Consider the following 113,912-nt stretch of genomic DNA (forward strand, 5'->3'; position numbering starts at 1 on the left):
TCAAATAGTCGACCCTGGTGATGCCGTCGGCGGACAGATCCTCGTGGATCTCGCGGCCGGTGCCGTGATAGTGCGCCTCGACATTCTTCTCGTTGGTGTACTGCGACGGATGATGGTACGCGCCCGGCTCCTTCGCCATCGTCGCCTCGATCACCGAATACACGTCATTGGGCGTCGTCGGGTCGGGGCATTCGGAAAGCCCTGGCAGTTCGACGATTTCGGTGCCGAACAGCTGTAACAGATCGCGTACCTCGGCCACCTTGATCCGGTTGGTCACCGCGCGCAGCCGGATCCCGTACATGGCGCCGAGGATGCGCAGCGCCTTTGCGGTATTGCCGCTGGACGCCTCGATCAGCGTCTGTCCGCAGGCCCGGATCGCCTCGATCTCGTCCCGGATCATGCCCCAGGCCACCCGGTCCTTGACCGAGCCGAAGGGGTTGTGCGACTCCAGTTTCGCGTAGAGCCGCACGCCGTCGAGCTGATGCACGCCCGGATCCAGGTGCAGCAGGGGAGTGTTGCCGATCAGATCGGTGATGTCGTCGTAGCGCGTCACGGTGCCTCGGTGGGTCGGCGGGGCAGCGGCGGGCGCCGCGGTGGCAGCCGGCGCGGTGGCGGGACGCCGACCGGAATCAGCGGCTCGTAATCGTAATCGCGGTATACCTGGAAGCTGCCCGCACGGTGCGCGACAGCGAGTTTCAGCGGGACCGGATGCATGGACGCGGTCGCCGCCGACAAATCCATGTGGTAGGCGGCGGTATTCGGGAACACCACCACATCACCGGGACTCGGGCATTCCGGCAGCCAGACCTTGTGATTGGTGATCAGGTCGCGCTCCAGGCACAGGCGGCCCGCGAAATACACACCGACGGAACGGGTTTCGGGCACCGGGCGCAGGGCGGGGTAGGTGTCGCCCGCCTGTGCGGGCCGAACGCCGTCACGGCCCGCGACCACCGGCACATGCGCGCCGCGGGTCAGCACCAGCGGATCCACCATCACCTCCTGGTCGGCCGGGGTCACCGCATCCCGGCTGAGGTCGACGTTGACGAGCACGCTGCCATCGGGGAGCTCCTTGGTGCACTCCACCCGCGCCACCGTCAGCCCGGCATGATCGACCAGCGACTTACCCGGCTCCAGCCAGATCTCCAGCATGTTGTCCGCGGCCACCTGGGCGACGGTGCGTCCCCCGTGCCGCTCCAGCGGCGCGGTGAGCAACTCCTCCAGCATCCTGTTGGCCGGGACGGTATTGGCGTACTTGTGGAACACCGGCGTGCCGCGAACGACGCCACCGTCGATGTGATAGCCGAAGGTGTTGTCGCCCCAGCTCATTCGCTCGCCGCGGCCGAGCAGCGATTCGCGCAGCGCGTGCACGTAGCCGTCGAAGCGGGCGCCGTCGGCGGTGAACACCTGGCGTAGCCCGCCGCCGATATCGAGCACCGATGGCGCCAACCCGTGCCCGTACGCCTCCTCGACCAGTTCCAGGCAGGTCTCCAGCGCGCGGATCCGCTCGGCCTGCTCACCGGAATCGATATGAAAGGCGAAGCCGAGGAAGTTGATTCGGCGGCGATGCGCCGAAAGCAGATCGAATGCGCGGTCCAGATGCGCGACCGGCACGCCGAACCGGCTCACCTGCGCCTCCGGGAATCCGGAAACCCGCAGCAGCACCGGCACTTTCGCGCGGTCGCCGGCCAACTCGGTGACCCGGCGCAGCTCCCACAGATTGTCCACGTTGATGGTCGCGCCGCAGTCGACCAGATCCCGCAGGAACGATTCGCCCTTGGGTCCGGTCACCTCGATGCGCATCGGGCCGAAGCCGGCGCCGACCGCGCTGGCCAACTCCTGCGGCGAGGCCACATCGATGGCGATACCGGCGTGCTCGGCGGTGCGGACGAAGGATCTGGCCTGATTGACCTTGTGCGCGTAGCAGATTCGGTGCCGCGACAGGTGCCGGTCCAGCACCGTGCGCAGTTGTTTGAGGTTCTCGGCGTACACCTGCGGGAAGATCAGGTGCACCGGCGAGCCGAAGCGGATGAGGGTCTCCTCGACGGCGCCCCTGGTATCGAGGAACGCCCGCACCAGCGGATGGATCTTCGCGGGTAGAGCGGGTAGCGGTGCCGTCATACCGCGGTTTCCGTTTGCTGATGCGGCTTTTCGGCGACCGGGTTGTAGCCGCCGTCACGGATGGCCTCGAAGGCCCGCGCGCGGTTGCGCGGGCTGCGGAATTCGGCGACCACCCGCTTGCTGAGCAGATCGATCTCGGCCACCCGGATGCCCATGGACTCCAGCACGCCGCCGATGGTGCGCACACAGTGCTTGCAGTTCATATCCGGCACGTAGAACACCCGGTCCTCGGCGGTCGCCGCGTCGTCCGGCAGTGCGTCGAGATCCGTTCGTATTTGCGTGATTTCGCATTTGTCCGCGATCTCACTGAACAGCGGGACGAAGACGTCGACCACCACGGGAAGGATGCTGTAGTGCCTGCCGCCGAGATGGTGCGGCATGGCGGCCAGGCAGGCGGGGCGGGTGCCGGGTGGCAGCAGCGCGTACTGGCGGGAGATCAGGTCCAATTCGTCGTGGTACTTGGCGATCGCCTCGGCGACGCTGAGTTTTTCGGACTTGAGCGCGCGGCGCATGACGTTGTGCGCGTCCTCGATCGTGTTGTCCTTCATGGCCCGCAGCGTCGCGACGGTTTCGGCGGTGTAGCGCACGGTTCCGTCGGGCTGCGCGGCGAGCCGCACCGGGATCATGCCGCGCCGGTAGGTGGAGGCCTGCAACTCCCAGTACCAGCGGGTGGCGACGGCGGCGAAGATGCCGGATTCCTGCATGCCCCTGCCGAATTCGACCGCGGACCGGTACGGCGTCTGCCTGGCCAGCAGGGCGTGCTGGGCCAGTGCGCGCCCGGTGGCTTCGATGCCGACGCGGAAGATCTCCAGTGGGTCGTGGTCGGTGGTCGTGCCGTCGAGCACCGCGTGCTCGCGCGGCCCGAGTGCGGAAATGCGCTCCGACAGAGCGGTATTCGCGGTGATGGCGTGCCAGAGCGCCAGCACGGTCTCGCGCGTGGCGATGGGCACGAGCGGGCCGAGGCCGTCGGCGCGGTAGTGGCCGGTGTTCGGCACACCGTCGCTGTCGGTCCAGGTGATCCGGTGGGTGGCGCTGGTGATCTGGTCCGGGCGGCACGGCCGCATGAAGCGTTCCAGGTACAGCCGCTGGGAGAGGGTGAGGTGGCTGTTCGGCTCGGAATGCAATGCGGCGCTTGTATATTCGATCCGCCGCTGGCCACCCGCCACGAGCGGCGTCGCGAACAGCCCCGGCTCGGCGAGTCCGGCAAGCACCCGGGACGCGGCGCGCCGGTCGTAACGCGGTGGGGTGTCCAGCCGCCCACCACCCTTCTCCGAATCATCGCGCGATGCAGGCCCACCCGTCACTCGACCACCACCACTCCCGAGATCGCTGCGTGATGCCAGCCCACCCGTCTCCTGGCCACCACCCCTCCCGGAATCGCTGCGCGATGCTGTGTTCACTGGACCTCCTGCGCGATCGTGGAAACGCATGCGACGAAACGATCGATCTCGTCGGATGTGTTGTAGATATGCGTGCTGACCCGCACCGCATCGATACCGGGTTCGTGCGGCCGGTGCGGCAGGCACTGGGCTCCGGTGCGCACCAGGAAGCCGAATTCGCCGAGGACGAAACCCAGATCGGTCGCGGAGATGCCGTCGAGGGTGAACGACACGATGCCGTAGCCGGTGGCGCAGGACGCGTATCCGGGCCCGGGCAGGAACTCCAGGCCCGGTATCGGGCGCAGCCCCTCGATGAGCGCGAGCGTGAGATCCCGGTTGTGCCGGGCGATTTCGGCCAAACCGAACTCGTCGAGCACATCCAGCGCCGCACCGAGGGCGAGGATGCCGGGTATGTTCTGGGTGCCGCCCTCGAGCAGCCCGGGCATGTCCGACGGGATCAGATCCGAATCGGCAACAACCACACCGGAATTCCCGCCGGGCAGGAACGGGTCCAGCCGATCGTGGACCCGCCGGTGGCAGTAGAGGACGCCGGTGCCGGGCGCGCCGAACATCTTGTGCGCGGCGAAAACCGCGAAGTCGGCCCGTAATTCGGTGACGTCCACCGGAAGATGACCGCCGCTCTGACTACAGTCGAAGCAGAGCAGCACCTCGGGGTCGAGCTTTCCACGCAGCTCTTCCAGGGTGCTGAGCCCGCCGAAGACGTGGTGCAGATGGCTGGCCGTGATGAGCCGGGTACGGGGCGTTACCTTGGCGAGGATATCGGCGGTATCGGCCTCGCCGAGGCCGTCGACCCGGTAGGGCACCAGCGTGATCCGCCGCCCGAACCGGCCGAGCAGCGTGCGCAGGTACAGCCACGGATGCACGTTCGACGCGTGATCGGTTGGGCTGTAGAGGATTTCGTCACCTTCGGCGAGATTCGCCAGCCCCCAGGAGAGTGCGACGGCATTGAGCGCCGCGGTGGCGCCGCCGGTGAAGACGATCTCGTCGGGGTGGGCGGCGCCGACGAATCGCGCGGTGTGCGCACGGATTCCGGCGATGCGCTCGGTGAGCGCGGTGGCCCACGGATAGGTGCCGCGCCCGGCATTGGCCGTGCGTGAGCCGTGGTACTGCTGCACGGCCTCGATGACCGGCAGCGGTTTCTGGGTGGTGGCGGCGCTGTCGAGATACACCTCGGTGCCCTCGGTGAGCGCGGGGAACAGGGCCCGCATCGCCGAAACCGAGGGCGCCGATGGCCGGGTGACCGCACAAGACCGCAAGGTAACGCTCCCCTCAGAGGATGCGCTGGACCTCACCAACGATACGCACATTCTGTTTGACGTTCGAACATTTCACGCCCGCAACATCTTTCGCGCGTCCCGCGGGGATCGGCAGGGGCGGTGCGGGCGAACACCGTTCAGTACTGGCCCTGGACGTATTCGACCAGGTGCTGGCGCTCGAAGGTCAGCTCGGAGATGGCGCTCTTCACCACGTCGCCGATGCTGACGATGCCGACCAGCCGGTTGTCGCGCACCACCGGCAGATGCCGGATTCGATGCTCCGTCATGATGTTGCGCAGCCCGTCGACGCGGTCGTCGGGATCGCAGGTGCGCACGGCGGCCGTCATGATCTCGGCGACCGGCCGATCGAGTAGTGCCGCACCGCGCCGATGGAGGTTGCGCACCACGTCGCGCTCCGAGACGATGCCGGCGATCCGGCTGCCGTCCGGTGAGACCACCACCGCGCCGATATTGTGCTCGGCGAGCGTGCCGAGCAGGCTCTGTACCGTTGTCTCGGGCGTGACCGTCGCGACGGCGCTGCCCTTTCTCCGTAAGATCTCCGCGATTCGCATATTCGTCACCAATCCGCACGGCCCCCGGCAGATTCAGGATCGCAAAGTTCACCCGGGCGTGACCAGCACGAATCCGTTACAGGCTGGACGACCGCCGCGATCACCACCCGAAATGGGGCGGGCGCCGTATAGGGGACTCGGTGGATCCGGCCCGGCAAAAGGCATTTCACATCTATGACACGCCCGGTGTAACGGAAACGAACCCGAATTGTGCGCGGCGCTATACGAAATTGCGACCCGATGGGTTACAGTCCACGAGATCCGTTGTGTGCCTGCGTTTTACCGGGGTGACCCGGTCGTAACCGATTATTCGTCGTCCAAACCGGCCGACAGGTATGCGGCGGCGGCGAGCCATTGCCTGCATTGCGGACCGTGCACCTCGTGGGTGCGCAGAATCTCGCGAGCCTGCCGGTAGGTGAGTACCGGAGGTTCGCTGGCGCAGTCCGAAACAGGTAAATCAGGCACCGCGCGCAGGCACACGGGGTCGGCGCCGGTGCCGTCGACGATGACGGACCGACTGGGAGTTCGAAATGCTTGGCTCATCCGACCGCCCTCGCTGGTACCTGCCCTGGGGTGCGATGTCGGCTCGAACTCCCTTTGCATCGCCCCTGATTTCGATTCCGAGTTTAGGCGTTTGTCGCTTACAGATGCAAGTACATTTGCACGAACGACCAACAGGTATGTAATAGGACGGGCAATCATTCAGTCATCGAGCGACACTGTGTCGCTTCATTTTTGAAAATAGACCCTACGGTTTGCGAGCAACCGCGCCGAATGCCGCCAATGGCCGAATCGCATCAACCCGCGCGGACTCGGTACGCCATTCATCGATCGGTACGAATCCCGGTTCGACGAGTTCCAGTCCGTCGAATGCGGCGCGGATCTCGGCGCGATCGCGCGGGATATAGGGGACGCCGCCGGTTTCGGCGTAGCGGTCACACATCATCACGTACGTTTCACTATCGGTGGTGCCGTCCCATAGCGCGAGGTAACTCCCGGACGGGACCGCGTCCAGCACGGTATGAACAACGCGCAGCGCGTCGTCGTAGGTGTTGGCGTGGCCGAGCACGCCGAGCAGCAGAATTCCGACCGGTTGGTTGAAATCAAGGGTGCTACGCGCATCGGCGATGATCTGTTCCGGCGCATGGAAATCCGTGTCGGCGAAGGTGATCGCGCCCGCGGGGCCGCCGTGTGCCAGCGCCCGCGCATGCGCGAGGACGAGCGGGTCGTTATCCACGTAGACGATCTTGGATTCCGGCGCGACGGCCTGCGCGACCTCGTGCGTATTGCGCCCGGTCGGCAGGCCGGTGCCGATATCGAGGAACTGCCGGATGCCCGCCTCGGCCGCGAGGTGGTGCACCACCCGGATCAGGAACTTCCTGGAATGGACGGCGGTGGCGAGGATATCGGGGTAGATGCCCGCGGCGACATCGCCGGCGATCTGGTCGATTTCGTAATAGTCCTTGCCACCCATCCAGTAGTTCCAGATGCGCGCGGAATGCGGGATGTCCGTCCGGATGAGGGGTCTGTCGTCGTCGCGCATCGGACGGCTCCTTGGCGAGTGCGGTTGGCCGGTCGCGCGGAGGCCGGTGCGGCCGATCTGCGGTGTGACACTACAAGGTTCGGGTCGGCGCCGGGTGGCGGATTCCGGACTCGACCTCGGATTTTCGCTGCTGTCCTGGAACGAATCCCGCTTCGTACCAACGGGTCTGAATTATCCGCCCCATGCGCCGCGCGTTCATGCTATCGTCCATCTGTCGGTGCAAATGCAAGAACATTTGAGTGTGCATCTGCAAAACCGACCCCTTCAAGAACTGGTCTGCCACATGGCGAAACCGAGGAGTGGGAAATGTCGGACAAAACGGCGAACGAAGTCCTGGGAACGTGGCGTAAGAGCACGTTCAGCAATCCGAGTGGTAACTGTGTAGAGGTCGCCGAGGCGACCAATGGCCTGGTGGCCGTGCGCAACTCGCGCGAGCCCGAAGCCGGCGTACTGTTCTACACCCGTCCGGAAATCGATGCATTTGTTCGCGGCGCGAAGGCTGGAGAGTTCGACGACCTGACTAGCTGAGCGGTAACATAAGCGATCGGTGCGGTGTGTTTCGCGACAGGTGGTTGTGACACACTGTGGGCAACCCCAGAGTATCGGAGACGAACTCAATGATCGCTGAACCGGATGACGAAGGCCGTGTGCAGTCAGTTATCGCGGAACGTGGCCCGACGGTGCTACGTATCGCCCTTGGCGGGCAGCTGCGTAAGCTCCGCGAGAGTAAGGGCATAACCCGTGAGGCGGCCGGTGATGCCATCCGTGGTTCCCACGCGAAAATCAGCCGTCTGGAACTGGGCCGCACCGGATTCAAAGAACGCGATATCCGCGACCTGTTGACCCTGTACGGGGTCAACGAGCCCGAGGAACGGGAGTCGTTCCTCGAGCTCGCACGGCAGGCGAACGAACCAGGCTGGTGGCATCGCTACAGCGATCTGCTGCCGTCCTGGTTCGGGACCTACCTCGGTTTGGAACAGGCGGCCAGCAAGATCCGCACCTATGAGGCCCACCTGATTCCCGGCCTGCTGCAGACGCCCGATTACGCACGGTCGGTCGTCTCGCTCGGCTACGAGGATGCCGATAACGACCGGCGCGTCGAGGTTCGCGCCAAGCGGCAGGAGATCCTGCACCGCGTCGATCCGCCGGTGGTGTGGGCGGTGATCGACGAGGCGGCGCTGCATCGCCACGTCGGCGGTCCCGGTGTGCATCGGGAACAGCTCGAGCATCTGATCGAGCTGGCCAAGTTGCCTCACGTGACGATTCAGGTCCTGCCATATTCCGCGGGCGAACACGCCGCGGCGGGCAGCTCGTTCACCATTCTGCGGTTCGCCGAGACCGAGCTGCCGGACATCGTCTACCTCGAACACCTGACCAGCGCACTGTATTTGGATCGCAGGCAGGATCTCGCGCTGTACCTGTCGGTGATGGACCGGCTGAGCGTGCAGTCCGAGCGTCCTGACCGTTCGGTCGAGATTCTGGCCGAGTACGCCAAACAGCTCTGAGCGGTCGGCGTGTTCGCCGCCGTTCGGGCGCGCCGTGTGTTCGAGCCCGTCAAGTGTTCGAGCCGCGCAGCATTTCTGCTGCGCGGCTCGCGTATGCGCGCGACGCCCGCAAGGGACGCTGCGGCAGTAGGGATTTGGCGGCTACTGCCGAATGCAGCCGGACGCGATGCGCCAGAAGGTGGCGGGTTGCAAGGCGTGGAAGTCCCAATCGTCCACGAATGCGTGCGCCGTGCTGACGATGCGGTCGATATCGAAGTCGTGGCGGGTGGCCGCGCCGGTGGATTCGACGGCATCGATGACGAAGGCGACCGCGGCTGCCCGGTCGTGGACGGGCTCCCGGTGGTCGCGGGTCGACGGTGTGCTCATATCTGTACCGTTCACTGGATGGTCGGCCAGTGCGGCATCGGCATAGTCGAGCCGGCCGCCGGGAAGTGGTTGGTTCATGCGAACACCTCTGACGTCTGGCGACAGCAAACCCTTGGCTACAAAGGCCATTGGTTCGCCAGCGCGGCTTCCCCTGGTTGTCCCCTGTATGGCTCTGCCGGTTGAGTTTAGGTCTGAGCACCTTGCATTTGCAAGTACATCTGCACGATCGATTGCATTCGCGCAGACGAGGATTCGCATTCACCGAAATGCGCACGTACTATTCCGACTGGGCGGTTTGCCAATTGTCGCCTCAGCTGGCCAATAGGTGTTTTCGAGCCCTATGGGGACATAAACCGGGGACTGGTTGGCATCTTTTCGCCTGTGCGGCGCGGGAATTCACCGTCGGGGCGGCCACGCTACGAAATCACCCTTGGTACAGGATAACCGGCGACCATTCAGCTAATAATTCGCATTTCGTCAGGGGAGTCCGGCGACCGCCTGGTCAACCGGAGTTTCACCGGCGACGAGTTCCAGGGTGGCGCCGATGGTTCGGGGTGCGGTGAGGAGGTCGGCGACGATCACGGCAACATCCGCGCGGGCGATACTGCCCTGAAGCCGCTCGGCGCCGAGCCGGACGTGGCCGCCCGGCGTATCGACGAGTCGCCCCGGACGCAGGATCGTCCAGTCCAGATCGCGGGCCCGAAGATCCGCCTCGGCTTGGGTTTTCGCATCGAGATAGGCGGCCCACACCTCGTCGCCGCCCGGAGCCACCGGCAGGCCCGCATTGATGGTGGAGATCTGCACGAAGCGCCGGACACCGAGTTCCTCGGCGGCCGCGGCCAGCAGCACCGAACCACCCTTGTCCACCGCGTATTTGCGGGCCGCGCCGCTGCCCGGGCCCGCGCCAGCGGCGAAGACGACCGCGTCGGCGCCCTTCAACACCGCCTGCGCCTCGGCGGAGGTGCTGTGCTCGAGGTCGAACAGCACGGGAGTGGCTCCGGCCGCGGTGATTTCGGCCGAATGCGCCGGATTGCGGACGAGGCCGTCCACCCGGTGGCCGCGTTCGGCCAGCACCGCGGCGAGCAGCAGGGCGATTTTGCCGTGTCCGCCCGCGATGACGACGTGCATGTGGCACTCCCTTCCTGATTGGTTCGATTACTTTGGCGCGCAAAAGGGTTCAGCGGTCGCCGGGGTCCTGGCTGCCGCCGGGGTTGCACTGCGCCGCGACGGTGGCCTCGTAGCCGACGGCGGGCCGCCACGGCTCGAGATTCCAACTCTCCTTGTTCGGCACGACTATCCGCGCCCAGATCCAGTGGCAGACGAATTGGTCGCGCATGCCGGGTGTGTCGGCGTCGGGCGCCATGGCGAGCACCTCCTGCCAGGCGCGCTCGTCCGCACCGGGCCAGGTGGTTTCGCGGCCCGCGATGGTGGGATAGACGCGCAAACGGCGGCCGTCGCCGTCCTGGGTCCACGTGGTGTGGTCGACGAGCGGACGGCCCGCGTACGGATCGGCGGCCGGGGGAGTGGAAACCGTTGTGCCGGTTGCCGATTCGGTGGGGGAATCGGGCGTGGGCGACTGGACGCCCGGATCTCCCGCACAGGAGATCGGTGTGAGCGCGGCGGCGAATACGGACGCGGCGACCAGTGCCGCGCGGGGCGCACGCCCCTTCGGGATGCGGCGGCGGCTCGGGCCGGACGCGGGATGTCGATTCGCTGCGGTCAGTGCGGTGTCCTCCCTGTTCGTGTAGTCGAGCCTAGCTGGATATGTCACATGCGTACCAGACGGTCGACCCGGCGCGCGCCGAGGATGTGACCCGCCGGTAACCGACCAGTCGGCCGAAACTTGTGAGATCTCAAAAGAATCACGGCCGTGCCTGCCGCTCGATTCGGCGGTGCTCGAGGATTGTTCGCAACGTTGGACCGATCGAGAGGCTTTCGTCGATGAGTCAGGCCCCACGTTCGACACGCAGGGCAATGCCCGGACTACTACGCACGGTCGGCGCGCTGGGCGCGGGCCTGGTGCTGGTACTCGGGCCGGGGGGCGCCGCCGAGGCCGCCCCGATCTACCCGGCGCCGGATCCGGATCCGTTCTACGCGACGCCGCCGGATATCGCCGACAAGAAACCGGGGGAGGTGCTCGCGGTGCGCCCGATGCCGCCGCTGCCGATCTTCCCCGACACCACGGTCACCGTCGTCCGTTTCCGCTCGACCAATTCCACCGGCAAGCCGATCGCCGCCACGACGACCGTGCTCACCCCGCGCGGCCACCGCAAGGACGGTCCGCTGCTGTCCTTCCAGCACATCATCAACGGGCTCGGCGCGGAATGCTCTGTGTCCCATGTGCTTTACACCAGTGATCCGAATCTGATCGTGCGTGAGGCTCCGGGCTGGAACGTGCTGCTGTCGCGCGGCTGGTCGGTCGCGCTGCCGGATCACCTCGGGCCGGATTTCGCTTACGGCGCGGCGAAATTGGGCGGGCAGATCACCCTGGACGGCATCCGCGCCGTCAAACAGGTCGCCGAATTGCAGGTGGCGGACAGTCCGGTGGCCATGGCCGGCTACTCCGGCGGCGGGATGGCCACCGCGTGGGCGGCGGCGCTGCAGCCGACCTACGCGCCGGAACTGCGCATCGCAGGCGCGGCCATGGGCGGTGTGCCGATGAACCTGGTGAAGATGTTGCAGGCGCTCGGACTCGGCACGCATCCGGCCTTCGGGCTCGCGCTGGCCGCCGGGCTCGGCCTGGAACGTGAATACCCGGACCGCTTTCCGCTCAGCGACCAGCTGAACGCCGAGGGTCTGGCCGCCCGTGCGGCCATCGCCAACGGCTGCACCAACGACATACTCGCCACGGGCGCCGGCCACGGTGCGGTCGACTTCGCCAAGACCACCAGCATGATCAACAATCCGGACGCGCGCGCCGTCGTCGAGGAGAACAGCCTCGAACTGTATCCCGGCGTCCCGAAAATTCCGGTCTACGAATGGCATTCGCCGATCGACGGCCTCATCCCGGTGGACGCGATCGTCAACACCGACCGCCGCTGGTGCGCGGCGGGCGACCGGGTCGAGGCCGAAATCCTGCCGGTGCCAGACCATCTCACCGCCGCGGTGCTCGGGATACCGGCCGCGCTGGACTGGCTGGACGCGCGCTTGCGCGGCGATCCGGCCCCGAGCAACTGCGGGGGTTGATTCGAAAAGAGATCATTGCGATTCGGACTCGCGCGGTGCCGCACCGCGTGAGTCGGGCGTAGCCTGACCTTCTGGCCTCGGTTGACGGGGACATTCGGGGGCCGAAGGCCGCAGCTCTCCGGGCGCCAGGCGAACTGACAGCGTCACCCGAAGATGTGTGCCATGAGATGCTTGCCTGCCGTCGCGGCCATTGTGCTGTTACTGTCCGCTGCCGTGACCGGCCGGGCCGCGGCCGAACCGGATCCGGTTCCGCCGTTCGCGCTGCCGCAGATCTCGCTGCCGAGCCTGCCCGGCCTGATCGACAGCGTGATCCCGCCGCCGCCGATTTCGCCTGCGCCGCAAGAACCTTGGTCGGTCGCCGCGGCGAGCGGCCTGCCGCCCTCGCTGGCCGCGCTGCGCCAGGCGGTGCTGCCCGGCGAGGTGGGCGATCCGATGTTCGACGAGTGGCCCGCGAACCTGGCCGACGCCGCGCCGGGCGATGTGCTGGCCACCAGGGATGTGACGGCGTCGGCGGCGCCGCTGCTGCTGGTGCCGATCCGGCAGGCGCTGCTGCTGAAGTTCCGCACCACCGACTCGCACGGCGTGCCCTCGTACGGCACAGCGACATTGGTGATCCCGGCGGCCGCGTGGCCGGGCCCCGGCGACCGGCCCGTCGTGGTGAACAATCTGCCGATCGATGCGCTCGGCCGGGCCTGCGATCCGAGTTACACTCTCGCACACGGCTTTTCGTTCAGCTCGACCAATCTGTCCGATTTCGTCCCGCCGACGACGCAGCTGGCGGCGCTGCGCGGATACGCGGTGCTGATCCCCGATCACGAGGGTCCGTGGATGGCGTACGCCGAGCCGATCGTCGCCGGGCATATCGTGCTCGACGCCATCCGCGCGGTGCGCGGCACGCGGCCCGCGGAGTTCGGGGCGAGCCGGTTCGGGATGACCGGCTATTCCGGCGGCGCGATCGCGACGCACGGCGCGGTGAAGCTGATCGACGACTACGCACCGGAATTGGCGGACGTCATCGTCGGCGCCGCGCTCGGCGGCGTGCCTGCCGACTTCGAGCTGCTGTCCCGCAGTATGAACGCCAATCTCGCCTCCGCGGTGTTCATGGCCGCGGTGTTCGGAATCGGCCGGGAGCGCCCGGAGATCCTGGCGCATATGAACAATCTGGCGCAGTGGGTGGCCACCTCGCCGATGAAGGACACCTGCGCCGGGCTGTTCGCGCTGCCCGGGGTGCTGATGCTGCCCATCGATGTCGCCGCGAATATGCCCGACCCGCTGCATTCGGAGCTGGCCGCCGACATCTATGCGACGACGAGGATGGCCGGGATGAAATCCGCTGTGCCGCTGTACATTTACAACGGCGAGCAGGAGTTCTGGATTCCGGCCGAAGGCGCGCGCAACCTCTACCGCGAGCAGTGCGCGCTCGGTGCGCCCGCAGTGTATCGGAGCGTATTCGGCGAGCACATCATCGCCGCCGCCGTCGGCTATCCGGAGGCCATCGGCTGGCTGGACCAACGACTACAGGGCGCGCCCGCGCCGGACGAATGCTGACGCGGCGTCTACCCGCCTTGCCGGTGTGTCGAGTTCTGCTCCGCCGAAAGGTCATTCGACCATAGAAACTGGACATGTCCACGTGGGAGACTCGGTGGATGCGGCCCTCCGAGGTACGACATTCCGTTGACTCGCCGTTCACCGAATCGATCGATCCGGCGCTCGACGGCGGCCCTACCGTGTTGCGGATGGTACTCGGCGCGCGCCTACGCCGGTTGCGCGAGGGCTGCGGGATCAGCAGGGATGCCGCGGGCGAGGCGATTCGCGGATCCCATTCCAAGATCAGCAGATTGGAGCTCGGGCGGGTCGGACTGCGGCAGCGCGACCTGGCCGATCTGCTCACCCTGTACGGGGTCACCGATGCCGACGAGCGGGACGAGTTCGAGAAGATGGCCAAGGCGGGCAACGCCTCCGGCTGGTGGCATCGCGAGAACGACTGGCTGCCCAAATGGTTCGATCTCTACCTGGGCCTGGAACAGGGCGCGCAGCTCATCCGGTGCTATGAACCGCGCGCGGTGCCGGAACTGCTGCAGACGCCCGATTACGCCCGCGCGCTGCTGATGCTGGCGCACTCGCACGAGCCGCCGGACGCGATCGAGCGGCGGGTCGCGCTGCGGATGCGTCGCCAGCACATCCTCACCCGGGCGAAACCGCCGCAGCTGTGGGCGGTCGTCGACGAGGCCGCGCTGCGCCGCCCGGTCGGCGGCTCGGCGGTCTGGCGGGCCCAGCTGGAATATCTGCTGGAGGCGGTCGGGCAGCCGCACATCACGGTGCAGGTGCTCGCCGATGACGTCGCCGGTCCGGCGCTGGCCGACGGCGCGTTCACCATGTTGCGGTTCGCCGAGGCGGATCTGCCCGACATCGTCTATCTGCAGCAGCTCACCGGCGCGCTCTACCTCGACAAGCGCAGCGATCTGGACGCCTATCGCGTGGTGCTGAACCGGCTCTCGGTGCACGCGGCGCAGCCGGAATACACCGCGAACCTGATCCGGGCGCTCACCGAGCGCCATCCCGATGTGCTCGACGAGCCGTCCGGGTCCTAGGCGTACCTCCGCCTTCGCTGCGGCCATGCGCGGGTCTGCGGACGACTTCGTCGACAGCGCCCGTCAGGCACCCGCTCGACTGTAATTCGCACGGTCCCCGTCGTTTTCACCGCAATACCGGCCTGTCCTGTGATAAGAGTGATCCAGGTCTCGGCAATGTAATGTCCCACTGAGACAATAGGTGGTAAACTGCGGTTATGGGGACCGACGACGAAGTCGACCTGGATGGACGGCGGCTGCGCACGCTGCGCAGCCGAGAGGCCCTGGCGCGGGCGGCTTTCGAACTATTCGCCGAGCGCGGGCTGGACGCGGTGGCGGTGGAGGACATCGCCGTGCGCGCGGGCGTCACCAGGCGCACCTTCAGCCGGCATTTCTCCTCGATCGAGGCGGCCGTCCTCGGCGATATCGACCAGGACGTGCACCTGCTCAACGAAACGCTGCGCGCCCGGCCCGCATACGAACCGCCACTCACCGCCTACCGCAACGCCGTACACGATTGGCTCGGCCTGGCCTTCGCCGGCCCCGGCGATCCGAAACTGGTCCGGCGCTGGGAACTGTTCCAGTCCTTCGCCGACGAACCGGCGCTGTTCGCCGCCTACCACCGCATGCGACTGGACGCCGAGGCCGAGGCGCTGCGCATCCTGGCCGAACGGCTCGCCGTGGATCCGGCGGTCGATCTGCGCCCGGCCGCCGTGGTGGCGACCGGCGCGGCCCTACTCGTCGCCGCCCTACAGGCCTGGGCGGCCGGCGATGATCCCACCACGCTGCCCGCCCTGATCGAGGGATTCTTCGAAACCCTGTCCGAGTTGGCGGCCGAAGACCGATGCGAGGAGGCACGATCATGAGTGGCTCGACGGGCGTCTTGCGTCGCACCTGCCGGTGGGCGGGCTTGGACCGGAATCCGATGCGGCGCAGAGAGGATCGGCTGCAGTCGGCGTGCGCCATCGCACTGCTCGTGCTGTTCCTCGCGGCGGCGCCGCTGTTGGCCGTTCTGCTCGGCGGCCGCGTCTACCGGTCCGAAAACGCCGCGGTGCAGGCGGAATTCGCGAGCCTGCACGAGGTGAGCGCCACGGTGCTGGAAACCGGTAAGGCGCCGCTGTATTCGCCGATCACCCCGGTGAAGGTGGCGTGGAAGGATGCGGACGGCAGCGAGCACACCGCGGCGTACTCGTCCACCAAGATCGTGAAACCCGGTGCGACGCTGAATATCTGGCTCAACGGGGCGGGCAATGTGGTGGAACCGCCCGCCGACTCGCGGGCCGCGAGCAAGGCCGTGCTGGTCACCTCGGGCGCGGTGTTCGGCGTGCTGATCGGCTGCGTCGCATGCTATCTCGGGCTGCGCTACAGCCTGGACCGCAGGCGGCTGCGCCAATGGGAGACGGATTGGATCACCGCGGATCTGTTGTGGGGCAACCACAGCTGAGCCGACGAAAAAGCCGGAATCCGGAAGTGACTGTGCACCAACGGATTCCGGCTTAAATGTGACGGGTGGGCCTAGACCGGCATCAGGCTGTGCTTGCGCGGATTCGCCTTGCGCGCCTGCTTTTCCCGCAGCAGTCGCAGCGCCTTGCGGATCTCCAGCCGGGTCTGCGCGGGTTCGATCACCGCGTCGATGTAGCCGCGCTCGGCGGCGATCCACGGGGTGGCGACCGCGGCGTTGTAGAAGTCGATCATCTGCTGGCGCACCGCATCCCGCTGTTCGACCGGCGTGTTCTCCAGCTGTCTGCGGCCGACGATGCCGACCATGCTCTCCGCGCCCATCACCGCGATCCGCGCGGTCGGCCAGGCCAGGCTGATATCCGCGCCCAACTGCTTGCAGCCCATCACCGCGTAACCGCCGCCGTACGCCTTGCGGGTGACGACGGTGACGATCGGCACCGTCGCCTCGATCACCGCGCGGAAGAAACGGCCGCCGCGCTTGATGACGCCGTTGCGCTCCTCCTCGACGCCGGGCAGCACGCCGGGTGTGTCGACGACGAAGATCACCGGCAGGTTGAACGCGTCGCACAGCCGGATGAAATGCGTCGCCTTATCCGAGGCGAGCGCGTCGAGCGCGCCGCCCAATGCCTGCGGCTGATTGGCGACGACGCCGACGCTGCGCCCGTCGACGCGGCTGAATCCGGTGATCAGGTTTTGCGCGGTGCCCGCGGAGATCTCGTGGAAGGCGCCGTCGTCGAAGATGCGCAGCAGGATGTCGTGCATGTCGTAGCCGACCTTGTCCGAATCCGGGATGATCCGGTTCAGCTCCAGGTCGTGATTCGTGAGCTCCGGCTCCAGCCCGGGATTCACGATCGGCGGCTGTTCGAGGCAGCTGGACGGCAGATAGCTCAGATACTCGCGGACCCAGTCGAACGCGGCCTGCTCGTCGTCGGCCACGTGGTGCACGGTGCCGTTCTGCTCCAGCGCCGCCGCACCGCCGAGTTCCTCCGCGGTGACCACCTCGCCGGTCACACCCTTGATGACCTCGGGGCCGGTGACGAACATGTACGACTTCTTCGTCGCGACCAGCACATCCATATTCACCGGCCCGTATACCGAACCGGCCGCGCACTTGCCGAGCATGATCGCGACCATCGGCACGAATCCGGACAGGTCCTCCTGGCGGCGGCACATGAGCGCGTACCAGGCCAGCGAGGTGACCGCGTCCTGGATGCGGGCGCCGCCGGAATCGTTGATCGCGACCACCGGGCAGGCGTTCGCCTGGGCGAATTCCATGGCGGCGGCGACCTTGCGGCCGAACATCTCGCCGACCGAACCGCCGTGCACGGTCTGATCGTGCGCGATCACCACGACCGGCCTGCCATCGATATAGCCGCGACCGGTGACGACGCCGTCGCCGTACATGCCGTCACCACCCGAACCGGGCTGGCGCATCAGCGCGCCCATTTCGACGAAACTGCCCTTGTCGAGCAGCATTCGCACGCGCGCGCGGGCGCTCGGAATACCTTTGGCCTTGCGTTTCGCGATGCCGGTTTCGCCGGCGGGTTCTTCGGCGAGCTCCAGGAGATCCCGGAGGTGGTCCAGCTTCTCTCGCGTACCGCTCATAAGATTTGCTTGCTGCCCTTCACAACATGCGCCGCAGATCGGCGCGAGGCTCGATGCTATCGGGATTGAGACGCGCGGCACAGTCGTTCCGCGCAAGTCATGGGATAACTCACAGCTATCCCTCTTGCGCTCTGGGTAGTCGGCGGTTTTGTGACCGGATCCAGTGTGGCGGGCAACCATTGGTCACCGAAGCCAAGAAACGCCGAAATCCCTGCACAGCCAAGGTTGTTGCCTCTATCGTCGTTGGCCTATGAAGCTGCGCGCGCCGGTCTGCGCGGCGATGGTGTTCATCGCCGCGCTCGCGCCCGCGCCGGTCCTGGCCGATCCGGTGCCGGTGGCCGATCCGTCCATCAGCCGAACATCGTTGGTGCGCACGGAGGTTGTTACACCGGGCCGGGAGCGGTTGTATATCGCGTCGGCGGCGATGGGGCGGGTGATCGCCGTGGATGTGTTGCGCGGCAAGGGATCCGGGCCGCATCCGGCGCTGTATCTGCTGGACGGCGTCGACGGTGAACCGGTGTCGGGCTGGCTGAGCAAGGGCGGCGCCGCCGAATTCTTCGCGGACAAACCGGTGGATGTGGTGCTGACCAGCGGCGGCGCCGGCAGCATGTACAGCGACTGGCTACGCCGCGACGCCGCCCTGGGCGTGAACGAATGGGAGACGTTCCTGACCGAGGAGCTGCCGCCGATCGTCGAGTCGTATCTGAATACCAACGGGCGCAGGGCGATTGCCGGGGTGTCGATGGGCGCGCAGGCGGCGCTGATGCTCGCCCAGCGGCATCCCGGACGATACCGTGCGGTGGCCGGGCTCAGCGGCTGTTATTCGACCGCGGATCCACTCGGGCACGCGGTGACGACCATTACCGTCGCCTCGCGCGGCGGTAACGTCGAAAACCTTTGGGGGCCGGCGTCTTCGCCGGAATGGGCGGCGCACGACAGCGTGCTCGGCGCGGCGGCGCTGCGCGGGACCGCGATCTACCTTGCCGCCGCGCCCGGCTCGCCGACCGGCGCGGATCTGGTCGAAGTGGCGAATTCGCCGTCGGTGGCCGACGCGCTGCGGACGGCGGGCGGCGGCGCGGCGCTGGAGGCGGGCGCGCGGGCGTGTACCGAGCGGTTCGCGGCGCGGCTGGCGGAACTGGATATTCCGGCGACCGTCGAATATCTGCCTGAGGGGATGCATACCTGGTCGGATTTCAAGGCGGAGCTGCCGAAGGCGTGGCCGGTGCTGGCGGCGGCATTGGAATGAGCGGGCGCCCGTGGCGTTGACAGGAGTATGACCTCAGCACTGACCTCGGTCCGGTTCTCGATCCTCGATCGTTCGCGGGTGCGGCGCGGGCAGCGGCATCCGGACGCGCTGCGTGAGACGGTGGAGTTCGCGCGGCTGGCCGAGCAGTGGGGCTATCACCGGTTCTGGGTGTCCGAACACCACAGCGTGCCGGGCGTCGCGGGTTCGGCGCCGACGGTGCTCGCCGCGGCGGTCGCGGCCGCGACCGAGCGGATCCGGATCGGCACCGGCGGGGTGATGTTGCCGAACCATCAGCCGCTGGTGGTCGCCGAGCAGTTCGGGGTGCTGGAATCGCTGTTTCCCGGGCGGATCGATATGGGTCTCGGCCGGTCGGTCGGCTTCACCGACGGTGTGCGCCGGGCGTTGGGCCACGGTAAGAATGACGCCGACGATTTCGACGAAAAGCTCACGGCGGTACTGGAATACCTGGCGCGCGGCCGCGACGGCGTGCACGCGTGGCCTGCCGAGGGGCTGCGGGTGCCCGCGTACCTGCTGGCCACCGGATCCGGTGCGGACCGGGCGGCGCGGTTCGGGCTGCCGCTGGTGATCGCGGCGATCGGCGGGGCGGAAGACAAGATGGTCGAGTCCATCGAGCGGTACCGCGACGCGTTTCGCCCCACCGAATGGGGTGCGCGACCGTATGTGATGATCTCCGGCACGGTGCTTATCGCCGATACCACCGAGCAGGCGCGCAGGCTGCTGCTGCCCGAGGCGTGGTCGGCCGCCTACTCCAGGACCAGGGGCGAATTCCCGGCGCTGATCCCGCCCGCCGAGATCGAGGCGATGACGATGACCGAACGGGAGCGGCGCCTGTTCGACGAGGCGCTGCGCGGGCAGATCCACGGCACCGTCGACGAGGTGGCGGTGTCGTTGGAGCGGTTGGTGATTCGGACCGGAGCCGATGAATTCCTGGTGCACACCAGCACTTACGACCGCGCGGCGCGGTTGGAATCGCATCGCGCGCTCGCGGTGCTGGCCGGGCTCGGCACACCCGCGCTGGCGGCGTGAGCGAACGTCGGCGCGGGAAACCGATAGGGCACAGCGACATCCGGTCGCGGCGTGAGCGGAAAGCGTTTCAGGACCGGTAGGTTCGGGCGACCAACGCCGAACGCAGATACCACAGCCCCGACGGCTGGGACGGGTCGAATCCGGTGAGCTGGCCGATCCGCTTGAGCCGGTAGTCGACGGTGTTGGTGTGCACGTGCAGCACCCGAGCGGTGCGCTGGCGGTTGAGGTTGTTGCCGATGTGGCGCTGCAGGGTCTCCAGCAGTTCGGGATGTTCGTCGAGCGCGTCGAGCAGTGCGCCGAGGTACTCCCGGCCCGGCCCGGGGCGGGTGAGCTGATATTCGAGCGCGAGCTCGTCGAAGCGGTAAAGCCCTGCGACACACTGCAATCGCTGCACCATGTCGAGCAGTTCGTGTGCCTGGTCGGCGGCGTCCGGGATCTGCGCCGGGGTGGCCTGCACCATGGTCGCGGTGATGCCGACCTGCGCGGCGTGCGTGAGCTGGGCGACCAGGGTGTCGAGCGCGTCGTCGTCGGCGTCGTCGGTGGGGATCAGGATGGTGCCGCCGTCGACGCTGAGCAGCGACAGTGCGCGGTCGCCGCAGCGGGTGGCCAGCTCGGCCTGCACCCGGCGGAGTTTGCGCCGGGCGACGACCTTCCCGTCCAGCGCCGGGTTGCGTTCGTCCTGGTGCGGCGGAATGGCAACGGCGAGTACGGCGTACGACTCGGCGATGGCGATACCGCATTCCCTGGCCATGGTCGAGGTGCTGTGCCCGCCGAGCAGGGCGGAGGTGAGCGTATGCACCGCGGTGTGGTGTTCGCCGACCACCGCGCGCAGTTCGCGCACGTAGGCCATGGATACCGCGGAGGTGATCATGTCCAGGATCTCGAGCAGTGTTTTCGCGCCGTCGACGAGGTTGCGGTAGTCGTCCTCCAGCGGCGCGTTGGCCATCACCAGGTCGAGGCCGATCTTGAAACCCTCGTGGATGGAATGGTGGATGGCATCGATCGGCACGCCCTCGCGCGCCCATTCGGCGGCGGCGTGCTCGACCCGCTTCATCTTGCCCGGTAGGTCCTGGCCGTCCAGCATGCTCGCGGCGAACTCCAGGCAGACCCTGGTGACGGCGGTCGCGTCGTCGCTGATCGCATCGCCGGGCAGCGTGCCGCACGGGGCGACATTCGCGACGAAATGCCCGACCATTTGGCGCGAGAGCGCGCGAACATCCTTGAGCGAGGCGGACATCGGCTTACCGGACAAAGTGAGGCTCGGCCGCGTCGAACTGTCGACTGCCACTGCGACTCCTTCCACCCCCTGCTGACATCCCCCCGGTGCCCTGCTCACCCCGCAGGCTGCTGTCCCCGGTGTAGCTGTGCGGCGCATTCACACTAACTGTCTCGTCAGCGCCAGGGATCGAATCGCGCTGTTCTGTGAAATAGCCACGGATCGGCGCGCCCATGTTGTGACCGATCACAGGATTCCCGGGCGCGGTGCCCGGCAAAACCTGGAAGCGGATGGGTGGCGTCGGTAGCATCGTGCGCGGCGGCACCGACCGTCAGTGATAGGGGCAGGTGATGAGACCGGCGCTGAAATGCCTTGTCTGGGAACTGGACAATACGCTGTGGGACGGCGCGGTCTGCGATGCCACCAGCGGCGCCCCACGCCCGGCCGCGCTGCGCACCCTGCGGACATTGAGTGAGCGCGGGATCTGGCATGCGGTGGCCGGTCGCGGCGAGCGGGATTGGACGTTGGACAAGCTCTACCGGCACGGACTCTACGATATGTTCTCCGTCATCGAAATCGGTTGGGGCCGTAAGTCGGCGGCCATTGTGCGGATCGCGCACCGGCTCGGGCTGAGCCTGGACGGCGTGGGCTTCATCGATGACGAACCGATCGAGCGCGCCGAGGTCGCCCGCGCGCTGCCGCGGGTGCGCTGCTACGCCGCCCGCAATGCCGATGTGCTGCCCGCGCTTCCGGACTTCCGGCCGATGCTGCGCCGCGGCCCGGACCCGACGCCGCCTCTCGGTTTCGCGCGCGTCCCGGCGATCTAGGGGAGTAACACCGGCGTGTCGGAATCCGTTCCGGCAGGCTGGAATCCGTCGCCGGGCCGGTCCAGCACGGCGATATCGGTGTCGCGCAGGCGCTTCGGATCCGCGATCACCTCGTAGGCGGCGATCCTGTTGTCGCGCACAGTCACCCGGAGCGCGAGCAGCAAACGTCCGTGCGGTGCCACCACGATGCCCACCGCGCCGTCGACCAGCGCCAGCGCCGCGAAACCCGAACGACGCCGCAGCACAACGGTTTCCTCGGCCACCCGGGCCGCTCCGCGCACGGTGACGGCCATTCCGGCGGGCAGTGCCGCCGGATCCGCGGTGCGCACCACGTCGGGCGCGAGCACCGCGAGCAGTTCGCCGAGGTCGCCGCCGCGCGCCGCGGCCAGGAACGCGGCGACCACCCTTTGCTGTTCGGCCAGATCGACAGCGGCGGGCCGGGATTCGCCGTGCACCCGGTGCCGGGCCCGGCTGGCCAACTTCTTGGTGGTCGCGGCGCTGCGGTTCAGGATCGGCGCGATCCGGTCGAACGGCAGCGCGAACATATCGTGCAGTACGAAGGCGACCCGCTCCTCGGGGCCGAGCCGGTCCAGCACCACCAGCAGCGCGCGTCCGACCGAATCGATAAGCAGCACTTCGTGTTCCGGATCCTGATCCGCGGTGGCGCCGAGTGCGGCCAGGTCGGCCGTCGGATCCTCCGGATGTGCGGTGCGGCCGCGCAGGATGTCCAGGCAGATCCGCGAGACCACGGTGGTGAGCCAGCCCTCGAGGTTTTCCACCTCGGCGATATCGGTGCGCGACAGCCGCAGCCACGCCTCCTGCACGGCGTCCTCGGTGTCGTCGGCGGTGCCGAGCAGGCGGTACGCGACGGCGCGCAGCCGACCGCGCTGGGCGTCGAAACGTCGCGCCAGCAGGTCTTGTGCTCGCACCGGTCACCTTTCCGTGCTCGCGCTCGTCAGCACTGTCGAGGGATCGGGGCGATCCCTGCCGCGATCATTTCACGATCGCGGATCGGGCGGTTCGAATGGTGAGAAAGGACAAGTTCCATGGAAACCGGCTATGTGGTGCTGTCTGTCTCGACCGCGGCCATGATGCTTTTGGCGGCGTGGGTCGATGTGGGGCGGGCGGAGTGGGTGCGCGGCAATATGGCCGCGTACGGCGTGCCGGAGTGGGCGCTCACCGCACTGTGCGTGATCAAGGCGGTCGGCGGGATCGGATTGCTCGCCGGGGTGTGGTATCCGCCGCTCGGCCTCGCGGCGGCGCTCGGGTTGGCGGTGTACTTCGTCGGTGCGGTGGTCGTCGTCGCGCGCGCCCGCTGGTATCGGCACCTGCGCTATCCTGTGCCGTTCCTGCTGCTGGCCGCCGCGACAACGGGTTTCGCCGTTGCCGTCGTCTGATACTCAGCCAATTCGCTGAATGTTCATTGACAAACATTCAGCTATTTGGCTTAATATAAGTATGCGAGAGGAAGACCGCCCGGATATCTACGCGGCGGTCTTCGGCGCGCTGGCTCACCCGGCCCGGCGGCGGGTGCTGCTCACGATCTACTTCAACGGCGGATCGATGACGGCGGGCGAGATCGCCGCCGTATTCACCCACGCCTGGCAGACCACGAGCAGGCATCTGCGGGTGCTGGAGGAGGCCGGGTTGGTCAGCACCGAACGCCAAGGCCGCCAACGCGTTTACCGGCTGGAACGCAAACGTTTGAACCTCGCGGCCGAATGGCTCGCCCACTTCGCCGACGAATCGGGACCGCAGAAAGGTGGCTGATATGCCGAATTCCGAAGATATTCCACGGCTGTTCCGGATCGCCGTCGAGGTGGGCGATCTCGACGCGGCGATCGCGTTCTACACCAGGCTGTTCGGGGTCGACGGACGCGGACAGGCGGGCGCCAGGGCGTATTTCGACTGCGGGCCGGTCACATTGTCGGTGCAGCAGCTGGATTCGCCGCATCCGGCGGCCAAGGCGCTGTACTTCACGGTGCGGGAGCTCGAACCCGTGTACCGGCGCGCGCGGGAACTCGGTTGCTGCTCGACCGAACTGGTGCATGACGCGCCAGCGGGGGAGATGGTGGTGCGGCCGTGGGGTGAACGCTCCTTCTACGCCGACGACCCGTGGGGCAATCCGCTGTGCTTCGTCGAGGAAGGCACCGTCTACGCCGGGTGAGCACGGTCAGTGCGGTTGGGCGGATTGCAGGGTGATGGGCAGCTTCGGGTGGCCGTCACCCGGTCCGTTGACGTCGTCGGTGCCTGCCGCGGCGACCTTGTCGACGGTGGCCAGGCCCGCGGCGTCGACCGTGCCGAAGATGGTGTAGCTCGGCGGCAGCAGGGAATCGCCGTAGACGATGAAGAATTGGGAGCCGTTGGTGTTCGGTCCGGCATTGGCCATGGCCAGTTTGCCGCGCTGATAGGTCACCGGCATCTTGGTGTCGGCGCCGATCACCGGATACTCGTCGGCGAATTGATAACCGGGGCCGCCGGTTCCGTTGCGCGAAGGGTCGCCGCACTGCAGCACCCGCAGCTCGCCGGTGGTGAGCCGATGGCAGCTCGTGCCGTCGTAGAAACCGGACCTGGCGAGGTGCACGAAACTGTTGACGGTGCACGGCGATGCGCCCGCGTCGAGCGTCAGGCCGATCGGGCCCTGGTTCGTGGTGAGGTCGATTCGCACGGTGCCGGAAGGGATGTGGTCGGTCGGCGGTGCGGCGACGGGTTTGCTCGCCGGGTTCGGTCCGCTCGGATATGTGCAATTCACCGGTCCCGTAACGGGTTTCGGGCTCGGTGGCGGCGGAGCGGTCGGCGTTGCGGTGTCGGTCGAGGTGGCGGTGGCCTCGGTCGCGCCGGAATCCGATCCGGATCGGTAGAGCAGATAGCCGCCCCCGATCAGCAGCACCAGGCAGACGACGACGATCGGCACGCCGATCAGCAGCCACTTCGGCGGTCCGGCCGGTGGGCGATAAGGCATTTGGGAGTGCAGCGCAGCGGTCGCCGCCGCGGCCAGTTCGCCCGCGCTGCCGAAGCCGCCCCCGAGCGCCCGCCCGACAACCGCGTCGAGCGCGGGCGGCACATTCGGGTTCAGACGACTGGGCGGCGCCGAAAGCCCTTGTGCCGCTGCCGGTCCCAGAAGCAGCTCGGCGAGGGTGCGGCCGAGGGCGGCCACATCGGCGCGCGGATCGCCCGGCACGCCCGCGAGGCCGAGCAGCTCGACGGATCGGTCCGGGTGAATGAGCAGGGCGGCGGGTGTCACCGTGCCGTGCACCACGCCCGCACGGTGCGCGGCATCGAGACGTTCGGCCGCGCGGGCGACGATTTCGACCGCGTCGGATGCGGCCAGCCCCGACGGGTGCCGGGCCAGCAGCTCCGCGGCGGTGATATCCGGTGGCAGTGTCATCCAACCTCCCTCGTTCGTGGGAGGTTATACCGTCACGATCCGCCGAGGATGAACCTGGCCGCCTGCTCGCCGACGAAGACGCTCGGCGCATGGGTGTGGCCGCGGATGAGCAGCGGCATCACCGAGGCGTCGGCGACCCGCAGCCCCCGCACACCGCGCACTTCGAGATGCGGTGTCACCACGCTGGCGTCGTCGGTGCCCATCCGGCAGGTGCCGACCGGGTGGTAGAGGGTGTGCGAATAGCCGTTCAAGGTCAGCTCGAGCGTGGCCTCCATATCACTGGGGGCCTGCGGCGGATAGATCAGCGGCCCGAGCGCCGCGCGCAGCGGTTCGGTCGCCGCGAGTTCCGCGCACACCCGCAACCCGGCCATGATGGCGGCGCGGTCGGCGCCCGCGGTGTCGGATAGGTAGCGCGGATCGATCACCGGTTTGGCGGCCGGATCGGCGGAGGCCAGTGCGATGCGGCCGCGGCTGTGCGGGCGCAGCAGCACGGCGGCCAGGATGACGCCGTGTTCGGTGGGATCGAGCAGGCCCTCGTAGTAGAAGGGCGCCGGCGCGAAGATCAGCTCCAGATCGGGTAGTTCGAGATCGCCGCGGCTGCGCACGAATCCGTATGCCTCGCCGACATTCGAGGTGAGCATGCCGCGGTGACGGATCAGGTAATCCAGTAGCTGACGCGGTTTCTCCGCCGCGTACAGCGAATCGCCCGGCACGCCGTACCCGATGCCGGACACCAGGTGGTCCTGCAGATTGCTGCCCACCTCCGGTGCGTGCACCAGCGCGCGAATTCCGTGGCGCGCCAACTCGTCCCGGTCGCCGATGCCCGAAAGCATCAGCAGCTGCGGGCTGTTGATCGCGCCGCCGCACAGCAGCACCTCGCGGTGCGCGGTGACGGTGTGCGTCGCGCCGCCTTGCCGATATTCGACGCCCACCGCGCGAGTTCCGTTGAACAGCACCCTGGTGGCCAGCGCCTCGGCTTGTACGAACAGGTTCGGGCGGTTCAGCGCGGGCCGCAGGTAGGCGTCGGCGGCGCTCCAGCGGCGGCCGCCGCGCTGGGTCACCATGGTTTGGCAAAACCCTTCCGGCAGCGGCCGATTCGGCGGTTCGATCGGATATCCGGCCGCCTCCGCCGCGGCCAGGTAGGCGGCGGTGATGCCGCGCGGGCTGCGCTGATGCGAGACGTGCAGCGGGCCGGTGGTGCCCTCGTCGGGGAACTGCGCGCCCTCCACCTGCTCGATGCGGCGGAACTGGTCGACCGCGGCGGCGAAACCCCACTCCTCGCCGGCCAGCAGCGCCCATTCGTCGTAGTCGGCGCGGAAGCCGCGAACCCACATCATCGCGTTCATCGAGGACGATCCGCCGAACATCTTGCCGCGCGGCCAGTAGATCTCGCGGTTCTTCAGCTCCGGTTGCGGCGCGGTCAGATAGTCCCAATCCACCTCGCTGCGAAATAGTTTCGCGAACGCGGCCGGGATATGCGCGAATTTGTTCTTATCGGGCGGCCCGGCCTCCAGCAGCGCCACCGTGGTGGCCGTGTCCGCGCTGAGCCGATTGGCGAGCACCGCGCCCGCCGATCCGGAGCCGACGATCACATAGTCCGCGCTGGCCGCACCCGTCTGCACTGTTCCGACTCCGATCTGTGCCCGTAGGGCCAAGATACGAGCTATCACCGGCCGCCGGTCGTTTTTCCGCCATTCCGGTGGAATTCCCGATCGCCCCGAACGCCGCGCAGACCCTAGACTTTCGCTGTGCACGCCGCGTTCGCGCCCGGTCCGGTGGAACCGGGCAGGCATCCTCAACTCGAATTCACCACCGCGCCAACAGGTTTGCTGGCCGACCGGGTCAACGGGACCTTGCTGCTCGGCGCGGCGCTGCTCGCGGTGCTCGGCTCGTTCCTGCCGCTCTCCGCCGAGGGCGACCGGCGGTACAACGCCTGGTCCTATGCCGAGGGCGCGGGATATACCCAATTCCTTGGCGTTCCGCTGATCACCGCGGCGGCGGTCGCGCTGGTCATCGCCACGCTGCTGCTCGCCGGTGCGGGCACCGGGCACGTGCTGGTGCGCGCATTCGGATTGTTCGCGCCGTTCGCGCTGGCCACCGCGACCACCGGAGTCCTGCTCGCCACCTTGTACGTGCGGCACGGCGGCTTCGCTGGCGGCTTCGCCGCCGTGGCCGTCGCGACGCTGGTCGCCTTCGGCGCGGGTGCGGCGGGTGCGTTCGCGATCGCGGCGGGCCATCGGCTGCCGGAACGCCGTATGCCCGCGCCGTTCCCGGCCGCACAGCTGCCGCCACCGTTCCCGCCGCCCTTTCCCGGTCATCAATTGTTAGATGTCCCAACGGCTTTGCCGGAGCCGCACGGGCCATCGTTGTTCAGCCAGCCCATCGCGGTCGCGCCACCCGGGCACGAGGCGCCGCCCGCCGCCGGCACCAAGACGGCCTTCCCGCCGCATAAACTGGACGCCGAGGCCGGAATCGCCGAGCCGCCGCAGCGGCCCGAGTCGTCACCCGATCAGCCGTTCGCGGAACCGGAACAGTAACCGGTACCGGAAGTCCGGAGGGCGCTCGCGAAAAGGTCTGACCAGCTTCGGTTGCTGGCGCTCCGGCAAGGACCCTATATTCGACGGCGTTATGACGCGTGCAGGCGATTGGCCACAGGCCCCGACCCGTCGTCGCCATGCGCGCCCGCCGCGTAGGCGACGCTCCGCACCGTGGTGGCGCACGACCGGTCGAGTGCTATCCGGATTCCTGTCCTTGACCGTGCTCGTGGGCACCGGGGCGGCATGGGAGAGCTACCAGGTGGTGGTCTCCGGCGTCACTACATCGGGTGCGCTCGCCGACGGCCCCAAGTCCAACGGCAAGGACCAGAACATCCTGATCATGGGACTGGACAGTCGCCTTGATCAGCAGGGTAAGCCGTTGCCCAAGGAGATCTACGACGCGCTGCACGCGGGTGATGAGGACAACGGGTTCTACAACTCGAACGTGCTGATCCTGCTGCACATACCCGGCGACGGGTCGAAGGCGACAGCCATCTCGATCCCGCGCGACGACTGGGTCCAGGTCGCCGATCAGGCCTGCCAGTACGCGCCGTGCAAGGCCAAGATCAAGGAGGCGTACAGCCTCGCGTACGCGATCGAGAAGAACAAGCTCGAGGTCAAGGGCGTCAAGGACGAACTCGACCTGGAACAGCGCTCGCGGGAGGCGGGCCGCAAGGCCGAGATCGCCACCGTGCGCAACTTCCTCGGCGGGGTGCCGATCGACCACTTCGTCGAGGTGACCCTGGTGTCGTTCTTCCAGATCGCGCAGGTGGTGCAGCCGATTACGGTGTGCCTCAACGAGAACACCTCCGACGACTTCTCCGGCGCCGATTTCAAGAAGGGCAACCAGGACATCGACGCCGCACAGGCGATGGCCTTCGTGCGTCAGCGCCGCGACCCGGACGAATCGCTGAACTTCACCGACCTCGACCGCACCCGGCGGCAGCAGGCGTTCATCGTCTCGCTGATCCGCAAGCTGCAGCAGAGCGGTACTGTCGCAAATCCCGGCCGGCTCAAGGGCCTGCTCGACGTGGCGAAGCAGAATATCGCCATCGACGACCAGCTGGATCTGGCCTCGTTCGTGCAGCGCGCTTCGTCGCTGTCCTCGGGCGGGATGACGCTGTTCACCTTGCCGGTCAAGGATTTCGGGCAGAACAACGAGGGCCAGGACATCAATATCGTCGATGTCAACGAGATTCGCGGCATCGTGAAGAATCTGCTCGCGCCGCCGAAAAACGGTGATCCGGCCGCACCGCCGCCGACGTCGGCGACGCCGACCTCGACGACCATCCCCGCCGCGAACGGCGTCACCCTCGATATCGTCAACAGCACCGGTCAGTCCGGGCTGGCCAAGCGGTTGCAGCAGCAGTTCACCACGGTCGGATTCGGCAAGGGCGAGCTGATCACCGGCGCGGTGCTCACCACGACGACGGTTACCTACGGCAAGGGTGCGGACGCGGCGGCGCAGGCGCTGGCCAACCAGCTCGGCCTGACGGCGTCGAAATCGACCGCGGTGGACCCGAATACGGTGCGGCTCACCGTCGGCACCGATTCGTCGACGATCGGTGCGCTCGCCGCCGCGTCGACGACCGACGATCAGTCGGGTGATTCGACCACGACGCCGACCCCGACCACCACCATCCCGCCGGTCTCGGCCACCGCGACCGGTGCGAAAGCGCCGCAGCCGACCGATCTTTCGACGATGGACGGCAGCAATGGCATTCCCTGCGTGAAGTAGCGCGTGAAATGGCATGGTTCGCGCACGGCCGGAGCGAATGCGGAGGTACGCCTTATCAGCGGACGGCGTCGAGTGCGGTGGTCCAATCGGCGGCGATCGCGTCCTGTGCCTTGGCGAGTGGCACCGTGCCCGCGCAAACGAGTTGGTGCAGTTTGGATTCCACCGCGTCCTTGGGATTGGGTGAGCGGCCCGGCTCTACCCACAGGTTGCGCGGATCATTGGGGTCGCCGCCGAGCTCCAGTGAGACCAGGTGGTCGTATTCGCTGTCGGCGAGGGATCCGGTGTAGCCGTACGATTTCGCGTTCGCGCGCTTCTCGGCGTCGGTGATCCGGGCGGGCGGCCGGATCGACTTGGTGTAACCGGACTGGCAGATGGTGGTCGCCAAAGTGTCCTGGGTGACACGGGGATTGAGCGCGCCCGGCGTACACGCCGGATCGGGGAGGGTGGCGCCGTTCGCGGCGGTGCCGTAGTGACAGCCGGTGGGCTGCGGCTCGACCCGGTACGTGCCCTGCGGTCCCGGCCCGACCGGAACCGCCTGCGCCACCGCGGTTCCCAGGAAAAGCGTTGCCGTGACACCCATTCCGACCAGCACCCTGCGCATGCGCCGAGATTAACCATTACGAGCGGAAACAGGAACGTTTCGTAGGCAGAATTCACCCGTTCGTACCCGGCCCGCCGCCGCTGCGTTGATAGACAACGCAAATGAGCCCAGGTCGACGAACTCACTTGCGGTGGATGCCGAATTGCGCGGTCCACCAGCCCATCCGCGATTCGGCACGCGGCGACGGCCAATAGCACAAAGCCCTCGGCGACTGGGATCGCCGAGGGCAAGTGGTGCCATCGACAGCACGGCGGGCGCTGCCGCTATCACTTCGAGCTCATAGGTGTGGCGCTCGCCCGATGCCGCCGCTCGCGACGGTTCGAATCTCGCGGTAGCGCTGGTCTGTTCGACGGCTCAGCGCGCCGCCCGGGCCGCGAGCGCGGCGGCGATCAGCACCGTCGCCCCTTCGGCGATGGCGGTTCCGCCGAGCGCATGTGCCGCCGAGAGCGTATCGTCACCCGCCAACCCGAGAAATATCGTTCCGAAGCAGGCGATCCCAACCACGATGCCGAGTTGCACGTTGGTGACGAGGATTCCGCTGGCGTCGGCGGCCAATTCCACCGGCACCTTGGCCAGGGTCCTGGTCATCAGCGGGCTGAACGCCAGCCCGAAACCGATTCCCATGACACCGAATACGACCAGCGCGAACGCTCCGACATCGCGGCCGTCGCGCAGTATCGCGCCCAGCACCACCATCGATGCCGAAGCGATCACCAGCCCGAGCGGGATCATCGGCGCGTGCAGCCGGGCCGGGATGCGTTCCCAATTCAGGCTGGTGATCGCGAAGGACACACCCATCGGGATGCACACCAGCCCGGCATGCAGCGCGGTGTAGCCGAGGGTGCCTTGCAGATGGATCGCGAAGACGAACAGCCAGCCGCCGTAGGTGGCCATCATCACGAAAAGCGTTGCCGCGGTGAGCACCAGACCCGGCGCGCGCAGCACCCGCTCGGCGAACAGCGGCGAACCGCCGCGCCGGTGCACCACCTGTTCGATCCGCACGAACGCCGCGATGCCGAAGACGCTCGCGCCGAGCGCGATCCAGGACCACAGCGGCCAGTTCTGTTCGCGCCCGAGCACGAGCGGCAGCACGAACAGCAGTACCGACGCGGTGAGCACGGCCAGCCCGGCGAGGTCGAGCTTGCGTTCGAAACGTTCGGTGGCCCTTGGCAGTACGCGCGGCGCGACCACCAGCAGGAGCAGGCCGATCGGCACGTTCACCAGGAACACCCCGCGCCAACTGCTGCCGAACAGGTCGGCGTCTACGATGAGCCCGCCGAGCACCTGCCCGATCACCATGCCGCTGGAGGTGATGGCGGCATAGGCGCTCAACGCCTTCGCCCTGGCGTTGCCGGTGAAGGTGCGCTGGATCAACGTCATCACCTGCGGCACGAGTGCCGCGGCCCCGATACCTTGCGCGAACCGGAACACGATCAAAGCGGTTTGGTTCCAGGCCAATCCGCAGAGCAGGGAGGCGGCGGTGAAGACGACGAGTCCGGCGACGAAGGTCCGCCGCTGGGTGAACCGGTCGCCCAGCCGCGCCCCGGTGACGAGCAGTACGGCATAGGCGATCACATATCCGGCGACGATCAGCTGCAGCGCCGATCCGGTGGTGTGCAGCGAGGTGCGAATGGACGGAATCGCGACGTTGACGATGGAGGCGTCCAGGACCGACATGAATTGTCCGGACAGGATTACCGCCAGCAGGAGCAGAGTGCGCCGGGCACCCGGAACGGCAGGCGCCGCAACGGTTGTGGTGACCGTCGAGGGATTCGGCGACATGATCTTGGACATGCGAACAAGCGTGCGACGGATCCGGCACGGGTAACAGGAGCCCCTTGATACTGGTACCGGCGGCACCCGGATATCGGCCGCCCCGTAAAGAACTCGTAAGCGCACCGCCTAAAGTGGTTGGCGCAGCCCACCTTCGGTGCCGCTGTGTCGATCAGGCGGTCCGGCCGCCCCGAGGAAGGGATATCCGCGGTGACGGTCCCGCTGCGCGACAACAACGGTGCGCGAGTCGATTTCGTGACGATGGGGCTGGGCTGGGATCCGGCGCGGCCCGGGCGCTGGTTCACCGCGAAACGCGCCGATATCGATCTGAACGCGGCGGCCCTGCTGTTCGTCGGTGAACAGCTCACCGATGTGGTCTATCACGAGAAGCTGACCTCCGACGACGGCGCGATCCGGCATCAGGGCGACAGCATCACCGGCGAGGGCGATGGCGACGACGAGGTCATCGCGGTCGATCTCACCCGCGTCGATCCGCGCATCACCGCGATCATGTTCCTGGTCACCTGCTATACCGGGCAGACCTTCGCCGAAATCGATAATGCGTTCTGCCGCTTGGTCGACGGCGGCTCCGGCGCCGAATTGGCCCGCTACGACCTGCCCGCCGATCACCACACCGGTCTGATCATGGGCGTTGTCGCCAGGACCGAGCACGGCTGGGAGTTCCGCGGCGTCGATGAGGGAATCGAGGCCCGGCATCCGGTGGACGCGGTGCCGCTGGTCGGTCAGTTTCTGCGTTGAAAGGCTGGTGCCCGCCCGGCGCACGGCCGGGCGGGCACACTTCCCCGTACCCCACCGGACGCCGCCACGTCGGTAAGGCACGCCAAGCGTACCCGCAGACATCGATTCGGTTGCGGTATCGCGCGTCTCGGCGCGTCACCCCAGGACACGGGGTGCATGACAAGAATCAGCCGTGGCGCGGCGGCGCTGTGCGGGGTGAACTACGGAGGGGACTGGTGTTCATCGCTACCGGTAACAGGGTGGTTCGGATACTGGTACCGACGGCACCTGGATCGGCTATCGGGATTCGGAGAAGATCGAGTTCATGACGAATGTGGTCGACGCGCGGGCGATCCGCAAGGCGCGGCGCGATGAGTTGGGCGCCTTCCTGAAGTCGCGACGGGCGCGGATCACCCCGGAGGATGTCGGGCTGCCGCCGGGGCCGCGGCGGCGCACGCCGGGACTGCGACGCGAGGAGGTCGCGCAGCTGTCCGGTATCGGCGTCACCTGGTACACCTGGCTGGAACAGGGCCGCGAGATCAATGTCAGCGTGCAGGTGCTGGAGGCGATCGCGCGCACGCTGAGCCTGGACACCGCCGAGCGCGCGCATATCTACCGGCTCGCCGACGTGCCGACGGTCCCGACGGCGCCCGCGAACGATCCGCTGCCCGAGGAGATCCAGGTCATCCTCGACCATTTGGCGCCGCTGCCCGCCGCCGTGCTCAGCTCACGCTACGACGTGCTCGCGCACAACGAACCCTATGCCGCGCTGTGCCCGGGATTCCTCGGCGCCGAACGCAATCTGGCACGGCATGTCTTCCTGACCCCGCAGTGCTGCAACAGCTACATCCAGGAGTGGGACGACCTGCGCCGCATGGTCGCCCAGCTGCGCGGTGCGTACGCGAAGAACCTGGACGATCCGGGCTGGCGGCAGTTCATCGACGAATTGGTCGCGCGCAGCGCGGATTTCGCGGCGCTGTGGGCGCGTAACGATGTCGCGGTACCCGCCAACCGGATCAAGCAGATCCGCCACCTCGCGGTCGGCCGCCTGGAGATGATGGTGACCAGCATGAGCCTGCCCGCCATGGCGGGCGCCTGGGTGCGGATATACACCCGGGCGATGACGCGCAGGCAGCAAAATTACAGCTACTGCTGGATATGCCGGAGGCGGAGCGGACCCGGCCGTGGCTCGAACACCGCGAACGCGCGCACGGTGCGGCCCGGACCGCCAGGGCGGTGTGATCAGGCCGGGGTCTGTTCGCCGCGGCTCTCGACGATCGGCAATACCAGCGCCGCGGGCGAATTCGCGGGCACCACGGGGTGTTTCGGCGCGACCGCGGCGATGCGCCGGTAACCCGCCGACTGCTCGGGCCTGGTGTCCTGTTCGCCCTTGTTCGGCCAGTAGGCGGCGGCGCGCTCGGCCTGCGCGGTGATGGTGAGCGACGGGTTGACGCCGAGGTTCGCCGAGACCGCCGCACCGTCGACGACGCTCAGCGTCGGATAACCGTAAACCCGGTGGTAGCCGTCGATCACGCCGTGTTCGGCATCCGCGCCGATGGCGGCGCCGCCGAGGAAGTGCGCGGTGAGCGGGATATTGAAGATTTCGCCCCAGCTGCCGCCCGCGATGCCGCCGATATCCTCCGCGACCCGCCTGGTGACCTCGTTGCCGACCGGGATCCAGGTCGGATTCGGTTCGCCGTGGCCCTGTTTCGAGGTGAGCTTGCGGCCGAACAGTCCGCGCTTGGTGAAGGTGGTTATCGAATTGTCCAGGTGCTGCATGACGAGGCAGATGATGGTGCGCTCGCTCCAGTTCTTGGTGCTGAGGAAGCTGAGCAGCTGGACGGGATGCCGCAATACCAGCCCGAGGAAGCGCAGCCAGCGCGGGATGCGGCCGCCGCCGTCCACCATCAGGGTCTGTAGTAGTCCCATCGAATTCGAACCCTTGCCGTAGCGGACCGGTTCGATGTGCGTGTCGGGGGTCGGGTGGATCGAGGAGGTGATCGCGACGCCCTGGGTGAAATCGACACCGGGCTGCACGGTCTTGGTGGCTGCGCCGACGATCGATTCGGAGTTGGTCCGGGTGAGCATGCCGAGCCGCGCGGACAGATCGGGCAGAATTCCCTTGTCCCGCATGGCGAACAGCAGCTGCTGGGTGCCGCGGGTGCCCGCCGCGAGCACCACGTGCGCGGCGGTGTAGGTGGCGGGCCGCTTGCGCACCCACGCGCCGGTGCGTTCGGTGGCGACATCCCAGGTGCCGTCGGGCAGCGGGCGCACCGCGGTGACCGTCGTCATCGGAATGACCTGTGCCCCGGCCTGTTCCGCGAGATACAGATAGTTCTTGACCAGCGTGTTCTTCGCGCCGTACTTGCAGCCGACCATGCAGTCGCCGCATTCGACGCAGCCGGTGCGGTCGGGCCCGACGCCGCCGAAATACGGATCGGGCACGGTCCGGCCCGGTTCGCCGAAGAATACGCCCACCGGGGTCTGCACGAATGTGTCGCCGACGCCCATATCGTCGGCGATTCGCTTGAACACCTCGTCGGCCGGCGTCATGTGTGGGTTGCGCACCACACCGAGCATCCGTTGCGCCCGTTCGTAATACGGCGTGAGCTCGGCGCGCCAGTCGGTGATGTCGCGCCACTGCGGATCGCGGAAGAACGGCTCCGGCGGCACGTACAGGGTGTTCGCGTAGTTGAGCGAGCCGCCGCCGACGCCCGCGCCGCCCAGGATCAGCACGTCGCGCAGCAGGTGGATGCGCTGGATCCCGAAGCAGCCGAGTTTGGGCGCCCACAGGAAGTTCCGCAGATCCCAGCTGGTCTTGGGCAGTTCGTCGTCGGCGAAGCGGCGCCCGGCCTCGAGCACGCCGACCTTGTAGCCCTTCTCCACCAGCCGCAGCGCGCTCACGCTGCCGCCGAATCCGGATCCGATGATCAAGACGTCGAAATCGGTCGCCCGCTGGTCCATCTGGAAACTCCTCGATCTGTCGCCGGTGACCGGAATAACACTACTCCCGAGTAGGTTGGCTGGTCGGCGTCAGGACCTTTCGAGAGCGGCGCTCTCGTTTGTTGACATCGCTCTCCGAAATGCGCACCCTTGGGTCATGCCAACGACGCCACGCGCCCGCGCCCGGGCACAGACCATGACCGATATCGTCCGTATCGGCCGGGACCATCTGGCCGTGCACGGTGCCGCCGCGCTGTCGCTGCGTGCCGTCGCTCGCGACCTCGGCGTCGTCTCCTCGGCGGTGTACCGGTACGTGCGCAGCCGCGACGAACTGCTCACCCTACTGGTGGTGGACGGGTACAACGCGCTTGGCGATGCGGTGGACGCGGCCGTCGCCACCGCCGGGGACGACCCGATCGAACGCTTCCGGGTGGTCGGCCGCGCGGTCCGTGCCTGGGCGCTGGCCGAACCCGCCCGCTACGGACTGCTTTTCGGCACTCCGGTGCCCGGCTACGACGCGCCCGCCGAACAGACCACCACGCCGGGTGTCCGCGTCATCGTCGCCATCATCGGCTCGATCGACGAGGCATATCGCGCCGGTCTGCTCACCCAGCCGAAGAATCCGGCGCCCATATCCTCGGCTCTCGCGCAGAACTTCGCCGCGATCCGAACGGAATTCGGCATCGACATCCCCGATTGGCTGGTGGCGCGCACGATTTCGGTATGGTCCGGCCTGTTCGGCGCGGTGAGCGCCGATGTCTTCGACATGTACGGCCAGGACACCTTCGTCGACCGGGCCGAGATTTTCGAACTACAGCTGGAGGCGTTGCTCGCGACGCTGGGCTACCAGGGCTGAGCACCGGCGGCGTGGTTCACGGGTGGACCGCCGCGAAGAAGCGCCAGATGGTTTCGGTGGCGTCGAACTGATGGCTGACCGGCCCGATGAGCGCCGCGGGCAGATACTGCTGGCCGCCGGGCCAGCTGTGCCCGCCGCCGGTCACCGAATACAGCACCACCGAGGTGCCGCCCGCACAGGCGGCGGTATAGGTGGTGACGGATGTTCCGTCATCGGTGCGTGACGGTAGGTTGGCCGTATCCGGTTGCCCGCAGCCATTTTTCGCGCGCCACAACTGCTGTGTGGCGTCGGTGGACAATACCGGGCTGCTGCCGGAGCCGCCGAGATTGCCCGACGTCACGCGGACGACACCGCCCTGATAAGGCACCACCGGATCGGCCGTGCCGTGGATCTCCAGGACCGGAAGTGGGTGCGTCGGTGCGCAATCCGGCGCGTCGGCGGCCGGCAGTGTTCCGGCGACCGGAGCGATGGCCGCCAGCTTCGCCGACAGGCGGCAGCCCAGATCCTCGGTGAACATGGCGCCATTGGACATTCCGGTGGCGAAAATCCGTGCGGGATCGACATTCTCGTCGGCGACGAGGCGATCTATCAGCGACGAGACGAATCCGACGTCGTCGACGCCGAGCGCACCGGCTCTGGTGTCGCCGCCGCGCCCGTCGTTCCAGGATTTGTCGATGCCGTCGGGGTAGACCGCGAGGAAACCGGAATCGTCGGCGAGCCGATCGAATCCGCTTCGATCCGCCATGTATCGGGCCGTCCCACCGCCACCGTGGAAGACCAGTACCGCCGGAATCCGCCCCAGACGTGGCGCCGCGGGTCGGTGGATCAGGTAATGGCGTTGCGTACCGCCGACATTCAGGTCCAGCGTGGGATCGCCGGGCGTCCGTGCGGCGGACCGCCCGCACGCGACGGTGCAGGCGATGACCGCGCAGAGTACGACGGCGACCAGGGTTCTCGGCACGAAATGATCGTATGGCCGCGCCCCGGCGGCACCGCTGAAGGAATTCTGAAGAAACTTACTGGGGCACCGTCACCGGATCGGTGCAGCTGCCGAGCGGATTCACCAACGAGCAGGCCACCGGTGCGCGAGTGGGCCGGTAGTCGCCGGGTACGCCGCCGTCGCGGGTGATGCCGGTGTAGGCGGGGACTGCGTCGGTGGGTGTGCGGGTGAGCGTCGGATCCGTGAGTGCGTCGACGGTGTAGAGGCCGAATCGCGGTGTGTAGGAGCCCCATTCATAGTTGTCGGTGAGGCTCCAGTAGTTGTAGCCGATCACGTTCATACCGTCGGCCTTGGCGCGCTGCAGCCAGTAGACGGTGTCGCGCAGGTTGTCGCCGCGACGGTAGCCGTCGGCGCGGGGTTTGCCGTTCTCGGTCGGCATGCCGTTCTCCACGATATACAGCGGCTTGCCGGGGAACTTGCGTGAATAATGTTCCAGCGCATAGTAGATGCCCTCCGGCTGGAGCGGATTGTTCCACAGCTTCGCGAAATCGACGCTGCTGGCGAGGGTGTCGGGGGAGAGGCCGTAGTAGTAATCGATGCCGATGTAGTCGAGCTTCGCGGCGATCTTGTCGAGCAACGACCCGGATACGACGTCCTCGGCGCCGGCGGGTGTATAGGCGACATTGCTCGTCACCTGCGCGCCCGGCTGCTTCGCGTGAATGTAGTCGTAGATCGCGTTGTGGGCCTGGGCGATTCGCTCGTGCATGGCCGTTGCGGCGGTGATCGGCAGCCCTTGCTGGCGCAATTCGTTGACCACGTAGAAGATCGGCTCGTTGAAGGTGACCCAGAGCGGATCGGCCGCGGCGAACCGGTCGACGACGGTGCGGGCGTTGGCCAGCCAGTCCGGCACGATATCCGGGTTGTTCCAGCCGCCGCGGTCGACCTCCCAGCCCGGATACACCCAGTGGTCGATGGTGAGCATCGGGCGCATACCGGCGGCCTTTATAGCGCGGATCACATTGTCGTAGAACCGAAGTCCGTCCTCATCCCAGACGCCGGGCCGCGGTTGGATCCGCGCCCACTCGATCCCGATGCGATAGACCTTGACGCCCAACTGTTTCGCGAGCTGGATATCGGATTCGAACCGATCGTAGAAGTCGACCGAATTCCGGTAGGGGTCATCGGTTTTGCCCTCGGCGACATAGCGCGACCAGTTGCTGTCGGGTGCGTTGCCCTCCGATTGATAGCCGGAAGCGGCGACGCCCCAGAGGAAATCGCTGCCCAGCGGCGCCACCCGGTCGGGCGGCGCGGGCCGGGCCGCGGCCGGCCCCGCGCCGATGACCAGCGCGGCCGTCGTCGCGGCGAGGGTGGCGAGTACTCGGCGGCGGCTGGGTGATCGCATCGAACTCCTGTTCCGAGGGCTACCGGTTGTGGTGGACCTTCGGCGCACGTCGCACACCGAATCGAGGGCGGTGCCACGCGACACAGAGTAACTGGTCACATGTCCGTTTTCGGTCGCCGACGCGGATTGCAGACGGGTTTGCAGTCGGCGGGGGAGCGCTGCGGATCGACGAGGGCGTCGGCCCTGCGCGCGGTTGGGGAGTGGACCGGTAGTCGATCGAAACCCGTTGCAGGGTAGGGAGATCGGTCACATCGAGGTACGGGCCGAGGTTGCGAAAACGCCGGTCAGCAGGGGTGTCGATGATCGAGAACGGCTTCCACGGTAATCAACATGATGATACGTAGATATGCGCATCTAACTATGTAACTCCTCCTATGAAATACGATTGCATCCGCACAGGTTGACGAGAAAAGTGAAGTTGACCTACCCCACGCCAGCAAAGAGGAGAGGGGTCGCTCCGAGGCGGCCGGGTGGGTCGGATTGCGAAGGGATACCGAAAGTCGATGGCCGGCGTGGTGGCCGCCGATGGTACCCGGGTAAGCGAATAGTGTGGTTGATACGGTGTAAATGGCGGGAGGCCTCCATGGCGAGCATGTCTAGTGAGCGTCGCGGCAAGGTCGGTGACCGGCATGGGTGAGGAAGGGGGGATCGTGGCGCGGAACTCGACGCTGACCGCCTATCGCGAGACAGCGTTCACCACGGCGCCCGTGGTACGGCCGATCTTGATGACCGGTCTGTTGGCGGTGAGCCTGATCCTGGTGTATTCGGCTGTGCGGGCGATGCACGAGGGGGTGAATCATTCCTGGTTCGTCGCGGCCTCGCTGGCCGGTGTTTTCATCGCGCGCGGGCTGCATCTGCACCGGCCGATCACGTTGCCGCACTTGACGGTCGCGGTGTTCGTGCTGGCGTTCGCGAACGTCGCGTACCGTGCCGAACATCCCGGCGTCGGTTTCGTGCTGCTGGCCTCGACCGGCCTGATCCTGATGTTGCCGCAGTCGAGCAAGCCGGAGCCGCAGCAGCTTTACCGGGTGGCCGCGCTGGTCGACCGGACCGAGGGTGATCCGTTGGCGCCCTTCGCGATGCACTCGTCGAAGACGTATTTCTTCAACTCGCAGTCCACCGCCGCGATCGCCTACCGGGCGCGGTTCGGTATCGCGGTGGTCGCGGGCGATCCGATCGGGAATCGCGGCGATTTCGCCGAATTGATCAGCGATTTCTCGGAATTCGCGATGAGCCACGGATGGCGGATCGCGGTGCTGGGCGCGAGCCCGGAGATCAGCGAGCTGTGGCGGTACCGCGCGCTGGAGCATCGCGGGCTGCATCCGGTGCCGATCGGGCGCGATGTGGTGATCGAGGTGGCGAAGTTCGACATGGTCGGGCGGAAGTTCCGCAATCTGCGCCAGGCGGTGAGCCGCACCAAGAACTTCGGGGTGCGCACCGAGGTGATCCACGAGTCGGCGCTGCCGGACCAGCTGCGCGCCGATCTGCTGGGCATTGTCGACGAGTGGCATGCGGGCAGGCAGAGCCGCGGTTTCTCGATGATCCTCGATCATCTGCTGGACGGCCGGAATCCGAACATGCTGGTGGTGCTGGCGCGGGACGCGGACGGCCGGGTGGTCGGGTTCCAGCGGTACGGCGTATCGGGCGGCGGCCGGGAGCTGAGTCTCGATGTGCCGTGGCGGCGCAAGGATGCGCCGAACGGTTTGGACGAGCGGATGGTCGTCGATCTGGTCGACTACGCGCGGGAGCAGAAGATCGAGCGAATCTCGTTGGCGTTCGCGGCATTTCCCGAGTTGTTCGCCGACAAGCAGCGCTCGCGCACGGCGCAGCTGATGTATCTGCTCGTGCACCTCGGTGATCCGCTGATCCGGCTGGAGTCGCTGTACCGGTATCTGCGAAAGTTCCACGCGCTGTCGAGTCAGCGGTACGCGTTGATCCGCTGGCGTGAGGTGGTGATCGCGGCGGCCGCCATGTTGACGCTGGAGTTCGTGCCGCACCGCAAGCAGTTCTGAATTCGTCGGCCGCACCGGGCTTCTCGGTGCGGCCGACGCATTTTTACCGGGTTCACCTGCGCGGATGGACGAACCGTTATTTCGTTGGTAGGTCGGAGATTTCGAGTCGTACCGTCGGTGGGTCGGTGACCGGGGTGGTTTCGACGAGGTCGACGATCTCGGTCCCGGTGGGCAGTTCGGCGGCGAGTACGGGTTCGCCGAGGCCGATCTTCTGCTGCACCTTCTTCATCCAGGCGGGGGCCCACCAGCAGTCGTCACCGAGGAGTTTCATGATGGCGGGGACGAGCAGCATGCGCAGTACGGTGGCGTCGATGAGCAGCGCCGCGATCATGCCGTAGGCGATGTACTGCATCATCACCAGATCGGAGAAGGCGAATGCGCCGGTGACGACGAGCAGGATCAGGGCGGCGGCGGTGATGATGCGTCCGGTGTGCGCGGTGCCGGCCTGGACGGCTTCGGTGGTGCTGACGCCCTTGGCCCGAGCCTCGGCCATGCGGGAGAGCAGGAATACCTCGTAGTCGGTGGACAGGCCGTAGATGATGGCGATGATGAGCACCAGCACCGGTGCCATGATCGGTTGCGGGGTGAAGTTGAGCAGCCGGGATCCGTGACCGTCGATGAAGATCCAGGTGAGGATGCCGAGGGTGGAGCCGAGGCCGAGCGCGCTCATGAGGGCGGCCTTGATGGGCAGTACGAGTGAGCCGAAGGTGAGGAACATCAGCAGCGTGGTGAGGAAGACGACGAGCACGATCATCACGGGGATGCGGTAGAGCAGCGCGTCGATGCTGTCCTTTTCGAGTGCGGGTTTGCCGCCGACGAGCAGGGTGGTGCCCGCTGGCAGGTCGAGGTCGCGCAGGTAGTCGATGGTGGTGCCGCCCTTGGCGGAATCGGCGAGCCGGGCCTGCATGCGGTAGACGCCGGGGTGTTCGGCGGCGGGTTCGGGGACGTTGAATTCCTCGATGAGTCCGGGGGCTTTGTTGGCGAGGTGGTAGACCTGTCCGACGTCGTTTCGGTTGTCGGACAGGACGATCAGCATGAGCGGGTCGGCCTTGCGGAGTTTGAAGAGCTGGTCGAATTCGGTTTGTGCGGAGCGGACGGGGTTGTCGACGGGCAGGTATTTCTCGCTGAGCCCGCCGAATACGAGGTGTTTCATCGGGAGGATGAGCAGGAACAGTCCGATGCAGAGCGGGATGGCCACGCGCAGTGGGCGTTGCATCACCCAGCGGGTGCTGCGTCGCCAGAATCCGTTTTCGACCTGTTCGGCGGTCTTGGTGCGGCGGAAGCGCTTCAGCCCCAACATGTCGACGCGTTTGCCGAGGACGGCGAGTGCGGCGGGCAGGATGGTGATGGCGGTGAGCGCGGCCAGTGAGACGGTGGCGATGGCGCCGTAGGCAAGGGATTTGAGGAAGCCTTGGGGGAAGAGCAGCAGCCCGGCGAGGCTGGCGATGATCATGGTGGCGGAGAAGACGACGGTGCGTCCCGCGGTCATCACGGCGCGGCGGACGGCGGCGGGGGTGTCGTAGCCCTCGGCGAGTTCTTCGCGGAATCGGCTGACGATGAACAGTCCGTAGTCGATGGCGAGGCCGAGCCCGACCATCGAGATCACGCCGGAGACAAAGGTGTTCACCTCAGTGAGGTGGGTGAGGGCCATGATGATGCCGTTGGCGCCGACCACGGTGAGCGCGCCGACGATGAGTGGCAGTGCGGCGGCGACGAGTCCGCCGAAGATGAAGAAGAGCAGGATCGCGACGACGGGGATGGCGAGTTTTTCCATCCGTTTGATGTCGTGTGACATGGTGTCGTTGATGGTGCCGCCGACGGCCTGCAGCCCGGCGACCTGCATGCCGGGAAAGGTGAAGGCGTCCTTGACTTTCCGGTAGTTGTTCACCATGTCGGTGTCGTTGTCGCCGCGGATGGCTAGTGCGGCGAATGCTTTGGTTTTGTCCGGGGTGGCGGCTTGGGTGCCGCTGAGTTTGCCGCCGGCGGCGGGCCAGTAGGAGCCGTTGATGGCGGCGATTTCGTTGGGATGGTCGCGGGGCAGGCTTTTCAGGAATTCGATGACGTCGGCGCTGTATTCGGGGTCGTCGACGGTTTTGCCCGGCGGCGGGGTGAACAGGAGCAGGACGTCGCCGTCGTGGTTGCGGCCGTATATGTCGTCGGAAATCTGTGCGGCGTGGGCGGATTCGGAGGTGAGGTCGAACAGGCCGCTGGAGCTGAGGTGATCTTCGACACCGAATCCGTAGCCGCCGAGTGCGAGCAGTGCGGCGGTGACGACGGTGAGTACGGCGTAGCGCAGGCGGTGGACGAGTGCTCCCCAGCGTGCGAACATCAGGCGGCCTCCGATTCGCGGCGGGCGGGCAGTGGTGATCGGTCCGTCGCGCGAAATGGCAAGGGCCGCATCCTTTCCGGGTTATCGACGCATATGTCGTCACCAAGGTACCCGCGGTTCGGGCACTACGGTTTGCTTCGGATTCCGGCGCGGTTCGTTACGGACAGTCGTGGTGGATCGAGGATTTTGCCGAGTGTGGTTGCGAGGGCGGTGAGTTCGGCGGTGTCGAGGCGGTCGGCGAAGTGGCCGGCGATGCCGTCGCGGTAGCGGGGTGCGGCGCGGTGCAGGCGTTCGCGGCCGGTGTCGGTGATGGCGACGAAGGCGGAGCGACCGTCGTCGGGGTTGGCGGTGCGGGTGACGAGTCCGGCGGATTCCATTTCGGTGACGAGCCTGCTGACCCTGGTGCGGCTGAGGACGACGCGTTCGCCGAGGTCGGACATGCGCAGTGGGGGGACGCCGTCGAGTTCGAGGAGTACGTCGTACCAGGCGAGGGGCAGTCCGGGGTCGCGGCGCAGGTCGGCGTCGAGGCGTGGGACGAGTTGGGCGTGTACGCGCAGGAGGGCGGACCAGGCGGTGGCCGCGGCGTCGCGGTGTTCGTCGGTGGTTTTGTCCGGGGGCACGGTGTCGATCATATCCACTTGTGTGCGCGCGCACGCATATAGTAGCGTGCACACGCACATACTTCATGCGTTGAGGAAGGGAAAGCCATGACGACAGTCATCGAACGGGCCGAGCTGGCGGCGGCGATCGAGGCGGGCACGGTGACGGTGCTCGATGCCCTCGGTGCGGGTTATTACGAGAAGGCGCATCTGCCGGGTGCGGTGCCGCTGGTCGCCGACGAGGTGGACAGCCGTGCGGCGCAACTGCTTCCGGATCGGGACGCGGCCATCGTCACCTACTGCTCGAATACGGTCTGCCCGAACAGCGAGCAGGTCGCCGCCAAGCTGCGCGCCCTGGGCTACACGAACGTGCGGGCCTACCGGGCCGGGATCCAGGACTGGACCGAGGCCGGGCTGCCGGTGGAATCCGAGGCCTGATCGATCGGACCCCACGAATTCGTGGGGTCCGACTCTGTCGGTACGCCGGCGTAGCTTGAGAGGTATGACAACGCATCTCACGCACTGGGGGGCCTTCGAGGCCACCAGCGACGGTATTCGGTTGACCGAGGTGCGGCCATGGCGCGACGATCCGGAACCGACACCGTTGATCGAGAACGTGGCCTCGGCGCAACATCATCCGACGCGGATCGATCAGCCGTATGTGCGCAAGGGTTGGCTGGAGCACGGTCCAGGCGCCGCCGCGCGCGGGGACGAGCCGTTCGTTCCGGTGTCGTGGGAGAAGGCGCTCGATCTGCTGGCGGGCGAATTGGCAAGGGTCTACCGGGAATACGGGCCGGAGGCGGTGTACGGCGGCTCCTATGGGTGGGCCAGCGCGGGGCGGTTCCATCATGCGCAGAGTCAGGTGCACCGGTTCTTGAACTGCCTCGGCGGTTATGTCGCGCACCGCAACAGCTACAGCCTGGGCGCGTCCACCGTGCTGCTGCCGCACATCATCACCGATATCGACACGATCATGGCGCGGTCGACCACGAAATCGGTTGTCGCGCGGGAGGCCCGGCTGGTGGTCGCGTTCGGCGGTCTGTCGCCGAAGAATTCCGCGGTGTCACCGGGCGGGGTGTCCCGGCACAACACCCGCGGCTGGATCGAGACGGCCAAGGCGAACGGATGCCGGTTCGTCACGGTCGGGCCGCTGCGCGACGACATCCCGGCCGAGGCGGCGGCGGAGTGGATCGCGCCGCATCCGGGCAGCGATGCGGCGCTGATGCTCGCGCTCGCGCAGGTGCTGGACGCGGAAGGCCTGGCGGACAAGGACTTTCTGGACCGCTACACGGTGGGTTACCACCGTTTCGCGGCCTACCTGCGCGGCGAGTCCGACGGTGTGGTCAAGGATCCGGAGTGGGCGGCGGCGATCACCGGTGTCGCGGCGGACCGGATCCGGTCGTTGGCGCGTGAGATGGCGGGCACCAGAACGCTGATCACCGTGAGCTGGTCGCTGCAGCGGGCCGAACACGGCGAGCAGCCGCTGTGGCTGGGCGTTGTGCTGGCCGCGATGCTGGGCCAGATCGGTTTGCCGGGCGGCGGTTTCGGGCACGGCTACGGGTCCGCCGCGAATGTCGGTATGGCCGTTCGGGTTACCTCGCCGCCGCGGCTGCCGCAGGGCCGGAACGCGGTGCGTGAGTTCATACCGGTCGCGCGGATCGCCGACATGCTGCTGAATCCCGGTGCGCCGTACGAGTACGACGGCGAGCATCGCACCTTCCCCGATATCAAGATGATCTATTGGGCCGGCGGCAATCCGTTCCATCACCACCAGAACCTGGCGCGGTTGCGGTCGGCGTTCGCCCGGCCGGAGACCATTGTGGTGCACGATCCGTTCTGGTCGGCGACCGCGCGGCACGCCGATATCGTGCTGCCGTCCACCATGACCATCGAGCGCGACGACTACGGCTCCGGCCAGGGCGACCGGTTCTTCTTCCCGATGCGTGCGCTCACCCAGCCGCACGGGCAGGCCCGCGACGACTACTGGACGCTGGGCGAGCTGGCCGAAAGGCTCGGTGTCGGAAAGGAATTCACCGAGGGCCGGACCGCGCAGGAGTGGTTGCGGCACCTATACGAGCAGTGGCGGGAGCAGCTGGTCGCCGACGGGTACGAACTGCCGGATTTCGACGCGTTCTGGGCCGGTGAACGGCTGGAGTTGCCGATCGAGGCAGAGGAGCATATCGCCTTCGCCGACTTCCGGGCCGATCCGGCGGCGCATCCGTTGCCGACGCCGAGCGGCCGGATCGAGATCTTCTCCGAAACCATCGCCGGATTCGGTTACGACGACTGCCCGGGGCATCCGGTGTGGTTGGCACCCGAGGAATGGTTGGGCGGTCCGCTGGCCGCCCGGTTCCCGATCCAGTTGGTCGCCAATCAGCCGCGCACCAAATTGCACAGCCAGCTCGATGTGGGCGCGCACAGTCAATCCACGAAAGTGTCCGGGCGCGAACCGGTTCGGCTGCATCCGGCCGACGCGGCCGCCCGCGGCCTCGCCGACGGCGATATCGCGCGGATCTTCAACGACCGGGGCAGTTGCCTGGCCGGAGTGCGGGTCGACGAGGCGTTGCGTCCCGGCGTCGCGCAACTGTCGACGGGCGCATGGTACGACCCCGACCCGGCGGACCCGTCGTTCTGTCGTCACGGAAATCCGAACGCGGTGACGAATGACCGTGGCACATCGAGGTTGAGCCAGGGATGCACCGGGCAGCTGTCGCTGGTCGAGATCGAGAAGTACACGGGTGTGGTACCGGAACTGAGCGTGAGCGGCCCGCCGGTTATCGAACGCTGACGGGTTGACGGTCGCCCGGATTGGGGCAAATAGGTTCTGCGCGTTGGGATTTCCCTATACTTGCCGCATGTTGGCTGCGAGCGGGGCGAGTCCGGAGAGTCCGCACGGCCCGGGAGCGGTGCGCCGTCGCTGCTTCGTAGCGCAGATCGAATACGCCGCCCGGCAACTCGATGTGGATCTGACGTGGTACTCCGATCACTGGGTTGCTCATCTGCGCTACGCGGGCCGACAACAGCATCTGGTCGGGTACGCCTTTCCGCTCAACGACTTGTCCGCGGCGCACCTCGCCGACGACAAGGTGGCCACCTCGGTGGTGCTCGCACGCGATGGTGTACCGCACATCCATCACGAACTGCTGTGGGTCGCCGCCGAGGCCGAGTTCGAGGTCGGCGCGTTGGCGGTATTGGATCGGGTGCCGGTGCCGCTGGTGGTCAAACCGTGTACGGGCCGGGGAGGTCTGGACGTGTTCCGGGCGACGTCGGTGTCCGGATATCTGACGGTGGTCAGAGCGCTCGCGCGTGCGCACCGGACGTTGGCGGTGTGTCCGTTGGTCGCGATCGAGCGGGAATTTCGGGTGATCTATCTGCGGGGCGGTGCCGAGCTGATCTTCGAGAAGGTGCGGCCGGACGGGCACCGCGACTGGCGGCACAATCTCGAACACGGCGCGGTTCCGGTGGTTGTGGACGACTCCGCGACATGTGCGGCGTTGGCCGCGTTGGCGAAGCAGGCCGCGACGGCATTGGGCATCTCGTTCGCATCGATCGATATCGTGCAGTCCGATCGAGGACTCGAAGTGCTCGAGCTCAACAGCGGGGTCAGTCTCGAATACTTCAGCCGATCCAACGCGGAACACTTCCAGTTGGCGGCCGAAGTGTACCGTCGGGCCCTGCAAGCCTGCCTCGATTGCTGAGGGCATCGTATCGAGACATATTCGGTCCAGCGCTGCTCCCCACTTGAACACTAATTATGTTGTGGGACAACGAAACCTACAATGGCCACACGATAGGTGTCGGATGGTCTGCCGCAGCTTGCCGGCAGCGGGCGGGCCAGCGCCTGTCGCGTTCGCCGGCGACCGCCATCGCCGGATTTCCTCGCACGAATTTCAGTGACGGCCGCACGCTGTCCGAGTACGCCGGGAGAACCAATGCGTCGCCCCCTATCCACCGCATTCACCGCCTCATTCGCCGCAGCGACCGCCGTCGCCGCGAGTATGGGCCTGGGCACACCCTTCGCCTTCGCCTCCGCCACCGCGACCCCACCCGTCGTTGTCTCCGGTCCCACCCCGTTCGCCTCCGGCTGTAATGGCGCACCGCAGACGGGGACCAACTACCCCAACACCAAGGTCGAGCCACAAATCGCGATCAATCCGACCAATCCGAACAATATCGTCGCCGGCTACCAGCAGGATCGGTGGTCCGATGGCGGCGCCAACAGCGATATGGCCGGTGTCTCCCATGACGGCGGAGCGACCTGGAAGCAAGTCGTCATCCCGCACATCACCCACTGCGCCGGTGGCAATGCGAGCAACGGCGGCGACTACGAGCGCGCCACCGACCCCTGGGTCACCTTCGCACCCGACGGGACGTTGTATTACGTCTCGCAGCCACTCAACAGCTCCAACCCGAACAACGGGATGTCTGTCAGCAGGTCCACCGACGGCGGCGACACCTGGAGCGACCCCATCTCCCTCATTGCGGACACCGCGGCCGGTGTGCTCAACGACAAGGTCTCGATCACCGCCGACCCCGCCGATGCGCATTACGTCTACGCCACCTGGGATCGGCTCTCGACCTCCAAAGCCAACCGCAGTGCCGCGGAGGCGTTGCACGAACGGGCGCAGGCGAGCAGCGGCCCCACGATGCTCGCCCGTACCACCGACGGTGGCGCGACCTGGTCCACGACAACCATTTTCGACCCCGGTCAGAATGCCCAGACCATCGGCAATCAGATCGTGGTGCTGCCCAACGGAACCCTGGTCGACGTCTTCGACCTGATCTCGAACGGGAGCACCAGCATCGCGATCATCACCTCGACCGATCACGGAGCCACCTGGTCCGGACCCACCACTGTCGACCAGGTGCAGGAGGGCGGCGTCACCGACCCCAACACCGGTGCCACGATCAGGACCGGCGGCGGTATCCCAGAGATCGCCGTCGACTCCCGCACCGGGGCGTTGTATGTGACCTGGCAGGACAACAGGTTCAGCGGTGGCGACCACGACGGCATCGCCTTCTCGAAGTCCACCGACAACGGAGCGACCTGGTCCGACCCCATCGAGGTCAACACAACCACGAACACTCCTGCCTTCACCCCGACCGTGCGCGCCGGAGTGAACGGATCGATCGCCGTGTCCTACTACGACTTCCGCAACCTCGCCGCGGACAACACAACGACCCTGCCCACGGACTACTGGCTGGTGACTTCCTCCGACGGCGGGGCGACCTGGTCCGAAACTCATATCGCCGGTTCGTTCGACATGTTCACCGCCCCGAACGCCGAAGGTTACTTCCTCGGTGATTACGACGGACTCGCCGCAACCCCAACCGGCTTCCGCCCATTGTTCGCAGCGACCAACGACCAGAATCTCGACAACCGCACCGATATCTTCACCGCGACCGCCGACAGTACGACGATCACCAGATGAGCTCCGCCGCAATGCTTTTCGATCACTGCCGTTGCGGGAACCGCGTATCGGGCAAGGGCCGGCCGAGATCGCTGTGTGCTCGGCCGGCCCTCACCTGTGAGAGTGCTACTGCGGCATCTCTCCTACGGTCACGGCCGTGTCGATGAGCCCGAACACCTCACCCTGCGGCGCCGCGACCATCGCCATCCGGCCGACCGGCGAATCCGAGGCGGGCATGACGACCGTCGCGCCGAGCTCGGAGGCCCGCGCCACCCCGGCATCGACGTCGTCGAACTGGAACCAGGTCAGCCAGTGGCTGGGCACCGGCTCGACCGGCATCACGGTGTCGTCGTTCATGCCGCCCGCGGGCTGTTCGCCGCCGCGTGGAGTGAACATCGCGTAGATCATGGTCTTGCCGTCGCCGACGTCGGTGTAGGTGAAGCCGAAGGTGTCGGCGTAGAACTTCTCGGCGGCGGCGAGATCCCGGGTGTGCAGCTCGTTCCAGCAGTAGGAGCCGTGTTCGTTGTGGACTGCGGCGCCGTTGTGCGCGCGAGCCTGCCAGACGCCGAACACCGCGCCGACGGTGTCCACGCCGATGAACATACGTCCCGCGTCGAGCACATCGAACGGAGGCGTGAGCACCTGGCCGCCGGCGGCGGACACCTTTCCGGCGACCGCGTCGGCATCGTCGGCGGCGAGGTAGGTGGTCCACACCGAGGGCATCCCGGCCTGCGGTTTGGGGCCGATCCCGGCGACCGCGTTCCCGCCCTTCATCCCCATCAGGTAGCCACCGGCGTCCTCCTCGCCACCTTCGATGGTCCAATCGAACAACGCGGCATAGAACTCGCTCGCCTTGACCGGGTCGTCGACCTGGCAGTCCACCCAACAGGGGGTACCTTCCGGCCACGGTGTGGAACGTACAGGCATCGGTCTCTCCGTTCTGTGCTAGCGGTTGCCCGGTTATCAGCTGCTCGCGACCACAAGCGGACCAACCGCCGACCTCCCACCCGCGGCCGAAGGTGGCCGACGACCGAGGCGCTGCTCATAATCACTGCCCTTGCGCTCAGGCGGCCTCGGCAAACGATCCGTCGTGCACCGAACCCCAACTGGACCAACCGTTTTCGACTGATCTTCCGTGAATAACGCATGACGTGACGATCATGCGGGTGACACCATCGCCTCCCGACATGGCCACAAGCTTCCGCAACGGAGAACCCGCAATCCGACCGCCAGGGCATCGCATCCGGAGGCCGAGCCGATTACTGGCTCGAACCGGAACGGCAGCATCTTTGATTAGACATGACCTCGAGGTGTGTCCGCACAGGATTCGTCGATCCGATGGGCAATCCGCCGGACAACTCATGTTGCCCAACCGATCACGCCGCGATCCGCCTGCGTCTTCGTGACGGACGCGTAGGTCGTCTGCGATGCGCCGTCTCACCCGCGGCAAGTGGCGGTGGCGCCGATGCCTGTGTGCGTCCACGTCTGAGGAGGTCGAGAACTGTTGTGGCACTGCTGAATACGCGTGAGTCGTCAGAAATTCGGTGGTCGGATCGGTGATCGGTTGGTCACACTGCAACCGTGGTGGTGACGGAAAGAGCTGGGCGGGCGGCGATCCGGGCTCAGGCGACCGGGTGGTGTTTGACGTCGTGGGTGTTGTTCGCGAGTTCCGGGCCGTTGGCCAAGGCGGTGATGGGGGCGGGTTGGTCGCCTGCGGCGGTGACTTCGGTGCGGATCGCGTTGGCCGCGGTGTTGCTGGTACCGGTGGTGGCGGTGTTGCGGCCCCGGGCGCTGCGCTTTCGGCGTACCGATTTGTGGCTGCTGCTCGGCTACGGGGTGCTTGGTGTCGCGGGGGTGCAATTGTTGTTCTTCGTTGCGGTGGCGCGGGTTCCGGTTGGGGTGGCGATGGTGTTGGTGAATCTCGCGCCCGCGCTGGTCGCGCTGTGGGTGCGGGTGGTGCGGCGCACGCGGCTGCCGGGGTGGGTGTGGTTCGGTATCGGATCGGCGGTGGCCGGATTGGCCTTGGTCGCGCAGATTTGGCGTGACGGCGAGCTGGACATGCTCGGTGTCGCAGCCGGTTTGGGTTCGGCGATCTGTTCGGCCGGGTACTTTCTGCTCGGCGAGCACGGTGCGAACAGGCATGACCCGGCGGGGCTGACCGCGGTCGGGTTGGCCGTCGGCGCGGTGGTGATGGCGGTGTTCACCCCGCCGTGGACGTTGCCCGGGGAGCTGCTCACCGCCTCGGCTGTGCTGGGTGGCGTTGATATGCCTGTGTGGCTGGTGCTGCTGGTTCTGGCCGTGGTGGGTACCGCGCTGCCCTATCTGGTGGGGCTGCGGGCGCTGCGTGATCTACCCTCGGCGCCGGCGAGCGTGCTGGCCGTGGCGGAACCTCTGGTCGCGGCGGTGCTGGCGTGGCTGCTGCTCGGCCAGTCGCTGGGTGTTGCGCAGATGGTCGGTGCGGTGGTCATGGTGTTCGGCGCGCTGCTGGTGCAACTGAGCATGCCGGAGACCGCGGTCCCGGACCGCTGATCCGGTCTCAGCAACGATCGGAACATGCTGGGGCATCGGTGATTTCACCGCATGCGGGGGTGAGGTAGGTGTTGGCGAGCCCGCGGATCACGGCGACGGCCGCTTCGCGCAGGTCGGCGGGGGCCAGGATCTCCACGCCCGCGCCGAGGGAAAGTAGTTGGCCCAGTGCGCGTTCGGTGGATTCGATGGGGATGACGGCGCGGTACCAGCCGTATTCGTCGGGGGTGAGCGCGGTGTGTTCGACGGCGGCGGTCATGAGCGGGTCGAGGACGTCGGGGAGGCGGCGCAGTGCGTCGGGGGACAGGCGGACGATGGCCTGGCCCGTCCGGCGGCGGGTATCGAGGTCTGAGAGGAGGGTGTGCCAGTAGTCGGTGAGTTCGAAATCGGTTGGGCGGTCGAAGGTTTCGGTGAGGGTGTCGAGCCGGAGGATGCGCGAGACGCGGTAGGTGCGGATATGTTCGGTCTGCTGTTCGGTGTGCCGGGCGACGAGGTACCACAGGCCGGCCTTGGCGACGATGCCGTAGGGGGCGACGGTGCGGGTGACGACGGTCTGGTCGGCCCATTGGCGGTGGTAGCGCATGGTGAGCAGGTGTTGGTTCCAGACGGCGTCGGCGACGGTGGGCAGGAACGGTACCTCTTCGGATTCGCTGTACCAGGGGAGCCGGTCGATGAGGAAGCGTTTGGCGATGCGGTCGGCGCGGTCGCGCAGTTCGGGTGACAGGGCGGCGGTGAGTTTGAGCCGGGCGGTGGTGACGGCGTCGCCGAGGCCGAGATCGGCCGCGGTTTTGGGTAATCCGGTGAGGAACAGGCTCTGTGCCTCGTCGGCGGTGAGGCCGGTGAGTTTGGTGCGGTATCCGTCGAGGATCTGGTAGCCGCCGTCCTTGCCGGGTTCGCCGAAGAGGGGTACGCCGGAGGCGCTGAGCGCGTCGATGTCGCGGTAGATGGTGCGGACCGAGACCTCGAGGTGTTCGGCGAGTTGGGCGGCGGTGAGCCTGCCGCGGGTTTGCAGGAGCAGGAGGATGGAGACCAGTCGGCTGGCGCGCACGTCCGAATTCTTCCAGCGACCACTGACAGAAGATGTCAGTGAGTGCCGATTACCTTCGCTCGGTGACTATTTCCCAAGTGCATGAGGACGCTGATCTGTTCTTTTCGACCACCAGCGCCCCGGAATCCGAAGAATCCGACCGATCTGTCACCGAACGCCCGGTGCTGTCGCTGCTGAATTGGCTGTTCGACGACCCGAGCAGGCGCTACCGGGTGCGCCCCGGCTTCGAAGTCGATGCCGCGCCACGTAATTGGCCGCGATGAGGGCGAGGTGGGAGCCCGGAGTGCGCGCCGACGCGGTGCACACGCGGCAATCGACTTCGCGCGTTGTCTATCGCCTACGCGGGAAGCTGAAGGTTGCGCGGGAACGGCGTCGTCCGCGTTGGTGGGCGGGAGTGGGCCTGGAATCCCGGAGATCAGACCGGTCGGTTGGTGAATTGGCTGGATGGGAGCTGTTTTTCGGTCTGGGCGGGCATCCGTGAGTGATGGTGCTCTCACCGGGGCGCGCCGAGACCCTGCCCGGCCTGTGGTTCTGTCAATATCGTGCCCATGGTGTCGAATCCGCTGCCCGCGTTCGCTCGGCGGCTCGCGCAGCAACCGTGGGTGATGAGCATGTCGCCGGTGGTGGTGCCCGCCGAGCGGTTGATCCGGCGGTTGACCGGTGGACGGATGGGTGTGCTCGATCTGGCGGGGCTGCCGTCGATCGAGATCACCGTGCGCGGCCGCAAGACCGGGACGCCGCGGACCACCTCGCTGCTGTACGTGCCGAACGGCGAGGCGTTCGTGGTGATCGGCTCCAACTGGGGTAGCCCGAAACATCCGGCGTGGTCGGCGAATTTGCGCGCCGCGTCGACGGCGACGGTGCGGCACGGCGGCGAGCGGTTCCCGGTGCGGGTCGCCGAGGCGACCGATGTGGATCGCAAGCGGCTGTGGGATCTGGCGGTGGAATTCTGGCCCGGCTACGAGATGGAGTACGCGCTGTCGGGTTTCCGTGAGTTCCGCATCTTCGAGCTGCGCCGAATCGAGGACTGAATTCTGTTGCGGCTCAACCGATTCGGTCGAAGGGTTCGATGTCGACGACGACCGGTTTGGAGTTGATGTACGTGTCGAGGTCGGGGAGGTTCCATTCCTCGCCGGGCCGGATGCGGTGGAAGCGGAAGGTCGCGTTGGTGTCGTTGGCGTCGATGATGAACCGCACCCCGATTCGCGGCACCAGCGTGTAGACCTGGCGGGCGAGCGTGCGGGCCAGCGCGATTCCGTGTTGTAGCAGGACGCGCTGATCGGCCTCGGCGATGATCGGGCGTCCGTTGTGGTGGCCGACGGTGACCGGGACGAAATCCTCGAGATGTAGCAGGCTGGCCGCGCATTCCCAGCCGGTGAGGTCGAAGTGTTCGCGGGCGGATTTGTCGACGACGGCGCTGGAATCGGCCCAGGTGATCACGTCGTCGTGCTGGCTGAAACCCGATTCGACGTGTGGCCGTAGTTCGGCGGCCAGACCCGCCGGGGGTTCCAGACCGGTGAATCCGTCAAGTACGCCAAGAACTTTCACCGCGGCGTCGCTCATCTTCAACGTCAACACCGCTCAAGCGTGTCACGTGACAGGTCATCTCGCGGCCGAGTTGCCCACACTGCCGTGCGCGACGGGCGGGCCGAGCGCGCCGAAAAGGGTTGGTCGGGCTCGTCGCGGTCCGGATACGCTGCACGAATGCCCGAGGATATGACAGCGGACGCGGTGCGGATCGAGGAGTACGACGGGGACCGCGGCCGGATCGAATGGCTGATGCGGTTGGCCGAGGAATCCGATCAGATGCTCTACAGCTATCGCGACACCGGGCGGGTGTGGGTCGCGGTGACCGACGCCGGGGAGATCGTCGGTCAGTTGCTGGCCGCGCCCGAGGCGGACGGTGTGAGCTGGGAGATCGTCAACCTGGGTATTGCGGAACCGTTGCGCGGCAAGGGAATCGGGCGGCGGATGGTCGAGCTGGCGATCGCCGAGGCGGGTAAGGCGGGGATGAGCCGGGTCGAGGTGGCAACGGCGGCAACCGATATCGGCAATCTGCGGTTCTATCAGCGCTGCGGGTTCCGGATGAGCCGGATCGTGCGCGACGCGTTCGGCGCGCACACCGGTTATCCGGAATGGATTGATGTGGACGGGATTCCGCTGCGCGACCAGGTGTGGTTCGATATGGAGCTCTGAGTCAGGGGCGCAGTTCGCCCGATCCGCGTACCAGCAGTCGTGTCGGCACGATCGTGTGCCGGGGTGGTCCGGCGTCGCCGTCGAGGCGTGCGAACAGGAGTTCGGCCGCGGCCCTGCCGATCGCCGCGGGATTCTGGGCGACGGCGGTGAGCGCGGGATCGAGTAGTTCGGCCAGCGGCAGATCGTCGAATCCGACTACGGCGACCCGGTTTTGGCGGCCACGGCGCTGCACGGCGCGCAGCACGCCGATGGTGATCAGGTTCTGTCCGCTGAACAGCGCGGTGGGCGGGTCCGCCGCGTCGAGGAGTTCGCCCGCGGCGCGTTCGGCGGACTCGATGCAGCGCAGGTCGTGCCGGATCAGTGTGGGGTCGAGGGCAATCGCGTTGCGCGCCAAGCCTTCCACGTAACCGGCGTAGCGTTCGGCGGCGGTCCGGATGGTGTGCAGGTCGCCGAGGAAGGCGATGCGGCGGTGCCCGTGCGCGGCCAGGTGGCCGGTGGCGGTGGCGGCGCCGTCGCGGTTGTCGACGGTGACGCTGTCGAGGCCGGCGCCGTCCTCGGCCCGGTCGACCAGTACGACGGGGGTGCCGCGGCGCTGTTCGTGCAGCAGCAACGGGTATTCGTCGCCGACGGGCATCACGATGAGTCCGTCCACCCGCCGCGACAGCAGCGCGTCGAGCACCTGGCGCTGGCGGGCCGGGTCCTCGTCGCTGCTCACCGCGAACACCAGGGTTCCGCGTTCGTGGGCGAAGTCCTCGACGGCCCGATGTAGTTGGGAGGCATAGGGATTGGCGACATCCATCAGGACGAGACCGATTGCGGCGGTTTTGCGGTCCAGGCCGCGCAGCGTGCTCGCGGCCAGGTTGTGCCGGTAGTCGAGCATGGTCACCGCGTCGGTGACGCGGCGGGTGAGCGCGGCCGAGACGCCGGGCTCGCCGCGCACCACCCGGGATACGGTTTTGATGCTCACCCCGGCCAGTGCCGCGACATCGCGCATGGTGGCGCCCCTGCGGCCTGACAACGCTGCCTCCGAATCGGCCGACGCCGACATCGCCTACCTCGCTTCACACACGCCATAAAGCTGGTCAATACCGGTGTTTCGCGGCCCTGGACATGAGCCACGTCACATTCTATGGTTCTGACAACGTTGTCTTCTATGACCGTTTTTCAGGAGTACGCCGATGTTCTCGCAACACCCCATCGGCCGCACCGCACGCCTGGCCGGCGTCGGGATCGCGGTCACCGCACTGGCCTTCGCCGCGACCGCCTGTGGTAGCGGATCGAAATCCGATTCGGGTCAGGTGGTGGTCGGTTTGATCACCAAGACCGACACCAACCCCTTCTTCGTGAAGATGAAACAGGGCGCGCAGAAGGAGGCCGACGCGGCCGGGGTGAAATTGCTGACCGCCGCCGGGAAGTTCGACGGCGACAACGCCAGCCAGGTCACCGCCATCGAGAACATGGTGAACGCGGGCGCGAAGGGCATCCTGATCACCGCGAGCGATACCAAGGCGATCGTTCCCGCCGTCACCAAGGCGCGCGCGAAGGGCGTCGAGGTGATCGCGCTGGACACGCCGACCGATCCGCAGAGCGCGGTCGATGCGCTGTTCGCCACCAACAATTTCACCGCCGGCCAGCTGATCGGCAAATACGCCAAGGCCGTCGAGGGCGACAAGCCGGTGAAGATCGCGATGATCGACCTGAATCCCGGTGTCACGGTAGGTGTGTTGCGGCACAACGGTTTTCTGACCGGATACGGTGCGGCGCAGGCCACCCAGGAGATGAAGGAAGACGTGTCCGCGCCGAATGTGGTGTGCGCGCAACCGGCCGAGGGCGATCAGGCGAAGGCGCAGTCGGCGATGGAGACCTGCCTGCAGAAGGATCCGGGCGTCAACGTCGTCTACACCATCAACGAGCCGTCGGCGCTCGGTGCGTACACCGCGCTGAAGACCGCGGGCAAGGAGAAGGATGTGCTGATCGTCTCGGTCGACGGCGGCTGCTCCGGGGTGAAGGCGGTGCAGGACGGCAGGATCGCGGCCACCTCCCAGCAGTATCCGCTGCTGATGGCGAGCAAAGGTGTGCAGGCGGTGGTCGATTTCGCGAAGAACGGTAAGAAGACCTCCGGATACACCGATACCGGCGTCAACCTGATCACCGGGAAACCGCAGGCGGGCGTGGAGTCCAAGGACGTGCAGTACGGCCTGGACAACTGCTGGGGCTGATGAGAATGGCTGCAGCGCAGAATGATTCGGCGGAGGTGGCGGTGACGCGGCCCGGCGCAGGGGCCTCCGCCGTCGCGGGCCGGTTGACGTTCGCGAAAATCCTTGCCCTGCCCAATATCGGCCCCATCCTGGCGATCGTGATCGCGGTGGCGTTCTTCGCCGCGCGCTCGGACCGATTCCTCACCGGCGGCAACTTCTCGCTGATCGTGCAACAGGTGATGGTGGTCGGTACGTTGGCGATCGGGCAGACGCTGATCATCCTGACGGCCGGAATCGATCTGTCCAACGGTGCGGTGATGGCGCTCGGCAATATCGCGATCACCAAACTCGCGGTCGATTCCGGGTTGCCGCCGCTGGTGGCGATCGCGCTCGGATTGGCGTTGACGGCCGGATTCGGTTTGCTGAACGGCACTTTGGTGAGCTGGGTGAAGCTGCCGCCGTTCATTGTCACCCTCGGCACCTACGGGATCGCGTTCGCGCTCACCCACATCTATTCGCAGGAACAGACGATTTCGGGGCTGCCGGGCGCGTTGACGTTCTTCGACAAGACCTTTCCGCTCGGCGACACCGACATCACCTACGGGTCGGTGATGATGCTGATGCTGTTCGCCATCGCCTGGTATGTGCTGCGGCTGACCGCGGCCGGGCGGCACGTGTACGCGGTCGGCAACAATCCGGAGGCGGCGCGGCTCACCGGAATCGACACGCGCCGAGTACTTCTCGGCGTATACACCGCGGCGGGACTGATCTACGGCGTCGCGGCCCTGCTGCTGGTGGCCCGCACCGGGGTAGGCGACCCGAACGCGGGCCAAACCGACAACCTCGACTCGATCACCGCCGTAGTGCTCGGCGGCACAAGCCTTTTCGGTGGCCGGGGCAGCGTGATCGGCACCCTGCTCGGCGCGTTGATCGTCGGCATCATCCGAAACGGGCTGCAGCTGATCGGGGTGGCCTCGATCTATCAGACGCTGATCACCGGCATCCTGGTGATCGCGGCCGTCGCCATCGACCAGCTCAACCGCAGGAGGCAGAAGTGAGCGCGACTCCGGTGCTGCAGGCGAAGCGTCTGGTGAAACGCTACGGGCACGTCACCGCGCTGGACGGCGCGGATTTCGAGCTCTACCCCGGCGAGATCCTCGCCGTCATCGGCGACAACGGTGCCGGGAAATCGACGCTGATCAAGGCGCTGTCCGGGGCGATCGTCCCGGACGAGGGCGAAATCCTGTTGGACGGCAAGCCCGTTCGCTTCCGCAGCCCCATCGATGCGCGCCGGGCGGGCATCGAAACCGTCTATCAGGATCTGGCCGTCGCACCCGCGCTCGATATCGCCGAGAACCTGTTCCTGGGCCGGGAGATCCGCCGCCGCGGCGTGCTCGGTACGGTTTTCCGGATGCTGGACAAGAAACGCATGCTCGCCGAATCCCAGGCGCATATGGAGAATCTGAAGATCGGCATCCGGTCCATGAAACAGGATGTGGAAACCCTGTCGGGCGGGCAGCGTCAGGGCGTCGCGGTGGCGCGCAGCGCGGCCTTCGCCCGGCATGTGGTGATCATGGACGAACCGACCGCCGCGCTCGGCGTCAAGGAAACCGGGATGGTGCTCGACCTCATCCGCGAGGTCCGCGACCGCGGGCTGCCGGTCATCGTGATCAGCCACAACATGCCCAACGTCTTCGAGATCGCCGACCGCGTGCACATTCAGCGGCTCGGGCGGCGGGTCGCGGTGATCCGGCCGCACGAACACTCCATGTCCGACGCGGTCGCCATCATGACGGGGGCGATGGCGGGCACCGAAGTCGACGGTCACGGTGTCTGAACCGCGCGGCGTCATCGCCGTCGCCGGTGAGGCGCTGGTCGACCTGGTGCCCGCGGGCCCGCCCGACCAGTTCCATGCCGCGCCCGGCGGCAGCCCCGCCAATGTCGCGGTGGGGCTGGCCCGTTTGGGGGTCCCGGCGCGGATGCTGGCCCGCATCGGCACCGATCTGCTCGGCCGCCGCATCCGTAAACACCTGTCGAGCAACGGAATCGACCTCGATCATGCGGTCGCGGCCACCGAACCGTCCTCGCTGGCGCTGGTGGACCTCGCACCGGACGGCGGCGCCGACTACGACTTCCGCATCGACGGCACCGCCGACTGGCAGTGGACCGACCGCGAACTGGCCACCGCGCTGGACGGCAATGTCGTTGCGCTGCACACCGGTTCGCTGGCGCTGGTACTGCCGCCGGGCGCGGACGCGCTGATGCGGCTCGTCACCCGCGCCGAATGCACCATCTCCTACGACCCGAACTGCCGACCCCTGCTCACCGACCGCGCCGACATGCTCGCCCGCGTCGAACGGATGCTTCCGTTGGCCGACGTCGTCAAAGCCAGCGCCGAGGACCTGGCCTGGCTGTATCCCGGGCGTGCGGTGGAAGACGTGCTGCGCGAATGGGTTTCGCGTGGACCCGCGGTCGTGGTGCTGACGCTCGGCGGTGACGGCGCCATCGGGATGACCGCCGAGGGTGCCGAACCGGTGCGTTGTCCGGGGCGTGCGGTGCGGGTGGTGGACACCGTGGGCGCCGGTGACGCGTTCACCGCGGGACTGCTCGCCGGGTTCAGACGCCGCGACCTGCTCGGCGTTGGTCGTCGAAATGCGTTGGGCGCGTTGGGGGACGGTGAGTTCGGCGCGGTATTGGAAGAGGCGGCGTTGATCGCGGCGATCACCTGCACCCGGCGTGGTGCGGATCCGCCCACGTTGGCGGAGTTGGGGCAGTGATGGTTGGGGGCGCTGCGGCGACTGGATCGCCTGAGGTAGGTGTGGGGGCTGGTTGGCCGGGGGTACCGCGCTGACTTGGCGGTTGGGCTGCGTGTTGGGAGTGATCGGTGCGTCGTATGGTGGTCGCGTCGCCACGACGACGGAATCGCCCGAGATAGGCGCGGGGTTCGTTGGCAGGCGGGGTCTCGTTCCCGCCAAATGGGACCGGGTCGGCCGTGACCCGTTCGTCGATAGCGCCGCACCCCGTCCCTATTCGGCACACCCCGTACAACGAATGTGCGGTTCGAAGACGGGGTGCGGCAGCCTTTATTCACCTTTGAACACGTAGGTAATCCGTTCCGGCGCATCAATTGGCTTCCCGCACACGCTCTTGCATGCGCGCGAAACTGAAACCTACGCGGGAACAGTGGCATCCGAGGCGAGAACCGAAACGCCGCTTGCCGACGCACCACGCACCTACCTGGGGCGATTCAGCCGTCGTAGCGACGTGACCCGAGACCCGACCTACCGATCACTCCCAACCGCAGGCGGAATCCACCGAGCACAACCTCTGAACGGCCCACGATGTCGGCAAGCGGTGATGGTCGAACGACAGCACAACGGCAGTCGACCCGCACCACCGGGCGGGTTCGGTGATCCGGCAGAATACTGGGTGGCAGAAGGGATCGGATCATGCTTGGCAGAATCGCGTTGGCACAGGTGAACAGCACCGCCGATCCGGGCGAGAACCTGGGCGTGGTGCGGGAGTACACGGGGCGGGCCGCGGCGGCGGGGGCGCGGCTGGTGGTGTTCCCGGAGGCGATGATGCGGCGGTTCGGCGGCAATCTCGCCGCGGTCGCCGAACCCGTCGACGGGCCGTGGGCGGACGCGGTGCGGCGGATCGCCGAGGAGGCCGCGGTCACGGTGGTCGCGGGCATGTTCACCCCGGCCGAGGACGGGCGGGTGCGCAATACCCTGCTCATCACCGGCGGCGGCGTCGACACCCACTACGACAAGATCCACCTCTACGACGCGTTCGGGTTCACCGAATCGGCCACCGTCGCCCCGGGCGAGCATCCGGTGCTCGCCGAAATCGCCGGAACCACAGTGGGTTTCGCCACCTGCTACGACATCCGGTTCCCCGGGCTGTTCCAGCGGCTCGCCGCCGACGGCGCCGACCTGATCGTGGTCGCCGCGTCCTGGGGTGACGGGCCGGGCAAGGTGGACCAGTGGCGGCTGCTGGCCCGGGCCCGCGCCCTCGACGCCACCGCCCTCGTCGCGGCCTGCGGTCAGGCGCGGCCCGCCACCGTCAGCAACCCCACCGCCCCACTCGGGGTCGGCCACAGCGCCGTCATCGGATCCGGCGGCACGGTACTCGCCGAACTCGGCCCCGACCCGGACCTGCTGATCGCCGACATCGATCCCGGTCAGGTCGACGACTGGCGCAAAACCCTTCCCGTGCTGGCGAACCGGCGCTACTGAAACGGTTCGACCGGCTGTCGCACTCGGGCCGTCTCGCGGCAATCGCATTCGATACTCCGTGAGCGGGCCGCACCGATACCGGTTCGGCATCGGTGCGGAAAACCGTGTGCGAACCGGCCGCGGCGTGGATGCTGAACTACGGCAGGCGATCCGGCTCGCGGCAGAAGGGTGACGAGATGACGCCGACCCCGGTGAAAGAGGACAGGTTCTCGTTCGGGTTGTGGACGGTGGGCTGGCAGGGCCGCGACCCGTTCGGGGATCCGACCAGGCCCGCGCTGGATCCGGTTGCGGCGGTGCACCGGCTGGCCGAACTCGGCGCTTACGGCATCACGTGCCACGACGACGACCTGATCCCGTTCGGCGCGACCGCCGCGCAGCGGGACCGGATCGTCGAACGGTTCCGCAAGGCGCTGTCGGAGGCCGGGCTGGTGGTGCCGATGATGACGACGAACCTGTTCACCCACCCGGTGTTCAAGGACGGCGGATTCACCGCGAACGACCGCGACGTGCGGCGGTTCGCGCTGCGAAAGGTGTTGCGCAACATCGAACTCGCCGCCGAACTCGGGGCAGGCACCTACGTGCTGTGGGGCGGGCGCGAAGGCGCGGAATACGATGCCGCCAAGGATGTGCGGGCCGCGTTGGACCGCTACCGTGAGGCGCTGAACACGCTCACCGCCTTCGTGCTCGACCGCGGCTACGACATCCGATTCGCGATCGAACCGAAACCGAACGAGCCGCGCGGCGACATCCTGCTGCCGACGATCGGGCATGCGCTGGCTTTCGTTGCGACACTGGACCATTCGGAGCTGGTCGGGTTGAATCCGGAGGTCGGGCACGAGCAGATGGCCGGGCTCAACTACACCCACGGCATCGCGCAGGCGCTGTGGCACGGCAAACTGTTCCACCTGGACCTCAACGGTCAGCGCGGCGTGAAATACGACCAGGACCTGGTATTCGGTCACGGTGACCTGCTCAACGCCTTCGCCCTGGTCGACCTGCTCGAACACGGCGGCCCAGGCGGCGGCCCCGCCTACCACGGCCCCCGCCACTTCGACTTCAAACCCGCACGCACCGAGGACATTTCGGGAGTCTGGGCGGCCGCGGCCGCGAATATGCGCACCTATCTGCTGCTGCGCGAACGCGCCACCGCGTTCCGCGCCGACCCCGATGTGCGGCAGGCGCTTTCGCTGGCCCAGGTGGACGAACTGAACCGGCCGACACTGACATCGACCGAAACCGCGCAAGATCTATTGTCCGACAAGGGAATCGACGCCTTCGACCCGGACGCCGCCGGCACCCGCGGCTGCGGCTTCGTCGCACTGAACCAACTCATGGTCGAACACCTGATGGGCGCCCGCTGAACCCGGTGCGATGCCGTAACGATATTGCGGCTGTGCGGGTTTCGTCGTAGGTCAGCTGATAACGAAGGCGGGAGACCGAGCGACTCGGCCTGTGAACGGACTGGCGATGGAGGGTCCGATGGCCGAGAATGTCGCGTCGATACGCCGCTGGTTTCGGTGGGCGATCGTGGTCGCTCGCATAGTGATGAATGTTCTGTGCGTGGCTGTGTTCCTCGTAGGCATGGCTGGGGTCGGCGCAGTGGTGGCCTTCGTGTATATGTCTGATTCGAGCCTGTATCGCCGGAGTGATGAGCCGGGCTCGGATATGAGGCCGATGACTGTGCCGCGGACAGAGCCGTTCCCATCGCCCACCACGATCACCCCGCAGACCGCTGAGCCGACAGGTCGGTGAAGTCGAAGAACTCGAGCTGCCGGGAGACGGAACCTAACTCGAAACCAGGCCCCGCACAGTCGGTTCCGCGGCTTCGTCGCAGGGGTCGGGGCTGTCGAACAGGGCAGTAGACCGCGCCGGGGCGGTCCGGCAGAAGCCGGCGTCGTCGGACAGGCGGACCACGGCGGGCGGTTCGACCGGGAGACGCAGGCGCGCGCGGTCGATGTCGCGCGGATCCACCGGACGGAGGCGAGCGGTCCGGCCGCCGGGCTCCAGCGGCGGATCGGGAGGTGTCGAAGGGAACGGTGCCGAGAGCAGCGGGCGGTGTCCGACGCGGACCACGGTCTGCCGCTCGGCCCGGAACAGCAGGCCGCCGCGAGGCCATTCGAAGGCGAGGATTCGACCCGTGAGCGCAACTTCCAGGGGCAGGTAGGCGCTGCCGTACAGGTAGGGATCCGGGCTGGACAGGGCGTGAAAACCGCAGGTGCAGTTGGGATCCGGGGCGCGGTGGTCGCGCCGCAGCCCACATTCGGCGATTGCGTCGGCCGGATAAGGTCCGCCTCGGGTGGCCGGGACGAATCGGTCCCCGGCCGGTCGTGCCACCTTGTACGCCCAGATCGCCCACAGCCCGTCGACGGTCTGCGTCAGCGCGGACGCCACAGCCTCCGGAACCACCGGGACGGTACTTGTCCCGGCCTCGAAATCCGCGAGCAGTCTTCCGCCTTCACACATGGTGCGTTACCTCGGTACGAATGCCGATTTGCCTGTGCCCGAGCGTACGCCCGTATCCACCACCAACGCGAGCATCAGCCAAATCCGAGCGAATCTCGCCACCACCGGAACGAGACACTCGTCCCGCCATCCGAGGCACTACGGCCCAGCGAATCGACCGTTCCGCATCAGGACAAGTGCGCACATGACTGGTGACGTAGCGGTATTGCTTCTGTGCGGTATTCGCCCGCCGCCGGTGTGGGGTATCGGCGAGAACTGATGCCGGGCAAGTGCGGCCCGCCCGTAGGGTTGGTGTTGTGGCGGAACAGGATTGGTATTGCGATGAGGTCATTCCCCGTGTGATCGACGTCGATGTTGTTGTCGAGACGGATCATGTGCTGGCCTTTCGGCCACCGATTCAAGGGTTTGGGACCGAGCATGTGATCGTGGTGCCGAAACGTCACGTCCGGTCGCTGCTCGAGCTCGATCCAGAGCTTGGGGCTCATCTGCTGACGGTCGTCCAGGATGTTGCGCAGCGTGTTGTTGATGAGCATGGAGGCTGTCAGGTTCTGACCACTCTCGGCAGCGAACAACACAACCGGCACCTTCATCTGCATGTCGCTGCCGGTGACGGAGTAGCCCGGTTCGTTTCCCGGAATTAGTGCGCGCTCGGGCAGGCCGTATCGCGGCGACACGCTAGGGTTGCAATTGCTCGCAACCTGCGTCGTCGCCTCCATCGCGGCAATGTGCAGTGTTGCATTTAATGCAATTCATCCCAAAACCGCACTCACAGGCCGAGTTTCGTGACGGCGTTGTCCTCCAAGGGATTCGCGGTGCGTATATAACCGTGGACGGTGCGCGGATTGGACCAGCGGCCTTGGCGCATGATTTCGCGGTCACTGGCGCCGCCGAGGGCGGCCTGGGTGGCGAAACCTGCGCGCAGCGAATGGCCGGAGAACAGGTCGGGGTCCAGACCCGCCCGCGCCGCATAGCGTTTCACCAATTCGGCGACCGCGCGCCCGGACATGGGCCGCTCACCGATCGTGCCGTGCCGGTTGATCGTCGGAAACAGCGGCAGCTCAGGGTATTCGGCGAGCACGCTGCCGGTGAATCCGTGACAGCGGTGGATCCCGGCGTCGACGGCCGGGGCCGTGGCCAGCCAGGTTCGCACACCGGATTCGCCTGCCGTGTCATGGATTTCCCGCAGCCGCAGCCAATCGGCGAACGCGCACACCGGGCAGGTGGACGGGCGGCGGCCGCGGGGCAGCGCCACCCGCTGCTCGGCGACGCCGGTCGGGTCGGTCTTGGTCGACGGCAATCGCACCAGCAGCACCGGCTCGCCGGTCCGGTGCTCGACGCTCACCTCGATATCCGAAATCCGCAGTCCGGCAAGCTCACTGCGGCGCAGCGCACCCGCGAAACCGATCAGCAGCACCAGGGCGTCGCGCCGGCGCGCGGGTTCGGACGGCCACCCCGGATCCGGCAGACCCGCCAGCAATTGGTCCAGCGTGTGCAGCAGCACGGGGCGTTTGCGCGCGGGCCGGGCCCGGCGGCTGCGGCGGATGCCGCGCAGGGTCAACCGCACCACATCGGATCTGGTCGGCGATGGCAGACCGTTGGCGGCGTGCACCGCGGCGATGGCGGCCGCCTTGCGTTCCAGCGTCGCCGGGCTGAACGCCCATTCGCCGCCCTCTCGGCGCGCGTCGGCGGCCGCCGCGAGATACACCGCGACATCCAGGGCGTCGGCGGGCAGTGCGCGGCGTCCCTCGGCCGCGCACCAGGCCGACCAGGCCAGCCAATCGGTGCGGTAGGCGCGCACAGTATTCGCCGACTGCGACGCCTCCAGGTATCGGCTCAGTGCCCCCGCCTGCTCGTCGTCGAACCGGTCGCGCACCAGCCGCAGCGCCGCGGCGTCGACGAGGACGCTGCGCACCCCGTGCCGCAGCTGGGTGCGCACCGACTCCGGCACCGCGACCACCGCGGACCGCTCCGTCATCGCGCAACTCCCGTCGTCCAGCCGAAAACGTAAGCGTACGACAGGATCCCGCGCGAACCGCCGAACCGGGCGCCGGATGTCGCGCCCTCGCGGAAGTAGGGTCCGGCGCGGTGGCGGGAATCGCCGACACGGGTAGTGGCGAATGTTCAGCAATCGCCGGTAATCTCGGCCGAGGCTGGCGGTGATCCTTCCAGCCAGAAATGTTGCCGAGGATAGGGGATTCCGTGACCGCTGCCGGTCGTTCGATCGCGCTGGACCGCCGCACGTTTCTGCTCGCGCTGGGTGCGCTGCCCGTCTTCGCCGCGTGCGGCAAGGATGCCGCGCCCAAGCAGCTCACCGGACCCGACCTGAGCGGTGTGGATCCCGCGATCCGGCCGCAGGACGATCTCTACCGCAACGTCAACGGAAAATGGCTCGCCGAATACCAGCTGCCGCCGGATAAAACCCGCTATTCCACCTTCGATCAGGTCGCCGAGCTCGTGCGCGGGCAACTGCGGGCCATCGTGGAGGGTGCTGACCCGAAGGCGGGCACCACCGACCAGCAGATCCGCGACCTCTACGACGCGCGCATGGACACCGACACCGTCGAGAAACTCGGCCTCACCCCGCTGGCCGGGCTGTTCGGGAAGATCGACGGCGCCGCGACCAAACCCGGCCTGGCCAAGGTGATGGGTGAGCTACCGATCGCCGGGCTGATCGGGCTCGGCGTCGACGTCGACGCGAAGAATTCCACCGCCTACCTGCCCGTGATCGGCCAATCCGGTATCGGAATCGGCGAACAGTACTACCGCAAGCCGCAATTCGCCGACAAACTCGCCGCCTACCGCACCTACCTCGAGCGCCTCGCCACCGCCGCGGCCCTGCCCGACCCGGCGGCCCTCGTGGGCCGGGTGCTCGACCTGGAAACCAAGATCGCCGCCGCGTTCTGGGACAACGTCCGCCTGCGCGACGAGGACGCCCAGTACAACGTGCGCAGCTGGTCCGAATTGGTCGCGCTCGCACCGGAATTCGACTGGGCTGCGTGGCTGTCCGGCAAGACCGGCCGTCCGGCGGATCTGTTCGCGAAAGTGGTTGTGCACCAACCGTCGTTCGTCACCGCCGCCGGCGGGCTGTGGGCGCAGACCGATATCGCGGTGCTGCGCGACTATCTGCGCATCGTCCTGCTGCGTGATTTCGCGAAATACCTGCCGAAGGCGTTCGCCGACGCCGACTTCGAATTCAACGGCAAGGTGATGAGCGGACTGCGCGAGCAGCCGGAACGCTGGAAACAGGCGATCGACACGGTCAGCCAGAAGCTCGGCCAGCCGCTGGGGAAACTGTATGTGGCCAAACACTTTCCGGCCGACGCCCGGGACCGCGCAAAGGAAATGGTCGCCGACATCATGGCCGCCTACCGGGACAATTTCACCAACTCCACCTGGATGAGCCAACCCACGCGCGACGCCGCCATCGCCAAACTCGGCAAGATCGACACCAAGATCGGCTACCCCGACAAGTGGATCGACTACTCGGCGGTGCGCATCACCAAGGGCAAACTCATCGAATCCATCCGCGAGATACAGGCTTTCGACCGCAAGCGGATGTTCGACCGGCTCGGCGGCCCGGTCGACCGCACCGAATGGCATATGACACCGCAGACCGTCAACGCCTACTACAACCCCAACGGCAACGAAATCGTATTCCCCGCGGCGTTCCTGCAGCCGCCGTTCTTCGACAAGGATGCCGAGCCCGCGGTGAACTACGGTGCGGTCGGCGCGGTCGTCGGCCACGAGATCGGGCACGGATTCGACGACCAGGGCGCCAAATACGACGGTGACGGCAACCGCACCGACTGGTGGACGCCGCAGGACCAGGCCGCGTTCGAAGCGAAAACCCAGCAGGTGATCGCCCAATACGACGCGCTGGTACCCGAGGGACTCGACCCGTCCATGCACGTCAACGGCAAACTCACCGTCGGGGAGAACCTCGCCGACCTGCGCGGGCTGCAACTGGCGCTGGCCGCCTACCGGATCGCCGAAAAGCGAAGGGGCAACGACAAACCCGACTACACCCCGATGTTCCAGGCGTGGGCGCGCAACTGGCGGACCAAGCAGGCCAAGGAAAGCGTCGAACTGCAGATCGAGAACGACCCGCACTCGCCGGGAGAGTTCCGCGCCAATCAGGTGGTGCGCAACCTCGCCGAGTTCTACACCACCTTCGGGGTCAAGGAGGGCGACCGGATGTTCCTCGCCGCCGATCAGCGGGTGACCTTCTAGGACCTGCCGCAAAGTCCGGTCGGATGTATCCGCGGTCCAGCTCCGACAAGGCGGAGGGGAGCCGACACCGGGATGTATGGGCGGTGACGACAACGCGGCCAGACGGCGAGCTGGACCGTGGAGGCGTCGGATCGGGACTTTGCGGACCGGCCTAGGTTCGCCCGGGCATCACCAGGTATCGGCGAGCCGCCACAGCCGCACCGTTGCGTCCTTGCCGCCGGTGGCGAGCATGGCACCGTCGGGGCTGAACGCCACCGACCAGACCTCGTCGGTGTGGCCGGATAGCGGCTGGCCTGCGGGTTCGCGGAAGTCGATATTCCACCAGGGGCTGTACACATTCCACAGCCGCACGGTGTCGCCGGTGGCGGCGGCCACCAGTCTTCCGTCGACGCTGAAGTCGACCGAAGACACCTTGCCGTCCGTGGCGGCGGGCGGCCGATCCTCTTCGCGGGTGCGCATGTTCCACCAGCGGACGGTGGCGTCGAGCCCGCCCGAGACCAGGAGGTTGCCGTCGGGGCTGAAGGCCAGCGCGAAGACCGGGCCGGCGTGGCCGGTGAGCGGTGGGCCGTCGAGCCTGCGGGTGCGCACGTCCCACAGCCGCACCGTGCCGTCGAGGTGGGCGGTGGCGAGCCGGGTACCGTCGGGTGCGAACACCACGGCTTGGACCGGGGACGGGTGGTCGACGGTCAGCGCAACGTCGGGTTGCCGGTTGTCCGTATGCCAGAACCCCACCCGGCCCCGCTGATCGCCGACGGCCAGCAGCGGTTCCGTCGGACTGAACGCCACCGCGCCGAAGTCCGCGCTTTCGAAGCTTTCCACCGTGACAGGCTCCCGGGTACGCATATCCCACAGCAGCGCCGCGACCCAGCCGTATCCGTAGCGCGTGGCGCCGGGACCGGAACCGGAGGCCAGCTGGGTGCCGTTGGGGCTGAACGCGATCGAGCGCGCACCAGAGATGTGGCCCCTGAGCGGATCGCCATCGGGCTTGCGGGCGTGCACATTCCACAGCCGCACCGTGCCGTCCGATCCGCCGGAGGCCAGCAGGTCGCCGCTGGGGTTGAACATCATCGAGAACACCGGGCCGGTGTGGCCGGTGAGGACAGCGTCGGCGATCACCGTCGTCCGGCGCGCGGCGAAGGCGGCGGTGAGGCCGCCGGCAACGGGGACGGCGGCAAGGCCACCGATCAGCAGTCGTCTTCTGCCGAACCGGTTCGCCCGCTGCGGCGTGGATTCCGTTGGCAACAGGGCCGTTTCGTTCGGATGCCGCGGCGTGGGTTCCGTTGCCCGAACTGTTGCTTCGTCCGGATGCGGCGGCGGTTCCGTTGTCTGCACGGTTGCTTCGTTGGGACGCGGCGGCGTGGATTCCGTTGGCAGCAGGAGCGTTTCGTTCGGATGCGGTGGCGTGGGTTCCGCTGTCCGCACGGTTGCATCGTCCGCATGCGGCAGCGTGGGTTCCGTTGTCAGTAGGGTCGTTTGGTTCGGACGCGGCGGCGTAGATTCCGTTGTCAGCGGGGCCGTTTCGTCCGGATGCGGCGGTGTCGGTTCCGCTGACGGCAGGGTCGTTTCATCCGGACGCGGCCCGGTGACGGTCAGCTGTGTCATCGGTTCGGGCGCGCGGCGATGCCGTCCGGCGGTGAGTGCGTCGGCCGCAGCGTCGGCGAGGGCGGCGCAGGTGGGGTAGCGGTCGGCGGGCTGTTTGGCCAGCGCGGTGGCGATCACGGCGTCCAGGGCGGTGGGCAGCGGCCGCAGGTCGCTCGGCGCGGGCGCGGGATCGGTGAGATGCGCGACCAGCACCGCGGCGTGGTGTGGGCGCGGGAACGGGGGCTGGCCGGTGAGCAACTGGTAGAGGGTGCAGCCGAGGGAATAGATGTCGGCGCGGTGATCGGCGGGCCGGTTCGACAGGCGTTCCGGGGCGGTGTAGGCGACGGTCGCGGCGACACCGGACATGGTGACGGTGTCGTCGAGGGTGCGGGCGATACCGAAATCGGTGAGCAGCGCCCGTTGCCCGCCGCGCGGATCGTCCTCGACGAGCAGATTGCCGGGTTTGACGTCGCGGTGCAGCACACCCTTGCGGTGGGCGAAGTCCAGGGCGTGTGCCGCATCGGCGATCAACCGCATCGCCCGCTCGGGCGGTAAACCCGCGGGCGCGGCGGCGAGCAAGGTGTTCGCGTCGCCGCCGTCGATGTAGCGCATCGACAGCCACAGCGCCGGATCATCGGATTCGCTGCGATCGTAGATGGGCACGATATTCGGATGATCCAGGTGAGCCGCCAGCTCGGCCTCGCGGTCGAACGCGGCGCGCACCTTCGGGTCGGCGGTGTAGGAGTCGTGCAGAACCTTCAGTGCGACAAGGCGTTTCAGCCGCGGATGGCGGGCGAGATAGACCACGCCCATACCGCCGGTGCCCAATTGCCGCTCGATGGCGAACCCGGCGAAATCCGTCCCCACCCGCAGAACCACCATCGACTCCTGTGCACGCCCGCGGCCCACGGCGGTGAAAAGTGATCGGGCCCAAGGGAATCTAACCCGAAACCCGGCGGACCGACAAACCGGCCCCAGCAAATGTCGACGCCATCGCACCCGCTGTGACCTGCGACGTTGCGCGGTCGCCGAGATAGCTGGAGTATCGAAGGTGATCGACCACGGTTGGTCGATGTGTGTCGGGGTACGGCTGCCGAGGTGTCGGCATGCGGTGAAATCCGGGGTGCAGGCCGTGATTTCGCGTCGGCGAATGCCGCCCCGATCGTGCGATCGCACCGCAACGGCGACGGGGCCGCCCGATCGTCCGATCCGTCGTGCCCGGCACCGATCCAGCAGTGGATGGCGTCACCGGAAAGGATCGAATGCGATGACAGGAACCATGGTTGATGTGCTGACCCCGCAGGTCGCGCAGCCGGAAGCCGGGCAGGACCGGCGGGCGCACCCCGCCGCCGCGGCGATGTGGCGAGAGGCGAAAACGGTGGTGGTGACCAGGGTCGCCGGTCCGGGACAGCTGGTGCGGGTGCCGCGGCTGGTGGTTCCGATCGGGGATAACCAGCTCGCGTACCGCACCTCGTCCCGCTCGGCCGAGGCCGGGCAGTTGGCGCGCGACGGCCGGGTGCTCGTGCAGCCCGGTGACTGGCGCGGCGAGCCCGCGCTCGGCTCCCATCAGCGGCAAGGGCATGCCCAGCTGGTGACCGCGGGCACGCTGGTGCCGTATGTGGACGCGGAACTGGCGGCCAAATACCGGTGGCGAGCTCCGTTGGCGCGGTTCGCGCATCGCATGGCGCGCGCCGGTGTTCCCTACGGCGATGTGGTGGTACTCGTCACCGTGTCGGAGCCGAGCCCGATCCCGTTGCCGCCCGCGTGATTCCGTGCGCGGCGGGGCCGCGATAACAATCCGGCCGCTTCCCGGTGCGCGGATCGGACACGGACGGTCGATCGGGGTCGGGAACGGGAATTCCTCCGGTACGCCAACCTCGCAGACCCGGAGGAGAACGCCATGGACAATCTGGTGTGCATCGACTGCTGGCGCCGGGACAATCTCACCTTCGCGCAACGCCTCGACCCCGCCTACATCACCCCCGGCCCCGTCTACCGGTGCCCGACGCATCGCGCGCTGCACGACGATCCGCGCGGCGATATCGGACCCGAACCCCAGGCCGCCTGAATTCCGGAACCGGCTTGCCGCGACGCCGATCCACCACCGCGGCAAGCCGTTTCTAGACCAGGGCCAATGTGTCGAACCGGTGCGCGTCCCAGAGGCGGCGCGAACGCTCCTCGGGATACGGGCCGGTCGTCGGTTCGGTGTCGTAGACGCGGGTGATCCGGGTTTCCGGATCGTAGGGCGCCCAGCCGGGATCGCCGGTGGCCGCGAAAGTCAGCCAGTCCGTGCGCATTCGGTGGGCGACGCCGGTGATCTCGGCGGCCGCGTTCGGCAGTGCCGATGGATGGGCGCGCACCTCGTCGGCGCCGAGTGTGCCGAAGACGAGCAGGACGTCGAGGCTGTGCGAGGCGCCCTGCTCGCGATGGAAAGCCCAGCACAGTTCGTAGAGCCGCGCGCGCCCGCCCGCGGCCCGCGCGAGATGCAGGGTCGGCATCCGGAACAGCCAGTCGGCGTTCACCAGTTCGTACAGTTGCCGGGGCGTGGCCTCGGGATACGCGGCACGGTAATCGCCGGTGGCCGGTGTCAGGCGTTCGAGTGCGGCGGTGATCTGCTCGTCGGTCGGTTCGCCGACGAAGAGACGGTATTCGTCACGGGTGTGCCCGATGAGCAGGTCGACGTCGTGGGCGGCGCCTTCGGTGAGTGCGTGCCACGGCGCCCGCGGCAGCACTTCCCCGTCGACGACGGGGGAGAACGGTGTCGGGGTCAACGCCATCGGACCCCAGGAGTCGACGAATTCCGGCATCCTGTCGAGGATCGCGTCCGTCGCGGCGATCAGCGGGCCCGGCGGGATCCGCGCGAGCTCGGCCACCGTCGCGCGCACACCGAGCCGCGCGGCGATCGCCGCCGAAATGGTCGCGGCCAACCGCGGGGAGAAATAGGTGCCGGGCAGGCTCTGCACGATCGCGCGCCGGAACAGCCCGGCCGCCATCGGCATGGCGAGCAGTGCGGCGAGGCATCCCGCGCCCGCGGACTGGCCGAATACGGTGACATTGCCCGGATCGCCGCCGAAGGCCGCGATATTGTCGCGCACCCAGCGCAAAGCGGCGGCCTGGTCGAGTATGCCTCGGTTGTCCGGGGCTCCGGCGATATGGGCGAACCCTTCGGCGCCGGTGCGATAGTTCATGCTCACCAGCACCGCACCGGATGCGGCGAGCGTCGCACCGTCGAAGTGCGGATTACCCGAGATGCCTTCGAGATACCTGCCGCCGTGTATCCACACCAGCACCGGCAGCCCGGCCGCGCCCGGCTCCGGTGACCAGATGTTGACCGTCAAACAGTCGCCGCCCGATACCGAACCCGCTTGGGGGACAGGCGGACCGAACTCGAGCGCGTCGCGGACACCGTCCCACGGCAGCACCGGGGCGGGCGCCGCGAACCGTAGCGCGCCGAACGGCGGCCGGGCATAAGGGATTCCACGGAAGACCGCGACGGTGTTCTCCCACCGGCCGCGCACGATCCCGGCGGCCGTGCGGATTTCGATACTCATCCGGCCTGCTTATCAGAGGAACCCCGGGTACTCACAGCCTGAATCCGGACCCGAGTGGCACCGCCGAGTCCGGTACTCGAGCCGTTCGGGTCGGTGACCGGGCGGGAGATACGCTGCCGTAGCGGCTTTCCCGCACCGATGCGCATATGTGGTTCGCCTCACAGGCCGAAAGCCATTGACCGTCACATTAATGTGAGGGTTCCAGCATACGAGCATGGTGAATCGAACATCTGGCAAGAGTGCCGCCGCGGTCGTGAAAGATGAACCGCGCCTACCGCTTTCGGCATTGCTCGCGTTGACGACAGCCGCCTTCCTCACGGTGCTCACCGAGGCCCTGCCCGCCGGTGTGCTGCCGGATATGAGCGCGGGCCTGCACGTCAGCGAGTCGGCGACGGGACAGCTGGTCACCGTCTACGCGATCGGGACGGCGCTGACGACGATTCCGCTGTCCATCGCGACGGCGGCGTGGCGGCGCAAGCGCCTGCTGCTGACCGGCGTGATCGGGTTCCTGGTGGCGAATACCGTTACGGCGGTGTCGCTGAACTACGGGCTGACGCTCGCCGGGCGCTTCGTCGCCGGTATCGCGGCGGGCGTCGTGTGGGGGCTGCTGGCCGGGTATGCCATCCGGTTGACTCCGGAGGCCTTGCGGGGCAAGGGAATCGCGATCGTCATGGCCGGAATTCCGCTGGCCCTTTCCCTGGGCATCCCGGCGGGCACCTTCCTGGGTGACGCGGTGGGCTGGCAGATCACCTTCGGTGTGATGTCGGTGCTCGCGGTGCTGCTGGTCGGCTGGATCATCGTATCCGTCCCGGATTTTCCGGGTCAGCGGGCGGGCAGGATTTCGCTGCTCGCGACCGCGAAGACGCCCGGTGTCGGGCCGGTGCTGTTCGTCACCCTGACCTTCGTGCTGGCGCACAACATCCTCTACACCTACGTGGCGACCTTCCTGACGGAAGTCGACCTGGGCGACCGGGTGGACGCGGTGCTGCTGGTCTTCGGTATCGCCTCGATGGTCAGCATCTGGTTCACCGGCGCGCACATCGATCGGCGGCTGCGCGGATTGACCATCGCCGCAACGATTCTCGTCGCCGTCGCGGTGGCGGCGCTGGCCGTGCTGTCCGGGAGCGCGGCGCTCGTATTCGTCGCGGCGACGCTGTGGGGACTCGGCTGGGGCGGCGCGCCGACCCTGCTGCAAACCGCCGTCGCCATCGCCGGCGGCGAGGCCGCCGACACCGCGCAGGCCATGCTGGTCACGCTGTGGAATGTGGCGATGGCGGGCGGCGGCATCGTCGGCGGTGTGCTGCTGGATCTGTTCGGGCCCCGGGTCTTCCCGTGGAGCGTGCTGATACTGCTCGTCCCGACGCTGGCGGTGGTCGTCGCGGCCCGCGCGCACGGGTTCTTGGGACATTCGACCGCGAGCGCCGAATAGGGTTGGCGATTAAGCAGATTCAGCTCGCCGCGCGGTTGCCGGGTGATGCACCACACCACGATGCGGTCGCCGAGATCTCTTTCGACGATGCCGAGAATGCGGTGCCGCCGCATGGCGATTCGGTCCGGTCAGTAACCGCTGGCCGCGTTGATCCGCGACGGCCAGTAACGCTCGCCCGGGGCCGGTTCGTATGCGGCCCAGCGCGCCGGATTTCCCTTCGGATGATCGCCGAGCACGGTGACGCGCCTGCCGACGCGACGTTCGGCGTAATCGTTGACCGCGTAATGCTGGGTCACCCGGTTGTCCCAGATCGCCACCGCGCCGGGCCGCCAGCGAAAACGGCAGCAGAATTGCGGACTCTCCGAGAATTCGATCAACTGCTGCAGCAGCGCATCGCTTTCGTTACGGCTCAATTGCGGAATATGCGATGTGAACAATCGATTGGCGTACAGCGAGCGCCGCCCGGTTTCCGGATGCTCCCGGACCAGTGGATGTTCGGCCGAGGAGGAGTATCCGGTGGCCGGTACGGTGACCTGATGGACCGCCGTCAAACCGTCCACCAATTCCCGAATGGGTGTGGAAAGTTGCTCGTAGACGAGATATTGATTGGTCCACATGGTGTCGCCGCCGCGGGGCGGGCAGGTGATCAACTGCAGAATCGAGACGATCGGCGGGCTCGGTTGGAAGGTCATATCGGTATGCCAGCAGTCGACTTTCCCGCCCTTATCCGATTCGATGAGGACCACCTCCGGGTGATCGTCGAGTTTCGGCAGGTAGGGATGTATTTCGACCTCGCCGAAGCGGCGCCCGAACGCGACGTGCGCCGCCGGCGGCAAATCACCCTGATCCGGAAAGAACAGCACCAGATGTTCCAGTAGCAACGCGTGCACGGTGGCGAATTCCGAATCGGTGATGGTGGCCAGATCGATCCCTCTGACCTCGGCGCCCAGCGCGCCGGATACGGGCGTTACATCGATATCCGCGGTCACGTTGCCTCCTCTGCCGCATTGTTCTCGATATGGTACGGCCGCCACCGCGGGCCATCGGCTCGAATCGGACATAATTTTCCCATCATTTTCCTGCCGTCATATAATTGATCGATAATTTTCGTGTCAATTGTGACGGTTTCGATCGTGTGGGTCATCGGCCGGTCATAAACTTCGATCCGGAAGCTTTGCGGCGGGAAACGGGAATGCCGCGGGCGGGACGGAGGGCAGCCGATTATGCCGATCTCGCGAAATTCGGATGATTACCACGACTTATCGATGAATACCGTGGCTTTTCGCCCGGCCGGCTCGGTGGTCGCCGCGGTGGCGCGGACGGCCGCATATGCGAACGAATATCCGGATATGGCGGCCGCCGAACTCACCGCGGCGGTGGCGCGGTGGCTCGGCGTGCCCAGCGGATACCTGACGTTCGGGCCCGGTTCGGCGGCGCTGTGCCAGATCGCGCTGCTCGCCTGGTGCGGACCCGGCGCCGAGGTCGTTCACCAGTGGCCGTCGTTCGAGGCGTATCCGATGATGATCGAGCAGGTGCACGCGACATCGGTGGCCGTCGCACTGCGGGACACCGAGACCGATATCGGCGATATCGCCGCCGCGGTGACCGACCGGACCCGAATGGTGTTGCTGTGCAATCCGAACAACCCGACCGGCGCGGTGCTGCGGCAGGACCGCATCCGGCGGCTGCTGAGCCTGCTGCCCGAACACGTCACGGTGCTCGTCGACGAGGCATACCGCGATTTCGTCCTGTCGCCCGGGTATCGCGACGCCGTCGAGATCGTCGCCGACGATCCGAGAGTCGCTGTGCTACGGACGTTTTCGAAATCCTTCGGGCTGGCCGGACTGCGCGTCGGCTACCTGATCGCGCAGCCGGTGCTGACGGCGAAGCTGGCGGCGGCGCGGATGTTCTTCGCGGTGAGCGCGCCCGCCCAGGCCGCGGCGGTGGCCGCGGTCGAGCGGGTGGCGGAGATGCGGGAGCGCTGCGCCGCCGTCGGCGCCGAACGGGCCAGGCTGCGTGGGCTGCTGCGTGAGCAGGGGTGGGCGGTTCCGTTGAGCCACGCCAACTTCCTGTGGCTGCCCACCCCGCAGGCCACCGAATTCGCCGGTCACTGCGCGGAATACGGTGTCGCGGTGCGGGCCTGGCCGGGACGCGGGGTGCGGGTCACCGTCGGCGCTCCCGCATCGAATGACGTATTCGCCGGGCTCGCAGCTGAATTCATCGCACTACCGCGGGCGGTGGCGCGATGACATCGGGACAGATCACCCCGCCCGCCGTCGACACCGTCGCCACGCTGCTGCGTGAACTCGTCGCGGCCTGGCCCGCCGGGCGCGGCCGGCTTTCGGATATGGCCCGCTACGCCGTGCTGCCCGCGGGCAAACTGCTGCGCCCCATCCTGGTGCTGGAGTCGGCGCGGGCGGTGGGCGCCGATCCCGTCGCGCTCGCGCCGGTCGCCGTCGCACTCGAATTCCTGCACGTGGCAACGCTTGTGCACGACGACATCATCGACGGCGACCAGCTGCGCCGCGGCAGGCCGACCGTACATGCCAGATACGGAAAGGGCGAGGCGATCGTGGCCGGCGACGCCCTGCTGCTGGGCACCTTCCTGGCCATCGCGGAGGGCGCTGAGAGCTTCCCGCCCGCCGCGGTGCTGAAGGCGGTGCGCATCGTCGCCGCCGCGGGCCTGCGACTGTGCGACGGCCAGGTCACCGAGGCCGAACTGACCGGCGATCTCGATTGCGGCATAACGCGATACCGCGCCATGGCGGCGGCCAAGACCGGCGCGCTGTTCGAGGCGGCCTGCGGCGCTGGCGCGATACTCGGTGGCGGCAGCGAGGCACAGCAGGCCGCGCTGCGCGCCTACGCCGCACATCTCGGCTGCGCCTTCCAGATGCGCGACGACCTGCTGCCGTACCTGGCCGACGACGCGCGGGTCGGGAAGAGCCGGATGAGCGATATCGCCAACCGCAGACCCACCTTCCCGGTACTCGTCGCCGTCGAACTCGCCGACACCGAACAGCGTGCACGGCTGGAACTGATACTGAGCGGGCGGCTTTCGCCGGATATCGCGCACATGCTGCTCGGCGAGGTGTTCACCGAAACCGGTGCGCTCACCGTCGCGGCCGAGCGGGTCGCCGCCGAGGCCGCCGCCGCGCGTGACTGCCTGCACGGCTTCGGCGCCCGCGGCGACCGGCTGGCCGCCCTCGCCGACGACACCATCGAGCGCACATGGTGAGCATCGGCTCGCCCCGGAACTGGCTGGCGCACCTGGAAACCTGCCGGCCGTACACGCTGGCCTACCCGGGCCTGACCGGACTGGCGGGCGCCGCGCTGGCCGGTGCGCCGACGCCGGCGCAGTGGGTGACGGCCTGGCTGGCGCCGACCCTGGTGTGGACCGGCGGCCTGTACCTGGGCGACTACTTCGATCGAGAGTTGGACGGTGTCGGTAAGCCGCATCGGCCGATACCGTCCGGGCGGCTGGCGCCGCGCACCGCGGTGCTCACCGGAATATGTTGCGTGGCAGCGGCATTCGCCGCATCCGCACTGGTCGAGCCGCGGGCCGTCGCGATCGCGCTGGCCGGGGCGGCCGGGACCGTCGGCTACAGCAGAGTCCTGAAACGGCATGGGATTCTGGGGAATCTGGCCCGCGGAGCGCTCACCGGACTGGTGCTCGTCTTCGCGGCGACCCTGGTACACGGGTGGCCCGCACCGCTCGTCCTGGGTTGGGCCGCCGTGTTCTGCCTGCAGGACACCGGATCCAATCTCGTCGGCACCGTTCGCGATATCGCTGGCGATCGAGCCTGCGGCTACCGCACCGTCTCGGTGGTATACGGCGGGGCGTTCGCGAACCGCTGCGCGGCAGCCTGTTTCGCGGCGGCGATGCTGGGGGCGCTCGCGCTGCACGGGATCTCGGCCGACCTCGGATCCGGGCTGCTGCTGGCCGCGATCTGCCTCGGGGTGCGCGCGTACGGGCCCGTACTCGGCTCCGGCCCGATCGATCCGCGAAAGGCGTTGCGGACCCACGAGATTCTTGTCGCCGAACGACTGGTGCTGGCCGCCGCGGTGGCCGCGAACGGCCTCGGCGGCCCGGCCACGCTGGGAATACTGGCCGCGGCGCTGGCGATCTCGCTGTCGACACAGCTGCTGCTGCGCGGACGTCACGAATTCGGCAACGGCACAGTGGAGCTCGCATGACCGACGCCATCACCGATATCGATTCCGTCGTCGACGCGGGCGCGGCGGCGCTGTTCGCACAGCTGCGGCCCGACGGATACTTCACATTCGGCTCCGGCGCCGGTGCGACACTGGCCACCGCCGGCGCCACGCTGACACTGCACCTGCACGATCCGGTCGGCGCACGCGAATACGTCGGCCGGGGATGCGCGCACCTGGCCGGTGCGCAAAACCCCGACGGCGGTTGGGGTTCGGTGCCCGGTCAGCCCAGCGAGGCGGTCACCACCGCGATCGCCGCCGCCGTGCTGCACCTGGTGTCGACCGTCCACTACCGCGACGAAATAGCCTCGGGCCGTGCGGCATTGGCCCGGATGGGTGGCCTGGCGGGAATCGCCGACCCGGCACTCGCCGCGGTCTGCGGGCGATTCCACGCGATGGCCGGATGGGTGCCCGAACAGTCGATCCGGGTGCCGCTGTGGGTATTCCTGCTGCCCGGACTGCGCCGCACCAGGATGTCGTTCCGTTCGGCGATCCTGGCGGCGACGGCGATCGCCCAAGCGCGCGGCAACCCGGCCGGCGGGTTGCGCAGGATGGTGGACCGCGCCGCCGAACCGGCCGCACTGCGCCTGCTGTACCAGGTGCACGAGGACGAAGGGCGTACCGGCGAATTCGGCGCCGACGCATGGGCTGTCGCGATGACCGCCATCCCGCTGATCCGCTCGGGCACGGCGACGGACCTGGTCGCGGCCATGGCCGGATATCTGCGCCGCGCCGTCGCCGCCGACGGTTCCTGGCCGATCGTCGACATTCGGCTCACCTACACCGGATTCGCCGCCACCGGACTGTGCGACGCCGGGTACGGCGCCGATCCCCGGCTCACCCGCGTCGGGACGGCGATCCGGGAAGCGCAACTGACACGGCCGTTCTCGATGCTGGACTGCCCGCCGGGCGGGTGGAGCTATTCGGGTCCGCGCGGCTGGCCGGTAACCCTGGAATCCGCCGAACTGCTCGCCGCGCTCGCGACACTGCCCGGCGCCGAACGGGATCCGGCACTGGCCGAGGGTCTGCGCTGGCTGGCGGGCCGACAGGATCGGCGCGGATCGTGGAGCCTGTGGGTGCGCGATACCGCGCTACCCAACGACGGCCCATGCCCCTACCTCACCGCCCAAGCCGTCGACGCGCTGCTCGACGGCGGTGTGCCCGTGGCGCATCGGCGGATCCGGCGCGCGGTGCGCTGGCTCACCGGGCAGCAGCGAGCCGACGGATCGTTCGACGCGCTCTGGTATCGCGGCGCGACGCCCGGCACCGCCGAGGTGCTCGGCGTGCTGGCGCGAGCCGGGCTGCCCGCAGCCGAACCCGCGGTCCGGCGTGCGACGGATTGGCTGCTGCGGCACCAACTTCCGGACGGCTCATGGGGTGACGGCGCGGCGGGCAGCGTCGAGGAGACCGCGTGGGCGCTGCGGGGCCTGCTGCGGGCGGGGGTCGCGTCGGCGGCGGTCGACCGCGCCGCCGACTGGCTCGCCGCGGCGCAACTACCCGATGGGCGATGGCCGGAGGCGCCGGTGAGCGCCTACATCCGGCACTGCGTGCACTACCCGAACGGCGCGATCACCGCGGGCCTCGCGCTGCGGGCGCTGGCCGCCTACCGACGCGTAACTCACCAGGGAGCAGCGAAATGACAACCTCCGACACCGATGTCGTGGTGTGCGGGGCCGGGGCGGGCGGCCTCGCCGCGGCCTGCGCGCTCGGTGCGCTCGGCCTGCGCGTGCTGGTTATCGAACGACGGCGCGAACCCGCACGCATCGCCAAAGGTGAACTGTTGCAGCCGAGTTCGATGGCAAGCCTGACGCAGTGGGGTGCCGGGCCACGGCTGTCGCACGGTGGCGGTGTCTGGATCGACCGGCTCTGCGCGCGCGACCCGGACGGGCGCGCGCTGCTCGAACTCGACTACGGCCGCACGCTCGGCGCGGATCGGCGCATCCTGTCGGCCGACTACCCGGCCATCCTGACCGCCCTCGCCGACAGCCTGCCCGCGAATGTCGAACTGCGCCGCGGCATCCGAGTCGAGGAATTGGTGCGGAACCCGGCCGGGCGGGTCCGGGGCGTCGTCGTGACCGACGGTGGGCGGTCGACGGAAACGGTTTCGGCCGAATTGGTGGTCGCCGCGGACGGTTCCGCGTCCGCGCTGCGCGCCGCCGCGGGCATCGCCCTGCCGCGCGCGCAATACCCGCACCGTCTGGTGTCGTTCGAGATACCGGGCAGACACGGCGCCGAATTGACCGCCTATGTGACGGATCGCGGTCTGCGGCTGGCCTATCCGCTGCCGCACGCCCGGACCCGCCTATACCTGCAGGCGGGCGCCGACGAGCTACGCGGCCTGGACGACAACGGGATTCGCCGCTGGGCCGCGAACACGGTCGCGGAGGTGGGACCGCTGTCCGGGCTCGGCGAGCTGCTGCTCGCGCGCGATACCCGGCGCCAGATCTTCGGCGTCCCACGCTATCTGGTCGATCGGCTGTCGACACCGGGTATGGCGCTGCTCGGCGAGTCGGCGCACGCCGTGCATCCGATGGCCGCGCAGGGGATGAACTCGGCCATCGCCGACGCGGTCGAATTGACCGCACAACTGCGGGACGCCGGCGAATGGTCCAGCGCGGCGGTCGATTCCGCGTTGCGCGGCTACCACCGGGTGCGGTTGCCGCAGCTGCGGCACGTCGCGACCGTCAGCCACAACGCCGCCAGGATGCTCACCGCCGTCTCACCGATGGGCCGAATGCTCGGCAGACGGCTGATGCGCGGCACCGCGGGCAACCCGCGGCTGCTCGCGGCCACCTGCCGCAATATCGCCGGAATCGAGCCGCGGCCGCTGCGTCCGCTGGACCGGCTCTACCAACTCGGTCTGCTTCGCGACCCGAATTCGACTGCGCGGCAGGAGGAGTCATGCAAGTAAGGGAGCCGTGGACGTTACCGATCATCCGTACCGATCTATTCGACCTGCCCGTCGCGTACCGGGAGATGTTCGCGGCGGGCCCGATCCAGGCGGCCCGGTTACCGAACGGCCGGACCGTGTGGGTCCTGACGGGGCACAGCGAGATTCGCGGCCTGCTCACCGATCCGCGCACCACCGCCGACCGCGCACATCCGAACTTTCCCTCGTTCGACGCGTCCGGCGGCACCGCGACGGCGCTGATCGCGGGCTCGGATCCCTTTCTGGTGTCGATGGATCCGCCCGCGCACACCCACGCCCGCAACCAGCTCAAACGGGAGTTCGAGCAGCGACGCATCCGGGAACTGGCGCCGGTGGTCCAGGAGATCATCGATACCACGCTGACCCGATTGCTCTCGGGACCGAAACCGGCGGATCTGGTGTCGGAGTTCGCGCTCCGGGTGCCGTCGCTGGTGATCTGCCGGCTGCTCGGCGTTCCGTACACCGATCACGATTTCTTCGAATCCCGGACGCCCGCGCTGATCGACAGCACCGCATCGCCGCAGCGATGCCGCGCGGCCTTCACGGAAATCCATGGCTACCTCACCGACCTGATCGCCCGGCGCGAGGCGCGGCCGACGGACGACATCATCGGCAACTATGTGCGCGCGACCCGCGCCGGCGGCGCCTACCGGCGGGAAACCCTTGTCTCGCATGCCTTCCTGCTGTTGATCGCCGGGCACGAGACCACCGCCAATCAGATCGCGCTCAGCGTGCTCGCCTTGCTGCGACGGCCGGAACTGTCGGCGCGACTGCGCGCGGAACCCGCTCTGGTGCCCCGGGCCGTCGAGGAAATGCTGCGGTATTTCACCATCGTCGATTCGGTCTCGCGGGTGGCGACGGCGGATATCACGATCGGCGCGAACACCATCCGGGCCGGAGACGGAATCGTCATGGTGTGCAGCCTCGCCAACCGCGACCCCGACGTCTTCGACGAACCCGACGACCTCGAGTTCGCCCGCGGCGACCGGCGGCACCTGTCCTTCGGATTCGGTCCGCACCAATGCCTCGGACAGGGTTTGGCCCGGCTGGAACTGGAATTGGCGCTGCGATCGGTGATTACGCGCCTACCCGGTCTCGCGCTGGCGGTACCGGCCGGGCACCTGGAGTACAAGGGCACCACCTCGGCCTTCGGCGTGAAACGCCTGCCGGTCGTCTGGTGACAGCCGCAATTCGTTGCGCGAAAGGAGATTCGGCGTGCCCGACGAGCTGATCAGGGAACTGGACCCCAGCGAGGCGCGGTTCGTGCCGCACGGCGCCTACAGCGGCCATACCGTGCTGGTGACGGGCGAACTCGACGCGACGGCGCTCGGTGCGGCATTCGCGGCGCTCCAGCGGAGCTACCCGGTGCTGACCTGCCGCATCGTCGAGGAATCCGACGGCAGGTGCCTGCTGGTCCGGTCGAACGCAAGCCCGCCGGTCGGCCCCTGGTTCGGCGACGGCGACCCCGGGCGATTGCGGGACCCGGCCCAACCGCTCGATCCCGCAACGCAACTCGCCTACCTGGATGTGGTCGCGGCGCCGGGGTGCGCCCGCGTCACCTGGTACATCCACCACGCCGTCGCCGACGGCAGCCACGCGATCGAACTGTTCGCCCGATTCTGGGACTTCTACACCGACTGCCTGACGGCCACCGTGCCGGAACCCGTGCCGCACGACTATCCGCGATCGCTCGAATGGTATTCCGCCACATACGGATTCCGTCGCGGGCCGCTGTCCGGGCTCGAGGATGTCACCGTACCGCTGTCGGCAGAGCCGAAACCGGACCCGGCGGCCGCCACCGCAATCCTGGGCGGTGGCCTCCTCCGGCCCGCGCGCAGCACGTTGGACGCCGAGACGACAGGCCGGCTCATCGCCCTGGCCCGGCGCACGGGCCTGACGGTCAACAGCGTGGTCACCGGGGTGCTGCTGCGGGCGTTCGGCGCACGGACGAGCGCAGACCCGAGACCGGTGCGCGCGCTGTACGCGGTGGATCTGCGCCGCCACCTGGACCCGCAGGTGCCCGCCACCGCGGGCACGAATCTCGCCGCTTCGGCGTGCTTCGCCGCCGATATGGAAACATGCGGCGGGACAATGGAACTCGCCCGGCGGATCGCCGGCCGCTTGCGCCGCGACCTGGCGCAGGGCGTGTTGCAGCAATCGGTGTGGCACTATCCGGACTTCTACGGCGACCGCCGGACCCGGTCGGTGGCTGGTCATCTCGGGCTCACCAATTGCGGTGTCATCCCGAGGTTCCGGACGCCGCCCGGGGCGGCGATCACCGATTACGAGATCGTGCACCTGCTGGCCCATCCCCGGCCGTCGACCGAGGTGACCTCGCAGACCGGGCTTTTCATGCTCTACACCTTCGCGGGGCGCCTCACCATCGGATACGTCGGTGCGGTCGATGCGGACGTCTTGTTGGCGGTCATCCGAGACGAGCTGACGGCAATATCCGCCGAAGAGCCGGTGATCCGATGAGCTGGTCGGCGCAATCCTCGTACGGCGTGGTGATCGTCGCCTGGTGTCCCTCGGAAGACAATATCGCGCACGCGATTTCGCTCACCGAGACCGGCGGGCAGGTCTGTCTCGTCGACAACTCCCCGCAACCCGAACCCTGGTACGCACGCGTGCGCGACGCCGGAATCTTGTTGGTGGTCAACCGAAACCGCGGCGGGCTCGGCGGCGGTTTCAATCGCGGGATCGATGCGCTGTTCGGCCGCGGTGCCGACGTCGTCTTCATCCTCGACCAAGATTCCGAGGTGGACGGCGGCTACTTCGCCGATATGCTCGCCACTCCGGTACCGGCGGAATCCGGCCGCCCATATCTGGTGGGGCCGGTACCGTACGACGTCGAGACCGGCGTCCTGCTGCTGGGACATCGGGTGGCCGGCGCGGAACAGATTGCGGCACTGGCGAACAACGGAACCATCGAGGTCGATTTCCTGGTGTCGTCCGGGACCATGATCACCCGGCGGGCGTGGCAGGCGATCGGGCCGTTCGACGAACGGTACGTCATCGATTATCTCGATTGGGAATTCTGTCACCGAGCGGCGCGGCGCGGGGTCGGCCTCATCGTCAACGCGGACGTGCTGATGCGGCACCGGATCGGCGATATCCGGTTGCGGACCGTGCTGGGCATGCGGATGCTGGTCTTCGGCTACGCCCCGATCAGGCGCTACTACCAGACCCGCAACTGCGTCCACTTCACGACGCGGCATGCACGCGAACGGCGAAGCCTGCTGGCGCTCAACGCATTTCTGGTGCGCAACATACTGTCGGTGCTGCTGTTCGAGCCGGACAAGGCGCACAAGCTGCGCGCCATGGCCGCCGGGCTCGCCGACGGCGTCGTCGGCCGCCTCGGCCATCTCGCCGAAACCCGAACCCAACTCGCCGAAACGTCGCGTCGGTGACCCGAGTCGACCCAGGAGTGTGCACAATGCCCGACACCACAAGCGATCCCGCCGCCGAACTCGCCCGGCTCACCGACCTGGCCACCCCGTACGCGGTGCGCGCCGCGGTCACCCTCGGCCTGCCGGAACTGCTCGAAGCGGGTCCGGCGAGCGCGGCGCAGCTGGCGAAAGCGACCGGCGCGGACCAGGATTCGCTGGACCGCCTGCTGCGGTACCTCGTCGCGCACGACGTCTTCGCGGCCGCCGCGCCGGATCGATATGCGTTGAACGACATCTCGCGTCAACTGGTCGGCCCGGACGGCGCGCCCCAGCGCGCGTGGCTGAACCTGTCCGGGGCGGGCGCCCGCATGGATGCCGGATACGCCGGCCTTGCCGACGCCGTCCGCAAAGGCTCCGAGGGCTACAGCTCCGTTCACGGCCTGCCGCTCTGGGCGGATCTGGCCGAAAGACCGGACCTGCGAAGCGGATTCGATGACCTGATGGGCGCCGACACCGCCCGCATCGCCCACCTGCTCGCCACCGAATACGACTGGACCGGGCTCGGGCACCTCATCGACGTCGGCGGCGGCATCGGCATCCTGCTCGGCGAAATACTCACTACCCGAGCGCATCTCACCGGCGCGGTATTCGACCTGCCACCCGCCACCGCGGCGGCCAGGCGCCGCTTCGCCGCCGCCGGACTCGGCGGCCGCGCCGCCGCCATCGACGGCAGCTTCTTCGACCTGATCCCGCCCGGCGCCGACGCCTACCTCGTCTCCCGGGTGCTCACCGACTGGAACGACGAAGCGGCACAGCGGATCCTCGCCAACTGCGTGACCGCCGCCCGCCCCGGCGGCCGCGTCCTCATCGTCGAAATGCTGCCCGACGACGTCATCGCGGACCCCCGCTCCGCGTACGATCTGCAGATGCTCGTCGTGGTCGGCGGCAAACTGCGCTCCACCGCGGAATTCACCCGCCTCGCCGAACGCGCCGGGGCCGTCGTGGCCGGGGTCCGCCGCTGGGCGTGCGGGCTCACCGTGCTCGACTGCCGCCCCAGCTGATGTTCAGTTCACGCCTTCGGATCCCGGAACCCGGGGATGCCGAGGTGGGCCCCGATGGCGGCCACCGCATCCACGAGCGTGCGCCCACCCAGCTGTTCCCAGCCGGGATACGGCTGATCCTCACTGGTCAGATCGCGGGTCCCGGGCCCACCGAGCTGATCCATCGTGAGTCCGGCATGCTCATCGATCCACGCCACCATATCGCCGGCGACGATGTCCTGACCGCGCCTGCTGCGGATCACCTCGTTGGCGAACACCCCGTTCGTCTGCGCATCCTCGTTCGACATCGCGATCCTCCTCTCGAGAGCTGTTGTGCTGCAATCGATTCAATCCGGGTATACCACGGCGGAAGATGCGGGTGCGCGGACCGGAAGCCGCCCGGCCCGGTCTGGTGCTGGTCGGCGGTTGTTTCGAAGATCAACGCGCCGAACCGATTTCGATCTCTAGCCCGCGGCCGGGAGATGACGGCGGAACCACACGGTCAAACCGGAATCGACGGCGCGGGCGCCCGGCAGCTGGGGCGCGGGTTCGATACCGGGCTCGTCGGCGAGCGGATGCGCCAGCCCGGGGATCGACAGCAGCTCGGACCGTTCGCCCAACGCGTCGGCGAACCGCAGCGCGTCGGCGCGCAGCGCCGGATGATCGAGTTCGCCGCTGACCACCAGCAGCGGCGCTCGATCGGCGATCACCGCCGCCTCGGGGATGAAATCCAGGCTGTCGACCACCTTTTCGGATTCGGCGTCGTATGGGTAGTCGCCGGGAAACAGGTCGACGACCGACCGCATCCGGATGGCGGCGTTCACCACCGCCCCCGCGAACACCGGAATGTCGCTGCCGGCGAGGATCCGCAGCGCGACCGCCCCGCCCAGCGAGCCGCCGAGCACGCCGATCGGGCCGTCGTGCACCGGCAGCTGCGCACGGATCGAGTCCAGCGCGGCCGGGAACTCCTCGGCCGCCTGCCGGACGAACGGATGCAGAAACGACATCAGCGGATCCTCGGTGAACAGCCGCACGATGGCGTCGGTGCTGCCGTCCACCATGCGCGCCCCGCACATCGGCATGCCGAGATGCACCCGCCACGCGGGCAGTTCGTTCATCGGCAGCGCCGCGGCGAACGCGGCATCCGACCTCGGCGCGTCGAGCATATGCCAGGTGACGATCAGCGGGGCGGCGCCGCCGTCCGGCGGCGGCAACGCGGTGAACGGCACACCGGCCGCTGTTCCGGTAATCGGTGACTGCATGCGGACACGGTAGGGCCTGCCGCCGCCCACCGGAAATCGATTACGCCACAAGCGAAATCGGGGGCGCGCAGCAGCGCGGCTTCGGGAGCCGTTCAGCCGGGTTGGAAGAATGCGAGCATTCGCCGGCTGGCGTCCGGCGACATCAGGACTTCCTGCATGCGTGCCGACATCCGGGCGGCGGTGCCGGTGCGGTCGAACATCTCGCGTTCGTATTCTTCGATGGCGGTGGGGAAGTCGTGCGGGTGCGCGGCCAGGGCGAGGCCGAGCACGGCACCGTCGAGCAGCGCCATATTGGCGCCCTCGCCCACCGGCGGCATCAGGTGCGCGGCATCGCCGACCAGCGTGACGCCCGGATTCGACGGCCAGGTGAGGCCGACCGGGAGCGTGGTGATCGACCGCGGCACGACCGCGTCGTCGCAGGCCGCGATGAGCGCGGTGAACCGCGGGTGCCAACCGGGGAGCAGTTCGATCAGCCGCGCCCGGGCGGCGGCCGGGTCGTCGAACGGGATACCGCTGGTGGCGAACCAGTCCTCGGCGGTGTTGTAGAAGCTGAGGCCGATGCGGACGCGGCCGTCGCCGTTGCGCTGCGCCGCCAGGGACAATCCGTTGCCGAGCACCCAGTAGTTGCCGCGCCCGACCATCGCCGCGAGGTCCGGATGTGTGCGGTCGATATCGGGAATGCCGAGTTCGACGACATTCTGGCCGATATGGGCCGGGCGGGCGTCGGTGAGCAGCGCGCGGACCCTGGACTGTGCGCCGTCGGCGCCGATCAGCAGGTCATATGTCGCGGTGCCGCCGTCGGCGAAGCGCAGCAGGCCGTCGTCGGCGGATTCGAACGCGCGCCCCCAGCGCACCATGTCCGCGGGCAGCGAATCCAGCAGCAGGTTCCGCAGGTCGGCGCGGTCGACCTCGGGTCGCAGGAGTGGGGCCTCATCGGGCGTGTCCTCCTGGTGCAGCAGCGTGCCGTCCGGCTCCAGCAGGCGCATATCCTGCCCTTCACCGCGGGCGATCGCGTGGAACCCGTCGATCAGGCCGGCCTCGCGCAGGGCCCGCTGCCCGGAATGGATGTCGAGCATGCCGCCCTGACCGCGCGCGCCGCGCGAGGACTCACGCTCGTACACGACGGCATCGATGCCGTGCACGTGCAACACCCTGGCGAGGGCCAAGCCGCCCAATCCGGCTCCGACAATGACGATGGTCATGCTCATCCCTTCGATACACTGAACTACTCGATACACTGTATCGAAGCATTCGGTGTATCGTCGGGGCATGTTGGTGTGGGAGCGGCCGGAGCCGCCGGATCGGCCGGCGCCGGCGCCATTAAGTCGAGAACGGATCGTGGGAGCGGCGATCCGGCTGGCGGATGCGGACGGGCTGGCGGCGGTATCGCTACGCAAGGTCGCCGCCGCCCTGGACGTCGGGCCGATGCGGCTGTACGGCTACATCGCCACCAAAGAGGAATTGCTCGACCTGATGGTCGACGCGGTCTACGCCGAGACCCGGCCGAGCGGAGACGGTTGGCGAGAAGTGCTGCGATCCATGGCCGAAACCACCCGGCAGGCCGCTCACCGGCACGAATGGCTTGCCGACCTGATCGGCGGGCGGCCGCAGCTCGGCCCGAACGCGCTGGCCAGAGGAGAGGCCGTGGTGGCGGCGATGAGCGATATCGACGTGGACAGCGTCATGCCGGTGATCGACGCGGTCAACGCGTACGTGATCGGCGCGGTGCGCCGGGAGATCACCGAACGGCGCGCCGAGCGCACCACCGGTATGGACAAGACCCAGTGGCAGGCCGCCTTCGGCCCCTATCTGGTGCGGACCTTCGCGACCGGCCGATACCCCACGCTGGCCACGGTCATCCGCGACGCCGCCCACCTCGACGCCGACCAAACCTTCCACACCGGCCTCGACTTCCTCCTCGACGGCATCCAAGCCCGCATTCACGGCTGACCCGCCGCGAACCCATCGGGTGCCGGATTACCAAGGCGTTCAACAGCATTCAGCTCATGCGGAGTTACGGGCCAACAATGATCGGCTTCCCCGGGTCGGTGGCGTCGTTCACATAGAAAGTGGCCGAGAATCTTTCGATCGTATCGGTCGGGCAGGTCGCATCACCGGTCGTCCGGATCGGCACGTAATCGTTGACCGTGAACGACGAGAACGTCGTGATCGGTCCTGCCACGCCGTTGGTGTAAGTGCCTGGCACCGAGGCGGATTCATCCGGCGCGAATACGGTGGTGCAGTTGGCCGATCCACTGGTTGTGACGATCACGCCGCCCTTGGGGATGACCAGGTCGGCGGTGATCGGCGACCCGTTTCGCAGCACGAGCGCCCAGTCGGCGGTGGACGTTATGGTGGCGGTGCCGCCGGACGGGTCGGTCAGGCATTTGGTGAAGTTCGGCGTCCCGAGCGACACCGTCACCGGGCCGTCCGGATTCTGATTGTCCGGCGCCGCGGACACCGAACCATTCGTCGATCGCCACGCGATCAGACATCGTCCCGGCGATCGATCGGGGTGCCGAACCCCCGCGACTCAATTGTCGACGGACCGGTTTGTCGGATAAAGACAAGTCCCACTGGGGATTTCACGCATTGCGGCAGAACCGTCATCGCTGCTCGATAGCGATGCATGCGCGGATTTCGCACCGAGCGACGCTGCCCTTGCCGTCATCGACCAAGGATGCGGCCCGAATGGCCAACCGGCGTAAAGTCGTCCTGAGATTGTGAGTGGGACCCGGCGGTGCTGCGAGGTGGTGCGCGTGGGTAAGCGCGTCGACGCGTTGGTTTTGGACAACGACGACGAGGTGCGGCACAGGCTCCAGCGCTGCGTCGCGGCATTGCGGCACATGGTCGACGAGAATTGGTTCGTCGGCCATGAAGACACCGTGGGTATGGAGGTCGAGCTCGATCTCGTGGACCCGCTGGGCCGCCCGCGGCTGATCAACGACCTGGTCCTCGCGCATCTGGACCGGACGGACATGCAGGAAGAACTCGGTCAGTTCAACGTGGAGCTGAACCTGGCCCCACGTCTGCTGCGGGGGAGTGTGCTGCGCGACTGTGAACGCGAACTCGCCGACGTACTGGACACCTCTAGGGCGCGGATCGAGCGGCTGGGCGCTCGGTTGGTGGCCGTCGGCATGCTACCCACCGCCAGCGCCGAACAGCTGACCCTCGAACGGATCTCCGCCAACCCGCGCTACGCGCTGCTGTGCCACCGCCTGCGTGCCGCGCGCCACAGACCGTTCGTCGTGCGCATCCCCGACGGGTACGAGCCGGTGGAGTTCACCACCGACGCGCCCGCTCCCGATGCCGCCGCGACCAGCCTGCAGCTGCACCTGCGGGTGCCGCCCGACCGGTTCGCCGACTATTACAACGCCGCCCAGCTGATCGCCGGGGCCCAGGTCGCGGTGGCCGCGAATTCGCCGTACCTGCTGGCCCGCCAGGTTTGGCAGGAAACTCGCATCACTCTGTTGGAGCAGCTGCTCGACAGCCGCCCACCCAGGGACGTCCGGGTCGGCGCACCGGCACGCGTCCGGCTGGGCGACGGATGGATCAACGGCCCGGTGGAACTCTTCGACGACCTGGTTCGGCTCTTCCCACCATTGTTTCCGACACTGGACGACGAGGATCCCGATGCCGCCCTGCGCGCCGGGCGTGCCCCGAACCTGAGCGAACTCCGGCTGCACAACGGCACGGTCTGGCGCTGGAACCGTCCGGTCTACGACGTCCAAGCGGGACATCCGCAGTTCCGCATCGAGAACCGGGTGCTGCCCAGCGGACCGACCGCCGTCGATATGGCCGCCAATGCCGCCTTCTACTACGGCCTGGTCCGCGCGATAGTCGACAGCGACGATATGCCTTCCAGCCGGATCCCCTTCGCGGTGGCGGAGCGGGACCTGCATCGCGCGGCACGCGACGGGCTGGCGGCGCGGCTGTCCTGGCGGGGCGTCGACCACCCGGTCGACCGGCTCACCTGTGAGGTGCTGCTGCCGATCGCCGCCGCCGGGCTCGACGCCTGGGGCGTGGACGCGGACGACCGCGACCACTACCTCGGCGTCATCGAAGCGCGCGTCCGATGCGGCCGTACCGGTGCCGCCTGGCAGACGCGGATGGTGCACCACCTCGAGGAACGCGGTATGGGGCGCATCTCGGCCCTGGGCGAGATGACCCGGCGGTATGTCGAGTGCTCGCACACCGGCGCTCCGGTACACACCTGGCCCGTGCCATGACCGGGACCTGTCACGACGCGTCCCATTCGACCCACGGGTTCGGCTTGCATTCACTCAGGAAGAGTCGGCGGTCCCGTTGGTTGGAAGCCAGGAGACAAGCGCGGACGACAATCCCTGATATCGGTTCGCCACTCGGCGAATAGCCGAGTGGGGAACCGAACCATTTCGGTGGACGCGGATTCGAAATGACGTAACTATGTCAGTCGCCGCTGTGGTCCCGGTCGGCATGCACGCGCCAGTATGGACGACAGCCCGCTCGGCGGTACCCGGCTGCGAACCCAACCCGATGACCCGCGACCCGGACGGCGTCGTCACCTTGATGTGCATACCCGACTATCAAGACCTGCCAGCGTTTTCCGTGCTGAGGTACACCACGAGGTCGCGGGGCAGGCCGTGGGTGTCGTGCAGGTACCGGTAGTCGTCATCGCTCAGGGGGCCGGTGAAACGCTTGTGGGACAAGACTTGTCGTCCGCGTCGGAGCAGCAGGGCGAATTTGTGTTCCTCGTCGAGCAGGTCCGAGCGCACCTCCTGCGGGTGACGCGACTGCCGGAAGTGTCCGAGGGTGTCTTCGATCAGGTCGATCGGGAGGTCGGACAGTGTGCGGGTGGGGTCGTCGCGCCACAGGGTGGTGAGCGCGCGACGGAGCAGTCGACGCGGCACGTACCCGCGGCCGGTGTTGGACGGTGTGATCCGGTCGCCGAGAACGACGATGGTGGATCGCAGATGATCCGACAGCAGGCGCAGCGACGGTTCGTTCAAGGATCCCCAGAGCCGGGGCAGGGTGGTTCGCCACGGCTCGAAAAGGTCGATCTCGTAGACGGATTGGACATTCCGCAGGATGCGCACCAGTCGTTCCAGTCCCATACCGGTGTCGACACTCGGCCGGTCCAACGGCTCGAGGGTGCCGTCCGAGTGCCGGACGTATCGCATCATGACGTGGTTCCACACCTCGACCCAGCGGTCGTCGGTTGTCGGTGTGCCCTGCGGTATCCCGGGGCCCGTCCAGACGAAGATTTCCGAATCGGGGCCGCACAGGCCGGTGGGGCCGTTCCACCAGTTCTCGTCCGTGGTCGGTTCGACCGGTAACCCCAGCTCATCCCACGTCTGCCAGGATTCGTGGTCGGGTCCGACATAGTCGTCCCCGGCGAAGACCGTGACGTGCATTCGTCCGGGATCGATGCCGAAACCGTCGCGCAGCAGCTGGTAACCCCACCGCAGGCTCTGCGGACCGTCGTAGTCGCCGAGCGACCACGAGCCGAGCATCTCGAAGACGGTCAAATGCGTATCGTCGCCGACCTCGTCCAGATCGGTGGTGCGCAGACACCGCTGCCTATTGGTGAGCCGTCGACCCAGCGGATGTGGGCGGCCCCGCAGATACGGGGTCAACGGGTGCATGCCGGAGGTGGTGAACAGCACCGGATCCCCCGGCGGGGAAACCAGCGATTCGCTGGGCACGAGTTCATGGCCGCGTTCGCGGAAGAATTCGACGAAGGTGTGAATGGTCTGGTCTGTTGTGATCATGGTGGCGGCTCCATCGAGGTGAAATCGACCGGAAGCGACCGCACATGGCAGGTCCCGCAAGAAGACCGACACCGGCGGACCGTTTCCGGTCGCCGGCAAGAGATGAAGGTCAGACGGCAGCGACCGGCAAGCTGTGAGCTCGCGCGGCCGCGATGGCGATTCGTCGACAGACCTTCATAGACCCCACGGTAGCAACGACACCGATCGTGGCGCGACCGAATTATTGCGTCACCGAATCCGGTTGTGTCGCAGGCTTTCTCGTGCGGCCCGGTGTCGCCCCGACCGTCGAGCGCTTCGAGGACCGACCGCGATCGCGCCCACTGCCACCGCGGGATCTCGGCTGAGCACCATACGCCGCCATCGGCGCTCACAGGCCGAATACCGGATATCCGCGAGAAGTAATCCATTGCCGCACAAGGGTATTCGACCTGCGATACCCTGTTGATCGTCGTTCGATCTACGCGGGAGGCATGTGATGACCGAGCAGGAACCGGCGCCGGAGAACCGCGACATGCAGATAGTCGACGTATCCTCGCCCGAACCGGAATCGGAGACCTCGGCCACGCTGTCGGTGCACTACCGCGACGGCAAAGCGGTCCTCGTCGCCACCGGCGGGTCCGTTATCCCGAGCGTCATCGAGGTAGAGAACGCCAACGGCAGCGTGGTCGCCCACTATGCGGTAGACACCACACCGACCGCGCGGGGAGTGCGTGTGACATTTTGGCAAGGCGTCAGCATCACTGATGAAGATGGGCAGATCTACGACGCTGCCTCCGAGGAACAAAGCTCCGAATAGACTCAACCCTTCGAGCGGGCAGCCCGACGGCTCGTTCCTGGTCGAACAGGCAGTGGGCAGGCGAACTACCTATCGGTGGCGTCGAATGTCCTTGCGCGCAAAGCCCGTTCGACACCGTCCTTACCTTCCAGCACCAAGCGGCGCAAAGGCCCCGGGTGCTCTTCGGCGAGGAAACGCTCCGCCGCGTGGACGGCGGCGGTGGTGATCTGATGCGGGTAGAGGGCTCGGGACAGGGTCTGGGCGACCGCTGCCGACTGCCGCTCCCACGCTGCCGGGAGCTCGGCGAAATACCGGTCGATATAGTCGGTGAGCAGGTGCTCCTGACCGGACGGGGCGAAGTTGAACGCGATGGCGCGCACCGTGGTGTTGGCCAGGGTGGTGTCGACAAGCAGGCGGTCCCAGGCGGCCTTCTTCACCGCCGCCTGTGGGCGGGCGACAGCTGCGGCGGCCGCGTGGCGGCGGCCGTGATCGGTGGCGTCGCGGGCGAGCTCGGCATCGATGACCGGGGTCGCGGGGCCGTCGGCATCGATGCGACCCGCCGAGGCGAGGGTCCGGATGATCTTCCAACGCAGGTCGGTATCCACCGCCAGCCCCGGCAGGCCGACCTCGGCCGGGTCGCCGTCGAGCAGCGCGGCCAGCAGATCGAGCTGGCGTTGCGGCAGGCGCGCGCCCAGTGAAGCGTCGAACGGCCCGGCGATGCCGGTGAGCGCGTTGACCAACGCCAACTGATGATCGGAGCCCGGCGCGGCCGCGCGGGCCAGCGCCACCACACCGTCGGTGTAGATCGCCCACCCGGTCTCGGCCGCCCAGTCCGGGTCGGCGTAGCGGCTCAGCGCCGTCTGGGTTTGCAGCAGAACTCGTTGCACCACAGCGATTTCCGACTCGGCGCCGATACCGCGCAACACCAGGCCGAGATAGTCGCGGGTGCGCAACTCCGCGTTGCGGACCATTTCCCAGGCCGCGGACCAGCACAACGTGCGCGGCAGCGGGTCCTCGATATCGGCGATCCGCGCCAGCACGGTGCGCAACGAATCCGGGTCCAGCCGCAGCGAACAGTAGGTGAGATCGTCGTCGTTGAGCAGCACCAGCGCACCGCGCTGCACGCCGACCAATTCCGGCACCTCGGTGCGTCCGGCCGCGGCGATATCGAGCTCGATTCGCTTGGTACGCACCAGCTTTCCATCATGATCGGAATAGATTCCGATGGCCATCCGATGCGTGCGGAACTCACCGGCCCCCGGAGCCGCACCCTCCTGCACCACCGCGAAGGAGGTGAATGTGCCGTCGGTGACCGTGAATTCGGCACGCAGCGTGTTGATACCGGTGCTCTCGAGCCACTGCGCACTCCACCCGGACAGGTCGCGGCCGGACGAATCGGCCACTGCCCGAACCAGATCCGCGAGCGTCGCATTGCCATAGGCGTGTTCGGTGAAATAGTTCCGCAGACCGGCCAGGAACGGTTCCCGCCCCACATAGGCGGCCAGCTGCTTGAGCACCGAAGCGCCCTTCTGATAGGTGATCGCGTCGAAATTCACCTGCACCGAATCGATATCGGGGATGTCGGCGACGATCGGGTGCGTGGACGCCAGCTGATCCTGCGCGTAGGCCAGCGCCTTCTCGTTGTTGGCGAAGCTGGTCCAGCATGTGGTGTATTCGGTGGCGTCGGCCTGGGCCAGGTTGGCGGCGAAGGTGGCGAACGACTCGTTCAACCACAGGTCGTCCCACCACCGCATGGTGACCAAGTTGCCGAACCACATGTGCGCCATCTCGTGCAGCACGACATTGCAGCGGCGTTCGTAGGAGGCGCGAGTCACCTTGGAACGGAATACATACGCCTCGGTGAAGGTGACCGCGCCAGGATGTTCCATGGCGCCCATGTTGTATTCGGGACAGAAGATCTGGTCGTACTTGCCGAACGGGTACGGCACACCGAAATTGGCGTGGTAGAAGGCGAAACCCTGTTTGGTTTCGGCGAAAAGCCGTTCCGTATCGAGGTATTCGGCCAGGGACGCGCGGGCCAGGATGCCCAGCGGGATGGTGCCGTGCTCGTCGGTGTAGACATCATCCCAGCGCACATAGTGCCCGGCGCAGATGACCATCAGATAGGTGGACAGGCGTGCGGTGGTGGCGAAGGTGTGGGTGGCCTTGTCACCGTCTTTTTCGACGCCGACGGTGGCGCCCAGCGAGACGACCTCCCAGTCGGCGGGCGCGGTGACCGCGACATCGAAGGTGGCCTTCAAATCCGGCTGGTCGAAGCAGGCGAATACCCGTTTGGCTTGGGTGGGCTCGAACTGGTTCGACAGGTAGGTTTTTCCGTCGGCCGGGTCGACGAAACGGTGCAGGCCCTCACCGGTGCGCGAGTAACAGCAGTCCGCGTCGACGACCAGTTCGTTGCGTTCGGCCAAGCCGCGCAACAGGATTCCCGGTGAGCTGACGGAATCGGAGATCTCGACCGGGGCGCCGTTGAGCGTCACCGAGCGGACCGTCTCCGCCGTGAGGTCGATGAAGGTCTGCGAACCGGGGGTCGCGGTGAAGGTGACCGTGGTGAGCGATCGGAACGTGCCGCCGGCCGGTTCGGCGGGCTGCTCGCTGAGATCCAGATGGATCCGATAGTTGTCGACCTCGACTGTGGCAGCCCGGGCGATCGCTTGGTCGCGGGTGAGGCTCGGTGCGGACAAATCAACTCCTCGGTATCGCAGGCTCGCCCCGCCCCATACGTTCCGAAGTCCGCTGCGGCCTCGCCTCGCGCAATTTCCCTGCGTCACCGTGCACAGGCGGTGGCGCACAACGATTTCCAGCATGCCAGGTTCAGGCCGATGTGCGGTAGCCGATTCCGGCGACTCTCCCGGCGGCGCCGAATTGATCTCGGCGCACCTGAGCACGGCACTGCGCGTACCGGCCGTTACGATGTCGGCGTCGCATGCCGGGCATTTGCTCTGACCTGGCAGATGTCGGCAGAGCTTGCTGATCGTGGTTGGAAGGGTTGGGGAATGAGGGTTACCGCGGGGATATTCGGCCTGCTGATCGCTATTGCGGGGGCGGTGATGATGTGTCTCGGCTATATGGCTCAGCATGATTTGCGTGACGATTCCGCGCGCAGAACATCCGGTCTGGGTATGAGTTGCCAAGCGAATCAGGCCAACCCCCGGCGGCAGGATTGTAGCTGGGGTTGGTGGGATGGGCACAGCAGCACACCCGGCGAGGACATCATGCCGGTGAGGGAGCGTACAGGTGAACTCATCAGCGACGTTGTTCTGATCGGCGCTTCACTCTTCGTCGGTGGTTTGGTGTTGACGGGTGGAGCGCTCGCAGGTGGGGGAAGGACGCGCCCTGTATCGTCCGCAATGCCACCGCAGCAGTGGCAACAACCGGCGGCGCAGTGGTCCGGAGCTCCTTCGACCGTTCACCCGGGTGGCGTCTAGTCGCCCACTGGTTCGAGCCTTTCGAGCGCCAGAGCAAATCCGGTCCGCCTGGCTGATCTGGGCGAAAAGTCCTGTCACTCGGCTGATTTGCGGTGCCGCCGTCGGCGATACAGGTAAACCCCCGTCATCGCGATCGCGATCAGCACAGCCCATACGGGTGCGATGAGCGCGACCGCCGTGATCACATCCAGGCCGATGGCGATCTCGGCGACCGGGATCGCCATCAGCAACAACGCGCCAGCCCACCGGCTCCCCGCCGAAACCGCTTGCGCGGCAGAGAAGTAGGCGAGAGAACAGTATCCGGTGACGCGCGAAATCGCAGTGCGCAGACATTGCGCGGGTCGCGCAAGAACAGACAGAACCATTGAGACACCCCAGGGACGTGCACCACGGCAGGCATGCCGACACTCACGAGAGCAGGTGCGGGACAACAGGTACGGAAACGAATCCGGCCGCCGATCCCTCCCCGAGAAGGTCTAGGCTGCCGCGATTCGCCGTCCTGGGGCGCGCGCTCGAACATGCCCGGCGGCATCGGGGTCACTATGCCTGCACGAGACGGCCCCAAAAGCGTCGTCACAGGCATTGACCAGCGAGTAGCCCGTCGACCGTGCCGAACCACCGATCAACGCGGCCGCGATCGCCACCACAAGCACCACGACGGCCGCGGCCATCGCCTGCGCCGCGCCCCCGACGGTAACCGGCAGCATGAACAGCAGAATCGAGGCGGCGACGAACTTCAGCACCAACACCTGGTCGCTGAATTCCATTGGCACACAACCGATGCTACACATCCGTTGTCACCTCCGGCCCGAACGAGACCCAGGGCACACCGACATCGCTTGCCACAGAACAGGACTCGGCAGACGCCGATTCCGGCTCGATACCCCGTCTCGGTGGTCGACATCAGATCCCGTTCGAGCAACCCAAGATGATCATCGAGGCCGTCGACGAGGTAACTCGGGCACCGACGCGAACGCTCGACCCCAGGCCATCAGATGGTGAACAAGCTGTCCGGCCCGCTGATCCGGCGAATCGCCTCCAGGGGATACGGGGTGTGCCTGCTCTCGAAACGGAATTCGCGGTAGTAGTCGGTCATTGTCGCGGCAAGCGGGGCGTGGCGGGTGAGGATCGCCGCGATCTGCGGCGGGATCCCTGTCGGCGTTTTCCCTCGGGCGCAGGCGTGTACGAACGCGATGCGCTCGTCCTGCTTGTACCCGTACAGGGCGACGACGAGCCACTGCACGAGATGGGTGAGGGTGTAGCTGCGGTCATAGGTCTGGTGTTCAGCGAAGAAGTCGACCTCCTCCTTCGACAGATCGAACCGGGAGGAGATCGCGAGGCCGTAGTCGGTGAAGAACAGCCGCTCGCCGTCGGTGAGGATGTTCTGGAAGTGGCCGTCGAAATGCAGGAGCCCGCGGGCGTTCATGAAAGAGATCCCGGCGTCGAGTTCCTTCACCACCATGGAGCATGCCCGCACGGCCGTCTCGGCGTCGGCTTTGACCTGAACGTCCAGCCAGTCGTGCAGATTCTGCGGGATGTACTCCAGAAACAGTGCGACGCAAGCCGTGGAGTCCCGCAGCGCCTCGACCCGGTGGCGCACCTGTGGTCCGCCTCCCCAGTAGGCGACGACGTTCTCCACATCGGCCAGCTCCTCGGGCAGCGCCTGCCCGGTGTGCGGCAGCACCCGCCAGTGGTACATCAGGGGAAAGCCCTCATGGTCATGTGCGAGCACCCAGTTCGTCGTCATGATGTGCACGGCCAACTCCCGCCAGGCGCCCCATCCCGGGCTCCCGGGGACCCCGAGGCCGGAATGGCAGAAGACAGGTAGCCCAAAGAGGTTCGCGGTGGACCGGATGTTGTCCGGCCGCCTTTCCAGATCGGTCAGCGCCAGCCGCTTGACGAAGACCGGGGTCCCGTCGACCTCCAGCAACGCCGAAGTCCCGCCGACGCCGGAGCCCAGCGGTGCGGCCGTATCCACCAGGTGGCACAGTTCGCGATCACTGCACAGCGCCAATGATGTCGAGACGGCACTGTAGGCAGCCAAACGCGCACCATGCGAACCATCGAACTTCTCGACGTCCACCTCCACCGAGGCACCAACCTCTCTGCGATACCAAAGGGCACGCGCACGGGACGGATAGCCGACGGTTCGCCCCCTGGCACGCGCGGACGGCATAGCGGACCGTGGCTGTGAGGACCGATCCGAATACCCTGTGGCCACAATGTACGTGCCGATCAACAGCAAGGTCGGGCAAGCATGATGCCGCGGCAGCTCGCCGCTCCTCAGCGGCTCGGGTAGATCGGGCGGCTACCAGGTGATTCCGCGCGACCCCGGGCTCGAACCCGGTCCGCCGCCCCACGGTCGCTGACCAGTACCAACCCGGATGGTTCCGCTGCCTCGGGAGACCGCGTCGACGCACCGAGCTCATCGACAAACTCTGGCAATGACTTCCACGGCACCAAGCCACCGGCGGTCACAAATTCCGCGTCCGCCTCGGTCGGCCCATTTATCGGGGTAGGGCACAGGAACATCGTCGCCACTTCAGATGAGAACTCGCCGTGCCGGATTGGTTGAGAATCCACCACTCCCGTGAGAACTGACATAGATGACAAGGGGTGCACAGTTTTCGGAGGCGTTTCGTGGCATTACGTTTCGTGTGCGCCAACCAAACGAAACGAAACGATTTACCGGAGGGGAGCGGGAGACAACGGATCCTGACCTCCGATAAGGTTCACTTATCGGAGGTCAGAAGTCGACGGATTCGACACGCACAACACACATTTCGTTTCGTGTGAATACGTTGGACGCGACGTAAACAACGCTACGATTCTCGAATGTCTAACGTGTGCAACTTTCCAGGGTGTTCGCGACCGTCCGCGCGCGGAGCAGGGCCGGGGCGGCCGTCGGAATACTGCGACCATCCGGAGCACACTCGCTGGCGCGCATGGCGGGAAAGGCAACGGCAGCAACAGGACTCAGAGACACCGGAGACTTCCGTCACTGTGACGGCATCGGGTCCGGTGACGGTGGCGCGGTTGCGGGCCGACGAGTTGCTCGCCCAATTCCGTGGGCTGGCCGATCAATTGGGAAATACGCTCAGCGCGGCGGTGGCGGAACTGTCCACCCTGGCCGATCCGGCGGTGGCCGAGGCGCAGGTGCAGGCCGTGCAGGCGGATGCGGCGCGGCGGATCGCGGAGGCCGAGGTCGCCACTGTCGCCGCCGAGCAGGCCAGGCGGGCCGCCGAGGAGGCGCGGGCACTGGCCGAATCCGCCGCCGACGATGCCGCGGCCGCCGCTGAACGTGCGGAAGCCCTTGTCACCGAGGCGAATGCAGCCCGCGAGGACGCGCTGCGCGAGGTGCAGCGGGTCACCAAACAGTCCGCCGACGAGGTGTTCGCGGCCCGCAGCGCGGCCGAGGCCGAGGTGCGTACCGTGCGCCGGGAAACCGCCGAGCAGATCGCCCGCGCGGAAAAAGAAGCCGCGCAGCGGATCGAACAGGCCGAACGCCGCGCCGCGGCCGATATCGCGCACGCCCAGCGCGAGGCCGCCGCCCAGGTGTCGGCTGCCGCCGCCGAACGCGACCTCGCCGCCCAGCGCGCCGCCGACGCCGAACGCGCCACCGAACGCGCCGAGCAGGCCGTACTGGAACGCATCGAGGCCGCCAACGAGGCTCGCGACGAATGGCGCAGGGCCCGAACGGAATTGGAGACCACCCGCGCCGAACTCGCCGAAACCCGCCGCACCGCGACGGCCGACCTGACCGCGGCCCGCGCCGCCGCGGCAGCCGCCGCCGAACAGGCCGAAGCCGCGGCCGCGCAACGCATCCGAGCGCTCGACGAGGCCCGCGCGCAAACCCTCGCCCGCGCCGAACGCGCCGAACGCCAACTCGACGAACTCCTCGCCAGCACCCGCGCCGCGGCCATCGAGAACGTATGACGTTGTCGCCACCAGATTTCCGCAGGATTTCGCCGGATCGCGCCGAGGACCGGTCGACCCGACAGCAACTATGACCCGATTTGCGCCTCGCGCGGGACTGACAACGAAATCCACTGCGGCGGTTCGTGTTTCCTCTGCACTGGGGACGAGCTCCCCAATCATGGGGTCTATTGGCCCGCACCCGGTGATGGGACGATTTCAGCTGTCCGAGGCAACTCCTCGGGCCGGGGTGGATTTCGGGCTCAGGTGACGCGTTTGTCCTGATGAGCGGCACGAACGCCGATATTCGGGAGGGACCTCGCCGCGATTCGCCGGTCACATGAGATCGCTTATGTGGCGGCGGTTGCGCTCGCCGCCGGTCGTACGGTGAGGAATGGGAGTATTCGATGAATACACGTATCCGTTGGTCGGGTATTGGTATCGCTGGGTTTGTTGCGGCCGCTGCTGTTGCCACGGTGTTCCCGGCACCGCAGGCCGGTGCCTGCGAGTTCAGTGGAAGCGTTGGACTGAACCTGACGGTATGCGGGGGAGTGCCGACAACGGGACCCGATGCCTACTATGTGAACGGGGTGTATACGTTCACGGTCAACTTCCCGGATCCTGCACATCGCCGGTTCGACAAGCCTGTCAATTTGTTCGCCACGTATGATCCAGACGTTGATATCGATCCGGTTCTTCATAGGGACCAAGCCACCCTTGTCGGCTCCGTAACAGCGCCTGCGGGAAGCACTTCGGCCAGTATCCAGTGGACCCCCCTCAAACCGGGCCACTATGATTTCCTTGCCGAAGATGGTGACGGCGTCAAATACGGGCCGATGTGGTTGACGGCGAATGCCGCTCCGCCCACCTCCACCCCGACGCCGACCCCTACTGATACCGATAGTGCGAATTCGGTACCTGGCTTGTGGTTCAAGTAGTCGCCACCAACCCCAGTTCGCCACCCGGATGCTGGTCCGCGCCCCGGATGCCGGAGTGCCATGCGGGCGGATGACCGGTGACGATCCGTCGCTCGGGCACCGGCAGGCCCGCGTTTCATCCACTCAGCGGTAGCCAAGTCATCGACTGAGGACCGTACCGCGTTCCCGCCGCCACGGCGATCGGCTCGACTTCACCTTCGCAGTCCAGATTGCCGAGCACGGGCTGGTTTTCGCCGATCCAGGTCTCGAACCCATTGCCGTGAGCGACCACTGGAGCCGGGCCACTCGATGGGGTTCCCGGGCTTTCGGATCAGCACGAAGCATCGCCGAGTTTTTCGGCGCAGGTGCGCAACCAACCCATGATCCGGACGTGATCGGGTTCGGCCTGGGCGAGCAGCAGACTCTCCAGCTCCTGCACCGACGCCGCGGCGGCGGCCAGTCGTCGTTTGCCGAGCCCGGTCAGTACATTGCCGCGGGCGCGCTGTTCCGGGGATGGTTCGGCGCGGTCGATGAAACCCGCATGACTGAGTGCGTGCAGAATCCGCAGCATCGTCGGCGCGGCGACGAAGTTTCGGCGGGCGAGTTCGGCATTCGACATCCCGGGGTACTCGGCCAGCATGGCGAGTACCGCGTATTGCGGAGCGGTGAGACCGTACTCGGCCAGCGCCGTGTCCATGCGGGAGCGCAGCGTCTGCTGAAGTCGCTTGAGCGCGAACCCTATCGACTGATCCGGATCGACGTGGGAGGTCACGGCATCATGGTACCCCTTGCCTTAGCGAGCTAAGCTGGATTAGCATGCTAAGTATTCGGCTGATTCCGAATTCCACTGATTCCCAACAGTTCCCGTCGAGGAGGAATCCACTTATGAGTACATCGACGACCATCAGCCCCGATGCCGACCTGGTCACCCTGATCAATGTGTTCAACGTCGATCCGGCACGCCAGCAGGAGCTTGTCGAAGCGCTCGCGCGGGCGACCCGGGAGGTCTTCATGACGGTGCCGGGCTTCATTTCGGCGAACCTGCATGTCGGTCTGGACGGCAAGCGGGTGATCAACTACGCCCAATGGGCCAGTGAGGAGCTGTTTCGGCAGGCGCTGCAGCGGCCGGACGTGAGTATGCATATCGCGGAGACCACTCGGATCGCCGAATCGTACGACCCGACGCTGGTGCGAGTGCATTCGGTGCACCACGCGGCGGAACGACAGGCATGAAACGTGTTCCGAATGCGCCGGGATGACGCGAATCAATGGACGACCGGCAGCCGTTCTACCACGGAAACCCTTGCCGCCGTGCGCGAAATGCGAGACCGCGACAAACCCAGGTGGATGACCGTCGTCAACCCTGGCGGGATAGCCCGGCGACCAAAAGGTTTTGACGTTGTCGCTACGTCAATGTTTAGTGTCCGCCGACATGACAATCACCGTTCTCGACACCTACACCGAGATGACGCGGATCCTGCGGGCCGCGCCCGCGGCGCGCGCCGACCTGCTGCGGGCGATGCTCGAACCCATCAGGGGGATGTACCGTTATCAGCCCGGTGATGTCGACCTGACCGATATGCACCGGCGGACGGCCGGATTCCCGCTGGACCGCGCCGAGGACCAGTGCCTTGCCGCGCTGGAGACGCTGGCAGCCGGCGATGCCTGGAAGCGAATGCAACACGCCCTGGACAACGCGCAGACCACTCTGCTGGCGGCCAATCCCGGATTCACCGCGCCGGATATCACCGTGCTTCTCGTGCTCGGCGACCCGGGTGACACCAACCTGATGGGTCCGAGCCTCGGCATGAGCGCATTCGGCGGCATCTCCGGCCAGATCACCATCACGCTGTGGCCGTATCCGGAGAACGTGGCGCGGATCGAGGCGACCGCCGTGCACGAACTGCACCACAACCTGCGCTTCAGTCCCGGTGGCGTGGTGTGGAACCCGATGACCGTCACGCTGGGTGAGCACGTGGTTTCGGAAGGGCTGGCCGACGCGTTCGCGCGCCAACTCTTCGGCGACGAACTCGGCTACACCCGGATCGGCGTGCCACACCTGACCGACGACGCGGTATTCGACAAGGTGGTGCCCCAACTCGGGCTGACCGGCATGCACAACTTCACGGCCTGGGTACACGGCGACGCCATCGCAGAACACTTCGGCATCACCCCGGTAGGTCTGCCGACCGGCGCCGGATACGCCGTCGGCAACAGGCTGGTCGACACCTACCTGGCGGCCACGGGGCAGACCGCGGCGCAGGCGTTGCACGCCGACAGCGCGGAGATCATCGCCACCGCACTGGGGCGCTGATCACCCGAGATCTGTTCGCGCGCAATGGAATTCAGTGTGGTCGGCCCGGCAGGTGATCCGGGCGGTGACGATCGGCTTCTCGGTCGAATTCCTCTGGTCGAACTCGGCTCAGTAAGGTAGCTGTGTGATGGCTACGGCAAGCGGACTCGTCAGCGGCGGGACCGGAACGCTTGCGCTGGGTGGCATGACGCAGGAGACGACGATGGAGTGGCTGGTCAACGAGCTCGCGGCGCGGGCCGGTATCACCGGCCGGACGCTGCGGCACTACGACCGGATCGGGTTGCTGTCACCGTCGAGGATCGGGACGAACGGTTACCGGTATTACGGACCGGACGCCGTCGCCCGCCTGCAGCGCATCCTGCTCATGCGGCGGCTCGGGCTCGGCCTGCCCACCATCGCTCGGGTCCTGGACGAGGAGGCGGACGAACTCGGTGCGCTCCGGGCGCACATCGATGACCTCGAAGCCGAACGAGACCTGCTGGACCAGCGGATCCACGCCGTCCGGCACACGCTGGAATCCCGGCAGGCCGGGATCGACCCGTGCATGGACGTGATGCTGGAAGGCTTCAACGACCGATACCGGGACGAGGTTGTCGCGCGGTGGGGCGAGGCGGCGTTCCAGGCCGCCAACGACTGGTGGCACGACAAAACCCTGGAACAGCAGCGGGCGTGGAAACGTGCGACCGACGAGCTGGTCGCCGCATGGATCGACCTGTGGCGCGACGGTGTCGCGGCGACAGCGGAACGCGCGCAGTCGCAGGCCGCCCGGCATGTCGCGTGGCTGACCGAGATCCCCGGCACGCCGACCGCCGAGGGCGACCGGGAACGGTCCATTCAGATGGTGTGCGGCCTGGCCGATATGTACGTCGACGATCCGCGGTTCGCCGCCACCTATGACGGTGCGGCGGCCTTCGTCCGCGACGTATTGCACGAATACGCGAAAACCCGGATGTAGCGGGGTATTTCAGCTCCAGACACCGCTGTCCACTTCCCAGATGCCATGGTCGCCGTGCGTGGCCGGCTGGATCAGGTGCAATGCGACCTTGCTGCCGTCGCGGTTGGTGACGAAGACGACCACCGGTGCGCCGGTACTGGTCTGGACTTCGGACCAGCCGAATCGGCCCTGTGCGAAGGCCTTTGCGACGGCGACTCGGTCCAGCCGCCACGGCTGATGCCCGCTGTCGACGGATTTCTGCAGGTCCGCGGCCTGCTGGGCGGTGAGGCCCTCGCCGGGGAACGACGTTCCCGACGAGGGATGGGGGTTCGGGGCGGGTTGCGGCGGGGTTTCCGGAGCCGGTGGCTGTGGGGCGACCGTCGGCGATTGCGGTACTACCGTCGGCGGCTGCGCCGACTCCTGTGTGGTGACGGTGTTCGACGGAACGGGTGCGGCGACGACCGTCGTCGATGTCGGCTGGGTGGTGGTTTTGGTGGACGAACAGCCGCCGATCGCGGCCGCACACGCGAGGACGCCGAGAGCTGTCACCGCGCTCCGCCACGACAGCGGGGCAGTGGTGCGGGTGGAGATGCGCATGGGTCGTCCTCGGCTCGAAACCCGGCTGCTTATCCGGTTGATCGCGTTGCCCTGATGTCGTGTCGCGGACGCGGATCGTTAACCGTGGGATCGTCAGGCGACGGCCTGCGCGTCGCCGCCGGACGGTACCGGGGTGAGCCCGCGCTTCTCGGATTCGCTTGCCGCGCACAGCTTCTCCAAGGCGTAGACGCGGACGGCCGTGCGCAGGTGGTAGCGGGGTCCGTCCGAATGTTCGGTCATCGTGACCAGCGAGCGATCGACCAGACGGGTGAGCGCACCGACATCGCCGACGTCGTCGAGAGCAACCGCGCCGTCGTGAACAGCCAAGCGAGACAACAGGATTCGCTCGGAAGACGACAGCCGCTCCCAGTCGGAGTCGAGCAATGCCCGCAGCGAGCGATGCCGGGCCGGACCGCCGCGGCCACCGGTCAGCACGGCGAGCGGGTCGTCGAGGCGGGCGGCCAGCGCGGTGACGCCGAGACTGCGCACCCGAATCGCGGCCAGCTCCAACGCGACCGGGATCCCGTCGAGGCGGCGGACGATCGTGGCGACAGCGGCAGCATTGTCCGGAACCAGCCGGAACCCGGGCGCCGCCGCAGTCGCGCGCTCGACGAAAAGCGCTATCGCGGTGGACGATTCCAGGCCACCCGTCCCCTCGGACGGCACGGTCAGCGGCGCCACCCAGAGCACCCGCTCACCCGCAACCGCGAGCGGTTCCCGACCGGTCATCAGCACCCGCAGCCCCGGCGCCACCCGCAGCAGCGACTCGACGACCTCCGCGGCCGCGTCGACGACATGATCGCAGTTATCGAGCACCAGCAGCCACTCGCCGGTCTTGTTCGAACCCGAATCACCTGTGGCCGACAATGTTCCACCGAGCCGAGTCAGGGTGCGGGCCGCCGCCGGACCTGTCGCACTCGTGGGCTCCGAATCGACCGCAGTTGCGCCGACGCAATCGACTGGTGAGCGCGCCGGATCAACTGTGCTGACGGGCTCCGAATTGAGTGGAGCCGAGGAGGTTTCACCGGGCAAGGTGTGGGCCGAAGCCGGATCCGTGGCGCGCGTGGGCACGGGATCGCCATCGGCAGGAAGTGTTCCAGCGAAGGCGGCCGAAGGGTCGACCGGCGCACGCGATGGGTCCGAATCGGCTGCGGCTGGGCGTATTTCACCGCGAGTGACCAGCGCGCGAATCTCCTCCGGACCGGCGTCGCCGGTGAGGTTCAAGAGATCGGCGTACCAAATGCCTTCGGGGAAGCGGGTTTCGAGGCCGCGTGCCGTCTCGATCGCGAGCACCGACTTGCCGACTCCACCGGGGCCGGTCAGCGTCACCAGGCGGGAATCGCCCAGCGCCGCACGCGCCTCCGTCACCGCGTCGGCCCGCCCGATCAACGAGGTGACCGTTGCGGGCAGATTCGCGGCGCCGATCGCCGAAGAAGGGGAGCCGACCGCGGGCGCGGTGGCTTTCGCATGCAACGCCGGATCCTGTTTGAGGATCGCCTCGTGCAGCGCCGCCAGCTCCGGACCCGGATCGATGCCGAGTTCATCGGCCAGCCGCGTGCGCAGCGCGGCGTACGCCGAGAGCGCCTCGCTCTGCCTACCGGCCCGGTAGAGGGCGCGCAGATGTGCGGCGTGCAGGCGCTCACACAGCGGGTGCCTGGCCACCAGGTCGGCGAGTTCGCTTGCCAGCGCCGGGTTTTCGCCGACGTCCAGGAGTGCCTGTGCGTGCTGTTCCACGGCGGTGATCTGTTCCTCGTCCAGCCGGGTCGCCGCCGCGCGGGCGAAATCGGCGTCGGCATGCTCGGCGTATGCCGGGCCGCGCCACAGGCCGAGCGCGTCCGAGAGCAGCCGCACCCGCAGCGCCGCATCGCCGGTATCCAGCGCCTCCGCGACCATCGCGCGAAAACGGTTGGCGTCCACGGCATCCGGAGAGACAACCAATCGGTATCCGGCGGGCTCCCATCGCACGAGTTCGCGGCCGCCCGGTTCGGCGGCGGCCAGCGTGCGCCGCAGCTGTGACACCCGGGACTGCAAGGTGGCCAACGGGTTCCGGGGCAGCCGAGTCGACCACAGATCCTCGATCAGCCGATCCGGCGGAACCGGCCGCCCCGCCGCGATCAACAGTCCGGCGAGCAGCGCCCGCACCTTCGCGTCCGGAATCGGCACCGGCCTGCCGTCATCGGTCCATACGGCCAACGAGCCGAGCACTCCGAAACGCATCGCACCAGCTTACTTCCAGCGACGACGGCGAACCCGAAGGGAACCCGAAGCGGGCCCCGGCACGGTATCAGCATGACGAAAACCTATGAGAGCCGCGAGATCAGGCTGGCCGAGCGGCCGCAGGGCATGCCGGGACCGGCCACCTTCGAGTTGGCGAAGACCGAGGTGCCCGAGCCGGGCCCCCGACAGGTGCTGGTCCGCAACACCTGGATGTCGGTGGACCCGTACATGCGGGGCCGGATGGACGACGGCGATTCCTATATCGCCCCGTTCGCGATCGGCGCACCGCTGGACGGGCACGCGATCGGCGAGGTGGTCGCCTCCCGCGCCGATATCCCGGTCGGCGCGACCGTCGCGCATTTCGCGGGCTGGCGGGAGTACGCCCTGCTGGACGCGGAAACGGTGACCGCCCTTGATATTTCGCTCGATCGCCCGCAGGACCACCTGGGTGTGCTCGGGCAAACCGGATTCACCGCCTACCTCGCCGTCACCGAATTCGCCCGGGTGCGCGCCGGTGACGTGGTGTTCGTATCCGGTGCGGCGGGCGCGGTCGGCAGCGTCGCCGGGCAACTGGCGCGCAAGTTCGGCGCGGCGACGGTGATCGGTTCGGCGGGCGGACCGGACAAGGCGCGCGCCCTGACCGACACCTTCGGCTTCGATATCGGCCTCGACTACCGGGCGGGCGCGATCGGTGACCAACTGCGCGCCGCCGCGCCCGGTGGCATCGATGTGTACATCGACAACGTCGGCGGCGACCACCTGGAGGCCGCCCTCGACGCGCTGACGATGCGTGGCCGCGCGGCGCTCGTCGGCATGATCAGCGGCTACAACACCCCGGTGCCCGGTCCGCGCAACCTGTACAACGTGGTCACCAAACACCTGAGCCTCCAAGGCGTTCTGGTCACCGAATACCTCGACCGCCAGCCCGCCTACACCGCACGGGCCGCGCGCTGGGTCGCCGACGGCAGCCTGCGCGGCGCGGAGACGATCGTCGACGGGATCGAGAACGCGCCGGACGCATTCCTCGGCATGCTGCGCGGCGCGAATATCGGAAAGATGCTGGTTCGCCTGTGAATCGATCGGCGTCGGACACCGGCAGGGTCGACGCATCCGGCTAAGGTCGGCAATAACTGGCAACCTCCCAGCGATCGGTGGTGGCGCATATGCTCAACCCATTCAGCCGGGTGCGCTGGACCTACCGGCAGCGCCGGGTGTGGCGACTGCCCGCGGCAATCGTCGCCGCGGCATTGCTGCTGGCATGGGCGGTGCCGGCGGTGGATCGCGCACTGGCCGAAGAGCTGCGGCGGGTGCCGGTCGCGGGCACCTTCGATGCCGGGGTGATGGCGACGGTGTTGTCGTCGGTGGCCTCGGGCACCATCACCTTCTCCGGTTTCGTCTTCAGTGTGGTGTTGCTGGTGATCCAGTTCGGCACCGGATCGATGTCGGCGCGGCTGTCGCCGCGGCTGACCCAGGACTGGGTGGTCGGCGCCGCGCTCGGCACCTTCATGGCGACCTTCACCTACACGCTGCTGATCTCGGTGCGGCTCGGCACCAGGGTGGAGGATTACGAACCGGTGCTGTCCTCGATCGTCGCGATCGGGCTAGCACTGGCCAGCGTCGGACTGTTCTTCGCGCTGCTGACCCGGGTGGTGAACTTCCTGCGGTTGGTGAAATCGCTGGAGTACATGGCGCGCACCGGTGCCCGTACCGCCGCCGAGGTGCATCCGGAACCCTTTGGCGCACAACATGTTCCGAATCCAGATCCGAACTCCCCGGACCGGGTGATCCGCTATGCGGGCACCGGCGGGGTGCTGCTCGGCATCGACACCGGACCGGTCACCGCGCTGGCCGCCGCCGCGGCGTGCCGCATCACCCTGGTGCCCGCGATCGGCGATTTCGTGCTGCCCGGCGCGGCGCTGTTCGCCATCCACGGCGGCGACGGTGTCGACGAGCGAAAGCTGCGCGGGCACGTGGTCTTCGGCATCGAGCGGGTGGTGGACGCCGATCCGGCGTTCGCGCTGCGAGTGATGGTGGATATCGCGCTCAAGGCGCTCTCGCCCGCGGTCAACGATCCGACAACGGCGGTGCAGGCCCTCGATCACATCGGCGCGCTGCTGGTCGAACTGTCCGGGCGTGACCTCGGCGTGCGCCGCTACCGAGACCGCGCCGGGGTCGAGCGGCTGCGGCTGCGCAACTCCGACTGGATCGACTACCTGTCGCTCGCGGTCGACGAAATCCGTTACTACGGCGCGGATTCGCTGCAGGTCACCCGTCGGCTGCGCGCGCTGTACACGGACCTGCTGCGACTGTGCCCGCCGCAGCGCAGGCCGCCGATCGAACAGCGGCTGGCCGCGCTCGACGCCGATGTCCCCGCCGCGTTCCGCACCGCGCTGGATCGCGCCATCGCCGCCGAACCGGACTGGCAGGGCCTCGGCGGCCCGACCACCGCCGAGGCCGCGAGCTGACCGCCGACGCGCGGCCGATGATGCGATGCGGCACGCCGTGTGAGTTGGCATACTGCGCAGCAAATCACAGGTTATCCACAGTGGCGGGCCATACCATATAGCTATGCCCGCGGACGAGGAGCTACAGCGCGCGCCGGTGTTGGGCGAGGGCGTGCGGCAGACGATTCTGGTGACGGGGATCTGCTCGGTGGTCCTCGGTGTGATGCTCGGGGTGTGGCCGCAGAAGACGGTCGGCATCGCCGAACTGCTGTGCGGTCTTTATCTGCTGCTGAGCGGGATGACCCAGCTCACCGTCGCATTCGCGGCCCGGTTCGCCTGGCCGCTGCGGCTGGAGCTGTTCCTGAGCGGCGCGCTGGCGGTGGCCATGGCGGTGCTGACGCTGCTCGATGTGAATTCGGTGCTGCTGCTGGACGTCTGGCTCGGGCTGGCCTGGATCACCCGCGGTATCGCGCACGCGACCGCCGCCGCCTGGACCGATGACCTGCCGCACGCCGGGAAACAGGAACTGTTCGGCCTGTTCACCATCGCGCTCGGCATCGTGGTGATCCTGCTCGAGGTGAATTCGCTGGTCGCGCTCGGTGTGGTGGCCGGGCTCGGGATGATCGCGATCGGCGCGCTGGAATTGCTGGCGGTCACCGCGGTGCGCGCCGACGGCATCCACCTACCGGGGCCCGCGCTGCTGCGCTGGCGCGCCGCGCAACGATGACCGCCCCGGCACTCGATGCCGGTGAATCCGCCGACGCGCGGGTCGCTTTCGGCATCGCGTGCCGAGTAGCGGGACACGCCGAATCGAGTAGCGCGACACTCGTGGAAGATCGGTGCATTCGGCGCATTCTGGGCAGATGAACAGCCTGGACACCCACCCACGCGGCGGCATCCGGGCCGCGGAGCCGCCCCGGTGCGGCGCGCGCGGCATGACGGTGTTCGGAACCGGCGTGGACTGCTATCTCGCAAACCGGCCGACCTTCGAGTCGCCCCACAACTATCAGACGCTGCTCGATATCGAACTGGACGAGCGCGGCCGCCGCGCCCTCGGCACCGACCGGCGCATCGGTTACGACGGCACACACACCTTCGAACCCGAGTTTTTCCCGATCGCCGAACTCGATCCGCGCGCCGCCCGGCCGCGCACCCGCTTCCGCGGCACGCTGGTGCGCGGGCGCGCCGAACGCGGCGGCATCCCGATCGCCCGGGAGGTCACCGCGACCGTGCGGACCGTGATGTACTTCGCCGAACTCGATCCGTGCGGGGCCGGGCGCGTGCCGACCCACCTGTGTTTCGGCCGGGGCGGGCGGCTGTATCTCGCGCACCGGATCGCGCGCAGGCCGAGCTTCGATCAGATCGTCTCCGTGCGGTTCGTGCCCGGCACCCGCACCGATCTCGTCGGATCACCGCTGTCCGAGCATGCGGCGGAGCCGACATTCGAGCGGGCGCAGCCGATCATTCTCGGACGGCGCGGGTTCGGCGGTAATCGGTTGCGGGTGAGGGAGGTCGCGGTGGCGGCGTTCTATGCCGTCGAATCGTCCGCGGATACCTCCGGATTCCTAGTGGAGTTGGAGGTCGGGCGGCAGATCCACCTCGAGGTCGCGGACCTGAGCTGATCGCGTCACTCGGTCAGGCGCATCTCCCAGAACTCGTCGCCATCCGGTTGCGCATAATCGCCGACGCGCCGGAATCCGGCCCGCTCGTACACCCGGATGGCGCGCTCGTTCCAGCCGTAGACGAAGAGCCGGAAATAGCTGGGCCGGAACGCTTCCCGGGCGAATTCCAGTCCGGATCGCAGGAATGCGAGCCCGGCGCCGCGGCCGGTGGCATCCGGCCGCATACCCAGCCCGATCGAGACCTCCCCCTCGGCTCCGTACAGATCCGGCGCGGTGCTCCACGGCAGCGCCGCCGTACCGAATGCGAAGAACCCCACGGGATCCGCGTCCCCGTCGCGGACCGCGTAGTGCGGACTGCGCGTATTCAGCAGCTCCGCCTCGCTGGAATCGTCATCCATGCCGTAGATCTCGTAAGGCGGTTCATAACTCCACAACCGGATGATTCGAGCGTCCTCGGGAGTCATCGCGGTCAACGTGAACGATTGCACGCCGACAACCATCGCATACTCGCGCTGCGTGGACGGTCGTCAGCTTTCGTCCCGGCTCGGGGCCGCGCATCTGCTCGCGCCGGCCGAAGGTTCGCGCGGAGGTGAGTCGCTGTTCGATAAGTGGTTGCCGGGCCCGGGCATGTGACGAACGCAGCCGAGTGCCGTCCCGGCAGTCCGCGATCGGCTGAAGCGGGTAGGTGTGTCGGTTTGGGCATAGTCGGGACGGCCACGCGACATCCGTTGCGCGGCAGGACGAATCCGGCGATACCGGGCAGCAGCAGCGTGATCGTGACGGCCCATTCGGTGACGATCACCGCGGTCGCCACCGACTCGGCCCGGGAATTCGGTGCCGCGCAACGGATTCGATGACGATCAGGCGTTGACGGGGGTGCGGCGGTTGGCGCGGACCAGTGCCAGTAGAAGCGTGAGGCAGGCCAGCGCCACGACGCCTGCGCCGTATTGGACGGCGGTGGAGAGGGGGATGGCGGTGGCGAGCAGGCCCATGCCGATGACGGGGCCGCCGGTGCCGCAGTAGCAGGCGACGAAGAAGCTGGACAGCACCTCGGCGCGGCGTTCGGCGGGGGCGGCATGATTCACGGCGGTGAGCCCGCCGAGGAAGGCGAGGCCCTGTCCGACGCCCGCGATGACGGTGGCCGCCAGCAGTACCGGCAGCGACCGGACGCTACCCGAAATCGCAAGCAGCGCAAGGCCGGTGGCCAACATCGGCAGTCCGAGCAGTTCGAGGGTGCGGGCGGGTCTGCCGTAGCCGATCAGTTGGGCGGTGGTGGAACTGGCGCCCATCAGTGCGGCGGCGGCGCTGCCGAGTAGCAGGTTGGCGCTGCCGGACAGATTCGCCACGTAGGTCGGCACCAGGGTGAGGAACAGCCCGACCACCGCGAAGGCGAGGAAGCTGGCCACGCCGCTGGTCGCGAAGACGGGACGGAGTTCGGCGGGCAGTTCGGGGCGGCGCGGACGCCACGGGGTGGTGTGGCCGGCCGCCGGGAGAGCCAGCACGGCGA

Annotated in this window: 105 protein-coding genes (2 of these 105 running past the window's edge); 59 read left to right on the plus strand and 46 right to left on the minus strand. The window is 67.5% G+C overall.

Annotated elements, in window-relative coordinates; genetic code table 11:
• The 7 genes from F5544_RS21230 to F5544_RS21260 form a co-directional block, all read right to left on the minus strand.
• Positions 1–553, minus strand: partial view of a pyridoxal-phosphate dependent enzyme gene (locus tag F5544_RS21230; RefSeq protein WP_167474811.1) — the start only. The gene continues 779 nt to the left of window position 1, outside the view; 553 of the gene's 1,332 nt are visible here — the first part of the coding sequence; the start codon lies at positions 551–553; the stop codon falls past the left edge of the window.
• Positions 550–2,118 (minus strand): decarboxylase, encoded by a 1,569-nt coding sequence (locus tag F5544_RS21235; protein WP_167474812.1) that lies wholly within the window; start codon positions 2,116–2,118, stop codon positions 550–552. Before F5544_RS21235 ends, F5544_RS21230 begins: the two co-directional genes overlap by 4 nt.
• Complete coding sequence (locus F5544_RS21240; RefSeq protein ID WP_238847360.1) at positions 2,115–3,422, minus strand: heavy-metal-associated domain-containing protein; 1,308 nt, start codon at positions 3,420–3,422, stop codon at positions 2,115–2,117. The genes F5544_RS21235 and F5544_RS21240 overlap by 4 nt, the downstream gene beginning before the upstream one ends.
• A 92-nt stretch (positions 3,423–3,514) precedes the next feature.
• A complete protein-coding gene (locus F5544_RS21245) occupies positions 3,515–4,726 on the minus strand; it encodes an aminotransferase class V-fold PLP-dependent enzyme (protein WP_238847361.1) in 1,212 nt (403 codons plus the stop codon).
• A 185-nt stretch (positions 4,727–4,911) separates the two neighbouring features.
• Positions 4,912–5,346, minus strand: coding sequence for a CBS domain-containing protein (locus tag F5544_RS21250; RefSeq protein WP_167474814.1), 435 nt, complete (start codon positions 5,344–5,346; stop codon positions 4,912–4,914).
• Positions 5,347–5,652: 306 nt separating this feature from the next.
• Positions 5,653–5,889, minus strand: a complete 237-nt coding sequence (locus F5544_RS21255; protein WP_167474815.1) for a hypothetical protein — start codon at positions 5,887–5,889, stop codon at positions 5,653–5,655.
• Positions 5,890–6,094: 205 nt separating this feature from the next.
• Positions 6,095–6,889, minus strand: coding sequence for an SAM-dependent methyltransferase (locus F5544_RS21260; protein WP_167474816.1), 795 nt, complete (start codon positions 6,887–6,889; stop codon positions 6,095–6,097).
• Between the two features lie 306 nt (positions 6,890–7,195).
• Between F5544_RS21260 and F5544_RS21265 the strand changes: the two genes are divergently transcribed.
• Positions 7,196–7,417, plus strand: a complete 222-nt coding sequence (locus F5544_RS21265) for a DUF397 domain-containing protein (protein ID WP_167474817.1) — start codon at positions 7,196–7,198, stop codon at positions 7,415–7,417.
• 89 nt (positions 7,418–7,506) lie between these two features.
• Positions 7,507–8,394: a helix-turn-helix domain-containing protein gene (locus tag F5544_RS21270; RefSeq protein WP_167474818.1), complete on the plus strand. Its 888-nt coding sequence runs from the start codon at positions 7,507–7,509 to the stop codon at positions 8,392–8,394.
• A gap of 141 nt (positions 8,395–8,535) precedes the next feature.
• Here the strand turns inward: F5544_RS21270 and F5544_RS21275 are convergent, their stop codons facing one another.
• The 3 genes from F5544_RS21275 to F5544_RS21285 all read right to left on the minus strand — a co-directional run bounded on the left by F5544_RS21275 (position 8,536) and on the right by F5544_RS21285 (position 10,531).
• Positions 8,536–8,838: a hypothetical protein gene (locus F5544_RS21275; RefSeq protein WP_238847362.1), complete on the minus strand. Its 303-nt coding sequence runs from the start codon at positions 8,836–8,838 to the stop codon at positions 8,536–8,538.
• A 399-nt stretch (positions 8,839–9,237) separates the two neighbouring features.
• Positions 9,238–9,888: an NAD(P)H-binding protein gene (locus tag F5544_RS21280; RefSeq protein WP_167474820.1), complete on the minus strand. Its 651-nt coding sequence runs from the start codon at positions 9,886–9,888 to the stop codon at positions 9,238–9,240.
• A gap of 49 nt (positions 9,889–9,937) precedes the next feature.
• Positions 9,938–10,531, minus strand: coding sequence for a DUF2599 domain-containing protein (locus F5544_RS21285; protein WP_238847363.1), 594 nt, complete (start codon positions 10,529–10,531; stop codon positions 9,938–9,940).
• A gap of 170 nt (positions 10,532–10,701) precedes the next feature.
• On the opposite strand from F5544_RS21285, the gene F5544_RS21290 reads away from it, so the two are divergent.
• The 5 genes from F5544_RS21290 (at position 10,702) to F5544_RS21310 (ending at position 15,960) form a co-directional block, all read left to right on the plus strand.
• On the plus strand, positions 10,702–11,946 hold the full coding sequence (locus F5544_RS21290) for a lipase family protein (RefSeq protein WP_174867380.1): 1,245 nt from the start codon (positions 10,702–10,704) through the stop codon (positions 11,944–11,946).
• 162 nt (positions 11,947–12,108) lie between these two features.
• Positions 12,109–13,494, plus strand: a complete 1,386-nt coding sequence (locus tag F5544_RS21295) for a lipase family protein (RefSeq protein WP_167474821.1) — start codon at positions 12,109–12,111, stop codon at positions 13,492–13,494.
• Positions 13,495–13,682: 188 nt separating this feature from the next.
• Positions 13,683–14,537, plus strand: a complete 855-nt coding sequence (locus F5544_RS21300; RefSeq protein ID WP_167479372.1) for a helix-turn-helix domain-containing protein — start codon at positions 13,683–13,685, stop codon at positions 14,535–14,537.
• A 197-nt stretch (positions 14,538–14,734) separates the two neighbouring features.
• On the plus strand, positions 14,735–15,382 hold the full coding sequence (locus F5544_RS21305; protein WP_167474822.1) for a TetR/AcrR family transcriptional regulator: 648 nt from the start codon (positions 14,735–14,737) through the stop codon (positions 15,380–15,382).
• A complete protein-coding gene (locus tag F5544_RS21310; RefSeq protein ID WP_167474823.1) occupies positions 15,379–15,960 on the plus strand; it encodes an Rv1733c family protein in 582 nt (193 codons plus the stop codon). Before F5544_RS21305 ends, F5544_RS21310 begins: the two co-directional genes overlap by 4 nt.
• Positions 15,961–16,031: 71 nt before the next feature.
• Here the strand turns inward: F5544_RS21310 and F5544_RS21315 are convergent, their stop codons facing one another.
• Entirely contained in the window at positions 16,032–17,582 is a 1,551-nt protein-coding gene (locus F5544_RS21315) for an acyl-CoA carboxylase subunit beta (protein ID WP_167474824.1), read from the minus strand.
• A gap of 250 nt (positions 17,583–17,832) precedes the next feature.
• Between F5544_RS21315 and F5544_RS21320 the strand changes: the two genes are divergently transcribed.
• Positions 17,833–18,828, plus strand: coding sequence for an alpha/beta hydrolase (locus tag F5544_RS21320; protein WP_167474825.1), 996 nt, complete (start codon positions 17,833–17,835; stop codon positions 18,826–18,828).
• A 27-nt stretch (positions 18,829–18,855) separates the two neighbouring features.
• Complete coding sequence (locus tag F5544_RS21325) at positions 18,856–19,875, plus strand: LLM class flavin-dependent oxidoreductase (protein ID WP_167474826.1); 1,020 nt, start codon at positions 18,856–18,858, stop codon at positions 19,873–19,875.
• 67 nt (positions 19,876–19,942) lie between these two features.
• Here F5544_RS21325 and F5544_RS21330 read toward each other — a convergent pair whose 3' ends face one another.
• Positions 19,943–21,163 (minus strand): PucR family transcriptional regulator, encoded by a 1,221-nt coding sequence (locus F5544_RS21330; protein WP_225730070.1) that lies wholly within the window; start codon positions 21,161–21,163, stop codon positions 19,943–19,945.
• Positions 21,164–21,441: 278 nt separating this feature from the next.
• Here F5544_RS21330 and F5544_RS21335 point away from each other — a divergent pair, with 278 nt between their 5' ends.
• Positions 21,442–21,918 (plus strand): HAD-IIIC family phosphatase, encoded by a 477-nt coding sequence (locus tag F5544_RS21335; protein WP_167474827.1) that lies wholly within the window; start codon positions 21,442–21,444, stop codon positions 21,916–21,918.
• On the opposite strand, the gene F5544_RS21340 is transcribed toward F5544_RS21335, so the two are convergent.
• Complete coding sequence (locus tag F5544_RS21340; protein WP_167474828.1) at positions 21,915–22,847, minus strand: sigma-70 family RNA polymerase sigma factor; 933 nt, start codon at positions 22,845–22,847, stop codon at positions 21,915–21,917. The two genes, F5544_RS21335 and F5544_RS21340, sit on opposite strands and share 4 nt — an antisense overlap.
• A 117-nt stretch (positions 22,848–22,964) precedes the next feature.
• Between F5544_RS21340 and F5544_RS21345 the strand changes: the two genes are divergently transcribed.
• The 3 genes from F5544_RS21345 (at position 22,965) to F5544_RS21355 (ending at position 24,085) form a co-directional block, all read left to right on the plus strand.
• A complete protein-coding gene (locus F5544_RS21345) occupies positions 22,965–23,315 on the plus strand; it encodes a DoxX family protein (RefSeq protein WP_167474829.1) in 351 nt (116 codons plus the stop codon).
• A 61-nt stretch (positions 23,316–23,376) separates the two neighbouring features.
• Positions 23,377–23,688 (plus strand): ArsR/SmtB family transcription factor, encoded by a 312-nt coding sequence (locus F5544_RS21350; protein ID WP_167474830.1) that lies wholly within the window; start codon positions 23,377–23,379, stop codon positions 23,686–23,688.
• A gap of 1 nt (position 23,689) precedes the next feature.
• Positions 23,690–24,085 carry a VOC family protein gene (locus F5544_RS21355; RefSeq protein ID WP_167474831.1) on the plus strand — a complete coding sequence of 132 codons (396 nt, stop codon included), beginning with the start codon at positions 23,690–23,692 and terminating at the stop codon, positions 24,083–24,085.
• Positions 24,086–24,091: 6 nt separating this feature from the next.
• Here F5544_RS21355 and F5544_RS47105 read toward each other — a convergent pair whose 3' ends face one another.
• Together F5544_RS47105 and F5544_RS21365 are read right to left on the minus strand one after the other, a co-directional pair.
• Positions 24,092–25,306, minus strand: a complete 1,215-nt coding sequence (locus F5544_RS47105; RefSeq protein ID WP_275107043.1) for a peptidylprolyl isomerase — start codon at positions 25,304–25,306, stop codon at positions 24,092–24,094.
• A gap of 32 nt (positions 25,307–25,338) precedes the next feature.
• Positions 25,339–26,928, minus strand: coding sequence for a GMC family oxidoreductase (locus F5544_RS21365; protein ID WP_167474832.1), 1,590 nt, complete (start codon positions 26,926–26,928; stop codon positions 25,339–25,341).
• Between the two features lie 126 nt (positions 26,929–27,054).
• On the opposite strand from F5544_RS21365, the gene F5544_RS21370 reads away from it, so the two are divergent.
• Both F5544_RS21370 and F5544_RS21375 read left to right on the plus strand, forming a co-directional pair.
• On the plus strand, positions 27,055–27,843 hold the full coding sequence (locus tag F5544_RS21370) for a hypothetical protein (protein ID WP_167474833.1): 789 nt from the start codon (positions 27,055–27,057) through the stop codon (positions 27,841–27,843).
• 220 nt (positions 27,844–28,063) lie between these two features.
• The gene (locus F5544_RS21375) at positions 28,064–29,581 is read left to right on the plus strand and encodes an LCP family protein (protein WP_238847476.1); all 1,518 of its coding nucleotides are present in this window, start codon (positions 28,064–28,066) and stop codon (positions 29,579–29,581) included.
• Positions 29,582–29,636: 55 nt separating this feature from the next.
• Here F5544_RS21375 and F5544_RS21380 read toward each other — a convergent pair whose 3' ends face one another.
• Positions 29,637–30,182, minus strand: coding sequence for a hypothetical protein (locus F5544_RS21380; RefSeq protein ID WP_174867384.1), 546 nt, complete (start codon positions 30,180–30,182; stop codon positions 29,637–29,639).
• Positions 30,183–30,536: 354 nt separating this feature from the next.
• A complete protein-coding gene (locus tag F5544_RS21385) occupies positions 30,537–31,976 on the minus strand; it encodes an MFS transporter (protein WP_238847364.1) in 1,440 nt (479 codons plus the stop codon).
• A gap of 144 nt (positions 31,977–32,120) precedes the next feature.
• Here F5544_RS21385 and F5544_RS21390 point away from each other — a divergent pair, with 144 nt between their 5' ends.
• Complete coding sequence (locus F5544_RS21390; RefSeq protein ID WP_238847365.1) at positions 32,121–32,714, plus strand: TerD family protein; 594 nt, start codon at positions 32,121–32,123, stop codon at positions 32,712–32,714.
• Positions 32,715–33,018: 304 nt separating this feature from the next.
• Complete coding sequence (locus F5544_RS21395) at positions 33,019–34,047, plus strand: helix-turn-helix transcriptional regulator (RefSeq protein ID WP_238847366.1); 1,029 nt, start codon at positions 33,019–33,021, stop codon at positions 34,045–34,047.
• Here F5544_RS21395 and F5544_RS21400 read toward each other — a convergent pair.
• Positions 33,936–35,657, minus strand: coding sequence for a GMC oxidoreductase (locus F5544_RS21400; RefSeq protein ID WP_167474835.1), 1,722 nt, complete (start codon positions 35,655–35,657; stop codon positions 33,936–33,938). The genes F5544_RS21395 and F5544_RS21400 overlap by 112 nt on opposite strands.
• A 136-nt stretch (positions 35,658–35,793) precedes the next feature.
• Here F5544_RS21400 and F5544_RS21405 point away from each other — a divergent pair, with 136 nt between their 5' ends.
• Positions 35,794–36,492, plus strand: a complete 699-nt coding sequence (locus F5544_RS21405) for a TetR/AcrR family transcriptional regulator (RefSeq protein WP_167474836.1) — start codon at positions 35,794–35,796, stop codon at positions 36,490–36,492.
• Positions 36,493–36,508: 16 nt separating this feature from the next.
• Here F5544_RS21405 and F5544_RS21410 read toward each other — a convergent pair whose 3' ends face one another.
• Entirely contained in the window at positions 36,509–37,453 is a 945-nt protein-coding gene (locus tag F5544_RS21410) for an extracellular catalytic domain type 1 short-chain-length polyhydroxyalkanoate depolymerase (RefSeq protein ID WP_203217616.1), read from the minus strand.
• Positions 37,454–37,508: 55 nt separating this feature from the next.
• Positions 37,509–38,834 carry a glycoside hydrolase family 1 protein gene (locus F5544_RS21415; RefSeq protein WP_167474837.1) on the minus strand — a complete coding sequence of 442 codons (1,326 nt, stop codon included), beginning with the start codon at positions 38,832–38,834 and terminating at the stop codon, positions 37,509–37,511.
• Between the two features lie 629 nt (positions 38,835–39,463).
• Between F5544_RS21415 and F5544_RS21420 the strand changes: the two genes are divergently transcribed.
• Positions 39,464–40,846, plus strand: a complete 1,383-nt coding sequence (locus F5544_RS21420) for a bifunctional lysylphosphatidylglycerol flippase/synthetase MprF (RefSeq protein WP_167474838.1) — start codon at positions 39,464–39,466, stop codon at positions 40,844–40,846.
• 76 nt (positions 40,847–40,922) lie between these two features.
• Here F5544_RS21420 and F5544_RS21425 read toward each other — a convergent pair whose 3' ends face one another.
• Together F5544_RS21425 and F5544_RS21430 are read right to left on the minus strand one after the other, a co-directional pair.
• Positions 40,923–43,175 carry an MMPL family transporter gene (locus F5544_RS21425; protein ID WP_167474839.1) on the minus strand — a complete coding sequence of 751 codons (2,253 nt, stop codon included), beginning with the start codon at positions 43,173–43,175 and terminating at the stop codon, positions 40,923–40,925.
• Positions 43,176–43,300: 125 nt separating this feature from the next.
• Positions 43,301–43,795, minus strand: a complete 495-nt coding sequence (locus tag F5544_RS21430) for a MarR family winged helix-turn-helix transcriptional regulator (protein ID WP_203217617.1) — start codon at positions 43,793–43,795, stop codon at positions 43,301–43,303.
• An 87-nt stretch (positions 43,796–43,882) separates the two neighbouring features.
• Here F5544_RS21430 and F5544_RS21435 point away from each other — a divergent pair, with 87 nt between their 5' ends.
• The 4 genes from F5544_RS21435 to F5544_RS21450 all read left to right on the plus strand — a co-directional run bounded on the left by F5544_RS21435 (position 43,883) and on the right by F5544_RS21450 (position 49,206).
• Positions 43,883–44,212, plus strand: coding sequence for a rhodanese-like domain-containing protein (locus tag F5544_RS21435; protein ID WP_167474841.1), 330 nt, complete (start codon positions 43,883–43,885; stop codon positions 44,210–44,212).
• A gap of 64 nt (positions 44,213–44,276) precedes the next feature.
• A complete protein-coding gene (locus F5544_RS21440) occupies positions 44,277–46,562 on the plus strand; it encodes a molybdopterin guanine dinucleotide-containing S/N-oxide reductase (RefSeq protein WP_167474842.1) in 2,286 nt (761 codons plus the stop codon).
• A gap of 67 nt (positions 46,563–46,629) precedes the next feature.
• Positions 46,630–47,472, plus strand: a complete 843-nt coding sequence (locus F5544_RS21445) for a hypothetical protein (RefSeq protein WP_167474843.1) — start codon at positions 46,630–46,632, stop codon at positions 47,470–47,472.
• 234 nt (positions 47,473–47,706) lie between these two features.
• A complete protein-coding gene (locus F5544_RS21450) occupies positions 47,707–49,206 on the plus strand; it encodes a sialidase family protein (protein ID WP_203217618.1) in 1,500 nt (499 codons plus the stop codon).
• A 105-nt stretch (positions 49,207–49,311) separates the two neighbouring features.
• Here the strand turns inward: F5544_RS21450 and F5544_RS21455 are convergent, their stop codons facing one another.
• Positions 49,312–50,112, minus strand: a complete 801-nt coding sequence (locus F5544_RS21455; RefSeq protein WP_167474844.1) for a VOC family protein — start codon at positions 50,110–50,112, stop codon at positions 49,312–49,314.
• A gap of 654 nt (positions 50,113–50,766) precedes the next feature.
• Here F5544_RS21455 and F5544_RS21460 point away from each other — a divergent pair.
• Entirely contained in the window at positions 50,767–51,714 is a 948-nt protein-coding gene (locus F5544_RS21460; protein WP_238847367.1) for an EamA family transporter, read from the plus strand.
• Between the two features lie 7 nt (positions 51,715–51,721).
• Here the strand turns inward: F5544_RS21460 and F5544_RS21465 are convergent, their stop codons facing one another.
• Positions 51,722–52,759, minus strand: coding sequence for a helix-turn-helix transcriptional regulator (locus tag F5544_RS21465; RefSeq protein ID WP_167474845.1), 1,038 nt, complete (start codon positions 52,757–52,759; stop codon positions 51,722–51,724).
• A gap of 62 nt (positions 52,760–52,821) precedes the next feature.
• Here F5544_RS21465 and F5544_RS21470 point away from each other — a divergent pair, with 62 nt between their 5' ends.
• Complete coding sequence (locus F5544_RS21470) at positions 52,822–53,022, plus strand: hypothetical protein (protein WP_167474846.1); 201 nt, start codon at positions 52,822–52,824, stop codon at positions 53,020–53,022.
• A gap of 285 nt (positions 53,023–53,307) precedes the next feature.
• Positions 53,308–53,790: a nitroreductase family deazaflavin-dependent oxidoreductase gene (locus F5544_RS21475; protein ID WP_167474847.1), complete on the plus strand. Its 483-nt coding sequence runs from the start codon at positions 53,308–53,310 to the stop codon at positions 53,788–53,790.
• Positions 53,791–53,803: 13 nt separating this feature from the next.
• Here F5544_RS21475 and F5544_RS21480 read toward each other — a convergent pair whose 3' ends face one another.
• Positions 53,804–54,337: a hypothetical protein gene (locus F5544_RS21480; protein ID WP_167474848.1), complete on the minus strand. Its 534-nt coding sequence runs from the start codon at positions 54,335–54,337 to the stop codon at positions 53,804–53,806.
• 126 nt (positions 54,338–54,463) lie between these two features.
• Between F5544_RS21480 and F5544_RS21485 the strand changes: the two genes are divergently transcribed.
• Positions 54,464–54,955, plus strand: a complete 492-nt coding sequence (locus tag F5544_RS21485; protein ID WP_167474849.1) for a GNAT family N-acetyltransferase — start codon at positions 54,464–54,466, stop codon at positions 54,953–54,955.
• A gap of 1 nt (position 54,956) precedes the next feature.
• On the opposite strand, the gene F5544_RS21490 is transcribed toward F5544_RS21485, so the two are convergent.
• Positions 54,957–55,973 (minus strand): LacI family DNA-binding transcriptional regulator, encoded by a 1,017-nt coding sequence (locus F5544_RS21490; protein WP_238847368.1) that lies wholly within the window; start codon positions 55,971–55,973, stop codon positions 54,957–54,959.
• 160 nt (positions 55,974–56,133) lie between these two features.
• Here F5544_RS21490 and F5544_RS21495 point away from each other — a divergent pair, with 160 nt between their 5' ends.
• The 6 genes from F5544_RS21495 (at position 56,134) to xylA (ending at position 62,752) form a co-directional block, all read left to right on the plus strand.
• Entirely contained in the window at positions 56,134–57,174 is a 1,041-nt protein-coding gene (locus F5544_RS21495) for a sugar ABC transporter substrate-binding protein (RefSeq protein ID WP_167474850.1), read from the plus strand.
• A gap of 5 nt (positions 57,175–57,179) precedes the next feature.
• Positions 57,180–58,211 (plus strand): ABC transporter permease, encoded by a 1,032-nt coding sequence (locus tag F5544_RS21500; protein ID WP_167474851.1) that lies wholly within the window; start codon positions 57,180–57,182, stop codon positions 58,209–58,211.
• Positions 58,208–58,990: an ATP-binding cassette domain-containing protein gene (locus tag F5544_RS21505; RefSeq protein ID WP_167474852.1), complete on the plus strand. Its 783-nt coding sequence runs from the start codon at positions 58,208–58,210 to the stop codon at positions 58,988–58,990. Before F5544_RS21500 ends, F5544_RS21505 begins: the two co-directional genes overlap by 4 nt.
• Entirely contained in the window at positions 58,983–59,930 is a 948-nt protein-coding gene (locus tag F5544_RS21510; RefSeq protein WP_167474853.1) for a carbohydrate kinase family protein, read from the plus strand. Before F5544_RS21505 ends, F5544_RS21510 begins: the two co-directional genes overlap by 8 nt.
• A gap of 672 nt (positions 59,931–60,602) precedes the next feature.
• A complete protein-coding gene (locus F5544_RS21515; protein WP_167474854.1) occupies positions 60,603–61,391 on the plus strand; it encodes a carbon-nitrogen hydrolase family protein in 789 nt (262 codons plus the stop codon).
• A gap of 176 nt (positions 61,392–61,567) precedes the next feature.
• Positions 61,568–62,752: a xylose isomerase gene (gene xylA, locus F5544_RS21520; RefSeq protein ID WP_167479380.1), complete on the plus strand. Its 1,185-nt coding sequence runs from the start codon at positions 61,568–61,570 to the stop codon at positions 62,750–62,752.
• 424 nt (positions 62,753–63,176) lie between these two features.
• Here the strand turns inward: xylA and F5544_RS21525 are convergent, their stop codons facing one another.
• The 3 genes from F5544_RS21525 to F5544_RS21535 form a co-directional block, all read right to left on the minus strand.
• The gene (locus F5544_RS21525; RefSeq protein ID WP_167474855.1) at positions 63,177–63,854 is read right to left on the minus strand and encodes a hypothetical protein; all 678 of its coding nucleotides are present in this window, start codon (positions 63,852–63,854) and stop codon (positions 63,177–63,179) included.
• A gap of 167 nt (positions 63,855–64,021) precedes the next feature.
• Positions 64,022–64,570, minus strand: coding sequence for a hypothetical protein (locus tag F5544_RS46435; protein ID WP_238847370.1), 549 nt, complete (start codon positions 64,568–64,570; stop codon positions 64,022–64,024).
• Between the two features lie 50 nt (positions 64,571–64,620).
• On the minus strand, positions 64,621–65,829 hold the full coding sequence (locus tag F5544_RS21535; RefSeq protein WP_167474857.1) for a site-specific integrase: 1,209 nt from the start codon (positions 65,827–65,829) through the stop codon (positions 64,621–64,623).
• A gap of 224 nt (positions 65,830–66,053) precedes the next feature.
• Between F5544_RS21535 and F5544_RS21540 the strand changes: the two genes are divergently transcribed.
• Positions 66,054–68,084: a M13 family metallopeptidase gene (locus F5544_RS21540; protein WP_342760427.1), complete on the plus strand. Its 2,031-nt coding sequence runs from the start codon at positions 66,054–66,056 to the stop codon at positions 68,082–68,084.
• Between the two features lie 168 nt (positions 68,085–68,252).
• Here F5544_RS21540 and F5544_RS21545 read toward each other — a convergent pair whose 3' ends face one another.
• Entirely contained in the window at positions 68,253–70,547 is a 2,295-nt protein-coding gene (locus F5544_RS21545; protein WP_167474859.1) for a WD40 repeat domain-containing serine/threonine protein kinase, read from the minus strand.
• 385 nt (positions 70,548–70,932) lie between these two features.
• Between F5544_RS21545 and F5544_RS21550 the strand changes: the two genes are divergently transcribed.
• A complete protein-coding gene (locus tag F5544_RS21550; protein WP_167474860.1) occupies positions 70,933–71,433 on the plus strand; it encodes a hypothetical protein in 501 nt (166 codons plus the stop codon).
• Between the two features lie 132 nt (positions 71,434–71,565).
• The gene (locus tag F5544_RS21555; RefSeq protein WP_167474861.1) at positions 71,566–71,733 is read left to right on the plus strand and encodes a hypothetical protein; all 168 of its coding nucleotides are present in this window, start codon (positions 71,566–71,568) and stop codon (positions 71,731–71,733) included.
• Positions 71,734–71,785: 52 nt separating this feature from the next.
• Here the strand turns inward: F5544_RS21555 and F5544_RS21560 are convergent, their stop codons facing one another.
• Positions 71,786–73,216, minus strand: coding sequence for a carboxylesterase/lipase family protein (locus F5544_RS21560; RefSeq protein ID WP_167474862.1), 1,431 nt, complete (start codon positions 73,214–73,216; stop codon positions 71,786–71,788).
• A 214-nt stretch (positions 73,217–73,430) separates the two neighbouring features.
• Here F5544_RS21560 and F5544_RS21565 point away from each other — a divergent pair, with 214 nt between their 5' ends.
• Entirely contained in the window at positions 73,431–74,645 is a 1,215-nt protein-coding gene (locus tag F5544_RS21565) for an MFS transporter (protein WP_167474863.1), read from the plus strand.
• A gap of 128 nt (positions 74,646–74,773) precedes the next feature.
• On the opposite strand, the gene F5544_RS21570 is transcribed toward F5544_RS21565, so the two are convergent.
• A complete protein-coding gene (locus F5544_RS21570; RefSeq protein ID WP_203217621.1) occupies positions 74,774–75,634 on the minus strand; it encodes a TauD/TfdA dioxygenase family protein in 861 nt (286 codons plus the stop codon).
• A gap of 276 nt (positions 75,635–75,910) precedes the next feature.
• On the opposite strand from F5544_RS21570, the gene F5544_RS21575 reads away from it, so the two are divergent.
• From F5544_RS21575 to F5544_RS21615, 9 genes are read left to right on the plus strand one after another with little or no spacing between them, the layout of a single operon-like run.
• Positions 75,911–76,894, plus strand: a complete 984-nt coding sequence (locus F5544_RS21575; RefSeq protein ID WP_167474865.1) for an aminotransferase class I/II-fold pyridoxal phosphate-dependent enzyme — start codon at positions 75,911–75,913, stop codon at positions 76,892–76,894.
• Entirely contained in the window at positions 76,891–77,880 is a 990-nt protein-coding gene (locus F5544_RS21580; protein WP_167474866.1) for a polyprenyl synthetase family protein, read from the plus strand. Before F5544_RS21575 ends, F5544_RS21580 begins: the two co-directional genes overlap by 4 nt.
• Positions 77,874–78,839 carry a UbiA family prenyltransferase gene (locus tag F5544_RS21585; RefSeq protein ID WP_203217622.1) on the plus strand — a complete coding sequence of 322 codons (966 nt, stop codon included), beginning with the start codon at positions 77,874–77,876 and terminating at the stop codon, positions 78,837–78,839. The genes F5544_RS21580 and F5544_RS21585 overlap by 7 nt, the downstream gene beginning before the upstream one ends.
• Positions 78,836–80,497 (plus strand): prenyltransferase/squalene oxidase repeat-containing protein, encoded by a 1,662-nt coding sequence (locus tag F5544_RS21590; RefSeq protein WP_167474867.1) that lies wholly within the window; start codon positions 78,836–78,838, stop codon positions 80,495–80,497. Before F5544_RS21585 ends, F5544_RS21590 begins: the two co-directional genes overlap by 4 nt.
• Positions 80,494–81,768, plus strand: a complete 1,275-nt coding sequence (locus F5544_RS21595) for an FAD-dependent oxidoreductase (RefSeq protein WP_167474868.1) — start codon at positions 80,494–80,496, stop codon at positions 81,766–81,768. Before F5544_RS21590 ends, F5544_RS21595 begins: the two co-directional genes overlap by 4 nt.
• Positions 81,759–82,967 (plus strand): cytochrome P450, encoded by a 1,209-nt coding sequence (locus F5544_RS21600; protein ID WP_167474869.1) that lies wholly within the window; start codon positions 81,759–81,761, stop codon positions 82,965–82,967. Before F5544_RS21595 ends, F5544_RS21600 begins: the two co-directional genes overlap by 10 nt.
• A gap of 34 nt (positions 82,968–83,001) precedes the next feature.
• On the plus strand, positions 83,002–84,264 hold the full coding sequence (locus tag F5544_RS21605) for a phthiocerol/phthiodiolone dimycocerosyl transferase family protein (RefSeq protein WP_238847371.1): 1,263 nt from the start codon (positions 83,002–83,004) through the stop codon (positions 84,262–84,264).
• A complete protein-coding gene (locus F5544_RS21610) occupies positions 84,261–85,196 on the plus strand; it encodes a glycosyltransferase (RefSeq protein ID WP_167474870.1) in 936 nt (311 codons plus the stop codon). Before F5544_RS21605 ends, F5544_RS21610 begins: the two co-directional genes overlap by 4 nt.
• Before the next feature lie 26 nt (positions 85,197–85,222).
• Entirely contained in the window at positions 85,223–86,236 is a 1,014-nt protein-coding gene (locus F5544_RS21615) for a methyltransferase (protein WP_167474871.1), read from the plus strand.
• An 8-nt stretch (positions 86,237–86,244) separates the two neighbouring features.
• On the opposite strand, the gene F5544_RS21620 is transcribed toward F5544_RS21615, so the two are convergent.
• From F5544_RS21620 to F5544_RS21630, 3 genes are all read right to left on the minus strand, one after another.
• Complete coding sequence (locus F5544_RS21620; protein WP_167471235.1) at positions 86,245–86,523, minus strand: hypothetical protein; 279 nt, start codon at positions 86,521–86,523, stop codon at positions 86,245–86,247.
• Between the two features lie 156 nt (positions 86,524–86,679).
• On the minus strand, positions 86,680–87,477 hold the full coding sequence (locus F5544_RS21625; protein ID WP_167474872.1) for an alpha/beta hydrolase family protein: 798 nt from the start codon (positions 87,475–87,477) through the stop codon (positions 86,680–86,682).
• A gap of 92 nt (positions 87,478–87,569) precedes the next feature.
• Entirely contained in the window at positions 87,570–88,679 is a 1,110-nt protein-coding gene (locus F5544_RS21630) for an FAD-dependent oxidoreductase (RefSeq protein WP_167474873.1), read from the minus strand.
• Between the two features lie 136 nt (positions 88,680–88,815).
• On the opposite strand from F5544_RS21630, the gene F5544_RS21635 reads away from it, so the two are divergent.
• Positions 88,816–89,427 (plus strand): TetR/AcrR family transcriptional regulator, encoded by a 612-nt coding sequence (locus tag F5544_RS21635; RefSeq protein ID WP_238847372.1) that lies wholly within the window; start codon positions 88,816–88,818, stop codon positions 89,425–89,427.
• A 64-nt stretch (positions 89,428–89,491) separates the two neighbouring features.
• Here F5544_RS21635 and F5544_RS21640 read toward each other — a convergent pair whose 3' ends face one another.
• Complete coding sequence (locus F5544_RS21640; protein WP_167474875.1) at positions 89,492–89,938, minus strand: hypothetical protein; 447 nt, start codon at positions 89,936–89,938, stop codon at positions 89,492–89,494.
• Between the two features lie 298 nt (positions 89,939–90,236).
• Between F5544_RS21640 and F5544_RS21645 the strand changes: the two genes are divergently transcribed.
• Positions 90,237–91,706 carry a hypothetical protein gene (locus F5544_RS21645; RefSeq protein WP_167474876.1) on the plus strand — a complete coding sequence of 490 codons (1,470 nt, stop codon included), beginning with the start codon at positions 90,237–90,239 and terminating at the stop codon, positions 91,704–91,706.
• A gap of 336 nt (positions 91,707–92,042) precedes the next feature.
• Here the strand turns inward: F5544_RS21645 and F5544_RS21650 are convergent, their stop codons facing one another.
• A complete protein-coding gene (locus F5544_RS21650; RefSeq protein WP_167474877.1) occupies positions 92,043–93,227 on the minus strand; it encodes an alanine--tRNA ligase-related protein in 1,185 nt (394 codons plus the stop codon).
• Positions 93,228–93,702: 475 nt separating this feature from the next.
• Here F5544_RS21650 and F5544_RS21655 point away from each other — a divergent pair, with 475 nt between their 5' ends.
• Positions 93,703–94,023: a hypothetical protein gene (locus tag F5544_RS21655; RefSeq protein ID WP_167474878.1), complete on the plus strand. Its 321-nt coding sequence runs from the start codon at positions 93,703–93,705 to the stop codon at positions 94,021–94,023.
• A gap of 65 nt (positions 94,024–94,088) precedes the next feature.
• On the opposite strand, the gene pepN is transcribed toward F5544_RS21655, so the two are convergent.
• The 4 genes from pepN to F5544_RS21675 all read right to left on the minus strand — a co-directional run bounded on the left by pepN (position 94,089) and on the right by F5544_RS21675 (position 99,489).
• Entirely contained in the window at positions 94,089–96,701 is a 2,613-nt protein-coding gene (gene pepN, locus F5544_RS21660; protein ID WP_167474879.1) for an aminopeptidase N, read from the minus strand.
• A gap of 818 nt (positions 96,702–97,519) precedes the next feature.
• Positions 97,520–97,810, minus strand: coding sequence for a hypothetical protein (locus tag F5544_RS21665; RefSeq protein WP_167474880.1), 291 nt, complete (start codon positions 97,808–97,810; stop codon positions 97,520–97,522).
• Positions 97,811–97,921: 111 nt separating this feature from the next.
• Positions 97,922–98,212 (minus strand): DUF6412 domain-containing protein, encoded by a 291-nt coding sequence (locus F5544_RS21670; protein WP_238847477.1) that lies wholly within the window; start codon positions 98,210–98,212, stop codon positions 97,922–97,924.
• Between the two features lie 224 nt (positions 98,213–98,436).
• Positions 98,437–99,489 (minus strand): protein kinase family protein, encoded by a 1,053-nt coding sequence (locus F5544_RS21675; RefSeq protein WP_238847373.1) that lies wholly within the window; start codon positions 99,487–99,489, stop codon positions 98,437–98,439.
• A 959-nt stretch (positions 99,490–100,448) separates the two neighbouring features.
• On the opposite strand from F5544_RS21675, the gene F5544_RS21680 reads away from it, so the two are divergent.
• Positions 100,449–101,381, plus strand: a complete 933-nt coding sequence (locus F5544_RS21680; RefSeq protein ID WP_167474883.1) for a hypothetical protein — start codon at positions 100,449–100,451, stop codon at positions 101,379–101,381.
• Positions 101,382–101,767: 386 nt separating this feature from the next.
• Positions 101,768–102,298, plus strand: a complete 531-nt coding sequence (locus F5544_RS21685) for a hypothetical protein (protein WP_167474884.1) — start codon at positions 101,768–101,770, stop codon at positions 102,296–102,298.
• Positions 102,299–102,608: 310 nt separating this feature from the next.
• On the opposite strand, the gene F5544_RS21690 is transcribed toward F5544_RS21685, so the two are convergent.
• Positions 102,609–103,049, minus strand: a complete 441-nt coding sequence (locus tag F5544_RS21690; RefSeq protein WP_203217623.1) for a MarR family winged helix-turn-helix transcriptional regulator — start codon at positions 103,047–103,049, stop codon at positions 102,609–102,611.
• Between the two features lie 113 nt (positions 103,050–103,162).
• On the opposite strand from F5544_RS21690, the gene F5544_RS21695 reads away from it, so the two are divergent.
• The 3 genes from F5544_RS21695 (at position 103,163) to F5544_RS21705 (ending at position 105,546) form a co-directional block, all read left to right on the plus strand.
• Positions 103,163–103,510 carry an antibiotic biosynthesis monooxygenase family protein gene (locus tag F5544_RS21695; protein ID WP_167474885.1) on the plus strand — a complete coding sequence of 116 codons (348 nt, stop codon included), beginning with the start codon at positions 103,163–103,165 and terminating at the stop codon, positions 103,508–103,510.
• Positions 103,511–103,709: 199 nt separating this feature from the next.
• Complete coding sequence (locus F5544_RS21700) at positions 103,710–104,591, plus strand: DUF2268 domain-containing protein (protein ID WP_167474886.1); 882 nt, start codon at positions 103,710–103,712, stop codon at positions 104,589–104,591.
• Positions 104,592–104,718: 127 nt separating this feature from the next.
• Positions 104,719–105,546, plus strand: coding sequence for a MerR family transcriptional regulator (locus tag F5544_RS21705; protein ID WP_238847374.1), 828 nt, complete (start codon positions 104,719–104,721; stop codon positions 105,544–105,546).
• Positions 105,547–105,555: 9 nt separating this feature from the next.
• On the opposite strand, the gene F5544_RS21710 is transcribed toward F5544_RS21705, so the two are convergent.
• Together F5544_RS21710 and F5544_RS45990 are read right to left on the minus strand one after the other, a co-directional pair.
• A complete protein-coding gene (locus tag F5544_RS21710) occupies positions 105,556–106,122 on the minus strand; it encodes an acyl transferase (protein WP_167474887.1) in 567 nt (188 codons plus the stop codon).
• A 93-nt stretch (positions 106,123–106,215) separates the two neighbouring features.
• Positions 106,216–108,339 carry an AfsR/SARP family transcriptional regulator gene (locus F5544_RS45990; protein WP_203217624.1) on the minus strand — a complete coding sequence of 708 codons (2,124 nt, stop codon included), beginning with the start codon at positions 108,337–108,339 and terminating at the stop codon, positions 106,216–106,218.
• Positions 108,340–108,411: 72 nt separating this feature from the next.
• Between F5544_RS45990 and F5544_RS21720 the strand changes: the two genes are divergently transcribed.
• The 4 genes from F5544_RS21720 to F5544_RS21735 all read left to right on the plus strand — a co-directional run bounded on the left by F5544_RS21720 (position 108,412) and on the right by F5544_RS21735 (position 112,405).
• Positions 108,412–109,413 (plus strand): NADP-dependent oxidoreductase, encoded by a 1,002-nt coding sequence (locus F5544_RS21720; RefSeq protein WP_167474888.1) that lies wholly within the window; start codon positions 108,412–108,414, stop codon positions 109,411–109,413.
• Between the two features lie 89 nt (positions 109,414–109,502).
• Positions 109,503–110,804, plus strand: coding sequence for a DUF2254 domain-containing protein (locus F5544_RS21725; protein WP_167474889.1), 1,302 nt, complete (start codon positions 109,503–109,505; stop codon positions 110,802–110,804).
• A 103-nt stretch (positions 110,805–110,907) separates the two neighbouring features.
• Positions 110,908–111,510: a DUF308 domain-containing protein gene (locus F5544_RS21730; protein ID WP_167474890.1), complete on the plus strand. Its 603-nt coding sequence runs from the start codon at positions 110,908–110,910 to the stop codon at positions 111,508–111,510.
• Between the two features lie 136 nt (positions 111,511–111,646).
• A complete protein-coding gene (locus F5544_RS21735; RefSeq protein WP_167474891.1) occupies positions 111,647–112,405 on the plus strand; it encodes a hypothetical protein in 759 nt (252 codons plus the stop codon).
• Between the two features lie 5 nt (positions 112,406–112,410).
• Here the strand turns inward: F5544_RS21735 and F5544_RS21740 are convergent, their stop codons facing one another.
• On the minus strand, positions 112,411–112,893 hold the full coding sequence (locus tag F5544_RS21740) for a GNAT family N-acetyltransferase (protein WP_238847375.1): 483 nt from the start codon (positions 112,891–112,893) through the stop codon (positions 112,411–112,413).
• A gap of 207 nt (positions 112,894–113,100) precedes the next feature.
• On the opposite strand from F5544_RS21740, the gene F5544_RS21745 reads away from it, so the two are divergent.
• Entirely contained in the window at positions 113,101–113,262 is a 162-nt protein-coding gene (locus tag F5544_RS21745) for a hypothetical protein (RefSeq protein ID WP_167474893.1), read from the plus strand.
• A 3-nt stretch (positions 113,263–113,265) separates the two neighbouring features.
• Here F5544_RS21745 and F5544_RS21750 read toward each other — a convergent pair whose 3' ends face one another.
• Positions 113,266–113,912 carry the 3' portion of an MFS transporter gene (locus F5544_RS21750; protein WP_238847376.1) on the minus strand. The gene runs 529 nt beyond the window's last position, so the window shows 647 of its 1,176 coding nt (coding positions 530–1,176); its start codon lies beyond the right edge, outside the window — the gene reads right to left on this strand; the stop codon is at positions 113,266–113,268.

It is taken from the genome of Nocardia arthritidis (assembly GCF_011801145.1).
Taxonomy (GTDB): Bacteria; Actinomycetota; Actinomycetes; order Mycobacteriales; family Mycobacteriaceae; genus Nocardia; species Nocardia arthritidis_A.

What these genes read in the sequence shown, in the direction of transcription:
- F5544_RS21280 (WP_167474820.1), bottom strand. Translation starts at nt 9,888, where the DNA reads ATGCACGTCGTCATCGCGGGCGGACACGGCAAAATCGCCCTGCTGCTC.
- F5544_RS21415 (WP_167474837.1), bottom strand. Translation starts at nt 38,834, where the DNA reads ATGCGATCACCCAGCCGCCGCCGAGTACTCGCCACCCTCGCCGCGACG.
- F5544_RS21265 (WP_167474817.1), top strand. Translation starts at nt 7,196, where the DNA reads ATGTCGGACAAAACGGCGAACGAAGTCCTGGGAACGTGGCGTAAGAGC.
- F5544_RS21710 (WP_167474887.1), bottom strand. Translation starts at nt 106,122, where the DNA reads ATGCGCATCTCCACCCGCACCACTGCCCCGCTGTCGTGGCGGAGCGCG.
- F5544_RS21310 (WP_167474823.1), top strand. Translation starts at nt 15,379, where the DNA reads ATGAGTGGCTCGACGGGCGTCTTGCGTCGCACCTGCCGGTGGGCGGGC.
- F5544_RS21500 (WP_167474851.1), top strand. Translation starts at nt 57,180, where the DNA reads ATGGCTGCAGCGCAGAATGATTCGGCGGAGGTGGCGGTGACGCGGCCC.
- F5544_RS21575 (WP_167474865.1), top strand. Translation starts at nt 75,911, where the DNA reads ATGAATACCGTGGCTTTTCGCCCGGCCGGCTCGGTGGTCGCCGCGGTG.
- F5544_RS21735 (WP_167474891.1), top strand. Translation starts at nt 111,647, where the DNA reads ATGAACAGCCTGGACACCCACCCACGCGGCGGCATCCGGGCCGCGGAG.
- F5544_RS21425 (WP_167474839.1), bottom strand. Translation starts at nt 43,175, where the DNA reads ATGTTCGCACGCTGGGGAGCACTCGTCCACCGCCTGCGCTACGCCGTA.
- F5544_RS21620 (WP_167471235.1), bottom strand. Translation starts at nt 86,523, where the DNA reads ATGTCGAACGAGGATGCGCAGACGAACGGGGTGTTCGCCAACGAGGTG.
- F5544_RS21595 (WP_167474868.1), top strand. Translation starts at nt 80,494, where the DNA reads ATGACAACCTCCGACACCGATGTCGTGGTGTGCGGGGCCGGGGCGGGC.
- F5544_RS21400 (WP_167474835.1), bottom strand. Translation starts at nt 35,657, where the DNA reads ATGGACCAGCGGGCGACCGATTTCGACGTCTTGATCATCGGATCCGGA.
- F5544_RS21300 (WP_167479372.1), top strand. Translation starts at nt 13,683, where the DNA reads ATGGTACTCGGCGCGCGCCTACGCCGGTTGCGCGAGGGCTGCGGGATC.
- F5544_RS21450 (WP_203217618.1), top strand. Translation starts at nt 47,707, where the DNA reads ATGCGTCGCCCCCTATCCACCGCATTCACCGCCTCATTCGCCGCAGCG.
- F5544_RS21335 (WP_167474827.1), top strand. Translation starts at nt 21,442, where the DNA reads ATGAGACCGGCGCTGAAATGCCTTGTCTGGGAACTGGACAATACGCTG.
- F5544_RS21435 (WP_167474841.1), top strand. Translation starts at nt 43,883, where the DNA reads ATGACGACAGTCATCGAACGGGCCGAGCTGGCGGCGGCGATCGAGGCG.
- F5544_RS21355 (WP_167474831.1), top strand. Translation starts at nt 23,690, where the DNA reads ATGCCGAATTCCGAAGATATTCCACGGCTGTTCCGGATCGCCGTCGAG.
- F5544_RS21475 (WP_167474847.1), top strand. Translation starts at nt 53,308, where the DNA reads ATGGTGTCGAATCCGCTGCCCGCGTTCGCTCGGCGGCTCGCGCAGCAA.
- F5544_RS21405 (WP_167474836.1), top strand. Translation starts at nt 35,794, where the DNA reads ATGCCAACGACGCCACGCGCCCGCGCCCGGGCACAGACCATGACCGAT.
- F5544_RS21295 (WP_167474821.1), top strand. Translation starts at nt 12,109, where the DNA reads ATGAGATGCTTGCCTGCCGTCGCGGCCATTGTGCTGTTACTGTCCGCT.
- F5544_RS21580 (WP_167474866.1), top strand. Translation starts at nt 76,891, where the DNA reads ATGACATCGGGACAGATCACCCCGCCCGCCGTCGACACCGTCGCCACG.
- F5544_RS21610 (WP_167474870.1), top strand. Translation starts at nt 84,261, where the DNA reads ATGAGCTGGTCGGCGCAATCCTCGTACGGCGTGGTGATCGTCGCCTGG.
- F5544_RS21615 (WP_167474871.1), top strand. Translation starts at nt 85,223, where the DNA reads ATGCCCGACACCACAAGCGATCCCGCCGCCGAACTCGCCCGGCTCACC.
- F5544_RS21485 (WP_167474849.1), top strand. Translation starts at nt 54,464, where the DNA reads ATGCCCGAGGATATGACAGCGGACGCGGTGCGGATCGAGGAGTACGAC.
- F5544_RS21590 (WP_167474867.1), top strand. Translation starts at nt 78,836, where the DNA reads ATGACCGACGCCATCACCGATATCGATTCCGTCGTCGACGCGGGCGCG.
- F5544_RS21725 (WP_167474889.1), top strand. Translation starts at nt 109,503, where the DNA reads ATGCTCAACCCATTCAGCCGGGTGCGCTGGACCTACCGGCAGCGCCGG.
- F5544_RS21495 (WP_167474850.1), top strand. Translation starts at nt 56,134, where the DNA reads ATGTTCTCGCAACACCCCATCGGCCGCACCGCACGCCTGGCCGGCGTC.
- F5544_RS21515 (WP_167474854.1), top strand. Translation starts at nt 60,603, where the DNA reads ATGCTTGGCAGAATCGCGTTGGCACAGGTGAACAGCACCGCCGATCCG.
- F5544_RS21325 (WP_167474826.1), top strand. Translation starts at nt 18,856, where the DNA reads ATGACCTCAGCACTGACCTCGGTCCGGTTCTCGATCCTCGATCGTTCG.
- F5544_RS21420 (WP_167474838.1), top strand. Translation starts at nt 39,464, where the DNA reads ATGGGTGAGGAAGGGGGGATCGTGGCGCGGAACTCGACGCTGACCGCC.
- F5544_RS45990 (WP_203217624.1), bottom strand. Translation starts at nt 108,339, where the DNA reads ATGCGTTTCGGAGTGCTCGGCTCGTTGGCCGTATGGACCGATGACGGC.
- F5544_RS46435 (WP_238847370.1), bottom strand. Translation starts at nt 64,570, where the DNA reads ATGGAGGCGACGACGCAGGTTGCGAGCAATTGCAACCCTAGCGTGTCG.
- F5544_RS21555 (WP_167474861.1), top strand. Translation starts at nt 71,566, where the DNA reads ATGGACAATCTGGTGTGCATCGACTGCTGGCGCCGGGACAATCTCACC.
- F5544_RS21720 (WP_167474888.1), top strand. Translation starts at nt 108,412, where the DNA reads ATGACGAAAACCTATGAGAGCCGCGAGATCAGGCTGGCCGAGCGGCCG.
- F5544_RS21630 (WP_167474873.1), bottom strand. Translation starts at nt 88,679, where the DNA reads ATGACCATCGTCATTGTCGGAGCCGGATTGGGCGGCTTGGCCCTCGCC.
- F5544_RS21275 (WP_238847362.1), bottom strand. Translation starts at nt 8,838, where the DNA reads ATGAACCAACCACTTCCCGGCGGCCGGCTCGACTATGCCGATGCCGCA.
- xylA (WP_167479380.1), top strand. Translation starts at nt 61,568, where the DNA reads ATGACGCCGACCCCGGTGAAAGAGGACAGGTTCTCGTTCGGGTTGTGG.
- F5544_RS21625 (WP_167474872.1), bottom strand. Translation starts at nt 87,477, where the DNA reads ATGCAGTCACCGATTACCGGAACAGCGGCCGGTGTGCCGTTCACCGCG.
- F5544_RS21380 (WP_174867384.1), bottom strand. Translation starts at nt 30,182, where the DNA reads ATGCGCAGGGTGCTGGTCGGAATGGGTGTCACGGCAACGCTTTTCCTG.
- F5544_RS21705 (WP_238847374.1), top strand. Translation starts at nt 104,719, where the DNA reads ATGGCTACGGCAAGCGGACTCGTCAGCGGCGGGACCGGAACGCTTGCG.
- F5544_RS21250 (WP_167474814.1), bottom strand. Translation starts at nt 5,346, where the DNA reads ATGCGAATCGCGGAGATCTTACGGAGAAAGGGCAGCGCCGTCGCGACG.
- F5544_RS21655 (WP_167474878.1), top strand. Translation starts at nt 93,703, where the DNA reads ATGACCGAGCAGGAACCGGCGCCGGAGAACCGCGACATGCAGATAGTC.
- F5544_RS21440 (WP_167474842.1), top strand. Translation starts at nt 44,277, where the DNA reads ATGACAACGCATCTCACGCACTGGGGGGCCTTCGAGGCCACCAGCGAC.
- F5544_RS47105 (WP_275107043.1), bottom strand. Translation starts at nt 25,306, where the DNA reads ATGACACTGCCACCGGATATCACCGCCGCGGAGCTGCTGGCCCGGCAC.
- F5544_RS21600 (WP_167474869.1), top strand. Translation starts at nt 81,759, where the DNA reads ATGCAAGTAAGGGAGCCGTGGACGTTACCGATCATCCGTACCGATCTA.
- F5544_RS21665 (WP_167474880.1), bottom strand. Translation starts at nt 97,810, where the DNA reads ATGGTTCTGTCTGTTCTTGCGCGACCCGCGCAATGTCTGCGCACTGCG.
- F5544_RS21315 (WP_167474824.1), bottom strand. Translation starts at nt 17,582, where the DNA reads ATGAGCGGTACGCGAGAGAAGCTGGACCACCTCCGGGATCTCCTGGAG.
- F5544_RS21385 (WP_238847364.1), bottom strand. Translation starts at nt 31,976, where the DNA reads ATGTCCAAGATCATGTCGCCGAATCCCTCGACGGTCACCACAACCGTT.
- F5544_RS21245 (WP_238847361.1), bottom strand. Translation starts at nt 4,726, where the DNA reads ATGCGGGCCCTGTTCCCCGCGCTCACCGAGGGCACCGAGGTGTATCTC.
- F5544_RS21235 (WP_167474812.1), bottom strand. Translation starts at nt 2,118, where the DNA reads ATGACGGCACCGCTACCCGCTCTACCCGCGAAGATCCATCCGCTGGTG.
- F5544_RS21525 (WP_167474855.1), bottom strand. Translation starts at nt 63,854, where the DNA reads ATGTGTGAAGGCGGAAGACTGCTCGCGGATTTCGAGGCCGGGACAAGT.
- F5544_RS21700 (WP_167474886.1), top strand. Translation starts at nt 103,710, where the DNA reads ATGACAATCACCGTTCTCGACACCTACACCGAGATGACGCGGATCCTG.
- F5544_RS21255 (WP_167474815.1), bottom strand. Translation starts at nt 5,889, where the DNA reads ATGAGCCAAGCATTTCGAACTCCCAGTCGGTCCGTCATCGTCGACGGC.
- F5544_RS21305 (WP_167474822.1), top strand. Translation starts at nt 14,735, where the DNA reads ATGGGGACCGACGACGAAGTCGACCTGGATGGACGGCGGCTGCGCACG.
- F5544_RS21395 (WP_238847366.1), top strand. Translation starts at nt 33,019, where the DNA reads ATGACGAATGTGGTCGACGCGCGGGCGATCCGCAAGGCGCGGCGCGAT.
- F5544_RS21290 (WP_174867380.1), top strand. Translation starts at nt 10,702, where the DNA reads ATGAGTCAGGCCCCACGTTCGACACGCAGGGCAATGCCCGGACTACTA.
- F5544_RS21535 (WP_167474857.1), bottom strand. Translation starts at nt 65,829, where the DNA reads ATGACGGAGCGGTCCGCGGTGGTCGCGGTGCCGGAGTCGGTGCGCACC.
- F5544_RS21685 (WP_167474884.1), top strand. Translation starts at nt 101,768, where the DNA reads ATGAATACACGTATCCGTTGGTCGGGTATTGGTATCGCTGGGTTTGTT.
- F5544_RS21345 (WP_167474829.1), top strand. Translation starts at nt 22,965, where the DNA reads ATGGAAACCGGCTATGTGGTGCTGTCTGTCTCGACCGCGGCCATGATG.
- F5544_RS21670 (WP_238847477.1), bottom strand. Translation starts at nt 98,212, where the DNA reads ATGGAATTCAGCGACCAGGTGTTGGTGCTGAAGTTCGTCGCCGCCTCG.
- F5544_RS21560 (WP_167474862.1), bottom strand. Translation starts at nt 73,216, where the DNA reads ATGAGTATCGAAATCCGCACGGCCGCCGGGATCGTGCGCGGCCGGTGG.
- F5544_RS21350 (WP_167474830.1), top strand. Translation starts at nt 23,377, where the DNA reads ATGCGAGAGGAAGACCGCCCGGATATCTACGCGGCGGTCTTCGGCGCG.
- F5544_RS21545 (WP_167474859.1), bottom strand. Translation starts at nt 70,547, where the DNA reads ATGGTGGTTCTGCGGGTGGGGACGGATTTCGCCGGGTTCGCCATCGAG.
- F5544_RS21695 (WP_167474885.1), top strand. Translation starts at nt 103,163, where the DNA reads ATGAGTACATCGACGACCATCAGCCCCGATGCCGACCTGGTCACCCTG.
- F5544_RS21550 (WP_167474860.1), top strand. Translation starts at nt 70,933, where the DNA reads ATGACAGGAACCATGGTTGATGTGCTGACCCCGCAGGTCGCGCAGCCG.
- F5544_RS21565 (WP_167474863.1), top strand. Translation starts at nt 73,431, where the DNA reads ATGGTGAATCGAACATCTGGCAAGAGTGCCGCCGCGGTCGTGAAAGAT.
- F5544_RS21585 (WP_203217622.1), top strand. Translation starts at nt 77,874, where the DNA reads ATGGTGAGCATCGGCTCGCCCCGGAACTGGCTGGCGCACCTGGAAACC.
- F5544_RS21270 (WP_167474818.1), top strand. Translation starts at nt 7,507, where the DNA reads ATGATCGCTGAACCGGATGACGAAGGCCGTGTGCAGTCAGTTATCGCG.
- F5544_RS21260 (WP_167474816.1), bottom strand. Translation starts at nt 6,889, where the DNA reads ATGCGCGACGACGACAGACCCCTCATCCGGACGGACATCCCGCATTCC.
- F5544_RS21730 (WP_167474890.1), top strand. Translation starts at nt 110,908, where the DNA reads ATGCCCGCGGACGAGGAGCTACAGCGCGCGCCGGTGTTGGGCGAGGGC.
- F5544_RS21445 (WP_167474843.1), top strand. Translation starts at nt 46,630, where the DNA reads ATGTTGGCTGCGAGCGGGGCGAGTCCGGAGAGTCCGCACGGCCCGGGA.
- F5544_RS21650 (WP_167474877.1), bottom strand. Translation starts at nt 93,227, where the DNA reads ATGATCACAACAGACCAGACCATTCACACCTTCGTCGAATTCTTCCGC.
- F5544_RS21455 (WP_167474844.1), bottom strand. Translation starts at nt 50,112, where the DNA reads ATGCCTGTACGTTCCACACCGTGGCCGGAAGGTACCCCCTGTTGGGTG.
- F5544_RS21320 (WP_167474825.1), top strand. Translation starts at nt 17,833, where the DNA reads ATGAAGCTGCGCGCGCCGGTCTGCGCGGCGATGGTGTTCATCGCCGCG.